Genomic DNA, 98747 nt, shown 5'->3' with positions numbered 1-98747 from the left:
TGCTTCGGCAACTTTTTTGCGAAGAGCAGTAACTTCCGGCAGGATTTGTACTCCCGCAATAACTTTATGGCCTAATTTAGCTAAACCAAATGCTGACCCTTCTCCAAATCCGGAACCTGCTCCGGTGATCAAAATTGTTTTTGTTGTACTCATGATTTCTAAGTTTTAATGATTTTTAATATGATTATTTATTATTAATTGTTGTTATACTAGGCTGCCTGCCGTTGCGATTTCAAAATCCTGATCTGGACTGCCTCCAGATACTCCGATATAGGCTACGATATCATTTCCTGATTTTACTGGTACGCCGCCTTTAAAACCTACAAGACCACCATTTGTGTTAACCATACCGTAAGTTTTGTTTTCAGGATTTAAGAATTCACCAACCGCTTCAGAATTCATACGGAACAGCATGGCTGTTTTTGCTTTTCCCATTGAGATATCTATCGAGCCAAGAAATGCATCGTCCATTCTTACGAAAGCTTTCAAGTGCCCTGCAGGATCTAAAATTGTAATGTTGGCATTTACACCAATTTCGTTTGCTTTGTCAATCGCTTGATATAGGGATTTGAAAGCTTGTTTTTGATTTGTTTCCATGATACTTATTTTTAAATTGTTACTGTGTGATTTAGTACTCGTTTTGTATGAAGCAAAGTTGCGACGAAACCAAGAGGTAGATTGTACGAATTACAAAGCCTTTATTATGAATATCAAAGATAGATTCAAAAAAAAAGCATAAACATCTAAAAAACAATACATTAAACTTAAATTAATTTAATACAGATAAGTTTTAAATTAAAAAGTCCGCGAAAGAAACACGGACTTTTTAGACATGGTGCAATAAATCACTAACCTATCTGTCTGTAAAGCACAGGAGTGTATTGGGTATGCTTTTTAAAATAGGTGCTAAAATGCTGGATTTCTGAAAAGCCAAGACGGTATGAAATTTCTTTTACGGGAATATTAGAATTTTTGAGCAAAGCTTTAGCTTCGGAGATTGTTTTTTCGGCTATCCAGTTTCCCACAGATTTTCCTGTTTTACTTTTTATAACATTATTTAGATAATTAGGATGCAAATTTAGGATTTCTGCATACTCGGTTACCCTGTGTGCCTTTTCGTTGCTGCCGTTGCCAAGGTCACGGTAATGCTGCTCAATAATAATCTTAAATTTGTTTACAATTTCTGAAGCACGGCAGCTTTCATATGAAGGTATAATATTGTCGGTCAGAAAATTATCTTTAATCTTGATTAGCAAGGCAACAAATAAATGAGCTATCAATTTATTGCGGTAAGGAGATTCTGAAAAAAAAGCCTTTTCTATCTGCATGTACAATTCTTCAAATTCTTCAAATTTTTCCTCAGGCACTACCTGAGACAAAATACTCTCTGCCAAAAGAAAAGGAAATTCTTCAAATATCTGCGAATGCACATTTTCCTTTAAAAAGCACTCTGTAAAAGTAAGCAGATAAAGATCTCTTGCATCTTTAATACGGAATTTTTTAATATGCCCAGGTGTATTAAAAAATATGGTTCGGGGCGCTATGTCATATTGCTCATTATCGGATATGAATTTTCCCCTGGCATCCTTAACGAAGACAAATGAAAAGAAGTTGCCCCGGTATACAGACGATTCGTATGTCTTAGGATTATATAGGTTTCCCATATTGTATATGTTGAATTTCTGAGCAATGTCAATGTCGACAGCGATGCCCAAATGCTTATACAACTCCTGGATCCTGTCAAATATTAGTAAAGGTTCGATAACTGTTTTCATACTGATTGGTTTATAGCTTTAGTCCGTTGATAATGATATATTGTCCTGGTATAAGGTATGAAAGATCGGAGGCAAAAAACTCAGCAGCGTCTGCGATATGTATACTTCCAGTCGGAATTTCAAACAAATCGTTTTTCGTCACAATCGCATTCAAGGTTATACCGCGCTGCTGTACAGATGATGCATGTTTTTTTTATTTGTTCGATGAAGTCCGGAAAATTTTGCAGATCAGTTTTCGGCACTATATAAATCACCCGTCCTTTATCAGCAATATGCTTAACCGCAAACTGAATTAACTGTATACGACAATTGACTTAAATGGAAGCACTTTAAACAGATCTTTCAAATTGCTTAAGGAAAATCCATCACCATCATGCAGCATGTGAGAAACAGGAAGGTTCATTGCTGCAAATGTCTCTGTAAGGTCTTTGAAGATAGCTGGATTCTCTTTCATAGACTTTTCTATAGCAGATCTGCTTTTAGATGTATGATCTTATCTTTGTGAAAAGTAAAATCTAATGTACCGCCTATGCCTCTTTCCGAAAAATTACCTGTAAAAAAGGCTTCTAAGTGAGCTGATTCTTTATCAACTATATCAATTTTAATAATTTTCGTTTGAGTATTATAACCAACGAAATAATCTTCGAAATATTTGCGAATGCCAGAATGACCCCTAAATTTCTCACCAACTGACGGATCATCTATAACTGCGCTCTCATCATAATATTTTACATAAGCTTCTGTGTCGAAAGTATTGCTGGTAACCAGCCAATTTTGTAAAAAGGTATTAATATCCATTGTGACTTAATTAATTGTTTGCGGCATTAAGTTTTTATTATCTACAAAAATCAAGAAAATACTTTATTAGAATGTAGCCAAAATGTATTGGTTTGTAGCCAAAATTACGTACCGTTATTTTAACAATAATTTCTAGTGGATAAGCTCCTGTCAAAACGATCCCTATAAACTTATCTTCTAAAAGTTGATATTCATAATCATTGCTTTCCTTTTCATATAGAGTAACCTGAGTTTTTGAAGCAATTTTGTATCAGCAATAATTTATAAAATTTAAAATAATGAAAACTCAAAAAACATGGTTCATTACCGGAGCAGGAAGAGGCTTTGGATTGAATATTACAGAAGCTGTTCTAAAATCAGGTGATAATGTTGTAGCTACAGTACGAAAAAATCCGGAAGCCTTAGCTGATAGATTAGGCAACAACCCAAACCTTCATGTTGTTGTGCTTGACACCACCGATGAAATACAAGCTATAAAAGCAGCAGCGTCAGGAATTTCTAAATTTGGACAAATTGATGTATTAGTAAACAATGCTGGTTATGGATTGCTTTCAGCTGTAGAAGAGGCCACATCAAAAGAAGTATTTGATAATTTTAATGTTAACGTATTTGGGGTTCTTAATGTGACAAGAGCAATTCTTCCTTACATGCGCGAGAAACGTTCTGGTCATTTGATTAACATTTCCTCAATTGGTGGTTTGAGCGCGTACTTTGGGTGGGGTGTTTATGGTGCTTCTAAATTTGCAATAGAAGGAATTACGGAAGGACTTGCAATGGAACTTGCTCCTTTAGGAATTCATGCAACTGTTGTTGCACCTGGATTCTTCAGAACAGACTTTCTGGATCAATCTTCATTAACAAGAACAGAAAATGTGATTGAAGATTATAGTGAAACTGTTGGTGAAATGAGAAAATTTGCAACTACAGCTAATAAAAAGCAACCAGGAGATCCTGAAAAACTTGCAGCCGCTTTTATAAAATTAGCAGCTTCTGAAAACCCTCCTGTTCACCTTCCCCTTGGAACCGATACACTTCAAAGGTTTAGAGAGAAAATCAAAAAATTTGAAGACGACATCACAAATTGGCATGATACTGTAGTAAGTACAGATCATGACGATACTAAAGAATAACAAACAGCTAACAAATTAAATATCAACCACTAAGCAACCCATTTTCAAAAATGGGTTGCTTTTTTATTCAACCTTCCAAAAAGAACTCCGGAATGTTAAATTTAAAATCGCAAATTATGGAAAACCGTAAAACAACGTTTCTTTTAAGTCGAACTTTAGGCAAATAACTAAAGATGCAAATTTAGATAGAACAAACTGTGGACTGGATACCTTTTTTGCCACAAAAAAGTTAAGGCCTTTTTAAAGATATTTTACCAATCTAAGTTTTGTGGCTGAATCGTGGCACATAGTCTTTTTGAAAACTATAAACTCAGCAAAATAAGCCCCTAAAAAAGTTTAGGTTCGAAACTTAACAAAAAGAAAAAACACTAACTAACTATAAAATATTTTTACAAAATGGTCATTTCTCTTTCTTACTCTATTTTAATTATATAATAAAAAAATGGATTACACTTTTTAGCCTCTATAGCATTGAAATCCTTTTATGTCGGGGTTCTGCAAAAAAGATTGAAACGAATAAAGGGAAGATCTCCTAAAAAAAATCAATGAGATCAAAAATTAGAAAATCATTAATTAAACATTGTTGCATTAACAAATAGAGTTTCTATATTTGCATTAAAGCTGTATGGTTAAGTGCAGATCCATTTGAATGAAAAAGATATTAAAAAATTTAAAGCTTTTTATGCCTCTCATAGTATTGTTCGCAATACTATTTCCGGCTATACATTCCTATGGACACCTTCACAGTATTACTTTATCACATAAAAGTGTTCTAAATTGCAACTCTCATAAAAGCGAATTCAAATTACATGACCATTCCAATGAATTCTGTAAGATCTGTCATTTTAAGTTCAGTCACCCTGCAACAATCAATTTTGATATTCTTACTTTTTATAAAAAAAGCACTACCACTTCTTTTTTCATAAATTATTACAAAACTTATTCCAATTTCTTTAAAGGTTCTCTTTTTGCACTTCGTGCACCTCCGTATTGAAAACAGCAAATATTTTTTGACATAGAAATACCTATTGATACATTAAATTAACCATTCCGAATCTTACTTAGGTATCTACCGAATTACTGTCATAAATTCTTTAGAATTTAGAAAAAACATTTCTGGAAAGTTTTTTTATGCAGTTATTCTGAAACCACTTGTAATAAAATTAGTGAGGTAAAGTCTTTTACTCAATCTTCACAAATTCATTACAGATGTGCTTGGTTTATAATTAATTTAATATTTCAACACTATTTTCTATTGGGAAAAATCAAAGTTGTTTCTCAATCAATTGAATAATATCATAAGCACAGTAATCTTATTAGTCTTTAAAAGCTTTCAAAAAAAACTCTCAATTAATTCTATAACATTTCTTCAAACGTAAATATCTCATTGAGAGGTTGCTCTGCTTATGCAGATATTTTAGAAATCGCTTTCTTATCTAATTAACTCAAATTTATAAATATAATGAATACTAGAAACAGAATGAAACCAGCAAAAATCATAACAGCATTTTTTTTAAGTGCCTTATTTTTTACAGCTTGTAACAATGATGACAATCAATCTCAAACAGAATTACCAAAAGCTGCTTTGACCAATATTGAGATAGGTTTAAACAATAATGAAATGGGCATAGCTGGAAGAGACTTTCATTTCAATGCAGATGTTCTGGCAGGTTATAAAATTGATAAAATAGAGGTTAAAATTTTACCCCGAAACGGTGAAAAATATTCTAAAGAATGGAAACATGAAATTATTTGGGAGCAATACAAAGGTGCAAAAAACACTAATGTACATAAACATTTTACTATACCAGAAGATGCTGTCGAAGGGACATACGATTTTGTTATTATCGTCAATGACCAGAACGGCTCTATACTAGAGCAAAAGCATAGCATTTCTATTTATAAACCTGATAATCTACCTGTTGACCCTAAACTTGATGAGTTTTCTGTTTCAGCCCGCACTGATAAATCCAGAGTTTTGTATATACTCAGCCGCGGCGGTTATCGTGATCCCGCAACATTGCAATATGGGGATTACGAAGTTAAGATTGATAACAATGAGACCCTGAGCGCTGCAGCGACTATCAGCGGATTAAAAGGCGATGGTAAAATCTACATAGTATTGATCAACAAAAAACACAGTCATCGCCCTGAATCCATAAACGCTATTGATTTTTCTAAAGCGATTGTTGTAGATGCTTTTGAACATAAAAACATGGAGCAGACGGATAAATGGAGTAATGTTAATTTTGAAAGGCCAAATTTTCCTAATATTTCAAGACTGCCTATTGGTTCGTCTACCGATAATAATTCTCCTATTTCCAATTCAATTGACGGTCATAAGATATGGGAATCCGGTAAGTACTATATAGGTGTAATCTACAAAAACACTACTTATAATATTGGTCTGTATCATTATATAGAGGTTGATGTAAAACTATAATTAAGATAACAAGCTGGAAGTGATTATAAAAAAATTTAGTTCATTCTTTTTTATTTGGAGAAAAAGAAATCACTTGTAAAAATATAACACTATGCAAAAATTTTATAATTAGAATCTAAGCAAATATCCTGATATTACGCAGAGATTTCTTTAAGCTTGCAACATATTATTTAGATAATCGTTTAAAAACATACGCGATAGTGCGGATAGTAAACATAAAATTGGAAGATTATGTTTATGGACATGCCCTCAAAATTATAGTGAAGTGATTATCATTATAGTCTGAGGGCTTACTTTATTAAATCTAGGACTCGATATTGCAGGGCCTATCCCTGAGGCTGTACAAGCAGTAAATAACTTTCTTTTTGATTTTGGAAAAGAATTCTAAAGAACGGTAAAGGCATAATTTGGAAGAAAACAGATTTCGTAATCAATGCCTTGATTACTTTTCGTTTCCATAAAAACTTACAATTTCATCTATTTCATCCTGTGTTTCAAACTCCTAAACAGATTGCGCCTCAGATGGTCATTTGCTCCCATCTCGTTTGGTTAATCGGTTATATCATTTGCTGCAAAAGGATTGTCAATCAGCCAGAGCCGTATACCATCATTATTTCGTTTCATTATACAGGCAGCAACTCCTTCCATCTGCATTGGATCTCCATTAGGCACCTTAGCCTTTACACTATATTTATCTCTCCATATAGCAAGATTGCCTGCAACGGTCACCTTTCTTTTGATGCCTGTAATTTCTGGTTTCCATAGTCAAAGGCTTTCCATAGCTTTTTCAATATTATCCAGTCCTCTAATCTCCTGGCCGTCTCTTTCGATGTATAATGCCTCTGAATCAAAGCAGCTTAAAGAGCCTTTCAAATCACCACGGCAAATACAATTGCAAAAATACTGAACGCTTCCTTGTGGATCCGTTCTGTAAAATTTTCGTTCATTTTTTTTGATTGTTAATTAATACTTCGCAAATGTATTAATCAATAAATGACAAAAAAATGAACTTGGGTTAAAAAATTCTCTTGCGTATATGGCTTAAGGCTTGAGGAGTAATACTTATGTAAGATGCCTAATACTTTAAAGGAATATGCTTTATAAGGTTCGGATGTTCCTTAAACAGCATCAAATAAAGTTCTTCTGGAGTATTTTTTTAAAAGAGAAATTTTTCTTCTGGCAACCGAAATAAATAAATCCTAGCAGCAAGCCTTCCCAATTTATCCCCAACTTGAGCCTGTTGGTAAATAAGCTGTAAATCTGTGCAAGAAATTCTCCATAAAACTGTGGGGGCCACTGATTGAATATTCCAATCTGTTGACTCCCGGATAAAAAATGAGAGATGAGCACTGAAAAAGCTTTTCTCAAAAGCAAAGTCAAATGTTATTTCCTTGTCTGCTGCCTCTATCCAGAAACGAACAATTCCTGTTTCTATAAAAGAAAGATAATCTTCTGCTGCCCCCGATCTGGTTATCAGGGTGTTTTTTTTAAATGCATGTGTTTTCGAATTTATTTGAGAATACCTCCCAATCCTGATCAGATATTGGTGTAATGCTATGAAGATAGTCCCTGATTAAAATCATTATTTTTTGAATGTCTGTTTAAAGCATTTTTACAATCATTAAGTTTCTTTTTATGTGACAGACTTAAGCAATTTATTATCCGAATTGCTGAAGATGCTGCCAATATTTTTTCATTTCCGCTGTAAGCCCCGAATAAGAAACATTGGACAGAGATAAAATAGTTTACCGCTATATTATTGGAAAAACCGGCCCATTTTCTTGCCCAAAATCAGATCCAAGCCTTAATGAAATTAGCATTGTTGGTGTACTGCATCATCCAAAAATTTAATTGAAGGACGGCAAAGGTTCTTGGCTAATCATAAATTATTAGTGAAAAACTAAAAAACCACAGCCCCGTTTAAAGACTTATTACAAAGTTTTTCTGTCTTATTACATAATTGAAGCCCTTCTTTGGGCAAAGGCTCAAATTACTCTAAAATTGCATTGATTTTAAAAAACAAACACGCTGTCTTACTCTTTATTGCGATATTTTATTCCATAAAAAAGATCAAAAGCGAGCGTATTAAATTAAAAAAGATGAAAAAATTTAGAAACGGTATTTTTTACATTGGTATTATTGGTGGATTCTCCATTTTGATGTACTGGATTATTTTATTGGGAGTAAAACTGGAAATGGGCAGAAACCTTAAAATTCCAACATCTGATAAAAGCCAATGGAGCGAATTTCTTGATTCCCTTGTCAAAAACCTCCACCATCCGCTGGCACTTTTGCTGGCCCAAATTGTCACCATCATTTTTGTTGCCCGAATTTTTGGCTGGATCTGCATTAAAATAAAGCAACCCGCCGTAATCGGTGAAATGATAGCCGGAATTGTAATGGGCCCTTCGCTGGTTGGAATGTACCTTCCGGAGTTTTCTGCCGTACTCTTCCCTTCCGAATCACTGGGAAATCTGCAGTTTTTAAGCCAGATAGGCTTGATTCTTTTTATGTATATAGTAGGAATGGAAATAGACATGAAAATTCTGCGAAACAAAGCCCATGACGCAGTTGTCATAAGCCATGCCAGCATTATTATTCCTTTTGTGATGGGAATGGGGCTTGCTTATTTTATATATGATGAATTTGCCCCTGCTGATGTGCAGTTTTCCTCTTTTGGTCTGTTTACCGGAATTGCAATGAGTATTACCGCTTTTCCGGTGCTTGCCAGAATTGTGCAGGAGCGTGGCATTCACAAAACCAAACTGGGAACTATTGTCATTACCTGCGCAGCGGCGGATGATATTACGGCTTGGTGTATTCTGGCTGTCGTGATCGCTATTGTAAAAGCAGGTTCTTTTGGCAGTGCAATCTACACTGTACTTTTGGCCTTGGGGTATGTTTTTTTAATGATAAAAGTCGTGCGCCCTTTCCTTAAAAGAATTGGAGATTTATACGCTACAAGCGACAAATTGAGCAAACCCATCGTAGCCATATTTTTCCTGACTCTTGTTGTATCTTCCTATCTTACAGAAATCATTGGAATTCACGCTTTGTTTGGCGCTTTCATTGCTGGTGCCATCATGCCTGAAAACATTCGATTCAGAAATCTTTTTATAGAAAAGGTAGAAGATGTCGCTTTAGTGCTTTTGCTTCCTCTATTTTTTGTTTTTACAGGATTAAGAACCCAGATTGGTTTGCTGAATGAACCCCATTTATGGAAAATTGCAGGATTAATTTTTGTAGTTGCCGTAATTGGAAAACTTGTCAGCAGTACCCTGGCAGCTAAATTTGTCGGACAAAATTGGAAAGACAGTCTCTCGATAGGTGCTTTGATGAATACACGGGGCTTGACAGAATTAGTAGCCCTGAATATCGGTTATGACTTAGGAGTTCTTACCCCAGAATTATTCTCAATGATGGTGATTATGGCTTTGGCGACAACCTTTATGACTGGGCCTGCACTGGATTTAATCAATTGGATTTTTAAATCGGGGAAAGAAGAAAATGAGCATGATAGTATACTTAAAAATAAATACAAAATATTATTATCATTTGACAGACCCGAATCCGGAAAGGCCTTATTAAAAGTAGCTGATGGCTTAACTAACAAAAGACCGGAAAGCTCTGAAATCACAGCAATGCACTTCCTGCCAACCGAGGAAATGCATCATTACGATACAGATACTTATGAATCTGAAAAATTCAAAGCCATTATCCAGGAATCAGTAGAACTCAAGAGAAACATTACAACGATGTTTAAGGCATCTGCTGATATTGACAACGAAATTGTAAATACAGCCAATAAAAGCAAGCATGATCTATTGCTGATCGGTATCGGGCAGTCTATCTACGAGGGAAGTTTACTTGGAAAGGTACTTGGTTTTACAACCCGGCTAATCAATCCAGAAAAACTTATCAATACTGTTACCGGTAAAGAGAATATAATGGAATCTGCCCCGTTTGATGAAGGAACAAGGCAGATAATTTCCAAAGCGCAAATACCAGTCGGCATCTTGATTGACAAAAATCTTTCTGATATTTCTACCATTTTTATTCCGCTTTTTAATGTCAAAGACTGGGAGATTATGCAAAATTATGTTCAAAAGTTTATTCAGAATATCGATGCACGAATTATTCTCCTTGACGCAGAAGGAAAAATAATGTCTGATTTGGATACTAAAGAAAAAATCAGGCGTATGGAAATGGCCGCGCCAAATCAGCTTTCACTAAGGCCGGAAAGAACTGTTGGAGAAGATTTTCTCGCTCAGCAAAACCTGATGTTGATTACCCTTGAAGGATGGAAACACATTGTAGACACAAAAAGTCTATGGCTGTCAAATATGCCTTCAACATTAATTATTGCTGAAGAGGATTAATATAGTCATCAAACAACAAAGAGGCTTTCTCAAAAGAGCAGACAGCCTCTTTGTTAGTTTTTTTATTGAATATCACAGCCAGAAATTAAGCACTTACTGTTAATTTTGACTATTTTCTAAAATACAAAATGCCATTTAAAAAATTTTGAATCTTAAAAATTTGTTATATAAGTTCATAATTGCGTATATTTTTTAGACGCGCCAAAAACAAGACCTAATATTATGTGCTAATTTCCTTACTGTCATTTGGAACTTCATATCTATTGAACATTCCATAATCTCGAATAACATGTGCAATTCCTATATGATAGTCTTTAAAAATAAATTCTCTGCCTTTTGATTGTGCTTTTCTGTGAATTTCAAGATTCCGCCGTTCTTGAATTGCTTCTTCATTTTTCCAGAACGATAAAGACAGGATTTTTTCGGGATTGTATATGCTTTGAAATCTTTCAATTGAGATAAAGCCATTGATTTTTCTAATTCTGGTTTTAAATTTAACGCTAAATTCTTATAGATAACTGTTTTGCTTAGACAGGTTCGAGTCCTGTTCCCGCTAAAACAGGGTTTTAGATTTGCCTAAAGCTCTAGTTTTTATTTTTACTTTTCATTTTTTTTACGTTATGCGTTGTAATTCTAAACTTACTAGTTATTGTTCGATCGAGGTTAAAGTTGTTTTACCGCTTACAGAAAACATTAGGGCATAGTAGAAGCAAATCTACCGAAATTTATAGCATGTCAATATCAAAAGCATTTAACAAATCAAAAGGTCTTTAATGATTTATAAGCTTATTATTATATATTTGATAGTAGATAAACTCTGATGTTGCAAGTACTACATACTAGTTGTAGCCAATTTTAACAAACAACACAATGAATATTAAAGATGAACTAAAGAATGAGGTTATTTCAAACACTCTTTCAGTTAAATGGAAAGTCAGTAGTGATATTGGGCCTAATTGGATTGGAAGCAACCGAGAAATTTGTTTTTACAAAAACTCAAAACCTATGGATGAAAACTTGGTTTATTCTTTTTTAGAAGAATCCTTAATTGAAAAATTAAATATTCCTGAAAAGAGTGAAGACGATACGATTGAAGGTGACGGCGATTTGTTTATGCTGGGGAATGATTTACTTATAAAGTACACAATTTCATATACAGTACCGTACGATTATCCTCATAAGTATGAAGACGGAGAAGTTGTTCTAATTTCCGAATAATCAAAGGATTTAAAAGTATGGTTGGGATAAAATACGATTCGGAATATTTTGAAGGGATAACAGCGCCTTATATTGATTGGGTTGGAGGTGGAAACTTTGACGGATATTTGATACAAAAAAGTCTAATATTTAGAGAACTTGACAACAAGGTAGAATTACACTCGAAAGTTATTAGCGCTAAAAGATATGATGGAAATGTTTCAGATACAGTATTGACAGGGCATTACCGAGAAACCGAAAAAGAAACGCTAACGTTATCTTTTGATAATTTTGAAATGCGAGGAAGAATATTGGGCGATAACGAAGATATGATGGCATTCTCTGTTTGGGGCACAACACTGGACAAAAACGAAGTCTATAAAATAAATGAATAAAAAAACTGGCTACCAACGCACGCTAGAAGCAATTTGGGTTTTATGCTTAATTTGAAAACGGGCTTGCATTTGGAAGATATAGCAAATCCGAAAACAGGGCTTGATTTAGCCCCAAAACGCGTTTAGTGCGGGAACGTTGTTTTTAAAACTAGATATGGCAAAAAATTTCCGAATCATAAAAAAAGCCTGAGAATATAAATTTTCAGGCTTTTTTAGTTTCTAGCAGCCTTGACAGAATTTGAACCACTTGATTTATATCAATTCTAAAATATCACTTTAAGATGCGCATGCAAAAATTGCATAGTAATTAATCTCGAGCTGTCCCCTACTGCTGTGGGGAGCAATAATATATGTATATCTTTAGGGATATTTGCCAATAATTCATTTGCAAAAGACATTCCACAGTCCAGTCCACTATAAGACGGAGTACTGAAATAGATGGGTTCTTTTGCATATACAAGCTCGTTTTTAATGTTCAGTGTCAATATCCTACTACTAGGAACAGTATCCTGCGGTTCAACGAAACCTCGTCCTTCCATATTGTACTGGCCCGCCATCACAAAAACCCAGACCTTTGATCTGCTGGACATGAAGGTTACCTTTTCTTGCTTGTTTGGGAAATTTTTAGTTCTCTCCTCTGTCCGCTTTTTGAGCTGTTGCATTTAAGAAGTGAAATAACAGGACCGGCATCAGTGCAAGCTTTTTTCTAAATCTCATCTGTTTCGAATAGTTATTTGGCCTATAAATTTAAATTTACAAAGACGCACTTCTGCCCTGACTACTGTATTTTTTCGTTGTCAGTCCGAACTGCTTTTGAAAATCGCGCCCAAAACTTATAGAATCTGCATAGCCGACCATAAAGGCAATTTCTCCGACGGCAAGCCTTTCCCCGTGAAGCATTTCGGAGGCTTTGTTTAGACGGATTATAGTAATGAATTCTTGTGCTGATCTGCTTGTCATTGCCTTTGTTTTTTGGATAAAACTGCGTGTGTCCTTGACGTCCCAAAAAAGAAAAAAATAGTACGCTCTTTGGCTTCATTGATATTGTTTAATTCACTTGATGGCCCCAAAGCTTTAACTGCGTTATTGCTGACGCTATTTTTAGAGCCTATAGGAGGAATCGCATCCAGAAAAGAAATGTCTCCTTTTGGCAAAAACGGTGTTTTTTCATCACCATTGATTCCATAAAAATCAAATAATCTTACATACAAATCCTTATCTGGAGAAGCAATTGTAAATCTTCCCATTTGTGTGCTAAATTCCATCCATACAATATCTGAATAATAGCCTTTGAACTCAGGGTAGATCCAAGGTATACTGCCTGTATCGGTATTATTGTTCATGTTTTGATACACATTTGTGGTAACACCCTGCATGCGGTTTTTCCATACGCGACCAGGCCCCTGCCCCAACCATTTTACGCTGTTTACCAATCCTTGCGGATAATCAAAACTGATTCCTGCAAAAGGATAACTGCCATTAAGCGTATATTCATAATTCATTTCCAGCCATCCCGAAGCATGCATTTTCCAGCGCACATAAGAAAGCTCACCGCTGTAATTAAATTCTACAATATAACAATCTTGTTCTTTGAAATGCTTAACTGATGTCACCGCTGCATTTCCGCTCACCAAAACAGGACCATTTTCGAAAGGCAAAGCTGGGCTTTTATCATTGGCCAATTTAGAAATCATTCCTGTTTTGGTATCAAAACTCACAGCAACTTCTCCAGCCTTCACAGTAAGTATATTATTTTCTTCTTTAGCTGAAACATTATCTTTTTTAGATTCAGATTTAGTTAATAGGGATACTACTAAAGCTTTATTCGACTTTATTTTCCAGACCCAACGGTAAATTTCATTGTTATCTGGATCATAAGCTACAACTGCCAATGCATCATTATTCTTCCAGTTTTTTGGCAAACTTATTTGCAAATTGCCTTTGGCAGTTGGTTCAATATCAGGTGATTTAATAGTGCCGTTTTGACTTACTTTATATCCCGGTTGCATATCATCGGGGCTCCGAAAATTTAGCAGCTCATAACGGAAAGTGCAATCTTTCAGATTTGTAAAATGATAACGATTTTCTACAGGAATTTCTCCCTTAAAATTCTCCGAAATTTCTTTTAATGTGATTCTAACAGGAGAATATATTTCTTTGATAGCATTATAACTGGCTTCCTTTTGACGATGCGGGCCTACAACTCCATCAGCGGCATTATTGGCATTTACATCAATCATATTGTTGAAATCGGTACGCATAATGCCTTCGTCTGCAAAACTCCATATAAATCCGCCTCCGCCATGCTTTCCTTTCCACTGCAGCTCCCAATAATCTGCCAAAGCGGCCGAACCACCGCCATCATGCATAGCGTGTAAAAATTCAGTTGGCATATGAATATTTCCACTGTTTTCGCTCACTAATTGTTTAGTGCTTTCATAACCTTCATAATGATTGCAATCTATACCGTTTATGGCATTTCCTGGTTTATGATGCGCATGAATTACAGTTCTATTAGACAAATCGTATTTTGCAAAATCATCATCAAAGTCGAAATTATGTCCCCCTTCGTTACCGTTGCTCCAAAAAATTATCGAAGGATGATTGGCATCCCTGACTACCATTTCTTTTACCAATGGCGTTCCGGCTTTGGTACTGTAAGCTTTTTGCCAGCCTGCCAATTCATTTATCACATAAAGCCCAAGAGAATCGCAGACGCGCAAGAAATTTTTATCCGGCGGATAATGAGAACAACGAACCGCATTCATATTCATTCCCTTTATCAATTTTACATCCAGTAAATCGGCTTCAGGATAAGTGGCTCGACCATACTCAGGCCACATCACATGGCGGTTAATACCTTTCATTTTTACTTTTACGCCGTTGATATAAATTCCATCCAATTTTCTTACTTCAATTGTTCTAAAACCAAATTTATCATTGGTAGTATAAATCGTTTCATTTCCTTTTTTGAGATGAACTTTTAGCTGATACAAATTTGGAGTTTCTGCATTCCACAACAGTGGCTTTTGTACTCTTGTTTTGACGGCAACAACAGAATCATTGCCTGTTTTTGTAACAGTCGTTTCGACTGTTTTACCTTTAGCATCAATTATTTCGGTCACTATTTCGGCACCAGAAACAGCTTTATTCAAATGCACATTCATATTAAAATTCCCATCTGCTTTTGCATCAACAGCAGTCCATGAAATATGCTCTTTAGGAACGCCTTCCAAATAAACCGGTCTGTAAATACCTCCAAAAATCCAATAATCTGCCAAGCGTTCTGCTCCATTGATCGAATTGTCTGCTGACATTTTACTGACCGTCACTTCTAATAAATTAGAACCTCCAATTTGTATTTTGTCACTAATATTATATTTAAAACGATAAAAAGCGCCTTGATGAACAGCCCCATTAATCTTGACATCGGTATCTGTCATTGAACCTTCAAAAACGATATACACCTCTTTTTGATTCCAATTGGCAGGCACTTCAAATTTTAATTTGTACAACCCCTTTTCATCGGCAAACTGAAAATTTTTCCCATAATTCACATTATCACGTCCAAAATTATAGTTGCCAAAACCTTGCTGTTCCCAATTAGACGGTACTTGAATAGTCATCCACTTTTCGCTGTTACGGCCGCCTGTACAATAGAAATCCCAGGTTTTGGTATGCATGACATCGGTACCTGACAGGTAACGAATTTCCTTTTGGACATGGGATTGTCCAAATGAAGTTAAAAAAGCCAGCAATAATAGTGTGACACTAAATTTTTTAAAAATAAAAAAACGGTTCATTGGTTTCAGATAAATAGTTAGTTGCGTTTTTTAAACACCTAGAGTTAAAGAGCTAATCATTTTCCCTGATTATTGCCGTATTTGATAGGTTCTCCGTTGATAACTACGTTCTCCAATTGCATGTTTTTCACATTATCAATTTTTAACGGAGTTTTAATGCCATCCAGTTTACAGTTCACTATCTTGAGGTTTTCAATAGGAGACTCTTTGTAAGCTTTGACCCAGATAGCATATTCACCTCCTTTTTCGACATTGAGATTTTCTACCCAGATGTTGCGGATAGTCGGCATAAAATCCCCAGGATTTTCATAAAACATATTAAAATGAATAGCCGATTCACCAAAACTTCCCACGGATATGTCTTTGAGGAAAATATTTTCAATTGTCCCACCCCGAGAAGATGAGGTTTTAACGCGTAGGACACGGTCAAGATTTTTGCTATCCATTTTGCAATTGACAGCATAGATGTTTCTGGCGCCGCCGGCAATTTCACTTCCGATTACAATTCCACCATGACCATCTTTCATGGTACAACCTTCGATGATATGATTTTCGGCAGGCCTTTTATTGTCCCTTCCATCCTCATCGCGCCCTGATTTTATAGCAATACAGTCATCTCCGGTATCAAAATAACAGTCTTTGATCCATACATTTTTGCAGGCTTCGGGATCACAGCCATCCGTGTTTGGCCCGTGCGCCTCTATATGAACTTCCTCTACAATAACATTTTCGCACATCACCGGACTGATAAACCACATTGGGGAATCGATCATTTTCACTCCCGAAATAAAAAGATTCTGGCAGTTGTAAGGCTGAATCATATAAGGTCTTAAATAGTAGCCTTCGCCAAAAATTCTCTTGCGGGGATCTACCTTTCCTTTCATCATTACATGAAGGCTTTCTCTGGCTTTAAACTGATTTCCCTCCCCTTCTTTCCAACCGTGGTTTTTGCTTCCTTTCCATGGCCACCAATGCGTATCATTTGCATTTCCGTTTAAAGTTCCTTTACCCGTTACTGCTATATTTTTCTCATTGTAAGCATAAATCTGAGGTGAATAGTTCATACAGTCCATTCCTTCCCAACGAGTAAGTACCAACGGATAATCTTTGGTATCACGTGAAAAAGTAATGGTTGCGCCTTCGCTAACATACAGGTTGACATTGCTTTTCAGATAAATTGGTCCCGTGAGGAAGTTTCCTGCAGGAACGACAACTTTACCGCCACCATCAGCGTTGCAGGCTTCAATAGCTTTTTTGAAACTTTCGGTGTTCTTGGTTGTTCCGTCTCCTTTGGCACCAAAATTCGTAACGAGATATTCTTTATTTCTGAATGTAGGCGAAATAATGGATTTTTTTATTTGCGCCATTTCTTTTAACGCTTCCTCTGAAGATAACCAGAATTTCGTTTCTAATTTTTGGCCAAAAGTCATAAAAACGGAAAAACAGCAAGTTATAAAAGCAATTTTCATTAAATCATTTTTTAGTTTCATCCTGTAACCATTTCTAAGTTTCATATTATTTCCATTAAATTCTAAATCACTAATTACTTTACAATGTCAATTCTGCTCAAAGCCAAACCAGTATCTTGCAGATAAATCCGAATCTTGGTTTCGCCTGTTTTTTCAACTTTAAAAGGGAGCACTTTCTCAAAATAGCCTCTAACTACGCTCATTGTCCAGTTTTTGTTTTTTTTAGAATTATCGGCATCAATAAATAGAGGAGCTCCTCGATTTACAACCACTGCCATACTCAGATTTCGTTCGTTGTTTATGGCATCTGTCGGAAGACTTTTAAGCGATAATTTGTATTCTCCTGCTTTCAAATTCACCTCATATTCTACATAAGGCGCATGAAGATACTCATCATTTTTAAAAGATTTTCCAGTAAAAGGATAGCGGGAAATGCTCTTGCCTCCAACTCCTAAACCCTTAACAATAATAATTTTTTCCGAAGGGATTTCCTTCTTTGTTTTGCAATCTGAAGCATTCAACGAAACAATATTGGACGAACTCGCCCCGTCTATAGAAGTAATTACTTTTTCCAAGTATCTGCGGTCGAAAGGAGCGGGATAACGAAGCGAATCACTTAAAATTTCAGGGTTTGCAATATTGGGCATGGCAAAGGTTTCCAGATTCCTTGGAGCATGGGTTATAATGCCGTCCCACTTTCCATTTTCTATTTCTTTGTTATAATGATGGGTTAATGCTATAATTTGTTCCAAAGCATTTTTTGCTTTTTGCGAATAATCCAAGGCTAATTTTTTATCGGTTTCTGTTGCTTCAAGACTCATTTGCGCATAAAAGATTTTTTGGTTCATCAAAGCCGCTCCTTTTGAAGGATACTCTATTAACTGAAAGTAAGAATCTCTGAGTGAATGCGGCATACGGGTTTTCAATTGATCTACTTTTTCTACCAAATCAGTGTAAGCTGCCAGTCGCTGTTTTTGGGTTGCTGCATCAAATTTCAACAAACCCATATGTTCCGGTTTTCCGCTTTGTGCCAATTGATAGTATTGATTTTTAATAAGAGCTATTTCAGTTGCAAATTCTTCGCCAAAAGTTGATTTTGCCCAATCATAAACGTATTCAGATGCATTTTCGGGAGTCCATTTTTTAGTATCCCAAGCCATATCCAAGAAAAATTGCGTTTCCAGTTCGGCTGGTTTGATATCCCCAACATTGACTACCCAAAATTTATCGGCTCCAAATTGATACGCTTTAGTCATTTCGTAAGCAATTAACGAAGGCGAATTGGACGAAAGCCAAGTATAATCGTGCGGACCACCTAAATAGGACAAGTGATAGTAAATTCCGCTAGAACCACTTCTTTTTTGCTCTGCAGTGTTTGATAACTGGCGTAAATATCCAAAGTTGTCGTCTGTCCAGACCAAAGTAACATCATCAGGGACTTTTAAGCCTCCTGTATATAAATCCAAAACCTCTTTATAAGGACAGAATATTTGAAGCGCATTTGATAAAGCGCCAAAATACTTCTTGAAAATACTTCTTTGGTCATCTATGATATTTTCTACCAAAGCAATTTTTCCTTCTTTGGTCTCCGGACCAGTAATACCGCCATCACGAATTCCGCGCATTCCAACGGTGTACATCGCTTCATAATTTTTGGCCGCATTTACGCGATCTTCCCAGTATTTGTATACTTCGTCTTTATTGGTATCGTAACGGTAAATTCCCGGTTTGCGTCCGTATTCCTGTTCGTAGCCTACTTGCCATTCGAAGGTGTTGCTTCGCAGCATCATATCGCAATGCGTGGAACCAATTACAATGGCATATTTATCAACCACCACAGGATTTTGAGGATAGTACCAAAAAGCTTTGGTGCTATCATGCATGGCTGGCCAGATTAAATTGGCTTTCAGCCGAAGCAATAATTCGAAGACTTTGGCATACGTTTTTGGGCCGATATCTTTGATATCCGTATCCATATTTTTGGCTGCCCAGGGATGCAGCCCCCAATCCTCATCATTGATAAAAATGCCACGGTATTTTACTGAAGGCTCTTTTGATACTACATTTCCAGCCAAAACATAAAGTTCTTTTTGAGGTTTTGGTTTCACATCAGCCCACCAGACCCAAGGAGAAACTTCAGCCAATTTTGATATTTCAAATAAACCGTAAGCTGTTCCCCTGCGATCGCTTCCGGCAATTACGAGAGCTTGTTTTACACCTTTTATTGGAGCACTAACTGTTGATATGCTATAGGTTTCCCATTTATTTTGAATAGCGTCGACATTTATTTTTTTGGATTTAATCAGTTGGTCTATATATTTGGAATGACCAATTGTTCCAGCAATAATCAAGTAGTCTTCATTATTGTTCAAGCCATTGAGGATAGCCGGTTTTGTTCCACTAACCAATTGCAAATCGGAGGCAAGAGCATTTGCTACAATGGTTACTACTTCAGAATCGGCTTTATCGGTGAGGATTGAGGGAACCCTTCTGTTTTGGATTAATGGGAAAGCTGTCGGCGTTGCATTAACGGTTGTACTTAATTGATTTTTTTGAGGCTGTGCCAATATTTCAGTACAACCGATACTTGTATAAAGAAAAGTTGCGAAACAAGAAACAGCAATCGACTTAAAGTTTTGTTTTCCTAAAATAATGATTAATTGATTAAAATTCATAACAGCAAAAATTTGATTTCTTCTTTTGAATTAATCAAAAATAAAAAGCCTTGAATTTATTGTCCAAGTTTGACTTTAATCAAAGTGCGTCCATAATTTTGTACATGATTTACTCCTTAAGTAATAATGAGTTACAATTTTAAAACTTATAATAAATACTGCCATCCAACGAGCTTAAAAGACAATTTTTAATAAAACCATTGCGTTCAAACTCTACAAAAACACCTCTTAAATCACCCAATGATTCTTTATAATCTCCAGTATATATTGGTTTACCATTGACGAGCAAAATAAGTTTTTTGTTATTGTTGATTAATTTAATCGTATTCTCTTTTTTAAAATCAACAACAAAAGGAGACAAATTATTATCAGTTCCATTTACTGTTTTTTCACTAATTATATTTGCAACTATGCTGCTGCAACCTGAATTTACAAAATGAAAACGTATATCGTTAGCAGCACCCGAAACTTTAAAAACCAAACTACTGCAAGTAACATCTTGATTTTGAAAATCTTTTTTGAATGTTGTTTCAAAAATAAAATTATCAGCATTATGTTTGAGCGGCGTATAGTTGCACAAACGGGTGAAAAATGGTTGCAGAGTATCTATGCTGTATTTTTGCAATTCCCTGTTTGAAATAGCAAATAAACTATCTTGGTTTTTATGAGCTAAAAATGCACAAAAACTTTTCGGAATAAGGCGTTGTCTTTGAAATCCTAAAGCATACCATTTTTTATTGGTGGTGGTTACATACACTCTTGCTTTTCTATTTCTATTTTCCTTTATTTTATTGGTAAGATTAACATCAAAGACTCCTGGAATAAAATAGGTATGTGCAATCGTTTTTTTGTTTGGATTTAAATAAACTGGTGAAGTTTTATCGCCAAAATCAATAAACAAACTATCCGATGCATGATTGTTATCAACAGCAAAAAAACAAGTTTTAGGCAGAATTCCTTCTGAGGAAGACAGCTTTAAATTAATCTCGTGTACATTAAAATCAGAGCGATTAAAATACCTATAAGCAAGAATACCAGTCAATAATGCAGTAATAAGCAACACAAATATAATGTAGCGGATTTTATTGTCCGTTTCCGCTTCAACAAGAAAATTCTCGTTATTTGGGGTCTCTATCTGAAATTCATTTTCATTAAAACCAGAATAGTTTATCAACGCCTCGAAAGTAGCTTGCTGTGGCAGATAGTATTTATCTGTTGCTAATTTTCCAAAAATACGTTTTAACGTATTATGGCTGATGCTAATTTTGGTTTCTTCAAAAATGGATTGGCTGAAATCAAGATAGTCATTGTGTTTCCAATCTTCAGAATTGCCACGACCAAACTTTTGTTCGCATTGTTTAATTATAACTTTTAGTTGTAATCGCTTATCCATTTTGTAAATTCATGCAAATAAATCGTATCAGCAGGTTTTGTTAAAAAACAAAAATAATGAATTAGGGTTAAAACTAATCTACATATTGTGTAATCATGGAACTTATCGCTTTTATTCACTTCTTTAACATCAATCTTTAACCGTTAAGGACAGCTTTTTATACGATACAAATTGAAGTTCAAATTCCTCTTCAATATTTGCTATATAGACGTTGTTTTTAAAACTAACACATTAACTTTTTAATACTCTCTCTTCTAAAAAAGCGTTTAACTTCACTTCTCTGGCTAAAACTAACGTATCATTTTATTGTTCAAATCCAAAAGTAAATTTTCAAAACAGCGGTAAAAATCACTAAACTTTTACTGAAACAAATCGTTCTTCGATTTAATCTTTTCAGATGAGTTCTGAGAGTCAGATTCTTCCTTTCAATATGATTAGTTCCGAAACGTTTAACAGAATGCTGCTTCTCTTCAATCAAGTATCTGTAGTTTTTAAGTCTGTCAGTAAATATCTTTTTTGCTTCTGATAATTTCAGAGTTTCCAGAACACGATTCAGCGTTTTATTAGTTCGTTTTCCAACATTAAAACTCACCACATTTTTAGAGTTCTTTTCCAGAGCATAAACTAGCCATATATAATTTTTCTTGTGTCTGATATTCGTGCACAGCTCATCAACTTCATAAGTTTTGCCTCTGCTGATAATTGGTTTGGTAATACTTCTGGCAATTGATATAATTCTTTTCAATAATGTCGTAGCAGATATTTTTAATATTCTTGCTGTGCTTCTTATCCCTAAACCTTCTTTAGTTAATTGAATAATATTATGGTTTATATCTACATTATAAGCTTGATATCTATAATTTTCCACTCTGGTTTTCCCACATACTCTGCAAATATATCTTTGACTGCTAGACCTTGTCTTTCCATACTTTATCATCTTTCTGATGTCACCAATACATCTGTAACACCTAGTCTGGTTTGACTCCATTTTTTTCGATTTAAGGTATTATAAAATAAAAAAACAGCCCAAAGGCTGTCTTAATTTTTATGCTATATTAATATAAATATCTGATTTTCTGCAAATTTTGGATGCAATAATTAACCACCAACGCATCTGATACATTACCTCTTTTATGCTTTAAAAGTAGAACGATTTGGATTTTACTTTGCAAAAATATATAGTCTGATATCTTGATCAGATACTAGATCGCTATACTGAATACACTTTTAAAAAGTATTTTAAAAATAAGTTCTTTATTTCATGATGCTCAATGCTTGGTGTTTGTTCAATATCAATAACAAGGTTAGATGAAAACTTTTTTTGATGCCATAATGCCATAAAATCTTTGTTTTTCGAAATGATATGTACAGGAGTTTTAAACGAATTATCATCCGTTGTTATCATCGGTGGCTGATGATCTCCAAAAATGACAAAAATAGTATCTAATGGTTCGTTTAAAATTAAGTTTTCAATAGTTTTCAATTGATATTTTATGGCTTCAAAATAATTCTCTTTGTTGTTGCTTTTTGGATCTGTAGGTTCATAATCTTGTAAAGAAGTAGTATTACAGTCCTCCCATTTATCCAGAAGTACAGTCGGACTATAAAAATCGTAATGAGAATTGAGCGTTTCTACAAAAAAAGCGAATGGGTTATCTTGGCTCTTAGTTTTCATGATTTGAATTGACCGATTGAGAAAGTATTGATCCGGTGCGGACTCAAGGGTAAACAGAGGGCCTGTATAATTAAGATCTTTGTTAATAACAAGATCTTGAACATCTGCAAACTCTAAAATTTCTTTCCATGGCACTTTAAAATTTTCAAAACCTCCAATTCCTGTAACCAAGAAAGTGTTGTAATGCAACTTTTTCAATACAGTAAAGATGGATTGCACCTGATATTGATCTCTGAGCTGCACTAATTTTCGGTAAAGTGAATCTGTTTTTATTTCTATGCCTTTGAGTACTGAAAAAAATGCCATCCATGAACCGCCGCCGCTTACAGGCGAATTTGACAAAAAACTTGCTGAATGCCATTGATCATTTTGGATTCTTTGATGCATCGCTTCCAAAAGTTCACTATATGGCTTCTTATATACTTCATTTTCATATAAAATGGCACCATAAGATTCAATAGCTATAAAATAGATATTAGGCTTTTTTTTCAAAGTTTGATCTGACGATACAATAAATTCGCTTTTATTATAAATTTTAGGTATTAAACCAATCTCGCTCTTTGTTTTTTTACTAAAAAAGACATTCGAGCTGATTAAAAATATAAGCGATTGAATTTGCATACCTGAATAGTGATCAATATCGCTAGTCTGAAAATAAATATAATTTAAATTGCGAAAAAGAAGGTGTCTAAATGGAATCAATATAATAATTGGTGCAAGTATTTTTAATAATATGATATTAGTATTTTCAATTTGCTCAAGCATTAAAACATTTAATCTAATAGTAAAAAATAATAAAATAATAAAAAAACTAATTCCTAGTAACAATTGTTTTTTGTAGCCCGCCCATGCAATTTTCAAACCTTGTTTTATGAGATGAAAATCACTTACAATAGCTGGAAAAGTATTATAGATAGTATAAATACTGTAATGATAATAAAATACAGTTAAGGTAAAAATATAATATACTTGAAACGGAACAGCTACATACTTAAAATTAATATAATCTTTAAATATCGACAGAATAAGTATAACTATTGTGTACTCTAAATTTAGCCTAAAAATGTCTTTATTCATTCGTGAAACCACCGCCATTAATCCTAATCGCCAATTCTTTTGTCTAAAGATTTGATTTTTAGGAAAAAAAGTTGAAGTTTCTTTATTGAAAAAATATAAAGGAACAAATAGTAAAAAATTAAGGAATAAATAAATAGCGACTACAGTCATAAAACTAAATCTTTTTATTGTTTATTATTTTATTTGAAGAAAATTATAGTTACATTAATCCTCTTCAAAACCAGCCCAGGCATTTGGATTTTCTTTTATCGAAACGTTGATTTTTCCTTTAAAATCATTTTTCATCATTAAACTTATTTCGTCATAAATGTATCGGGCTATAAACTCTGTTGTGGTAAGTTTTCCTTTAAAAACATCCAGATCATCTAAGTTTTGATAATCCAGTTTTGCTAAAATATCTTTAACAATTTTATGCGCCAGTCCAATATCAATGACAACATTATGCTCATCAAGATTGGTGGTTTTAAATGTTACATCTACTACAAATGTTGCTCCATGAACATTTTGCGCAGGGCCAAAAAAAGGAGATTTTAAGGAATGAGCAATCATCATGCTTTCTCTAATTTTTACAAAATACATATTTTAAAATTTTGGTTAATATTTAACTACGGTTATAAAGTCGTCATTGAGTTTATTTTTTCTAATCTGAGCAAAATAATGAGGCAAATCATCAAAAGGAATTACGTTGGATATAAAAAACTCATAATCAACAGTTTTAAGCAAATTTTCGACTAATTGTTTTCTAGTAAAAAAATTATATTTTTCTTTTTTATCAAATGGTATAGAAGATACTTGCGAACTAATAATCTGAAGTCTTTTATAATGAAAATTTCCACCTAAGTACAACAAAACCGGATTGTTTCCGTACCAGCTCAACTCTATTATTTTTCCTTCTTCAATAGTATGATCGATACAATATTGCAAGCCTTTTTGATTGGCAGACACATTAAATGCAATATCATATTCCAGGTTATTGGCACATAATTCAAACCCAGATTGTTTTAATTTTTCTTTTTTTATAGGATTTGTTTCGGCAACAAATACAGTTGCTCCAATGTGTTTTTTTATGGTCTGCGCCAATAAAACACCTACGCTTCCGGCACCACAAACCAATACTGTATCTGTTTTTTTTACTTTAGATGCCCAAATAGCATTAATTACCGTTTCGAGATTAGAAAACTGCGTTGCAACCAAAGGATTTATATTTTCATCCGAAAAAAAATAACAATCCTCTTCATTAACCATAATTTGATTTTGATGAGGATGCATCAAATGCGCCCATCTGTGATCTTCCGTTTCTCCAACTAATGAATAGCCATATTTTATAGGAAAGTCAAAACTGCCTTGCATATAGTTCACTTTCATTTTAGTATAAAGATCAATTGGAATTTCTCCGTTGGCAACGAGTTTTTCTGTGCCTAAACTTATCGAAGAATACCTTGAATGCAGTTTAATTGACTGATTTAAGTTACCTAAATCAAGCTGTTCAGTTTTTATTTCTGACTTGTTTTTATCGTTATGCCAAAGTGCTTTAACTATCATAATTATAAATTTGAAACTATCATCATAGCATTTCCCATAGTATAATACTCCGGATTATTTAATAGAATTGCTTCATCTAAATCTTCAATATCATCCAAAGCAATTCCGTTTTTACCTGACCCAAATAGCATTGGTGCAATATGAAACTCTATTCTTGAAAGCATTTTCTTTTCTATAAATTTTCTAATCGTTAAAGCTCCGCCTTCTATAAGAACTGAATGAATCCCCTTTTGTTTCAAGACTTTCAACATTGATTTTACACATATACTATCAGCGTCATCATTTATATTAACTATTTCTACATCAGAAGGTATATGATCATACGACAGTTTTTTATTGCTAAAAAGTAAAGTTTTCCCAGCAACTAAATCATCAAGTTCTAAAGTTGAATTTGCAATGAGCACTTTTACAGGATTATGGCCTTTTACAAGTCTCACATTCAGCTTTGGCCTATCGATCCTAAAGGTATTGCCGCCAACAAGTATGGCATCAACCAGCGCTCTGATTCGATGGTTATGAATCAAATTTTCCGGATTCCCAATCCATTTCGATTTTCCGGATACAGTTGCAATTTTACCATCAATAGTTTGTGCCACATGAACACAAGTAAAGGGCTTTTCTGCATCTTTGTTTACTAATATATAGCCCAAATAAAGTTTGAAAATATTTTTTAGCTTTTTAGGAAAGTTCTTTCCGTATGTTACTTTATAAAAGGCTTTCTTTTCATTATTCGGATAAAAATAAATCACTGCCATAAATTCTGATAACGAAAAATCTGCATTTTTTATAACCTTATAATCATTAGTGATATATAATGTTTCATTTGATGGATCAACGTTTTTATAGATTTCTTTTATATTTAATAACAAATCCCAATAGACCGATTTCACTTTCATGTTTGATTATTTTTAAAGGGTTGCCAATGTTCTTCTCAGTTTTTTTTGGTATTTTATCAGAAATATCAAAATAAATAGACCAAATTGAAAAATAGCTATTGAAGACACAAGTGAAGATTTATCCAGAAATAACATCACACTATTTAATAAAACAAAAAGAATAAAATAGAAATAGTTTTTTATATCTGGAAGTACTTTTGTCTCAAGAATGGTATAGAAAATACAAACATTCAACAAATTTGAAATCCCGATTGTCATCAGCGCACCATTGATTTTCAGTTTTGGTATCAAAAAATAAAAAAGAATGGTCATTACAATTATTTTAGCTACTGTAAGATAATTGATCTTCTTGATTTTGTTTTCGTACATTAAAATAAGCGCCAGAAAACGTAATAAAATTAAGGGCGAAAACGCAAGGGCAACTATCGGAAAATAGAAACTTATGCCATTGTATTTATTATGATTTAGAAACCAATGAATATTTGTGCCAAAAGCGCATAAAAAACTTAATGCAACAAACCCAACTAAAAGATAAAAATCTATCTTTTGCTGCACTAACAATTCAAAACCTTCTGTTTTTTTTGAAAGCAACGAAAATAATTCTGGTCGTATTGCATTATCCAGACTATTGAACAATATAAAAATGGCACTTGAAATACTTAATAAAACGGAATAACTCGCTAAATCTTCAAGCGGTAAAAATTTCTCTATAAAAAACTTATCTAATTGATTTTCTAAATTATAAAGTATCAAAAACGGAATAAACGGCAATGAGAACTGAAGCGCTTCTTTAATAACATTTTTTGAAAATTCAATTTTAAAAAGGAATCTATTATTAAAAATAATCAACAGAAACAGAAATATGTTTGCGCAAAGCGACGAAAGCAAAAACCATAAAAAGCCTAATTTCAATACTTTTATACACATTACCTGCAAAAAAGGTGTAAGTAAAATATTGATTATAACATAGATACTATACTTTTTAACTTCAAATTTATTTTGCAGATAGAGAAAATAAAAACCATTCAGCATGCTTATAAATAATGATAACATCATTATAAATGTATAAGGAAAAAACGAAATATTATTTTTGAAAAACAATATAAAAACATGATTACCAAAAAGATACATTATCAATATCCAAAAACAAAAAAGTACAACCTGAAAATTAAAAAGGCTTCTAAATAATGACAATTGCTTAGTTGTATTATCTGGTTCAAAAAAATAAATATGTCGAAATGCCTGATCTACTTTTAAGTTTAAAACAATAGAAAATACTGCAAAAAAAGCATTTGACAACGACAATATTACATACTCATTTGTAGTGAGATATTTTAAAAAAACAGGCAATAAAACAAACCCAATTATCGGAGGTAAAACCCCAAAAAACGTATATATTAAAGTATGTTTCATTCTTGCTTTGTTATACTAATCAATTGATATTTCATTACTTTTTTTGCGAACAATTTATCGAGTAATAATCCGCCTTTAAAAAGCTTTTTAAACATAGACTTTCGTCTGAATACTTTAAAAAACAGAAGTTGTATATTGATTTTGAATACGGATTTTTTAGGCATATAATGCGTCAAATCTTCTAAGTCTAATTTAAATTCATCTGACATATTAGAGAAATGAGACAATGCCAATAAAAAATTCAGATTCCAATCGGTCATAAAACTTTTAGCAGTTGCATTTATAATTTTATCTTCAAAAAAATCATCTACAATAATTAATTTACCATTTGTATTTAATCCGTTTAATAATGCATTAAAATCTTTATCAAAGTCTAGAGAATGTTTTAATGATTCTACACAAAATATTAAATCATAACTAGATGCGGCCGTGTTTTCAAAATTACTCACCTGAAAATCAATGCTTTCAAAATGATATTTACTTTTATTACGGTGAGCACTTTCTATTTCTAAATCACTAACACTGATTCCGACAACTTTTGCCGCATTATTTTTAGCAAACAATAAACTCCCAAAACCAACACCACAACCGGCATCTAGAATAGATTTGTTTTTTACGTCTATTTTTGAAATCAAATATTCATAAATATCATTGAAGTTTCCTCCAAGATTTAAGCGTTTATGAATTGGATATTCTTTATCCGATTTAAGTTTGGCTTCAATTTGAAAAAGAGCGTTGTATAACTGTGTTATGTTGGCAGGTGTATTCAAGTTAGTTCTTTTTCAAAATAAAAATAAATTCATTGGCATATTGCAATGGCGTAAAACTGTTTTGTTTGTTTTTGTACCCCTTAAATGTTCCAAAAGTCAAAATCTGGAGTATTCTCATGATCGGCCATTGATCTGGAATACAGCTTACAATTTCAAAGTTTTCCTTCTCGAATAAAGCTTTCCATTGCTGATAATTTTTTGCATCCTGATGTCCTTTTTTGTTTACTGTCAAAAAAAGTTTTTTTGTAATCAGCCAGCGCCATGAATTTGAATTTCTTACCATAAAACAAATACGGGAATCAGAAGTTGTAACCCTTTTAATATCCTGTAAAACTTTTTCTTTATCAATCATCCGTTCTAATGATCCCAGACAGGTAACAAAATCAAATGTATTGTCCTTAAAAGGCAACTCTTCGGCATTTGCCTCCACAATATTGGCTTCCGGAAGTTTCAATTTTGCTGTTTCAACGGCTACACTAGAAATATCGACACCACTGCATTGGGCTTTATAATCTAATCCTATTTCTAACATTCTACCCAAACCGCACGCAACATCAAGCAGTTTTGCATTAGGCTTAATCTGAAGCAATTCAGCAAAAATATAATACGCATTTTTAGGCCGAAGATACATTTCTCCTCTTGTCAAATAAGTATAATCAAACCATTCTTTAATTGTTTGCTGTTGATTGTCAATCATTTTTTCCATTTAAAATAATAAAAAGCGTTTCGTTTGAGTGATGTAATCCAAGTATTCCTCCTTAAAGTTTTTTTTTAGAAATTCCTCTTCAATTTTTACTCTGAATCGCATATAAAAAAAGTAAAATACCAATCCTGAAAAAATCAAAAAACTGGGAAATAAAATTCCGAATCCTATAAAAAACAAAAACATACCATCTAATCCCGGATTTCTGGAATATTTGAAAATACCTTTCGTATGGAGTTTAAAATTGTTTTGTATTTGTTTATTCTCCTTTCGCATATATAACATAGACCCAAATGTTATCAATCTGCCCAGAATTACACATAATGATCCGACAACAATTAACTCATAATTGGTCTCAAAAAGAAGCCAATTATTTTGATGAAAATTTGGAAAAAAATATAAAAAAGGTATTAAAAAATAAATATTTATAAAAAAGAACGGCACGGTCAAAAACATCATTTTTTTCCATTTTGGCCATTCATATATTTCTGTAATATATTGGCTTTCATCAATCTTATAATTATTGTTTTTTTTGAAAAAGTTTTTCGTATTTGCAACACTTGGAACATGAAAAAAAATCAGTTCAATAAGCAAACTAACATACCCAAATACAAATGCAAAAATGATCATAACCCTTCTATTTTACTTAAAAACAAATCAAAGTTAGTCTCCCAACTTTCTATACCTATATTCTTTACAGATTGCACTAATTGTAAATATCTGTTAGGTGAAATTAGAGTATTTTCAACTCCATTTATCATTTCATCTATATCAAACGACTTTAAAACACCCTGAAAACCAATAGACTGATATTTTTTATAATTACCTGTAGGTGTAATTATGCACGGTAAATGTGTACTAAATGCTTCCATAACTGCCATACCATAACTTTCGTAATCAGAAAAATGGAGCATTAAATCGTATTGCAAAAGCAAATCATTTATCTGCTGATGTGGTACGGCTTTATTAAACGTAATGTTCTTTAATTCAAATCGCTCTGATTGATTAATCATCTCTAAATAATAATTTTCTGAGAGTATTTCTCCGAAACAATCTATCTTAAAATCTAAATTTCTCAACTTTTCAGCAACCTTCAAAAGTTTAACGTGTCCTTTGCCTTCAATAAAATTGGCCAAATAAACTATTTTTTGAGGTTTCTTCTTAAAGTGATCTTTAGTCTTCCAGCCACTATCAATTCCCGGTTCTATTAAATAATATTTTTTAGTTTCTGGCTTTATAAAATCATTAATATAATCTGATGATACAGTTCCTGTAATAAAAATTAAAAATGATTCACAAATCTGTTTTTCAATTTTAATTAACGTATCACTTTTTAAATGTGTCTGATTTATGGAAGGCCAAAGATGAATCAAAAAACAAATCTTAAATTCTTTCAATCTAATCATATTCAGATTTTCATCAATCAAAATACCATCAATTATATATGATACCTCATTTCTAAAGTTGTATTCATTAATACTTGCAACAACCTCAACTACAACGTTTTGTCCTTTTTCTGCTAAAAATTCATAAAGCTTAGCATTGTAAATAGTTCCTCCGCTAATTTTTTCGCAGATACCAGATGTCAAAATAATAATCACACGCTCCTATTTTTTAAAAAAATGAAAAAACGAAATCAAAAATGAAAATAAAACCAGCACATTTCCTATCGCTACGATGTATTTTCCGATCGAAAAATGAACATAGAAAAACAGAATCAAACTAACAAAATAGCAACCTGCAAAAAAGCGGGCATATTTCTGCTTTGTTTCTACAAAAACTTTTCTTGTGTATAAAGTGGTTACAATTTTATAAAAATACCGCATACTTCCTGCAACTAAAACCCATTGCATCTCTACATGTTCTAATGCAATCAGCCACGAAAACATTAAACAGAAAAAAGCATCAGTTTCCATATCTAGCAGTCCACCAAAATGCGTAATTTGATCAAGTTTTCTTGCCAGAAAACCATCGACACCGTCTAATGCAACAAATAAAGTACCCAAAATTGCTATGCTGAACCGATTATCACTTATAAATGGTAGAGTAAAAAGCAACATTAACCTAAATAATGTTACTGCATTTGGTAAACCGCCCCAAGTTTTTTTTTCGGTAAATCCATCCCAATTTTTAACCAAAAAAAACAAGAATACTAAAGCCCCAAAAATGAGACTAAACAATACGCTACCATTAAACACATCAATCAACAATCCAATCAAAATTAGAACTGAGTGATAAAACAACCAGTCGATCTTCATTTTTTTACATTTCATAAAAATAAATTCTGCTACATTTAAAATGAAAACATTATATAGAAGCTAAATTCAGAAAATGCTTAAAAAAATCTCTTTTTGTACGCAAATAGCCTTCATTTTCTTTTGTTGGCTCAATCTCAATAGAGATAAAATCAATCAATGTTACTTTTGAATTCTCAAAAGCCTTTATCTTCTCAGGGTTATTTGTCAAAAGCAGTATCGATTTCACGTCTAAATCTTCCAAAATGGTTATCGCTTCATCAAAAGATCGCCCATCAGAAGGTAATCCAAGTGACAGATTCGCTTGTACGGTATCCATTCCTTTCTCCTGAAGTTTATATGCTTTGAGCTTATCAATAATCCCAATATTGCGTCCTTCCTGGCGCAAATAAATTAAAATACCTCCATTTTTACTGAAATAATCCATTGCCCTATGTAACTGCTTACCACATTCACATTTAAGAGAATGAAAAATATCTCCCGTCAAACATTCCGAGTGTAATCGTACTGCAACTGGTTTTTCAAAATCAGTTTTTTCATGTACTAAAACAATATGTGGCATCCAATCATCAGCATCCTCAGAATATGCTATAATTTTAAAAATTCCCCAATCGGTAGGTAGCTGCGTCTCAACTTGATTCTTTAAGGACATAAATCCAATGATATTTTTTTAATAATAAAACCAAAAAGGTCTAAATCTCGTATGTATATACTTTATTAAAACAAATTACTTTGGTTCTACCCTACCACATTTAAAAAAAAAGCTAAAAACAAAGCAACACAAGCACTTGTAATGAAATAATCTTTCTCTTTTTTATATAAAGTGTAATTTCTACTAAATTTTAAAATTACAATCGATTAAAAAAAGTAAAAATCTATTCACTGTTTTATACATTTTTATCAGCAATGAGTTCGTGTAATACAAGCGCTAACGAGAAAAGAAGAAAATCTAAAAAAAAGTTTTTTTTTGCAAATTTTTATTTCGTACCTATTCTAAAAAACACTTACTTCCATGTAGAAACAAATCAATTTTTAACTCCAGTCGAACAACAATCAATTAGTATAGACTTAATACTTTTTCCCACCCAAAAAGCTGAGACTAATGTTAATTTTTTTTTCTATTTATGAAATTCTTGCTACAAAATTTAAGGAGACTTATTTAACCAAATAAATTATCATTTTGTTAAAAATTCCGAAAACCAAATAGATTTATTTTAAAATCCCAGACAATAATTGATTGAGCCAAACAAAGACAATACTCCCCTAACTTAAAACATTCTTTTCAAATCCTCAATAATATTTGTAGAATTGTATGTCAGTTTACCGCCATATACCAATTTAGTTTTTACATTTTTTTTTCATCAATCCCCAACAGGACATCTAAACCAAACTTGTAAAGCCAATGAAAGACAGGCACTACATATAGTAAGCCATTTTCTTCAAATCATCCAAAAATGATGTTGTAATCTGTCCTGTCCCCGTCACAAAGCCCTATGGCGCCAATTTAATTTTTTTTATGAAACACTTATTTCTGTTCAAAAATTAGGTAGATATTTCTATTTCCTTTTTCTTCTAAAGATTGTTTTTCTAAATAATGCAAATCCATTTGTTAGTCTGTGTTTTTTAGCAACAATGGGAATACTCAAAATAGTGAGCAGCGAAATACATGCAACAGTACTGGAGCTGCCTTCCTTTTTGCCACAAAAAGGCAAGGCTGTTTTATTTAAGTTTTTGGCCTAATCTTTTATATTTCAAAATTTTTGGTGTAATTTTACACCAATAAAACAGCTTTTACCATGACACGACAAAGTATATCATTAACTGCTCCCAATGAAGAGTGGCTAAAAAATCAGGTTAAATCAGAAGAGTTTAGCAGTAAAAGTGAAGCTATTAACTTTTTAATAAAAAAAGCACGTTCTCAAGAAGAATTTTATGACTTTGTAAGAGCTAAAATAGATAAGGGAGAAAAAAGCGGCTTTGCAGAAAAGCAGAGCAGAGAGGAAATGTTAGCCGAGTTTAAAAAAGATCTGGGAAATGTATAGCTACTATATAAGTAGCGAAGCCAAGGAAGATTTAAAAAGAATTTATTATTATGGTGTCAGCAAGTTTGGCGTAGATCAGGCTGATCACTATTTCAACATGTTTTACGACTGTTTTGCCAAAATAGGACAAAACCCATTTTTATTTCCATCTGCGGACCATATCAGAAAAGGGTACCGTTATTGCGTTTGCGGTGTTGATACTATTTACTACCGGATAAATGGAGATAAACGGGTCGAGATTATTACCATTATTGGAAGGCAGGATTTTTAGAGCGGGCTTACCTCCGTTTTTGCAACAAAAAGCTAGGGCAGTTTGAATAAAAATCATAATAAGAAATCTGTTTTTCATTGTAATGAAGTCCCTGTGTAATCTGTTTTGAACGAGAGTCTGCCGCAGCATATTTCCTCTATCGGCAAAAAAATGTTTTTATACTAACTTTTTAGCATAAATTTACCGATAACGGAATCATGCCGATTAATTATTTTTAAGGAGTGCCTAGCCAACAATATAATGCCATTCATAATTGATGGACAGCCTTAACTTTTTTATCAGGGAGCGCTTCAGGAGCGAAACGGCGTAAAAGAATATTTGATGGACGCGTGGCTCTCACTGCTCAGGATAATCAGAAATCAATACTTAATCATTTCAAGATAGAATAGATAAAAAAACAGGGCAAGACAATCAGTCCGACAATAAAATCATTAAATTTGCATTAAAAGGAATTACGACAGCAAAAAAACAACACAAATCATTAAAAATCAAAACATTAACACTTAAAAGTTAACAGTTTTATTTTAATGGCAACATCGTGGCAACATAGGTTCTAAAAAACGACAAACGCAGGAAATAAGCAGGTTCCGGGCTTAAGGTTCGAATCCTGCTCTCCCCACCAAAAGGGTAAAAGAAGCCGAAACGAAAGTTTTTCAATCTTTTCAAAAACCCATAAAAAACGTGGTAAAGCCTGCAAATCGTAAGATTCGCAGGCTTTTTTAATTTAAGCCTTTTTTCAATTTTTATAAAAGCTCACAAAATTAAAGATGTAGAATCGGTGCATTTAATAACACCAGATGCCTTTTACTTTTACATAGGTTTTATTCATTTTCCAGCCGGTTCTTCTACTGTTCTTTGTCTTTTTGAGTTCCAATTCAATCAACGGTACAAATTTAAACACCCAGCGCTGAATCGTAGCGTGATCAACTGCTATTCCACGCATTTTCATTATTTCCTCAACATCGCAGTAAATCACAATTTGAAATAAACGGCCTGCAAATAATAGCTTTGGGACAACAATGACCTTTGGTATTCATTTAATATATTTTTAAGATCTAGAGATAATAGCTATGCAACTGATGCGACAGAACCAATTGAATTGCTATTCCTCTATTCTCAATCCTAACCGAGCCTAAGCGGAACAGCCGCAAAGACCTTATAATATTTGAATTAATACCCTTTACAATCTAGCCACCTAAATTTTATTATTCTTGCCGGAAAACAGAACACATTGAACTTTTCCAACAATATTCGATTCTGGAAGGAAGCCCCAAGACCTTGAATCTGAGGTCCCTTTTCTATTGTCTCCCATCATGAAATAATAGTTCAGCTTGAATTTATATTTGTCTACTTTTTTCCCATTCATAAAGTAATTACCATTCTGCTGTGTGATGATTGCATTTTCAAATAAGCTTAATATTTTTTTATACAGCAGAAAAGTATCCGGATTCAGATTTATTTCCATTCCTCTTTTAGGTATTAATAAAGGTCCCATCTCATCTAATGTCCAGCTGCTGTGTGCAGTCTTTATTAATTCTTCCTGAGAATCTTTAAAAAAATCTACATTCTTTTTTATCGAGTCAATGCAATTCATTTTCTGAAGTATTTGAAGTTCGTGTTTTGAAAACATTGCGCTAGCCCGATTCGAAGAATCGTTTTCATAAATCAGATTTTCTTCTATTTTTAGCGAATCGATTATGGTGAAGAATTTTTTTTTGTCTTTTAATTTGAAACTGCAGCTGTTTTTGACCGTTTCAGGAGAGTTATAGAGCTTGGAATTGGCATAGACTTCCCCTTTAACTATCATTATCGTATCCCCTGGCAGCCCAACACATCTTTTAACAACAAAATATTTTCGGCTTAGATCCAACGAAAACACAAAGACATCCCCCCTTTCAATATTTGTCGTCCCCCCTAGCCTGTTGTAGTTCCACCAATTGTCCTTTATTTTTGATAGAGCATTTTTATTCCTGTAAAAAGCCAGGTTTACCAAAGGGATGTCAAACGGAGAACATGGCAATTTGGGTCCATATTTTAGCTTGTTTACCACAATAACATCACCAGGATACAAAAGGTTTTCCATTGAAGAACTTGGAATTCTAAATAGATCAAAAACTAATAACTTTGTAAAAATCAATGAGGTTGAAAGAAACAAAAAAACAGCTATGCATTTAGTGATTTTTTTTAAGAAAGAATGCTTAATTAATTTAATGTAATATGACACAATATTATAAGCTACTATAAAAAGCAGTATTGCACCACTCAGCCAAAACAAACCTAAAACTATTAAAAATAACACCAGAGAACTTATCAGTATCTTTTTCATCATAAATTAATATAGTTTTACTTATTCAAAATTCACTGCTTAAGGTAATTTCAGCCTACATAGTTTTTTTTTAATTTTTTTTCTTTGTAGCGAAATTTTGAAATTTATACAATAGCGAAAACATAACATAGCGTTTCAAAACTGTGTTTTCGGCATCGACAACAGCTGTTGGCGTGATGGTTCTTGTAGTACTCTGATTTTGATTCAGTAAATCATATACTTTGACTTTGAAAGTCATTTTATCTTCTGCGAATTTGTAGGACAAACTGGTATTCCATAAATAAAAATCTTTTTTATACGGTCCAGAAATATCCGAATTATATGTATATCCAAAATCATTTCCAAAAACCCAGTTTTTTGGCCAAAAGCATGTTGTCTCAATATTAAGATTATGCAGTTTATTGGATGTTGAATTAATAAAACTGTTGGTGTATTCGGTATCATTGTATGCAAAACTATATCTTGGTTTGATGCTCAATAATTTTCCGTAATCGTAGGAAAGCTTGAGAACAGGAGAAAAACGCAATGTTTTTGCAGAATATAACTGTCCGTTGGTGAATCCTTTATCCAAAATATAATCGGTGTTTATCGCAAACATCAACAAAAACACATGTGCATTTCTCTTTATCGTCTTATTCCATTCAACTCCCAATAGGGTATTGAAGGTTCCATAAACATTCTGATAAGTTGCAATTTGTCTTCCTGCATTATTAAATGCTGAAGCCGCTATTATTTGATTATCATAAATAGTGGTGTTAGAATATAAATCATAACCCGAAAGGTTTTGAGAATTATAACTGGTATAAGTAATATAAGCAACATGAGACGTTGATGCCTTCAAATCTGGGTTTCCAGTTCTTGTTACTAATGGATTATCCAGATTAGGGACGGCTAAAACCTGATAGTCCTTAGGAATTAAAAATCTGCGTTCATAAAACATATACAATCCTTTCTCTTCTGTAAACTGATAACTCCCTTTGAGCGATCCCTCAGGAATTATGTAATTTTTGTTTAGGGTTGTAGTCTGGTTAATATATTCTGCATTGTTCTTCGCCGTGACAAAATAAGTGCCTGTAGATACTGTCAAATTGAATTTATTTTTATTGATGGTAAAGCCCACTTTAGGATTAATTTGAAATCTAGTAGAAAAACTATAATTTGTAAGTGAATCTACTAATTGATGAACGGAATAATCGCGGTCATAAGTTTTTTTATCATCCTTAATTTTTTCCCACTCCGTATTAAAATTAAAATTCAAACTCAAAGAGTCTGTTAATGGTTCTGTATAACGCAAAGAGCTTAAATATCTATCTCTTTGGTTTAGTGCTTTTACATTCTGATTACGAATGTCGTTAGGTGTATTTCCCTGTTGATAAATCGTCGTAGATTCTATAATTGAATTGGAGTCCGTTTTTAGATTTTCGTTGAAAAAGCTGGCCGTAAAATATCTTCCTTTCTTTTTTGTTTTTGTAAAAACACTGATATTATTCTGAAAATTTGTATTATCAGTTTCATTCAGATTATCAGAATCAGCAGTATTGATCAATTGATCATTTTCGTCGGTGGTTTTTCTATAAAAAGAAACAGTTTCTGTGGTATTTCCGATTTCGAGTTTTGGAGTAACAATAATTTTTGTCATTGGCGAAATATCAAGCTCAAGATTAAAATCAGCATTGTGCTTCGTAAATCCCCTTTTGGTTTTGGTAGTCGATTCGGTAAACAGGGAACTTTCAGGCAAGAGTGTTAGTTCTGATGTTCTGTTATTATTTTCAGAATCAGAGTCTGTAAAAAAATAATTCCCATTAGATTTATTGCCTTTAAACCATTCATCAACATAGTTCATCCCGATTAAATTTGATTTTATAATCCCTGGTCCTCTTCCAATTACAGGTCCTCGAGAACCTGAATTTCTGCCTCCCCGCATATTATCAAAAACCTCATCCATAGAAAATCCAGCAGCGTTGATATTATTCGAAGAAGCTAAAAAACTGATTCTTCTTTTATCTTTGAAGTAGCTCAGCAGGGCGCTGCTTTCATACCGGTCAGAACTGCCATAACCACCCAAAAATTTTCCAAAAAGCCCCCTGCTCTTATCTTTTTCTATTGTTAAGTTGATGGAAGCTTTATTAGATGTAGAAGCTTGTTTTGTAAATTCCTCCTCTTTAGTTTTTGTATTTGAAACTTGTATTTTCTTTATAATTTCCGAAGGCAGGTTCTGAAGGGCAATTTTACCGTCTTCCCCAAAAAAAGGTTTACCGTTAAGCAGTATTTGATTGACTTCTTTACCGTTTACCATAATTTTTTTGTCATCATCAATGGTAACTCCTGGCAATTGCCTCAATAGTGTTTCTACATTTGCATCTGGACGAAGCTTAAATGAAGATGCATTAAATTCCAAAGTGTCTTTTTTAATGCGAATAGGCGGAGCTGCACTTTTTATTACGACTTCGTTTAGCTTGTTTTCATATTCCAAAAGTTTAAATACTCCTAAATCGGCGTCTTGGCTTACATTTTCTAATGATTGGGAAATTTCCTGATAACCTTCCGCCGAAATCTTAAATACTACATTTTCTGTCTTAGATCTGGTCTCCAATTTAAAACGCCCAGATTTATCTGAGATAGTGTATGCTATTACCGAAGAATCTTTGGGGTGAATTAAATAAACTGTCGCTGATTCTATCGAGGATTCGGTTTTATGGCTAATTAGTCTACCATTAATAACAACATTCTTTTGCGAAAAAGAATAAAAGCTGGATAAACAACAAAAAATTAATAATATATAATTTATAGTGAATTTCATTAAGTGGTATTTTTTATAATCTTAAATCTGCACGAAAAGCAGTTGTTATTTAGCTTTTATTAATAATAATTTCAATTAGTTTTGAACTACCTGAAAAATCAAAACAAGTAATGAAACTCTACAGTGAGAAACAGTGTAGAACTGCCTACAATTTAATTCCGTTCACCTACAACTTTAAGTTTGAAATTTTCCACTCCCAGTAAGCCGGCAGCATTTACTGCTTCAATTTGCCCTAAAAAGACGGCGTTGATATCCGAACAATAAAAGTGAATAACAGCTTCTCCTTGTTCATTAGTGATAACATCGGGCTTCCAAAAAAGAGTATTTCTGTAATCAGGAAAAGGGTCGTTTATTGTTACTTTATCGTAGACCGCTTCATAAAATTCGCGCTTTCCATAGTAGCCTTTGATCATTTTCAAATTAAACTTTTGCAAAAGCTGTTCTTCTGTCAAATCCTGATCGGGATTTTTATAAATGATTTCCCTAGTCCCGTAGTAATTTTGGTGCGGGTAATCAGTTCCTAGTATTTCTCTGTTTTTACCAAGAAGCACAACAACCTTCTCTCCATTTTTTGGAGCTCTGGTTTTGCCTTCATGATGATTGTTCATAAAACAATTCAAAATAGGTCTTGAAGGACCTCCTTCCAAACATACAAAATCCGAATTCCTAGAATTCAATCGTGATAAGCTATCCAAAGTTCCTAAATATTTGTTTCTAAAAACCTTCTTGTTTTTATCTCCGACAACGACCTCGTCTAATTTTTGAAGATGATTTAAACGCATTACTATTTTAGACGTATCATCAAAATTTTCTTTTACTATTTTCTCAAGTGGATAGTTGCTGGTCATCTGTTTTCTGCTTGAGTTTATAACATCAAATGAATTGTCTTTTAGCTTAATTACATATTTAGGCTTTTCAGCTGTCATCGGTTTAATAAATAGATTTTGACCTTCTCCCATCTTTAGGTGATTCGAGGTTATGGCAAAGCTTCCATTAGGATTGGACGTAAAAACATCTTGCCCTTTTGAGGGATTGGACGTAAAAACCATTACGATTTTTGATATCTCTTCTGAGCTTTTCTTATTTGGATTCTCTAGCCCAAGATTTCCTGAAATACTGTCTGATAGAATCGTTTTAAAAAGTGCATTATGTTCCTTTAAATTGTTTTCATTCCAAACATAACGTCTCCATCCTTGCGTAAGCAATAACAAATCCAGCGCACTTTCTCTATTCGCATTGTTTTTATTGAAATAATATCCAGGGTCATAAATTTGGCCATTCAACTCACTAGAGAGATAATAATGAGTCATTATATTTCTTGAATCAGTTTTGTTTATATACAACTGATCAACAACACTTATCCCCAAATGAGCAATTACAGGATTACGATTCTCATCAGTGACTTTTATTTTTAAAGTAGCCTTTTCTCTTTTTTGATATTCACTTTTATCAATTACGCCTTCTATATTTAATTTCTTTTGCTGATTAACATAAATCAAACGCTCTGCTATTGGTTCTACATTTTCATTAAAAAGAGTTACCTCAGAAATACCCTGAGGCAACTCTTTGAGAGGTATTTTGATTGTTAATTCATCTTCTAAGATTCCAATTGCAACACTATACACCGTGCCTCTGGACTGTACTCTTAAAAAAACGTTTTTCTTGATTGTCTTATCACTATTTTGCACTTTAAAAACAGCGAAATTACTATCATTACTCAGTAAATGTAAAATAGTGCCTTGCGCGAAAATCTGTGGCAACGGATAATTTATTTTATTGCTGAGTTCGATGTGATATTTACTATTTGATTTGGGCTTAAACAAAAAACTTCCCATACCTGCATGAGCACTTTTAAAATCTAAAATCGAAATGTTATTTTCATACAATTTTCCAGACACATCAACTGGAAATCCTTTTGAATCCAAAGCCTTAAAAGCAATTTTATTCTGGATGCCCGACACAATATTTCCACCCTCAGGGAAAAGAGTAAAACTTAAACCAGTTTCTTTTTGAGCTGCTTGATTTTGAGAATTGACTTTGTCATTAATACTCTTTAGTATGTTTATCTTCGCTGTTGAATTAAAACTTTTAATGCCATTGTAAAAAGATGCTGAACTGTAAACTGCCAAGCTATAAGAACCAGGTTTTAGGGAATCATCAATATAGAGATGGCCGTTTACAAAACCATTTTCAATTTCATATTTTTCTTCCCATACCACTTTATCCGTTTGATCTTCGATTAACTGAACAAATAAAATTTTACTACGCAAGGAAGGAATAAAACTTTGCGAATCTAACACATATGCTTTAAACCAAAGGTCTTCCTGGGTTTCATATATATTTTTACTTGTTCGTATGTAAACGTTATCTAAATGACGATTTTTAGTCAATGTCTGAATGTTGTCGGCTATAACATCGGCAATATTAGTCTTGGCTTGTGAATAGCATACTTCTGATATCATATACAATAAACACACGCTAAACTTTAGCAGTAATAGGGTTATATGTGATTTCGCTTGGCTTTTCATTATTTGATAACTTAAAGTGGCTTTTATAGAATGCATGAAGGGAATTTATTACCCGAAAAACAAGAACTCCTGACTAGCAATATTATTTTAAAAAAATCTTCTTTACAGACTTACCCTGGCTTTAAGCTTTTCAAAAGCATTTGAGTTATTGGGAGATTGAAACTCATGACTTACAAATTCTCCATCATTAAATTTGATAATGCAAGGATATATGCTATTGTTTGTAGAAACGATAAATTGATCTGCTCTGTCTACTATTATATTAGAATGTTCTGCTATTTTAACACCTGTTTTTTGCTGTAAAATTTTAAGAGATTCTATTTTTGTCAATACAAAAAATATTCTTTTGTTATCGGCGTTTTTTTTCAAAAAATCTTCGGCTTCCTGAATACATCCTGAACATCCTAACCCAGGAAGTATCACAATCCAATCTATATTTTTCTTTGTTCCGATATTATCGACAGCATTAGTTAATTGATCTTTTTCTATTTCTTGAATACTTTTATTACATGAAAAAGAAAAAGCAATTAAAGACGACAGCAGGGTATATAAAAATAATTTTCTCATGTTTATTTAATTTTTTTAGGTACAAATATTTTAAAATTCAGACTTCCTTCATCGACATCTTTTTTATCTATGAATTCTATATTAAGTCCTTCTTCTGTTACAAAACTATTCTGCCAATGCCAATCTTCACTTGTTCCTATAGTTGTTTCTCCCAAATAGCCAAAATTGCTGTCAAGTATTATTACCGTAATAGGTTTCTCTTTAATCTGAGTTTTGATTGTTGCATTAGGAATTGCTCTTCGTAAAAAACGATAATACACCTTTCTGTACTTATCGTATTTGATTGCCGCATATAAATCCTGACTCACAATATGCTGGATCAGATCTTCTCTTTTTGTTTTGTTTGGTTTCTTACCAATCGATAAGATAGTTCCAGCAAAATTGCTTCCTGCATATACTGTTTTGTATTGTTCTGAACCAATTTTGGTGATGTAAAGTTCATGTGAAATCGGAAAGCTATAAATTAATTTATCTCCATCAGGATGAAGTTCGCCAAAGACTTCTGTAAATGTTTCGTCATCCCAATTGTAATTGCTTCCGTATAATGAAGAAGGATAAGTATTATTGAGCGTCAATTCATTTGTTTTAAGATTAACTCGTTCTAGAAATTTTATTTTAGAAATTAATGAATCGGGAATCGTTCGAATGTATTGAGCAGGTAGCAGCAACTCCTTAGAAGTTTCTAAAAAAGGATTAGAAGTTTCAGGAAGAAATTGAGCATAAAACAAAGATTGACTGGAGGCTTTTTTAAAATCCTGATTATCAGTTAATGGTATCTTATCTAATACTTTACCTTTATCATTAGCAATCAATAATTCCAGATTTATATAATTAAATACATAAATAGAATCCATATTTTTAATATGATACCCTAAAGGCATTTCTATACCATCGGCCCCTTTTTTATTATAGGAAATTCTTCTTAGAAAATTTAATGTTTTGTAATCATAAAAATAAATCGAATTGTCATAGGTGTTTAAAAAGGTTAAGTTCAAGGTGTTGCTGGTTGCATCTTTATACATTTGAATATATTGAGGCTTAGGAGCTGTATTGGTGTCCAAAATAATTCGCTTTGTCTTAACTGCACTTAACTGCATTGTTGCTTTAAGTTTTCCCTTATTTACGTTTTCAATCTTGTTTGTATTGGTTGTACAGGATAAAAAGACACAAAAAAATAGTAATATGCCAAATATTTTAAGGTTTAGTAATTTCATAGAAAGATTGTTAAACAAGACCAAACTCAAGTCTGGTCTTGAATTATGACTAATTGTTAATAAGCAATTTACAAGTGACAATCTCTGGTTGAAGTGTCATATCTGCATCTGCCTCCGACAGTACAAAAAGCATTTGCAGACGATGCGTTAGGTGGCGTGCATTCAGCATTAGCTGAATTTAATTGCAAAAGATTACTCAAGCTGATATCTTGATTTGATTGATTGTCAGTATCTGTGTTTGAAAACACTACTAAAGAAAAGGTAAAAACTGCTAAAACTCCTATAATTTTTTTCATTTTAATAAATTTAAATTTTATAAATCATTTTATGTCTTGTAAAAGTCTTTTAGGAAATACTACCTTTACCAAATATTAAACAATAGATTTTTTACTATTATTTAGTCTAAAAAATTAAAGACTTCCTCTGGTTTCATTTGGGTTTAGTTCATAAGCTCATATTTTAATTAAATAATGTGTGACTATATTTTTAATTATGAGACCAGAGGTCTTATTTAGACAAAAGAATAACATCATAGGGACAAATTCTGTCACTTTGCTACTTAACCATAAAATATTTATTACTTTTTCTGCAGTAACTAATATTGTATCCTTCATATCTTAGACTATTTAACATTCTTTTGATTGTCCTAATGCTGCAATTATAGTCCTCAGCTACTTTTTCCAGTGAATGCAGTCTTTTATGTTCTATTAAATACAGAAGGTAGTTTTCCTTTTCTTTTCTTTCAGCGTAAGTCATAATGTTATAAGTTTAGACCAATGCTTTCGGTCATTATCAAAAGAATATGCCCTCGAAGGGCTTAACTATTAAATGATTTCAAATAAAATCCCAAGTGAAATCATTTACCATATTTGGCAATTATTTCTTTCATTTCATCCCTCATCTCACCAATAGCTGTTGAATATATCTTAACCTCTTTTTGTAAAATTTTCTCAGCGGCATCTACAGCTTTTTCATGTTCTCCGGTCTGTTCATATAATTTTGCTGTGAGATATAAAGGATAAAATCTGGACGGGATCATATAATAAGCGTTTTGATAGGCCAAAACTGCTTCATCATACTGTTTTTCATTTTTGTAAGCATCCCCTAAACCCGTTTGGATGATAGTTGTGTTTAACTGTCTTTTTGCTTGCTTAAAAATGTCAATAGCCTGTTTGTTCTGTTCACTTAAGGATAGGGCCTTTCCATAATTCATCAAAAAATCTCCTTCATTATATAGAAAAGGATATGCTTGTCCGTAGATCTTAACTGCCGTAGCATAATCATTGGCATTATATCTTTTCTGCGCATCATTCCAGTTCTTGAAAGCCCCTTGCAGCTGTATTGTGTGCATTATTTGCCCTGTTATGAAAACAATGCTAATAGCTGCAATAAAAACTTTAAAACTATTTTCAACTCTTTTGTTTAAAAGATTATCATTCACTATAAATTTTGATTTCTTTGAATCAAGATTAGCCAACTGGGCCAATAGAAAGTACATAATGACTTTTATCGGAAGAATCTGCATAGGATAAGAGATGAAAGAAAAAATAAGCATTCCTAGCAAAACGGACTTTATGATTTGCGAATGCAACTCCAACTCAGGCTCAGTAGAGACAGAAAATATTATGTAAATCAATACTAGCAACAACAGAAAGCCTATAAAGCCGTTTTCAGCTGTAAATTGGATAAACTCATTAAAGGCATAATAAGTATTATCTGCTAGATATGATTCTGAAGTTTTATCATTCTCTTTGAAATAATTGGCTTGATAGACCATATAATGTGCTTTGAAACGATCAAAACCGACTCCGAAAAAAGGAGAGTCTGAAATCATCTCGCTGCTGATTTTCCAAATAAATGCCCTGCCTTCTGATGATTTTTTTTTATGATTATAAATGGCAAAACTTATAATCGACACAATTACAACCGATAAGGCCAATAAAGCTATTTTAGTGTATGTGACAACTATTCTTTGTTTGAGTTTTCTAAAAAAATGAAACTTTAAATCCGCTAACATTCCTCCGGACACCAATACAGCTAACCAGGAAGCTCGGGATTGTAAAACAAAAAGCAGCATTGAGATACTCCATAAAGCAAGAAGAGGAATATATAAAAAAATGCCCTTTGAATAACGCTCTACAAATAATAAGCATCTATCTTCCTTTGTTTTTAGCTGATCTACTATTTTTTCATTAAACAAATATACCCCAAAAGCAATTATCCAAACCGTCGCCAGGAAACCCGCATAAGGTCCAGGATTAAAAAAACTACCTGTAATCTTAAATCCGGAATGATTTGAAGACAGAAAACCCAATAACTGTAAACACCCATGCAGTGCTTGGATAATACCCGAAATTAGAATGCAAAGCAGTAACCAGAAAAAATGCCTGAAAGGATTAAGTCTAAGAATGAAATAAAAAAGACCAAGCCCTAATAATTCCATAAATCGTATGGAAAATCCGTAATGAGGTTGAATAAAATACCGATTAACAATAATATAAGCGGCAAGTATCAATAAAACAAAATCAATTTTAGAAAGCAAAAAAATCCTCTCTCTTCTGTAAATCATTTCAGAAATACATAAAACTATAAGCGAAATAATGATGTATTGAAAAATAACGAACTTGCTGGTTATTGTGGACTGCGCATAATCCCGAATATTAATCTGAGGAACAACTAGTACAAGAATAATTACCGCAGTGATACCCAAAAGCCTTGAAACAAACAATACCTTATTTTTTAAAATCATTACTGGCTAATTATGTTAATTTTATTGTAAATCCTCTAATTCAAATTCTATTTTCCTGCGTAAAACCTTGTTATTTTTAGTTCAAGTTAAATTTACATTTACTTACAAAAAGACAATATTTACAATTATTTTTCAGTCTATATCTTTTTATAATGCATTATTCATAAATACATAATTCGTAATTTTTAACGACTTTTATTTTACTAATTATCAAAAAATAAAAAATGTAATCGATTGTAAAAATAAAAATATATTTACAAATAAATTATATATTTGAAAAATATTTTAAATTTATTTTATTTTTAAGCAAAAAATACATCATTAATTAAAAAATAAATGTTAAATAATTAAAAACAACACTATTTAATTAATATTCTTTTAATGTTATTTTAATGTTGAAAGATTCAAAAAACCCCCTTTTTAAATCAATAAAAAACGGCTAGATTCTAGACATAATCAATACTTGTTAAATTAATATCCCAACAATATCTATAATTCATTTTTTAGTGAATCTTTCCAATCAATAAAAAAATGACATTGCTCAACAACCTAACTTGAATGAAATGATGAAATTTTTATACCAGCTGATTTTGATTGTATTTGTTGCATCCTGTAAAAATCATTCGGACAGTTTAACTGCAGCGTTAAGTGAAGCTGGAGAAAACAGAAATGAAATGGAAAAAGTTTTGGATTTTTTCAAGAAAAAGCCTTCTGACAGCCTTAAGTACGAAGCCGCGGTTTTTTTAATCGAAAATATGCCAAATCGAAAATCCTATAAATCTCTAGCTGGCTTCGAAGGTGCTTTTGAAAGCATGCGCAAATATCCCATAAACGATGCGCGAAAAGAGATATTCAGAAAAATATTTGATTCCGTTTCTCAGAAAGTCACCTTGAAAAATGCAGAATTGATTGCAGACATCCAGTTTCTCACTTCTGATTACCTTATAAACAACATAGAATTATCGTTTGAGTCGTGGAGCAAACTGCCAAAAAACAAGAGAGGTTCTTTTGAAGAATTTTGCGAATATGTTTTACCCTATAAAAGCGGAAGCGAACCAATTGAAAAAAATACGCGAAAAAAACTGATTGAAAAATACTCATGGGTCTATGAAAAACTTGAAAACAACACGCCACTAAAAAAAATCGTGGATTCAATCACATCTGAATTTGGTCATTCTAGTATAACAAATATGGAAAACTACTATCCTCAGCCACTAAGCATCAGCCAAGTTGAAGACACCAAAGTAGGCACATGCGACGATGGAGTCAATTATATAGTCAATGTATTCAGGTCTTTAGGAATTATATGCGCAAAAGAAATGATTCCTCATTGGGGCAATCACCATTCACTGGGACATTCTTGGATTTACGTAAAATATGGTCCAGAGGAGTATTCTACAGATGTACAGGGTGGCATAGATTTAAAAAAGCAATACATTGGCGAGAGTATTCCAAAGGTATTTAGAGAAAGATACAGCAGACTAGACCAATATGCTTTTTCTCCATTTTCTCAGGATGTGACAACTCGATACACTCCTACTGTAAATATAAATATCTCTAATGTCTTTGAAGCACAAAATTCAAAGCCGGTATTGTGTGTTTTTGATGCGGACAACATCTGGAAAGCCGTTTCATCGGGGAGATACAACAGCCAATATTACACTTTCGATGCTGTGGGGGTTAACGTTCTTTACATGATTGGCACACAAAACAACGGAGCATTTATTCCGGTTGGATATCCTTTTTATATAGACAAAAAGAAACAAATTCATTTCTTCAAACCGTCAAAATCAATCGTCAATTCGGAATTACTGAGAAAATACGGTCTCAGCAGCCCAAAAAGTACCCGTAACATTGACTGGGTCAAAAATCTGAACAATTGTGTTTTTCAAGGAGCCAGCAATATTGATTTTAGCGATGCGGTAACCTTACATACCATATCTAATTTTAAAAGCACGCAAATAAACGAGGTCAAAATAGCAAACAGAAGAAAGTTCAAATATGTTCGGTTTTTCTCCAATGATAAAGAATCTTACTTAGCCTATTTATCATTTTGCAATAGCCGAGGCGAGCATTTAAAAGGAACTGTTATTGAAAAAAACAATTCAGTCACTAAATGGTCCGAAGGGGCTTTTGATGAGAATCCCTTGTCTTTTTCGGGAGGCAAGAAAGTTTCTCTTGGATTTAAATTCAGTAAACCTACAGAAATCAATTCTATTAAATTTCAGGTAAGGAATGATAACAACCATATAAACATCGGAAACAAATATGAGCTTTTCTATTGGGACAAAAAATGGATATCACTAGGAAAAAAAACAGCTAAAGATACTGTCATGCATTACTCCGTTCCTCAAAATTCACTATTATGGTTAAGAAACTACACCGAGGGAAAAGAAGAGCATGTTTTTACCATTGACAGCCACAAAAATCAAAAATGGCTAGGATTTGATGATTTTTAAGCCAACTCCATTTTTATCTACTCCAAAATACACACCAATAAAAACAAAAACAACCTACTAAAGCAATGTGAACTAGGCTTGTCAGGCTTCAATAAATGATTAAAAAACATCTTTAAACCTTTATAAAATTTAAAATGAAAAAAGAAATTTACTTATTTTTTTCAGCATTAATCCTTCTGTCTTGCTCAAAAAAATCAAGCTCCTTATCACAAGCATTAGAAATGGCAGGCGATAACAGACAAGAATTGCAGAGTGTTTTAGATTCGTATAGCAAAAATCCCTCTGACAGCCTGAAATATAAAGCTGCAAAGTTCCTAATTGAAAACATGCCTGGTCACAACTCAGAAAGAAAACTTTACGGCTTTAACAATGCTTTTGACAGCATAAGCAATTATCCGATGAATGATTATCGCAAAGCAGTTTTTAGGAAAATATTAGATTCGGTCTCTAAAGAAACAGATGCTGGCAAACCGGAACTACTCCCAGATATCAAAATTATAAACTCTAAACATTTGACAAATAATATCGATTTAGCCTTTAACGCATGGAATAAAATCCCAAAACAAAAGAGGGCTACTTTTGACGATTTCTGCGACTTTATACTTCCATACAAGAACGGTGATGAACCTATTAGCGAAGATTCTAGAAAAAAACTGGCTTCAAAATACTCATGGGTACACAAGTTCCTCAATGAAGGAAAATCTCTTCGTTTTGTAGTAGACTCAATAACACGAGAATTTGATTATCAAATCATTATAGAAATCCGGACGTTTTACCCTCAAACCCTAAGCATAAACGAAGTTGAAAAATCAAGATTTGGCTTATGTGATGACGGCGTGAATTATTTTGTGAACGTATTCAGGTCCTTAGGAATTATAAGTGCACGAGATATGACACCTCATTGGGGCAATCATTCAGCTTTAGGACATTCCTGGCTATATGTTAAATACGGTGATGAAGAGTACTCTACAGATGTTGTAGGCAATATTGACCTAAAGAAAGAATATGCAGGCGAAAGCTTGCCCAAGGTCATGAGAAAAACATACAGTTTGCAGCAAAAACATGACTACGCCCCAAACCTAAAAGATGTCACTACAGAATATGTCCCAACTGCAAACATCAGCATTGATAAACTTTTCAATACATCATCTTCAAAGCCTGTTTTATGTGTTTTTGATGTTAACGATCAATGGAAAGCAGTTACATTTGGCCAGAACAATAAAGATAGTTTTTCATTTAGTGATGTCGGTGTCAATGTTCTATATATGGCAGCCAGTTTTGACAACAATACTGTAGTTCCAATTAACTATCCTTTCTTTATTGATGCTTCGAAAAAAATTCATTTTTTTAAGCCCGATGAGTCAAAATTTAATTCTAGTGTCATACTACGGAAGTACGGATTAAGCTCACCAAAAAACAGGAGAATAATTGATTGGATGGAAAACCTTAATCAAGGAGTTTTTCAGGGATCAAACACTGAGGATTTCAAAAATGCTGTTACGCTTCATGAACTATCAAATTTTAGCAGCACCCATATTCATACCGTAAAAGTAAAATCGCCCAAAAAATTTAAATATGTTCGTTTTTATTCCAATAAAAAGGAAACATACTTAAGCCTGCTTGCCTTCTACAATTCCAATGGAGAACAATTAGATGGAGAAGTTATAAAAGTGAATAACAGGAAATTTAAATGGGAAAATGGAGCCTTTGATAATGATCCTCTGTCATTTTCCGGAGGCAAGGACTTCTCGCTTGGATTTAATTTTTCAAAGCCACAAGCAATAGAAAGCATTTCTTTTCAAGTAAGAAATGACAATAATCACATTAATACAGGTGAGAAATACGAACTATTTTACTGGAAAAAAGGGTGGGTAACGTTAGGTAAACAGACAGCAAAAGATACTATGCTATATTATAAAACCCCTAAAAACAGTCTTTTATGGCTAAAAAACCATACTACTGGCAAGGAAGAACACATTTTTTACATTGATAAAAAAAACAAGCAAAGATGGTTAGGCTTTGATAATTAGTAAGGTCTTTGCATAACAACCAATTGGAGATGCCTCCTATTTTGCCATAATGCCCTTTTCTATTATTCATAATTCCACTTTTGCATAAAAATACGGAAAAAGAGCAACTATTACAAATATCATCTTTGAGGCTTCTCTAAGTTTCAAAAATAAAGATTTTACTTTGTTAAAGTTTTATGTCGAATCGTGGCGTTTACTATTTTGAGGATGACAAAAAAGAATTCTAAAAAAACGCTTTCTCATATCGGGATAAAATCTCGATGCAAGTCTCTGCCGAATAGAAAATCCATCGCTATTGAATTACCGCAATTACCTAAAATTAAGGTTCTGTCGCATCTGTTAGAATTAAGTATAAGAATTTAAGTCAATTTACAGAATGATTTAAACATAGTTTTTCTCTGGCCCTATCATCTGATACTTTCAAAGCATATGTACAACTTCTTCTCTTCTTCTCTTCTTAATCTCTGACTCAATGATAGTTGCAAACTTATAAAACCGGCGCTGAATAGTTGCATGATCAACATGAACTTCCACGCATTCTCATAATCTCTTCAAAATCCCGATAGCCTAATGTAAACGTAAGCTTAAAATGTACTATCCGCAGTATAATAGACTTCAGATGGCAATGACCTTTCGTATTCATCAGTTTAAAAATCAAAAAAAAGTAAAGATAAAACTTAGCTTTAGATGCGATAGAACCTGATATTACTTAGAAGCATATTCAATTAGCAAAAGCTTCTGGAAATCTTTTTAAATCTAATTTTAAAAAAAGTAAAAGGCTGACAAAATAATTACAGGCTTTACTTTTATATTTTAATCTTCTTTATAAAGCCGCATTCATACAATAACCTTAAGTAATTTATTTAATTGGAATAAATCAATTTTACCCACAACAAAAAAACATCCATTCACGACAGAAAAACCTTCATTAACGACATCTTTTTCATTTTTTTTATTTTCAATCATTAATTTCATTTCAGAAAATAAAACCTAGAGTCATAAAGCGTTTTCAAGATTAATCCAAATAAAATACGAATACCATAGAAATCATTTTTTTTTATTTTTTAACATAAAATTTATACAAAATGGGACAGTACAAAAGTCGTCAGGAATTTTTAGAAAACAATCCAAGATCAATTGCATTCGCCGCATTGGCTGAAGCAACAAAAATGCAGGACAAGATTACCAATCAAGCGATTAAACTTAATCCAAATCAACTAGAAGGAAAGGAGGTTATAATCATCGGGTCTGGGGTTGGAGGACTTACCACTGCGTATGAATTACTTGCTCAAGAGTCTGGTGCAAAAGTAACCATTCTGGAAGCATCTCATAAAACGGGAGGACGCTGCATGAGCTTACGCACAGGAGATACACTCATCGAAGATGCAAACAGTGATTTGTTCGATTCGAAACCTGGAAAACCACAAGTTGTTCGATTTAAACGGCCAGTGGGAGACTCAGAACCTTACCTTAATGCAGGTCCTGGTCGTATTCCAAGCAGTCACAAACGACTCCTTTCTTACTTAAAACGTTTTTCGGTAGACGTTGAAATATATGTGATGAACTCTGAATCTAATTTGGTTCAAAAGAACGAAAGTTTTGGAGGCAAGCCTATGGTTTACCGTCGTTTGGATCATAATACAAGAGGTTGGCTGGCGCACATGGTATACAAAAATGCGGAAGAATTACTTCGCAATTCAAAAGTGGGAATTAGTAAAAGTAATCTTAAAACACGCGTCGAAGAATTACAAAGTTTGATGATCAGTTTCGGAGAACTTGATGTAGATGGGACCTATAGCGCAACGGCTGGATCACCTGGCTTCGAAGATGGAAAAACACGCGCTGGATATGAAGTATTACCTGGTGTCGCTGCTGGAATTGTAGCCGATGTTTTGAGTTTTGATAAATTGCTTGAATCAAAATTTTGGGAAGGGACGAAATTCTATCAACCTACAGATTTTCTTTGGCAACCTACTTTATTTCAACCCGTTGGAGGAATGGATCAGGTGCAACACGCTTTTGCTCAACAAGTGGCTGCTTTGGGAGGAAACATTCTTTTGAATAGTCCTGTAAAAAAAATAAAATGGGACTCAACTAAAGAGAAGTACATCATTTCGGTTGGACAAGTTGGAACAGAAGAACCGATCTATTATGAAGCTGATTATTGTGTTTGCAACCTTGCGATGCCTTTTTTGAAAAACATTCTAGATTCTGATCTCTTAAAATCGGGACTTGAACCTGAATTTAAAGATGCTTTAAAAGCCGTTTTTGTGGCACAATTTGAACCAACACAAGCTCCAGGCTACAAACCGCGAAAAGACGGATACGTTCCCCGTTTTTTAGCCTGTACCTCCAAAGTGGGTTGGCAAGCAAATCGATCTTTATGGCAAGGAAGCCCAATAAGCCCCAAGACAATGGGAGTTGAAAAATCCGAAGTGGGAGTTGTACCTATTTTTGGAGGTATCTCTTGGACAGACAGTGAAATTCAACAAATTTGGTATCCATCTACGGCGTATCAAGACGAAAAAGGCGTGCTCACAGGCGCTTACAATTTTGATAAAGTAGCACACGATTGGGGAAAATTACCCGTTGATGAGCGACTTACCAAAGCACGAAATGATGCCAGTAAATTCGGCAAGAAATTTGCCGAAGGCTTGGGAGAAGGTGTTGCCATAGCTTGGCAAAATATGCCAAATATCAAGGGTGGCTGGGCATATTGGCAAGCCGTTGGAGATGCGAACTACTCAACGAAACAATTTAACGCTATTGCACAAGGATCTGGAATTATAGATTCGAAAACAAAAAATGCAAGCAATGCTAACTTTTTTATTGTTGGTGATCAAATTTCCTCCCTTCCTGGTTGGCAAGAAGGCGCTATTGCAGCTGCATTAAATGCAATTTCGAGAATGGCAAAACCAGACGTTCAAATACAGCCATTGAAAAATTTACCAGATACTCGTTTGATGGTGGAAGGTATCTAAATCAATTAAATAGAAATGAATGAAACGACGTGGAAGACATTCTGCGTCGCTTTTTTCATTATACTGTTTGCTTCAAAAATTATTACTCTAAACAACAACCTGCTAACTCATTCATGAAATTTGATACTGTATTATTCTAAAATATCTGTCACTTTCATATAATTTTATTTTTGGAGTTACCTCCAAAAGTGCCACAGAAAGTTAAGGCGAATTTTACAAGTCATTCACCTCTCTAATTATTTCTGAAAATTAATAAAGGGGGCGAAAATTCCTTCTTTTATTAGTCTCCAATTTTCATTAGAACATCCCGTAATTGTTTTCTTATATTTGATACTTAAAAAACTGAAGTTTTTTTCACAGACTGACATTAGCGGTCATTGTAACCGAAAATCAAAACTTATCTAAATGAAATATAAATTTTTGTTATTGATAGTGTCATTATTAAGCAACTTTTCATTTGGGCAAAATTCATCGACCAAGTTGTCTAACCAAGCTGTAAAAGACGACTTTGACTATTTATATCAGTCATTGCAGGCGACACATTATAATCTTTTTGCCTTTCAAAACAGAGAAAAATATGACGAATTGTTTCTCCAACTAAAATCAAATTTGACTACAGATTCATTGGATCTATTAGAAACAATTTCACTTTATCAAAGATTGGTGAGCTTTGCAAATACAGGACATTGCGAAATAGATTATCCTGCTAAACCTTACATAGAATATGCATATTCTGGTGGAACAGTTTTTCCATTGGAACTGGCTTTTGAAAATGAGAAAGTTTACATACGTAGAAATTTTTCTACAAACAAACAAATTCCAATTGGTGATGAACTATTAACCATCGACAAAGTACCAATCGATGAAATAAGAAAACAACTGTATCCCTTTGTTTCAGCAGAAAGAGACTATTTTAAAAATGCCAAAATCGAGTTCTGGTCATTCCCAAGGTTATTTTTTCAATTGAATGGCAGAAAGGATAATTGGCAAATTCAAGTTAAGAACAAGAATAACGAAATAATCAATACAGAAGTCAGTTCAATATCCGTAATGGACTATGAAACTAATAGGAACGGAGAAATTGTGAATCCTAAAAAAGCATTAAAATTTTATGGAGACGTAGCTTACCTAAATGCAGGTCAATTTGGGAGTAATGAAGCAAATGGGGAAAAGTTATTCAAAAATTTCATAGACTCGACATTCACTGTAATTAAAGAGCATAATGCTAAAAATTTGATAATTGATTTAAGAAATAACCCGGGTGGTCATAATGCATATAGTGATTACCTAATCTCCTATTTTGCAAATAAGCCTTTCAAATGGTATTCGGAGTTCTCAGTCAAGACAAGTAAGATATTAAAAGAACATACAACTTTACAGGCGGATACTACTGATGAATACTCAAGAAATATTTTAAGAAATCCAGACGGACAAATATTCAAGTATGATTTTCCGCCTCATAATCCTGTCGAAAAGTCAAAAAGATTTAATGGAAAAGTATATATATTAGTAAACAGGCAAACTTATTCTATGGCGGCTGTGAGTGCGGCACTTATCCAAGACTACAAATTCGGAAAAATTGTTGGCGAGGAAACAGGCGATGTCCCTACGTTATATGCCTCGCAGTTTTCCTATACGCTTCCCAAAAGCGGAATAATAGTTAAAGTACCCAAAAGCTATATTGTTAGGGTAAACGGGAATAAAAAATTAGAAGGCGTAAAACCTGATATTTATATTCAAGACCATTTATTAGATGAAAAAGATGAGATATTAAACGGCCTAATTATTAGATTGGAAGAAACAACGAACCGCTAACAAGGTGCTCTTTACCTTTAAGAGCATGGAAACAGTTAGAAAAAATACAGCTTCGAATTTAAAATATCATCTGTCGATATGAGCATAAAATGCGGAAGCTTCATTGACGTCGCCTAAGAACTTGGAATTAGCGAACATACTCTCTCACATGGAAAAAAATGCACAAGGACGGGAAACTTGGTTCTTTCGCATCTGCCATATAAACCAGAAATAAATATCAGTTACCCTAAAAATTATGCGGTCAATTTACAATTCGAAAATAAGCGTTTATTGTAAACCAGTATTCCGCTGGTATTAGAGCCGTTTTTATCAATATTTATTACCGTTGCCGGCCGTTATTTTTTATTGCTTTTATTAAGAATGACTGCGCACTCATTCTCCGTGTTCTTCTGGTCAAAAGAAAATCCACGGTATTACCCCATTTATCAACGGCTCGATATAAGTAACAGAAATATAAATTTAACATGCATTTTCTCAAGATTAAAATACAAAAGTTAAAAATTATAGTATCTTTAAGGAAAGAATTACAAGTACTACAAATTACTAAGTAATTCACACTTTCTGATTTAATCATAAAATGACTTTTCAAAATACTGCTCAAACTGAAAATATTTCTCCAAACTTTTCCCTAGCAGCCATTGCATGCTCTTCGGAAGAATTAGAAACCTTACATAAAATAGTGTCGCAGATTCCTAAAGATTCGGGTATCGTTTATGTTATTTTACAGCACTTATCTTCAGGCAATCCAAACGACCTTACTGTTGAATTAGCAAAAATAGCTCAAGTTCCTGTTGCAGAGATTGTAAATAAAATAGATTTTCAGCCTGATCATATTTATGTTGTTCCTGAAAACAATTATATAAAGGCAGAAGATGGTGTTTTAAAAATGCATGCTATTAAACGCATTGATAAAATCAGCAATAATATTGATCTTTCTTTGGAGGCAATTGCCCAAGTTTATAAAAGTTTTCTCGTTGGTGTTGTTCTTTCTGGTACTACATCTGATGGCACTTACGGATTAAAAAAAATCAAAGAATTTGGCGGTTTAACCATTGTTCAGAATCCTGAAACGACAAGTTTTAAAACAACCTCCCAAAATGCTATTGAAGCAGCTGCAGTCGATTTTATTCTGGCTCCAGAAAATATTGCTTTTGAGTTAAACAATATCCGTAAAAGTTATCTCAGCAACAATGCCTACAGTGATGAAGATCATATTTCAAAAAAGGAAGAAGAGGTTCTTCATCAGATCTTGAATCTTATTCTGCAAAAAACGGGAAATGATTTCTTTAATTACAAAAAACCAACTATAAGAAGACGTATTACCCGCAGAATGCTGGTTTTGAAAAAAGAAACCATGAGCGATTATTACACCATTCTTCGTAACGATAAAAATGAACAGAATCTTCTTTTTAATGATTTATTAATTCCAGTCACCTATTTTTTCAGGGACGAAGATTCCTTTAAGTCTCTTTCCGAAACCATTTTACCTCAGCTAGTACAGAACTGCACCAATAACAACCTGCGCTTGTGGTCCGTAGCATGTTCAACAGGAGAAGAAGCTTACTCTTTGGCGATAATAATCTGTGAATATCTGTCTGCTCAAAATATTACAGATTTAAAAGTACAGATTTTTGCTTCTGACATTTCGGAGCAATCTATAGCAAAAGCGAGATCTGCCGTTTATTCTGCCCAAGACGTACAACATATTTCTGAAACAAGGCTTGAAAACTATTTTACGAAACGTGACGGTCATTATCATGTCAATAAGATAATTAGAGATATGTGCATTTTTGCGACACATAACTTTATTAAAGATCCTCCGTTTGCCAAAATCGATTTGGTTTCATGCAGAAATGTAATGATTTACCTTACTTCTTTTTTACAAGAAAAAGTACTGAGCTCTTTTCATTATTCTCTTAAAGAAAAAGGCTTTTTATTTCTTGGAAAATCAGAATCGGCTAATATCGCGCCCAATTTATTTGATACGGTAATCAAACAAGATAAAATTTACGCCAAAAAATTTACGCCTGCCCGCTATGTTCCTCAGGCGTTTAGGCCTTCTAATGCGATAACTAATAAATTAAAAACATACGACAGCAGTAATCCAGAAACAGATTTTAGAAAAGTTGCCGATGACATTCTGTTTTCGAGATATACACCTGCAAGTGTGATTGTAAATGAACATCTAGAAATTGTTCATTTTCATGGCGATACTTCTCCATTTTTACTGCCGGCTCCGGGAAGACCCAATTTTAATATTTTAAAAATGGCGCGTGAAGGAATCAGTTTTGAACTTCGCAATGCTATTTCAGAAATTAAAAAAAATAAAGAAAATATCATTCTGGAAAATCTTTCTGTAAAAGACCAAAATCATCAAGCTTCTGTTGAAATTTTGACGCTTTTAAATGATGAAGAACATCTTATGATACTTTTTCATAAAAGTCCGATTCCAGAAACCGATTCCAATTCAAAAAATGATAAAAAAAATGCCGATCAGCTTCGAATTATAGAACTCGAAAAAGAATTATCACAATTGCGTGAAGATATAAAACGTGTTACAGAAGAACAACAGATTGCTTTTGAAGAACTTCAAACCACAAATGAAGAATTATTAAGCAGTACAGAAGAACTTCAGGCTATGAATGAGGAATTGGAGACTTCTACAGAAGAATTGCAATCAAACAATCAGGAATTGATGTGTACGAATGATGAACTTTTAGATCGTCAGGAACAGTTGCTATCTATGCGACATTATGCAGAATCGATTGTACAAACTATTAGAGAACCTTTAATTATTATTGATAAAGATTACAACGTAAAAAGTGCAAATCCGTCTTTTTATAAATATTTTGGTTATACCGAAAAAGATACAGAAGGATTTTCATTTTTTGAAATTGGAAACTGTCAATGGGATATTCCAGAATTTAAAGATTTAATTTTTAAAATGCTGGTCCAGAAGCAGACTATTGAAGATTATAAATTACAAATTCTCTGCAATGGCACTGATAAAAAAACGTTGATGGTCAACGCACGTTTAATCCAGAATACCAAACCAGACGGAATGATACTTCTGGCATTTGAAGATATTACAGATTTATTGGCATCGAATGAATTATTGAATAAAAGAAATGCAGAATTGCAAATCTACAATGAGCAGTTAGAAAATTTCACTTCGTCGGCAAGCCATGATTTGCAAGAACCCCTTAATAAAATTCACATGCTCTGCCAGCGAATTTTTGAAAAAGAAATTGCTTTATCAGAAAATGGGAAACACACTCTGCAGCGTGTTATGTATTCGGTAAAGAATATGAGTCAGCTGATTGCCGATCTTATCAATTATTCGAGAATAAACTTTACCGAGAAAAAATTTAAAAAGACCGATTTTAGTCTGCTTCTCAAAAAAACATTGAACGACATAAAAGACTCTATTGAGGAAAAGAAAGCAGTGGTTACAGTTGATGTTACAGCCAATTTGGTAAATGCAATCGCTTTTCAAATACAGCAGTTGCTCACAAACCTTATTTTAAATTCTATTAAATATTCTAAAGAAACTGTCGCGCCAGAGATTAGCATAGAAACCACAAAAGCTTCTTCAGAAGAAATCATAAATCTTGGAGGAAATCCTGAAACAGAGTTTATTAAAATTAACGTAACTGATAACGGTATCGGTTTTGATAAAGATTTTGAAAGCAGAATTTTTGAACCTTTCTACAGACTTCATGGTAAAGGTGAATATTCAGGAAGCGGACTCGGTTTAACTCTCGTAAAAAAAATAGTTTCAAACCACAATGGTTTTATCAAGGCATCGAGTAAAATTGGTATTGGCACGACTATGAGCATCTATCTTCCTTCATAATCAAAAAATTACTTCTATTTTAATGGGAATTATGAAAGTCTAAATCTATAATTATACTACAAAATCTAGAAAAGTAGGTTTATATTTATAAATGAAGATATGATTAATTTTTTGAGCTTTCATAAAAAATATAGTAATCCTGTAATCGCCTGATAAATTAGTCCAAAGAGTGAATTTACAGCATCTATAACAGCAATTTAAAATAGAAGTTATTAATATGAAATAAAGAGAACAAAGTCTACTTTCAAAAATAAAATAGACTTTATCCAATTGAACAAATTCAAGGCATTATGGTTTAGTTCAATTAATGGTATCTCTACCCTTCTGAGTCGTGTTTTCTCTAGACTTAGTAGTTTTTCCCTTCTTTTCAGTACGCTGTCTGCTGACTGTGTCTTTCTTTGTAGTAGTGCTTTTCTGCGTACTCGTTTTGTGTTTGCTTTTTTTACTGTGAACAGTATCTGTACTTTGTTTTTTCTTAACAGGAGTTTCCTGTGCGGATGCAAATCCAAAAAACAAGATCATACAAAAGCTTGCAATTAAATTTCTCATAATTCATTTCTTTTAATTAATAATTTGATTTTCAAAACAATGCTTATTGTTTCATTGCAAATTTTACAGTTTTGACTATCAGTTATTTACACCTAAAAACATTAAAATTATAGGATTGCCATAAACCCTCATTAAAAATGAAAACAAATGAACCAATAAATCAATCAAACATTAATTTTCAAGTTACAGCAATAGGAAGTTCTCCCGCTGAAATTGATGTATTAAAAAAAATAATATCTGATCTGCCATCAGACGCAGGAAGAGCTTACCTTATTTTTGAAAATTTTTCAGCTACTCAGACACCTAATCTTGCAGATGAACTCGCAGCACATACTAAAATACCAGTTACTGAAATCGTTCATCACATTGATGTACAATCGAACCATATTTATGTTATTCCTGAAAATAATTTTCTGATTTACGAAGACGAAATATTAAAACTAAAGCCTACAACCAGAAGCACAAAAACCAATAACGGTTTCGATATCTTTTTTGAAACAGTCGGAAATACTTTTAAAAGCTATTCGATTGGTTTAATATTAACTTGGTCGCCCTTTGACGGTTCTACAGGTCTTAAAAAACTGAAAGAAGCTGGCGGATCAACAATTGCTGCGCTGTCAAAAAAAGGATTTATTCAAAATGCTGTAACTTCTGAATACATCGATTATTTCACGCCGCCAGATGAAATTGCTGATAAACTACTGCAAATTCATGAACGGAACTTAGTAACGCATTCTTACGGAGAAAAAGAATCAACACCCGATGAACAGGAACTGTTGCATCAAATAATTGAAATATTATTTTTAAGAACCGGTACCGATTTTCAGCATTATAAACATACTACACTCCGAAGAAGAATTGCAAAAAGAATGGTTGTAACGAAACAAGAAACCTTCGAAAAATATCTTATCTTGTTACGAAACAATACCAAAGAACAAGATTTTTTGTTTGATGATTTATTGATTTCGGTTACTTATTTTTTCCGAGATCAGGAGGCTTTTGATAATTTGTGCCAAAGCATTTTCCCTTCTCTTATTGAAAACCTAACCAATTCAACATTACGATTCTGGTCGGCAGGCTGTTCTACAGGAGAAGAAGCTTATTCACTTGCAATCTGCATTCACGATTATTTGAAAGAAATCGACAGAAACGACATAAAAGTGCAGATTATCGCTTCAGACTTATCTGAAAAATGTATTTCGAAAGCCCGTTTAGCCACTTATACGGCACAAGACATAAAAAATATAAGCGAAAAGAGACTTCAAAAATACTTTACCAAAAGAGACAACAGCTTTCATGTAAATAAAATCATTCGGGATATGTGTGTTTTTGCCGTTCACGATTTAAGCAAAGATGCGCCTTTTGCCAAAATTGATTTAGTTTTGTGTCGCAATGTTTTAATCTATTTTGATACCGATTTGCAGAATCAGGTACTAGCATCATTTCATTATGCACTTCGCGACAAAGGCTTTCTATTTCTCGGAAAACCAGAATGGACACAACACGTACAGCATTTATTTGCTACCGTTGACAAATTGAACAGAATTTACACTCGTAAAGCCGTTGAGCAGTTCCTACCCAAAAAAATAACACGAACAGATTATAATCCACCTAAAATAAATGAGAGCAGTGACCCTGAGACAAACTATAGAAAAATTGCTTCAGATATTCTGCTCGAACATTATTCTCCAGCTGCTGTAATCATTAATGAAGATCTTGAAATTGTTCATTTTCATGGCGATACCAGTCCGTTTTTACAGCCTGCACCTGGAAAACCCAGTTTCAATATTTTGAATATGGTTCGTGAGGAATGGGGTTTTGAACTTAGAAATAATATTTTAAAAGCCAGAAACGAAAAAAAGAACTTTTCGGGAGATTTTATTTCCTTAAAAAAGCAGTCTTTTTTAACTTCATTCGAAATTATTTACCTTCCTGCTTATACTGATTTACTGCTCATTATATTCTGTAAAAAAACTATTGCTTCAGCAGATTCCAATAATCATAATTCGCTGGAAATGGAGAAAGAACTGCTGCAACTTCGAGGCGATTTTAAAAGGGTTACGGAAGAACAGCAGATTTATTTCGAAGAATTGCAGACTACAAATGAAGAATTGGTAAGCTCAAACGAAGAAATGCTGATGATAAACCAGCAGCTTGAAAACTCTACTCAGGAACTGCAGTCTAATAATCAGGAACTTTCGAGTGTAAATGATGAACTTCAAAATCGTCGTGAAGAACTCGCTTCCATGCGTAATTTTTACGAATCTATTGTCAATACCATTAAAGAACCGCTTCTTATTATCGATAAAAATTTTATCATTAAAAGCGCCAATCCCGCTTTTTACAACTACTTTAAAACCAATGAAGAACAAACAGAAAGTCTTTCGATATTCGATATAGGAAATTCACATTGGGATATACCTGCGTTTAGAGAATCTGTACTAAAAAAAGTAAGCCATGATGAGATTGTAGAAAATTTCAAAATCCAGTTTGACTTTGATATTCAGGGAAAAAAAATAATGCTTATTAACGCAACTCCAATTGTAAATACTGATCCAAACGGAATGATTTTAATAGCATTGGAAGATATTACAGATTTAGAACAAAGCCATGAATCTTTGAAAAATAAAAATCTGGAACTTCATAATTACACCAAACAATTAGAATCGTTTACAATAGCAGCAAGTGATAATTTATTAGAGCCAATTCGCAAAATTTATATGTTTGGGAAAAAGCTTTTAGATGCCGAAAAAACGCTGACAGAATCTGGAAAACATAACTTAAACCGCTTATTAAGTTCGGCTGTAAATATGAATCAGCTTCTGGAAGATCTGATTGATTACTCGAAAATAAATTTTGGACAGAAAGAGTTTAAAAAAACAGATTTGAATATTGTTCTAAAAAAAGTACTATCCGACTTAAAATCCAGCATAAGCAAGCAGAAAGCCACAATAGAGATCAATACGCTCCCAACGCTTCGTATTATTCCTTCGCAGATGCAGCAGCTTTTGACTCATTTGATTTCTAATGCCATCAAATATGCCAAACAAGACAGCAGCCCGAATATCAAAATTGGCGTTGCCGAAGTTGCTCCTAATGAATTAATAGATTTTGGGGCCGATTTCGAAACGCAGTATATTAAACTTTTTATTAGTGATAACGGAATTGGTTTCCCTAAAAATTTTGAGACTCTTATTTTTAATCCTTTCTATAAATTGAACACGAGCGACGAACAATACGGAAGCGGACTCGGATTAACATTGGTTCAAAAAATCGTGCACAATCATAAAGGATTTATAAAACTTTCAAGCGAACCCAACAAAGGAACAACTGCTTACATCTATCTCCCCGTTTAGCATCTAATCTACAATATAAGAATCTCCAGAAATGGAGATTTTTTTGTTTTACAACCATTTTGTGGCAATTCTAGAATTATCATTTGCAATTGTATAAAAAACACATTCATGCAAAAATTAAATTTGGAACACTTGACAAATTACGGTCAGCAACTACTTATAAATCTGAAAGATAAGACTGTAATTATTTTAAAGTTTTTAACTAATAAGAAACACCATGAAAAATTTTCAAGACGAAAAACAAAGAGATTTATCCATCAATACCTCCGATGGAACAAACAAAATTTTAACCACAGATCAAGGCGTGAAAATTAACGATGATAACAATTCACTTAAAGCCGGGGATCGCGGGCCATCATTATTAGAAGATTTTATTTTAAGAGAAAAAATTACGCATTTCGACCATGAAAGAATTCCCGAAAGAATCGTTCACGCACGTGGTTCGGGTGCACACGGATTTTTTGAAGTAACTAATCCAATTCCTGAATTAACCAAAGCAGGTTTCTTGCAGGAAAAAGGACAAATAACACCCGTTTTCGCTCGATTTTCTACCGTAGCAGGATCAAGAGGTTCTACCGATCTTGCGAGAGATGCAAGAGGATTTGCCGTGAAATTTTATACGCAGGAAGGGATTTATGATTTAGTTGCCAATAACATTCCTGTATTTTTTATTCAGGATGCCTCGAAATTTCCCGATTTAGTTCATGCCGTGAAGCCAGAACCTCATAACGAAATTCCGCAGGCTGCATCGGCGCACGATACTTTTTGGGATTTTATTTCGCTAATGCCGGAATCTATGCATATGATTATGTGGGTAATGTCAGATCGCGCTATCCCGAGAAGCTACAGAATGATGGAAGGTTTCGGCGTTCATACCTTTAGATTAATAAATGCTCAGGAAGAATCGGTTTTTGTGAAATTCCATTTTAAACCCAAATTAGGAACACACGCCGTTGCTTGGGATGAAGCGCAGAAAATATCTGGAAAAAATCCTGATTTCCACAGACAGGATTTATGGGAAGCTATAGAAATGGGAAATTTCCCAGAATGGGAATTAGGCGTTCAGGTTATTCCAGCAGAAGACGAGCACAAATATGAATTTGACCTTTTGGATCCAACAAAAATTGTTCCCGAAGAATTAGTTCCCGTAACCATTGTGGGAAGAATGGTTTTGAACAAAAACCCAGAAAATTTCTTTGCTGAAACTGAACAAATTGCTTTTCATCCCGGTCATGTGGTTCCAGGAATTGATTTTTCTAACGATCCACTTTTGCAGGGAAGATTGTTTTCTTACACCGATACACAATTATCGAGATTAGGAAGTCCGAATTTTCATGAAATACCAATCAATAGAAGCGTTGCTCCCGTTCACAACAATCAGCGTGACGGACATATGCGTCAGGAAATTAACAAAGGGCGTGTCAGTTATTCTCCAAATTCACTTGGAGGCGGATGCCCGTATCAAGCAAAAATTGCCGAAGGCGGATTTGCAAGTTTCAACGAACGCGTTGACTCTCATAAAGTAAGAGCCAGAAGCGAAAGTTTCAACGATCATTTTGGTCAGGCCAAATTGTTTTTTAATAGCCAAACGCCTGAAGAAAAAAGCCATATTGTAAAAGCACTGCGTTTTGAACTTGGAAAAGTAGAAACAACAGCGATCAGAGTCAGAATGCTGGGATTATTAGAACAAGTTGATGTAGAACTTGCTCAAAAAGTAGCGCAAGGACTTGGAGCAAAAGTGCCACCAGTTTTAGAAACACCTGTAAACAAAGGCGTATCGCCAGAAACAGAAGAAGCAGGAACTCAAGAACCAAAAGCTGTTCAATCTTCGGTTGAATCATCCCAAGCTTTGAGTATGGTTAATAATCCAACCAATTCGCCAACAATCGAATCTAGAAAAGTAGCGATTCTAGTAACGGAAGGCGTTTCTGAAGCTGCTGTAATGAACCTAAAAAATGCACTGAAAAAAGGGGGTGCCAAAGGCTGTGTTATTGCTCCGCATTTAGGTTCTGTTACAACAGATACTGATGGAGCAATTGCAGCAGAATTCAGTTTCCTAACCGCTTCATCCGTTTTGTTTGATGCTGTTTATGTGCCACACGGATTAGGATTAAATGCTTTGGCAGAAAATGACGATGCCCTTGAATACTTAAACGATGCATACAAACACTGTAAAGTGATTGGTGCCGACGGGGAAGCTTCAGAAATAATTAACGCTGCACCATTTGCTTCAAAAATTACAAACGATGATGAAGGCGTTATTGTAACCAGCGAAATTGCCAGCGAAACATTTGCTCAGGAATTTATAAACGCAATGACCAAACACCGTTTTTGGCAGCGCGAACCAAACTTATACAATTAATCAAAAAAATATAAAAATGAAAAATTCAGAAAAACAAGGTCAGACCAATGCTGCAAAACCAAAAGCAAGCGAGACAAAAGACATTAAAAATAATGCTAAAGTAAATTTTGTAGAACCTGCACCAGATGCTGCTACAGAATTGAAAGATTTATTTATTGACAGTCTAAAAGACATTTACTGGGCAGAAAACGCGTTGGTTGGTGCGTTGCCAAAAATGGTGGATAATGCTTCATCAGTTGGGCTTTCAGGAGCTATTTTAGAACATCTTTCGGTAACTAAAAATCAGGTTTCAAGATTGGAACAGGTTTTTGATTTATTAGGAGAAAAAGCCGAAGGAAAAAAATGTGAAGCGATGGCGGGTTTATTAAAAGAAGGAGACAGCATTCTTTTAGAAACGACTCCAGGCGCAGTAAGAGACGCCGGCATAATAGCCGCTTCACAAAAAATCGAACATTATGAAATTGCTACTTATGGAACTTTAGTAGCTTTTGCAAAAGCAATTGGCGAAAATGATGCCGCAAAATTACTAACCCAAACGCTTGCAGAAGAAAAAGAAGCAGATTGTTTACTAAACGACGTAGCATTGAATTTGGTAAACATTGTTGCAGCAGAATAAAAAAACGCTTCTATTTTTTACTTTTTTTTATTACTTGAAAACACCTGTATTTTAAACAGGTGTTTTTTTATTTAAAAAAGAATAACCAGCTGTTAATTATACAATTATAAATGCCATTATATATAAAATAATGATTTTTAGTCCGTGTACATTTGGTTTGTTAACAAATTAAAAAAAAATATTATGACAACTTCAAACACCAAAAAAAGCACTGAAAGTGCTAAGGCATCAGATAAAAAAACTGATAAAAAAGAAACAGCTTCAAAAGGCGGTTCTAAACCTGCTTCGGATTCGAAAAAAGAAACAGGCTCAACTAAAAAATAACATTTAAAAAATTGTATTATGAATATAGAAGAAAAAGAAAATTATAATCTTGAAGATCAGAATTTTCAAAATAGAGAACGATACGAAGATCCAGATATTGATGCACCGCCAGCAAATCATTCCATATCCAATAATGCTGAACCTGATTATAGAAATGATTTAGAAAGTCAGGAATTTGGCACTACTAAATTTGACAATGAAAACTTGGGCAATGAAAAATCAGATATTGATGAATTTGCCACAGATGAACTGGACAACGACGAATTGGACAACGACGAATTGGACAATGAATTTGATAATGATGAGTTGGAAGACGACGTTGATGACGATGAAATTGACAATGACGACTTGGACAATGAAGATCTAGGAAATCTAGATGACGAAGAAGGAACAAATCCAGATCGAAATCTTTAAAATATGAAAGCCGTCTTGTTTAGACGGCTTTTGTTTATAAAAAATTTTGCTTTTCCCTTTTTTCTTTAGTTAAAGGTTTAGGCTTTTTTTCTGCTTTCCAGTATTGTACAATTGTGTTTAAGACCTGCTTAAATTTTTCTTCACTGTATGGTTTAATAACATAACTTTTGGTGGGAGTCGAATAGGCATCTATCACAAAACAGTTCGAAAACAAAATAGAATAGAAAAGACAAGGAGAATTAAATAGTTTGTAAATAGTTTTATAGTCGATGTCTTCCTGTTTACAATTTCCATTAAACTTCAGGATGTTTGAAAAAAATAAAAACGGTTTTAATTGCTGAGATACAAGAAAAGTTTGTGCTTCATAAAAAGTACTAAAATGTAGTAAGTCATTTTTTAAATCAGTTTCTTGAAAAATCTGCATAAATAAATTGACATCTTCTTTATTTTCTTCGATTATAATAATTGGTCCGTTCATATCCATGATTTTATTTTTTTGGAGATTAGACGTAAGAATCTAACAAAGATTAATAGAATATAATAGCCGATTTACACTATTACACCTTCAGTATTACATTATTCCCATGTTTTACTAAATTTTGTATTCAATCATGAGCAGAAAGAAATCAAATTTTTAGAATTCTTTTCCAATACACTAAACCAGCCAGATATAATTTTTCTTGTGTCGGATATAAGTGTGCAGTTCATCTACTTTATAAGTTTTGCCTTTGCTGATAATTGGCTTGGTAATATTTCCGGTGATAAAAACGATTCTTTTTTATAATGTTGTGGCTGATATTTTCAATATTCTTGCCGTGCTTCTTATTCCTAAACCTTGTTTTGTTAATTGGATAATATTTTGATTGATATCTGACTTATAAGCTTGATTTGTATAATTTTTATAAAACGGTGACCACACTTTTTACAATAGTACTGCTGTTTATAGTTTTTCGTTCTCTCATTTTTAATAACCATTTTCTCTTTACATTTCGGACAATTCATATCATCACTAACTCTGGAATACCATGTCGCATTTTTACTCATTTTAGCTCATTTAAAGCAATATTAAAACAAAAAAGATGAGCATTACTGCTCATCTTTAAACTATTTATTTCTAAAATTTGTTCAATTCCAAAAGGTTAGCATTTCAAAATCTCATATCCCTAACTTTGAAACACTACCAATTAACTTTTACGTACTAAATAAAAAAGTATTTCTTCTTCCAATTCTTTAGATAAGTTTTCACATTGCTGTTCTTTTAAAAAGTTTTTTTCCTTTTTTTTCCTGTACAGCTCCGCATTTGCAATATTACTACAGTAATGGTCACAAATCTCTTTGAATTTTTGATCTTGCAGATACATCTTTCGCATCGAATCAAAATATTCCGCAAATCTCATATTATACAATTTATCAGGTAAAGACATCTTTGGAAATTTTAAATATTTAATTGATTATTGCTGATGAGAAGAGTTAAGTTTTAAACTGCCTACTTCGTTTTAGTTTTTTTTGGAGACTTTGATTCTTTTGAATTTCCTAAATTATAGGTTACTTTTTCAATTTTACCTGTAAACTCAAAAGGAAGCTTATAATTAAAATCAACAGGCGAACCGGCATCCATTCCAACATCCAAACCTTCGTTGAGTGATATCTGAATAGGAATTGTTCTTTCCAGATGTTGTTCGGCTACTTTTTTTCCGTTTACCAGCATAGTTACCGTAGCTGCTTTTCCTAATTCCTTTTCTTTTCCTTCATATTTAAAATCCACTACCAGTTTTACTTTTCCTTTTGGCAGTGCCTCTTTTCCAGTAATTGTTGGGCGTTCTAAAGCGAGATTATTATAAACAAAGCTTGGTTTTCCATTCTGCACATATAAACCATAACCGCCTACTAAACCGCCATGAGTTACAATCATCCCTTCTGCCCCGCCCTCAGGAATATCAATATCGGCAGTAACAGACCATGATTTATTTAAAATACGTGGTGAAGCTTCATTTGGTAATCCTACCTGGCCTGGATAATAGGTAAAAGTCGTGGCATCTCCTGCAAGAGTCGGTCTTCCCATGAGCTCTCCATTAAGCCTTTCAACTGCCCTCCAGTCTAAAGGCAGTACATTATATTTTGAAGCTTCCACCCACCAAAGATCTTGCATTTCACGCAGCTTAACCGAATTATTTGCGGCTATATCATTGGCTTGAGAAAAATCCTCATCAACCTTATAAAGTTCCCATTTTTGCTTATCCGGATCAAAAGTACCTCTGTTGGGATTCCAAGGTGCAAAAGACAACGCCGATGCCATCCATCCATTGTGGTAAATACCACGATTAACGCCTAATTCAAAATATTGTGTCGTATGTTTTTCTTTAGCTTTGGCATCGTTAAAAGTATAAGCAAAACTTACACCTTCAATGGGCTTTTGAGTAATTCCGTTTATAGTTTCTGGAGGCGTAATACCGATAAGTTCATATAATGTCGGTACAACGTCGATTGTATGAGTAAACTGGCTTCTTAATCCGCCTTTATCTTTTATTTTGGCAGGCCATGAAATAATCATCGGATTTCGAGTTCCTCCAAAATGGCTTGCCACCTGTTTTGTCCACTGAAAAGGCGTACACATTGCCCATGCCCATTCTGCGGTAAAATGATTAAAATGCTTTGGACCACCCAGCTCATCAATAAATTTTATGTTATCCTGCCATTTTTCTGACACACCGTTAAAAAACAGATTTTCATTTACCGATCCTTCAATACCTCCTTCTGCACTCGCTCCGTTATCTCCCGCTATATAAATGATTATAGTGTTATCTGCATCTGGCAGTTGTTTTACAGCATCTACTACCCTACCCATTTCATAATCACAATGTGCTCCGTATCCCGCAAACACTTCCATCATTCTGGCATAAAGCCTTTTCTGGTCTGCATTAAGAGAACTCCAGGCCGGTAGACTTTCTGGTCTTGCCGTTAATTTCGCATCTGGTGGAATAACGCCCAGCTTTTTTTGTCTTTCAAAAGCCTGTTCTCTGTAAGCATCCCATCCCATATCAAATTTTCCTTTAAACTTATCAATCCATTCTTTGGGTGCATGGTGCGGCGAATGGGCTGCACCAGGGGCTAAATATAGAAAATAAGGTTTATCTGGCGCGATGGATTTTACTTTTCTTACCCAGGAAATCGCATGATCTGCCAAATCAATAGTCATATGGTAATTTGGGTCTTTTGAAGCGGGAACAAGATTTCTGTTTTCATACAATACAGGATTCCAATGATTCATATCTCCTGCATTAAATCCGTAGAAATATTCAAATCCAAGTCCGTTTGCCCAGCGGTCAAAAGGTCCCGCTTCACTAGTTTCCCAAGGCGGCGTATTATGGTTTTTACCAATCCATGCGGTCATATAGCCGTTTTGTTTCAGCACCTCACCAATTGTGCCACAGCTTCGGGGAAGCACGCAGGTATAACCATCGTAGCCTGTAGCCGTTTCACAGATTACGCCAAAAGTCGCCGAGTGATGATTACGTCCTGTTATGAGTGCTGCCCGCGTTGGAGAACAGAGTGCTGTGGTATGAAATTTATTAAAACGGATTCCTTCGTCAGCTAATTTATCCATCGTCGGCGAGGGAACCCCGCCACCAAAAGTACTGAACTGTCCAAATCCGGAATCATCTAATAGAATCAATACCACATTTGGGGCACCTTTTGGCGCTTTTATCGGTTGTGGAAACTGCGGTGGGTCAGAATCTTGATACGTTCTTCCTACGTATCCTGAAAAATGGAAATCAGGCTGTGGTAGCACTTTTGGAGTTTCTGGTTTATCATTTTGCTGACCAAAAGTAAAATTAGAAATCAGAATCAAAAACAAAAAGAATTTGCTTTCACTTTTTGTTAGTTTGCCAACAGCGTAGAAACCATTTTTAAAAATAGTAAGTGTTTTCATCTTTTATGAGTATTAATAATGTCGTTAGTACTTATTTAACTTCTTCAAAATCTCCTGGTTTCCATGTATCGTTAAAAGCTCCCGCTTCGGGCCCATAAATACGAATGTATGCGAACCATCCTCTGTTGGGAAGTGTTTTTATCCATTGACCTTCTTTTCCTTCAGGAGCCTTTGGTCCAAAGTATAAGTCAATACTTTTTTTTCCAATTTTGTCTTTCAATTCAAACAAAGAACGAAGTGCTGCTTTATTTTGATCTGTTGCAACCTGACTTCTTGTTAAAGCATCATAAATAGTAATAGACCAGAATAATTTTGCCGGAACTGGTGTAGGAATCGTCAATTTGTATGTTTTACCGCCGTCAACATATTTTCCAGTGGCATCTTTAAGTCCGAGCCAATACAAAGACCCAAAACCTTCTTTTCTTCTAAACATTGAAGGCGAAGCTCCAATTGCCTGATAAAACCAAGTTTCGCGACCGTCAAGATCCACATAATCCGATGTGTTAAAATCTCCATCTTCAAATCGGAGGGCTACCCATTCCCATTGACGGTCTTTCCAGACAATACGGTCCGAACGACGGTCAGCAAAGGACTGTACCCGCATTTGGGCATTTGCAATTTTAGCCGCTTTCTCAAGAATTGCTTTTAGTCTGGCATCAGGCTTAAAAGGCTGTCCTTTCTTTATTCCTAAAACTGCCAGCTCACCGTAATAATTCCTGTAGCCTTCATAAACAGGTTCGCGCTGTATTACATCATTTAAATTTTCCCAGTATTTTATATTGTTTTCCCATTTGACTGGTGTCGTATTTTGAGGCTTATCTGTAAGATCAAGCCAAGCCGGTTCTTTCCAATCTTCAGGTTTATTAAGGGGATACACTTTTACCGTTTTAATTCTTTCTATGGCAGCCTTCACATCACCGCCAACAGGAAGCGAACGAATACCTACTGTAAGATTGTTTGAAGAAGACTTCCAAACATGATAACCTGAAGACGGCACATTGCCTTTGTAATTTGGCGGCAAAAGAAGGTGCCTTCCTCCGTTACCGGCATCTGGTCCTGGAATTCCCATATCTGCTACCCAACGCTGGTTGACATCCATTGCCACAACAATAAGAGGTCCTTTGGGGATATCTATTATCATGGGACCTTCAGACAAATCAATAGGAATAGGTCCGTAAGGTGTGTCTGAATTGAGTGTGAAACCTATCTGTCCCGGTTTTGTATCTAAAGTTCCAAATGATTTGTTGGGAATAATTTTAATGCTGTCATTTCCTTTGACCAATCCCTCACCGGAAACTGTAGGATAGAAAAATTTATATGCCTGTATGGCACGGGTAAGGTCAGCATCATCATAGGCTTTTTTTATAGCAGCCTCTGTAGGATAGCCACCGATAAATTCATAATCTGAACCAGATTCAGAAGAATCAGTACTCGTTACTTTATTTTCAGTTTCTTTTTTACAACCTGCCAATACCAACAGCGAGAAATAGATGTAAATTATTTTTTTCATAAAAATTGATTTAATCGTTTAAACTTTGAAACATTACCAAAGTTACAGCCACAATCAATTTAAAATTATTCTAACCTCAAAAATTCGGTTTCAAGTTATAATTTGAAACAAAGTTCTACCGCTTAGATAAGTTATGAAACATCATTAAGTTATTGCTTTAAATCATCTCAATTGTCAAAAATATATAAGCTTCATATTGTTTGATGAAAAGAAATTTTTAATGGAAAACTTAAAGTTTGTAAATCATTTTTTTTAAAGAAATGATCAGTACACAAATCACAATCACATTGAATTAATAATTTTGACATTTAACCCCTAGAAACCATACTAACCTCTTTGTAGCTGCTAGCTTTTATGCGAATAAAAGTTAAGATTGTAGCCTGCAAAATCAATCATCATAAATTTAGCATGTATTGGGAATACTTTCCTACTTCATAAAATTTAGACTAAGGTTCTGGGGATTTAAAAAGCTTGGTAAAAATGAGTTTAGAATCCAGTATTTTTAATACATTTGCTGCACAAAAAAAGGATAATAGTACTACCTGTCAATTCGTTACTATTTAAGGTTTTGAGAATGATTTCATATTGAAAAAGTAAAAAATTGAATTTGGTGCAGAATCGGTGCACAACGGGTTCAAGCTTAAAGTTCGAATCCTGCTCTCTTCACAAAAAACGTGGTAAAGCCTGCAAATTGTAAGATTCGAAGGCTTTTTAGGTTAAAGCCACTTTTCATGTTTTTTAAACCGCCCAAAATCTTCGTGGCAGAATCGTGGCAGAAAATTATTTCTAAAAATGTAAAGCCTGTAAAACAACCCTGTTTTTACTTAGAGTCCGAATAGCAGAGCGTCCACAACTTTTGTAAGAGTCTATTTGAATTGTTTAAATTAGTTTTTTAATTATAGGTTCGAGTCTAGTTTCCGCTAAAAGTAGAAGCTTCTAATTCCTCTCAGAAAACAAATTGTATTTTACTTGTTGTTCACATGAAATCAAAAAGTGGTCTATCTCAGCCTCAAAATTTATATTTAAAAAAAACATATAATAAAGCATTTCTCATCAAATGGAATTAAAAAGATTTAAGCTCAAACAAAATACTCAAAAAGCAGAAGACAAAAATTTGTCATTCAGAGCTTTTGATATAGAAAATTTTAATATTAGTGAATATCTAAACCCTCACAAAAACGATCATTTTTTTATTCTAATAGTGGAAAAAGGAAAAATTGATATTCAAATTGAAGAGAACGTTTTTAATCTAAAATCGGAAAAGATATCGATTGTCTTCCCTGACCAAATTAACTTCCTTTCAAATCCAAGCAGTGATCTTAAAGCTAGAATTATTTTATTTGAAGAAGTTTTATTCTGTTCTGACATATTGAAAAATGAATTAAGCCCTTACAACGTAAACTTGTCTGCAAATCTTAACTGTAATGCACTCAATAAAGAAGAATTTAAAAATGCTTTAGCACTGGTAGAAAGCATTCAAACTATATACAATAGTCCGACGCTTGTCAAAAAAGAACAGGCGCGCTTTTATATCAAAATATTTTTGCTGGGACTTATTGAATCTATTCACGGACAGCATCCTATATTGCACCAAAAAACAAATCAGCATGTTTATATTGCTTTTAAGAAATTGCTGAACGAACAATTTAAAAGCCAGCGCACCGTACAATATTATGCTGAAAAACTCGGAATAACGCCTAAAAAACTCAATGAAATAACAAAAAAACACTGTAATGAAACTGCTATTAATGCTATCCATAACAGGATTTTAAAAGAAATTAAAAGACAGCTTTTATTCTCTGATCTTTCGCATAAAGAAATAGCATTTAATCTTGGCTTTAGTTCTCCGTCGGCTTTGAACAAGTTTGTGAAATCAAAACTTAAAGAAACCCCAACTGAACTTCAAATCGAACTTTCACAGATTTATAATACCTAGCACATATTCATTTTTGTTTACGTTATTATTAGTAACAACTAAATCAAAAAGTGGCGCAAATTTATAACGCATCGTCCTGTTTGTATAACATTCTCCTCTTTTCCTGATATACTTTTGTAAAAGCAAATACTACTGATACAAAGATGTACAAATCCTTATTGCAATAGAAGCATCGCAGATTAATTATTTTATTCTGCTTATTTGCTTCTTAAACCGGCAATATTCATAAGTCAAAATTTACAATAGTATCTTCATTCATACTACTTGTCCATGCACTCAATACTTTGAACTGCAACAGGCATTTATACGCTTATTTTAAATAAAAAAACATGAATATCAATAGTTCGATAAACGAAAATCTTCAGACCATTTTAGAAGAAAACCTAAAATTGGCAGATCAGATCAATCCTCAGGAAATTGATGCATTAGTTAACAAAATTAAATCAGCCAATCGAATCTTTTTTATGGCCGCCGGCAGAAGCGGACTTGCTCTAAAAATGGCTGCCATGCGTTTTATGCATTTAGGTTACAATGTATATGTGGTAGGCGAAACGACTACTCCTGCTATACTTGAAGGCGACCTTCTTATTTTAGCATCTGGATCCGGAACTACCTCCACAGTAATTTCTGCGGCAGAAAAGGCAAAAAAACAAAATGCTTCAGTTATCGCCATTACAGCCGACTCAAAAAGCAGACTGGCAGAAGTCGCAGATTATATACTCCTCATTAATGCTGCCACAAAAACGGACTTTGGGGTTTCCGTTTCGCAACAGTACGCTGGAAGTCTTTTTGAACAATTTACATTATTTATACTTGAGAGCATTTTTATGAGCCTTTGGCAGGAATCTGAGCTAACCAAAGAAGACCTGTGGCCTAAACACGCTAACCTGGAATAATTTTTTTTTACTTTTTAAAACATTTTAGACATGACAAAATTACAAGTCGCAATTGATTTACTTACTACAGAAGCAGCATTAGAACTTGCTGGAAAAGTAGCCCCTTACGTAGATATTATAGAATTGGGAACGCCCCTAATTAAGGCAGAAGGCCTTAGCGTTGTAACGGCTATGAAAGCGGCTTTTCCTGATAAATTAGTATTTGCTGATATGAAAACCGCAGATACCGGAGCCTTAGAAGCTGAGATGGCTTTTAAAGCAGGTGCTGACCTGGTTACCGTAATGGGAACTGTTGATGATGCTACCATTAAAGGTGCTATAGAAGCAGCAAAAAAATATGACCGAATGGTAGTTGTAGACACTATTGGAGTAAAAGACAGAGTGCAGAGAGCAAAAGAAGTAACTGCATTTGGAGTAGCTTTTGTAGAATTACACGCAGGTCTTGACGAACAAGCATTACCTGGATATTCCGTACAAACACTTATCGGTGAAGGAAGAGAAGCAAAAGTTCCGTTTTCTGTTGCAGGAGGTGTAAATATCGATACAATTAAAGATGTTGTAGCAGCTGGTGCAACTGTAGCTGTAGCTGGTGGCGCCATCTATGGCGCTAATGATCCGGCAGCTGCTGCTAAAGCATTAAAAGATGCTATAAACACTGTTACTTTATAATAATATGATTCCTTAAGGCTGGTCTTCATTTTTATAGTGCCAGCCTTATCTTCTTTTAGATTTTTTCAAAATAAAAAAAGAGGGTGGTAATTTGAGTTTTATAGTGAAATCGTGGCACATGGTGTTTTTTGAAAAGTCGAAATCCGGTAAAATCAAGGTATAACGAGTTTAGGCACGATGTATTATTGTTCAATTTTTAACTTTAACACCTTACATCTATTATAAAATAAGGAGATACTTTAAATCTCCTTATTTTTATAATGTACTATGTCAAATTCAGAATTATTAAAACTTAATATAATTCTAACTAGTATGCTACTGAGTTTAAATTTAATTTTGCTTTCTGAAGTCCTTTCCCTGTTACTTCCAACTGAATTGCTCCAGCCTCTTTAACGGATTTAACCAATACTACAAGTTTGCCACTGAAAAGCTTCATTTTATTATCATGAAATATTTCTAATGAAGTAGCATCTCCATTACATGCAGCTCTGTAAGTCGCAGCACCGGTTACTTTGAATTGTAATTCATTAACTGCTGTCGGACATGGAATTCCGTTTTTATCTACTACCGAAACGGTTACAAAAGAGATATCCTCCCCATCCGCTTTGATCGTTTCACGATCTGCTTCAAGAATAATTTTATAAGCTTCTCCGGAAGTTTTAACCTCGCTTTCAGCCGCTATTTTTCCATCAGAATGAAATGCTACAACTTTTACCGTTCCTGGTTCGTATTTAACATCATTCCACATTAAACGGTAGCGGTTTTGCGGACTTGAATTATTCTTTTTCTGAACGCCCATACTTTTTCCGTTTACGAAAAGCTCGGCGCTGTCATAATTCGTATAAACGAAAACCGGAGTAATTTCGCCTTCTCTTCCTTTCCAGTTCCAATGTGGCAGAATATGAAGTGTTTTATCATTCTTATTCCATCTGCTTCTGTAAAGATAAAAACGGTCTTTAGGAAGTCCTGCCAAATCTGAAATTCCGAAATACGAACTTCTTGATGGCCATTTTTCATCATAAGGCGTTGGTTCTCCTAAATAATCAAAACCTGTCCATACAAATTCTCCAATAACCCACGGTTTGTCATCCTGAAGTACAAAATCTTCATCAGGAACATTTGACCAACTACAAGCTTCTAAATCATAAGACGAACTTTGAAAATCATCGTATTCTTTATTCTTTGCCTGCACAACAGGAAACTTATAAATTCCTCTTGAACTTACTGTCGAAGCTGTTTCTGATCCTAATATAAAACCTTGTGGAAATGTTTTATACGCTTCTTCGTAAAGATGAACTCTATAATTTAATCCCGGAATATCAAGCAAAGCTCCAAAGCCAGATTCCATAGTTGCTTTTACCTGATCCATACCAACAGTTACGGGTCTTGTAGGATCTTCACGATGAAAAATATCCTGTAACCATCTGGCACGTTTTACTCCTTCAGCTCCCCATTGATCCGGAACCTCATTACCCGAACTCCACATTACAATACATGGGTGATTTCTAGTAGCTCGCACCAAACTCACAATATCTTTTTCTGCGTATTGTTCAAAAAAGCGGTGATATCCGTTTTCTACTTTTGGCTTTGCCCATTCATCAAAACTTTCAGCCAAAAACATAAATCCCATTTCGTCGGCCAGTTCAAGTTGTTCAAACGAAGGCATATTATGAGAACTTCTGATTGCATTGCAACCCATATCTTTTAGAATCGTCAATTGTCTGCGAAGTGCTGCTTTGTTGATCGCCGCACCGAGAGGCCCTAAATCATGATGAAGACAAACGCCTTTAAATTTCGTCACTTTTCCATTAAGCCTAAATCCTTTATTAGGTTCGTATTTAATAAATCGGATACCAAATTTTATGTTTTGTTCGTCTTTTAAAGTTCCGTCAGCTGCATATAATTTAGTTACTGCAGTATACAAATAAGGGGTTTCTGTACTCCACAAATTAGGTTTGGCAACTTCAATTGTCTGATGAAATTTTCCATCTTTCATTTCTGTAGCTTTTTGTGTTGCTACAACATTATTATTTGCATCTTTTATCTCGGTTAGCATTGATAAATTATTACCAAGAACCTCAGCTTTAATATCTACAACTGCATTATCCCCTTTCATTTCGGGAGTTGTAATAAAAGTTCCCCATTGCGCAAAACTTTCTTCTTCTTTTATTACAATACTAACATTTCTATAAAGACCCGCACCAGGATACCATCTTGAAGAAAATGGCAAATTAGTCAGTTTTACAGCCAATAGATTTTCTGAAGCCGCTTTAAGTTCATTGGTAATATCAATAGAAAAATAACTGTATCCGTAACCCCATTCTCCTATTTTTTTCCCATTCAAATAAACCTGAGGTTCGCTCATTGCACCTTCAAAAATAAGAAGTGCTTTTTTTCCTTTTTTGAATTCCGGAATAGAAAATGAATTACGATACCAGCCTGTTCCAATATGAGGCAATGATCCGGTACGACCTGTTTTTTCGGTCGGAATTTTTTCTCCGTTTTGTTCAATTGCAGAAACCTGTTTGTCCCATTCTTTATCAAAAGGTCCGTAAATTGCCCAATCGTGAGGAACACTAACTTTTTCCCATTTAGAAGTATTAAAATCCACCGAAAATGCGTCTCCTTTTACTTCTTTAGAAAAGCGCCAATTATCCTTTAAAATAACAGTTGTAGATTGTGACATCACTTTTCCAGACAAAAAAATCAGAAATAAGAATAATGTTGATTTAAAAAATAGTTTCATTCTGTTTTATTTTTTTTCACCATTAAGGCATTAAGTTAATTAAGCTTGGTGTTTGTTTTGGCATTAAAAATCAAGTTAATTAAGCTAAGCTTAATCAACTTGACAAAGCTTGACTTAATTAACTTAATGCCTTAATGGTAAAATTTAGTATTTATTATTTGAAGGCATCCAATGCCGGTGACGGTTTTCCGTCAGGAAGCCATGCATTTAGCTGATAACCGCTCCAGCTTTTTTCGCCTTGTGGTTCCCAATAAATAACGCCTAGACCTTTATTATTTGGTACGCTTTTTACCGCTTTTATAGTGGCTTCAAGCATTTCTTTGGTGTTTTGAACTGCTTCAAAATCTCCTCCAACTTCCACTACCATAACTTCTTTATTGTAGCGCGAAGCCATATCTTTTAGATTATTTTCTAAATCTAAAATCGTGCTTTGATAATCGGTTTTAATCCAATACGGGTAATACGATAAACCAATTACATCATATTTTACCTTGTTTTCTGTTGCTTTATCAAAAAACCATCTGAATTTTTCACTCTTATTCCCTTCATCCAAATGAACAATTACCTTCATTTTTGGATCGACAGCTTTTGTGGCTTCATATCCTTTATTAAGCAATTGCGCCAACTGACTGAAATTGTCTGTACTGCCTTCCGGCCAAAGCATTCCACCCGGAATTTCATTTCCAACCTGAACCCATTCCGGAGTTACTCCTGCTTTTTTCAGCATTTTCAAAACGTCATACGTATGCTGATAAACATCGGTTAACAATTCCGGAAAAGAATGTTTTGCCCATGCAGCAGGTTTGTTTTGTTTGCCGGGATCTGCCCAAGAATCGCTGTAATGAAAATCGATCATAATACGCATTCCCATTTTTTGAGCGCGAACCGCCATGACAACCGTTTCCTCCGGACTGCAGTGTCCGCTGGCTTTATCATCATTTGGATTTACCCAAACACGCAATCTGATCGTATTAATGCCGCGGTCTTTTAATAATTGCAGACAGTCTTTTTGAGAACCGTCTGCATCATAAAATTTATAGCCAGTTGCTTCCATTTGCGGCAACCAACCTATATCTGCACCTTTTGAAAATGAGTTTTTTTCGCTAATCATTTTTGATTTACACGAAGTAAACAAAACGCCAGTCATCATCAAAAAGGAAACAATTTTAAGTGATTTTTTCATGTTTTAGTCTTTACTGAAAGCTTGCATTACTGATAAGGCATTATTATCAAAACTATACAAAGCCTGATTTTCGAATGTAGAACCGGTTGTCGATTGTGTTCCTTTAAAAGCAACCCATTCACCACCCCAATACGCAAAACCTTGCCCAAATTCTGACGCTTTTACTAAGTTTTTAATATCCGTTACAAAAGTTCTTTGCCCTGTTGGAGTTGCCGGATAACCTGGAACCAACTGATCACTTGTTCCCACGATATTATTCGTCTGATCATTATGCAATAAAGTAAAAGGATAAGCAGTTTCTGCAATCAAAACTTTTTTGCTGAATTTCTTTCCTAAAGCATCAATAGTATTTTTTACTTCGTTTAAATCTTTACCATGCCAAACAGGATAGTAGGATAAGCCGATATAGTCGTAATCAATGCTTTTCATTTTATTGAAAAACCAATCTGTACCGCCGCCATTTACACCGGCATAATGAACCATTATTTTTGTATTTGGCGCTTTACTGCGAATCGCAGCGCTTGCTGCAGATAACAAAGCGATACACTGTTGTTCGTTACTAATTAGATTTCCTTGTGGCCATAATAAACCGCTATTGATTTCATTACCAATCTGAATAATATCTGGATTAATTTCTGTAATTATCGAAGCGGTATAATTAGAAACTTCAGTTTTTAAATCGGCAAAAGATAATTTTTCCCATACTTTAGGAGTAGTCTGTATTCCCGGATCTGCCCAATCATCAGAATAATGAACGGTAAGCCAAACTCTTAAACCTGCTTGTCTTGCTTTTTGTGCCAATTGTTTTACTTCGCTGAAACCAGAACGACCGTTTACAGGATCTTTCCATAAACGAATTCGGACTGTATTAACACCCGCATTTCTAAGCGTTGTAAGCATTCCTTCGGCTTTGCCATTACTGTAAAATTTAGTTCCTAAAGCTTCCATTTGAGGGAGAAAAGAAACATCTGATGCTCTAATAAAAGTATCACTTGCATCTGGCGGATTAACAGCTTCTGTGTCTGTATTGTCATTACTTGAGCACGAAAACTGAATTGCCGTTATAACAAGTAACCCTAAAATTTTTATATATTTTTTCATGATAGAAGTTATGAATAATGAAATTTTGAATTTAAAACAAGTTCTTTTACTGTAAAGAAGAAGCCTCAAAAAGCTTATTGAGGCTTCAGTTATTTTAATTCAATTTATGGAGTTGGAATAAACATATAACGTCCATCTAAATCATTGAACCAGATTTCATATTTTCCGGCCTCAACAATTATATCTCCGCCATTGTCTCCCCAGCTTACATCCCAGCTATTGTTTGCTCTGAATTTCATTTTCCCTGCTTTTAGCGTTTGAGTCACTTTCCAGATATGAGCATCAAATGATGATTTTACTAAAGCAACATCCTGACTCCAACCTGCATCATCTCCTGTTAATACAGATCCTGTCATCGTAATTGTTGCATATGTTGTCATTGGTCCCGTGTACGGTGTAATTTTGTATGTTAATTCTTCAAGATTAACTTCAAAACTATAATAACCTGAAGCTGTAGTTGGGAAAACGCCTGGATCAGTATCTCCTTCTGTTGCTCTGTATTGTACTTTAGCACCATTTGTTCCGTAAGCTGGTGCCCAGAAACCAATTTGTTCTATTAATTTAAAACCATCTTTATTAAAAAACCCTGTATAATAGTGTTTTGCATTTTCTTTTGGGTCTCTGTAAATTGGCATATTGTTGCTTGTAACGCTCCAGCCTGCAGCAGTTCCAGGTCCTACTAAAAACAAATCGACTTTTGGGAAAACGCCTCTGTAAGGAGTTAAATTGATCGTTATTGGCGTAGAAAGTTTTGGCTCAGAAAGTGTTGTTCCAACAGTAGATTTAATTCTAACATCGATTGTTCCTTCAACACCTGGAGTAAGTCCAAGTGCAAGCGCTCTTGTGTTAAGTTCGGCCACTGTAATAGAAGCATGTGTAGAAGTTGAAGAGGTAATGTCTACCGGCGCGGCAAACTCCGTATTACTTGCCGCAAATTGTAAAGTATAGGTAACAATTGTTGGTGTACCGTAGCTTACTTTTTCCCAAGTAAAAGTCAAAGCCGTATTATTTGGCGTTTCTTTATTTAGAATAGTCGTTGAACCAACTTCTGGAGTTATCAAAGCGAAAGCCGCTTCCTGAGGTTCTAAAATCATTAAATTTTCTTCGTTTTCACAAGACCCAAGTCCTATAAGTACAACAACTGCTATAAAAATTTTGTATATAAGTTTCATTTTGTGTATCGTTTAAGTTAAAAAAGTTTTAGTAACCTGTATTTTGAGTTAAATTTCTATTAGCTCCCAATGAACCTTCAGGAATAGGAAAAACACTCATGTGAGAAGCAATAGCGATTCCTTTTGAAGAATTTCCTTTCCATGCCCAATTATAAGAGCCACCTGTATATTTTCCAAAACGAATTAAATCTTGTCTGCGGTGTGCTTCCCAGTGTAATTCTCTAGCCCTTTCATCAATTAAGAAATCAAGCGTTAACTCACTTAAAGTAATATTTCCAATAGTCAAATTATTATTAGCTCTTTGTCTTAAAGCATTTACATAATTTAATGCTTGGGTAGTTGTTCCGTTTCCGCCTCTTAAAGTAGCTTCTGCATACATTAAATAGACATCAGCTAATCTGAATAAAGGAAAATCAGTGTCAGCATAAGTAGAACTTACACCAGCTACTCCTGTCGAAGTTTTATTAGAAAACTTTGATAAAATATAACCTTGTGTTTTTACGCCAATATCATCAATATCAATAGACCTTTGTTTTCCTGGATCACCCGCAACACCTTTTCCGATTGTATTTCTAGTATCCTGGCTGAATTTAGCGCCATCAAATTTTTGAGCAAATTCTTTTCTAATTCTAAGCGCTCCAGTCCAACCGCCAACTCCAAAATCGGCACCATTGTTTTCCCATGCACCAATTTGTCCGTTTGTCAAAACCGTTGTTGCTCCCCAGTTTTGAGAAACTGCTCCATCTGACTGGATTCCGAAAATGATTTCTTGAGATGTGTTGTTGTCTGCTTTAAAATTATCTAGATATTTTGGTTTCAAAGTATAGCCGCTTGCAATGATTTCGTTGCACATTGTAATGCAATCATTAAAACGATTTGCCTGAATATAGACTTGTGCATTCAAATACATTTTAGCCAAAATCATGCGTGCCATAGATTGATCTACTCTTCCATATTCATTAGTTCTCGCTGCTTTTAATTCTGGTAAAACCGCTTTTAATTCGGTTTCGATATAATCAAACAATTGCTTTCTGTTTACCTCAGGTCCCGTAAAATTTACAGGGTCATTTTCGGTATACATTGGCGCTTTTCCAAATAAATCCATCATGTTATAATAAGCGTACGCTCTTAAAACACGAACCTCTTGACGGTAAAGGGCTATATCTGCCAAAGTTGTCGCATTTGTAATACCTCTTGAACTTAATTTTTCTGGTGTGCTTTGACGTAAGAACTCATTTGCATAAGCTACAGAAACCATTGTTCTACTGAACATTCCTAAAATAACAGGATTTGCAGGTGTCCAAATGTTACGTTGCAATTCTGCTGTTCCTCCATCATTTTCATAACTCCAAACCAATTCGTCTGTCGTTAATTCCTGCATGTATAATAAACATCTTGTAAACTGGCTTGTTCCAGCATCTACGCCTTCAAGAGAAGAATCATTAGGACCAATAACTCCCGTTAACGTTAGATTGCCATATACTCCGGCAAATGCCTTTTTGTATCCATCAGGTGTAGAAAATAATACATCAGAAGAAAGAACGTCGTCATCTTTCGAGACTACATTTAAATCATCTGTACAAGACTGAAAAATTACAGTCAATGTAACTATTGTTATTACTATATATTTTTTCATGATTTCGTTATTAAAATTTAAGATTAAGACCAAACAGTACTGATCGTTGTCTTGGATAAATCGTTTTGTCTACACCGTTATTTGTGATTTCAGGATCTAAACCACTGTATTTGGTAAGTACAAAAACATTCTGAACTCCCGTTGATACTCTTAATGAAGCTTTGCTGTTGAGCCAGTTCGATAAAGTATATCCTAACGTAATGTTGTCTAACTTCAAAAAAGAAGCATTTTCAATATAAATATCTGACAATACTACATTTGAAGTAGTCTGAAAATTAGTTTCTAATACCTGAGATGGAATATTACTTAAAACTCCTCCATTTTCCATAGCATCATATTGCGCTCTTCCAGCATCAACGGCGTTAAAAATTCGATTTCCAACACTTGCTCTTAAATTGAATGAAAAGTCAAACTTTTTGTAATTCATATTTGATGCAAATCCTAATGTGAAATCTGGATCCGGATTATTGTAAATGTATTTATCTGAGTCATTTTTGATATTGTCTCCATTCAAATCTGCAAAAGCACCATCGATTGGTTTTCCTTCGTTGTTGTATAATTGTTTGTATACGTAGAAAGAATATGGCGTATAACCTTCTCTAAAGATTTGTGAAGGAGTTCCCCTTCCCGCTATATTGTCTCCTAAAAAGATATCCGTTCCGTTAACCAGATTTTTGATTCTTCTTTCAAATTTGGCAATATTAAAATTCATATTCCAGTTAAAATTTTCTGTTTTAACTGCATTCGCGTTAAGTGTAAACTCTATTCCTTTTGTCGTAAAACTTCCAACATTTTGATAAACACGGTTAGAAAAATTGCTACCATCAGATATTGCAGCGTTTACTAATAAATCCTTAGATTCTTTATAGTAAACATCAAGTCCTGCAGACAAACGATTGTTCAAGAAACCAAAATCAAGACCTGCATTGTACGAAGTAGTTTCTTCCCATTTTAGATTGTTTGTTCTTTTTGAAGGAAGTGCAACCGGAACTGGACTTTCTCCAAAATAATACTCCGAATTTCCACTCCCAAGCTCGTATTTCTGCAAATACCCATTTGGTTCAGGAATATCCTGCTGTCCGGTAATACCATAACTCAATCTTAATTTTAAATCAGATAACACAGTGCTTTCCTTAAAGAAATCTTCTTTAATTTTCCATGCAAATGCTGCAGAAGGGAAATTCCCCCAACGATTTGCTTCTTCAAATCTTGAAGAACCATCTCTTCTGTATGACAGCGTTAATAAATATTTATCTCTAAAATTTAAATTTGTTCTAGCAAAAAATCCTAATAAAACAACATCTGTATCTAAAGTAGTTTCTGGAAACGTTGATGGCAAATCTGGATTCAAAATATTACCTGTTTCAAATTTTGAGCTTTGAAATTTTTGATACGAATAACCACCCGTCATTTCAAAATTCAAAGAACTGAACGTTTTATTATACACTAAATAAGTATCTAATAATTTATTTCTTCTGGTTTGTTCTGTATATTCATTTGTTCCATACGGAATATTGTTGTTTGATGGAGCAGAACCCGCATCAGCACCAACTAATCTTCTTCTATCTCCATTTGATTCATCAAAACCAACATTTACAACGGCTCTTAAAGCAGGTAAAAAATGGAATTTATAATCGATTTCGAAGTTTCCAAAAATTCTATCATTTGTTCCTCTGTCATTGGTATTCAACAATTGCGAAACAGGATTTCTTGCTGCAGTTGACACTAACGGATAATTACCGTTGGCATCAACACCTGTAGTATATTCAAAATACCCTCCGTAAGGCGCTCCCTCAACTTTTATAGGTTGTGTTGGGTCAAATCCAATAGCAGTTCCTTCAACACCATCTGTAAATCGGTTGATTTCGTTTGTATAATTAGCCGAAAGCCTCATTTTTAAATGATTGTCTAAGAAAGTCGGATTCATTACTAAACCAACGGTGTTTCTCTTAAAATTATTGGTTAGACGCAATCCCTGCTGATCTGTATTTCCCAACGTTAAACTAGTTGGAATAATATTGAACAAACTTCCTCTAAGGGCTAAACTTTGATCTATAGTTCCGGTATTTCTATAAATTGCTCTTTGCCAGTCTGTATTTGCTGTTCCTAGTTTATCAAGGTCGTCGCTTCTTCTGTCTGCAATAACGCTTCTAAATTCGTCTGCACTAAAAACATCTACCGTTTTAGTCAGCGAACCTGCAGCATATTGTACATTATAATCTACAGATAATGTTTTGCTTCCTTTTTTAGTGGTAATGATGATTACACCGTTTGCAGCACGCGAACCATAAATTGCAGAAGCCGACGCGTCTTTTAAAACCGTTATCGATTCAACAGTTGCAGGATTTAATGATGCTAAAAACGAAGAAGAACCTGTATTTGTTGCATTATCAAGAGGCAATCCGTCAATTACAATAAGAGGATCATTACTTGCAAAAAGCGAACTTCCTCCACGAATTCTAATTTGGGAACTAGAACCTGGAGCCCCGGTTGAATTTACTGTTAAACCAGCCACTCTTCCGTTAAGCAGATTTTCTGTTGTAATATTATTTCCTTTGTTAAAGTCTTTTGTAGTAAGAGCTGTAACAGATCCTGTAGCATCTTTCTTTTTGACGCTTCCGTATCCTACCTGAACAACTACTTCTTTTAGCTGATTTGTATCTTCTTCTAGATATACGGTTACATTTTTCTGTCCGCCAACGGCAATAGTTTGATTGACATAGCCAGTAAAGGAAATCATAATTTTACTATCTGCTTTTACTCCAGATAATTGAAATTTCCCGTCAAAGTCAGTAGAAGTGCTGCTATTAACACCTATTACTTTTATGTTTGCTCCCGGTATGGGTTGTTTGGAACCCTTTTCCAAGACGACACCATTGATTGTGTTCTGAGCAAAAACACAAAAAGGAAGTAAGAATAATAAAAGTAAAAATTTAGTTTTAATTCTTTTCATACTTTTTTAATTGGTTTGATTTAAGTTAGTTTTTGTTAATTCAGTTTGGGTAAAAAAAGATTGCACGGAATAAATCTAAAGAAACAATACCTGTTTTTGCACTAATTGTTTATTAGAATTACAAACTGTTTTATTTTTAAAATAAGATTAATCTTTTCTTTAGAATGAGGATAGGTTTCCTCTGTAAAGTTTAATTGGAGTGTTGGTCATTTTTAATTTGTTTTTGGTTAAGGTAATTAGTCAGTTTGTTTTTAATTGACTCGCTTTAAAAAAATAAAATATTATTATTCAAACGTTATAGCTTATCAACTCACACTGCAAATTAAGGATACAAAGAGTTTTTAAGACAGGGAAAAATTCATTTATAAAAGGGGACAATTTCGTAAAAATATAAATGGAGGACATTAGAAAAACACATTCTTCATTTTTTTAGTCTAAAAAAAATGACAAAATAAATAATTACCCATTAAAACAGCGTTTTTAACAATCTGTTACTTTGTAATATTTTAGGTCTATAGTTTCGAAAAAATTTTCTAAAAAAATGTAAAAACTTAATTTCTAGAAAGAGAGAAAAAGGTATAGAAATTACACCCCATAACCAACCTAAAAAACAAATGTTATTTTAACACACTAAATAATAAATACATTATTTTCGCAAAGCATATAGATATCACATTCATATAAAAATTGATACAGGTTACAGATCGGATCTCTTCAATTTTTCGTATATCAAGAAGCAACATGCTTTTTTAAAAATTTTCTATGAATAAGCTAACCTTATTTATTTTTATTGGTCTTCTTTATATAAATGCATTTGGGCAAAATTACCCAATAAGGCATCTTGATATCTCATCAGGACTTTCTAACAATTCTGTTGCGTCCATATATCAAGATCAAAATGGATACATGTGGTTTGGAACTTTTGATGGGCTTAACAGATATGATGGAAACGATTTTAAAATTTACCGTAATATACATACCGATCCTAATTCTATTCAAGGAAACGCCATAAGTTGCATTGAAGGTGACTATAAAAACAATTTATGGATAGGAACAACTGCTGGACCTGTTATTTTTAATGCAGAACGATCTTCTTTTAGTCCGTTGAAATATATTGGCATTGATAAAAAAGTTAAACCTTTACAAATTACTGCCTACGAAATAATTGCTGTACATTCTGAAAATATTATTCTTATTGCTACAAAAGAAGCCATTGTATTATATAAAGAAGGCGAGAAAACTGGAACAGCAATCCCATTTAATGGAAAATTAAATTATATAGCCCGCTCCATAGCTTACGACCAAAAGAAAAAAATCTTCTATGTTTTTATAACTGGAACTGGTCTTTGCCGATATGATATTAAATCAAAAAAAATAACACTTCTAAATAACAACATTACGGGTGCAAACTGTATAAAACTGACAAATAAAGGACTTTGGATTGGATCTGATGAAGGCGCGTACTTATACAATACAAACCTCAATAGCTATTCAAAAAATTACTTTCAGGAAAAAAAAGTAGTCCGTGATTTTTTTCAACAGGACAACAGGCTTTGGATTGCTACTGACGGCGCAGGACTTTACACTATCACAAAAAATCAGTCTACTCCTGTTTCTTATCAAGCAAGCGGTCCTGTTTCCTTACTAAACAGTAAATCGCTGTATGATATTTTCGAAAGTAAAAACGGAGAAATGTGGTTTGGAACTTTACGCGGCGGTGTTAGTATGATGGGAAAAAAACCGCTCTATTTTAATCATTTTAAAAGCAAAGACCCACAAACTAATAAAGAAGACGAAGATCCAGCTGCCAATTTCATGCTTTCTTTTTGTGAAGATGAAAAGAAAAACATTTGGATTGGTACAGATGGCGCAGGAATGCGATACTGGAACAGAAAGCAAAACACCTATGATGTCTACTCTACCACATCATCAGCCGGCAGAAAACTTCAAAGCAATTTTGTTACCAGTATAGTCAGAGATTCTGATAATGCGATTTGGGTCGCCATGTGGAAAGGTGGTGTATGCCGTATAGATCCAAAATCAAAGGCAATACAGAATTTTTCAATCTATAATCAATTTACTAAAAAAGCAGAACAGGAATCATGGCTATTGTTTTTAGATTCAAAAAATACGCTATGGCTTGCCGTAACAAATGCTGGCGCATTATATCAGTTTGATAGAAAACAAAATAAGTTCATCTGCTACAGCAACACTTTACGCGACGTAACTTGTCTTTATGAAACCAAAGACGGGAAAATCTGGGGAGGAACTTTCAATTCTTTTTTTGAAATAGATTCGAAAACAAAAAACATTAAAAACTATCATTCTGATTACAACATTAGATGTATAACAGAGGATCAAAATAACAATCTTTGGATTGGCACGGTAGAAGGCGGTCTGCTTTTATTTGATAGAAAAACAGGAACTACTAAAAAATATACGACTCAAAACGGTCTTCCAAGCAATACCATATTACGTCTTTTAGAAGATAAAGAAGGAAATTTATGGATGAGTACGTATCATGGAATCTCTAGATTTAATCCAAAGAATAATACTTTCAGAAATTTTGGCACCACTGACGGACTGCAGGGTACTCAATTTAGCTGGAATGCGGGTACAAAACTTTCTACTGGAGAATTTATTTTTGGAGGTCTAAACGGATTCAATGTTTTTCATCCAGATAATATAAAAGATAAAAAAAATACAGGCAGATTTTTATTAAATGATTTGCTGGTAAACAATCAGTCTTTACAATTGGATAGCCATTATATAAGAGAAAAAAAACTCGAAATGATAAGTAGTGTCGAGCTTCCTTATGATAAATCGGCATTAAGTTTTGATTTTGTCTATCTGGATTATATTAATTCTGAAAAAATCAATACCGCTTATTTTCTAGAAGGCTGGGATAAAACCTGGAATTATACTTCAAAAAATAACAGAGCAAGTTATTCTCGATTGACTGAAGGAACTTATGTTTTTAAAGTAAAAACAACCGATGTTTTTGGAAATTGGACAAATGAAGTAACGCTGGCAACAGTAAAAATTCTTCCGCCTTGGTACAGAACTTGGTGGGCATATACATTTTATTTAATCGGCATAATTGCTGCGATTTACGCTTACGTCGGCTATCATAAAAATAAGGAAAGACTTCGCTATGAAATAAAACTCGCTCGTATGGAGCACACAAAAGATAAGGAACATGCAGAGAAACAGTTTTCTATGTTTACTTATATGGCTCATGAATTGCGTACTCCTTTGTCTTTAATCATAAATCCGCTTAAAAGCGCAATTGAAAGAAAAAATCGTACTGAAGATAATCTTGACCTAAATCTAGCCTATAGAAATGCTAAAAGGCTATTGAGTCTTACAGATCAATTACTGCTGTTTAGAAAAGCGGATGCAGATCTTGATGAACTTAAAATTTCGAAGATTAATTTAAATTTACTTTGCAAAGAAATCTACGAAAGCTTTACACAAATGGCTACTGTTAAAAATCTAAATTATCAATTTATTGAAAATGAAACAGCGACTGAAATATTTGGCGATTATGAAAAAATAGAGATTACACTATTCAATTTAATCTCTAATGCTTTCAAATTCACTCCAAACAAAGGATCGATTACCATTGAAGTAATCGAAAATATTGCCGATGTTTCGATAATTATATCGGATACTGGAAGCGGTATCGATGAAAAAGATATTGAAACTATTTTTGAAAAATTCAAACAAATTCAGTCCAAATCTACCAATGGTTTTGGAATTGGTCTTTATATTGCCAAATATTTTGTGAATAAACATCATGGGGAAATCATCTGTAAAAGTAAAGTTGGCGAAGGCACATCATTCCTAATTACGCTTCCAAAAGGAAATAATCATTTTGCAGAAATGAACATCAGCGAAAATCATCCGCACATGTCATCACTTGTAGGAGAACTTCTTGAAGGAATACCGGTTGCTCATCAAAATACACATGAAAAAAGAACAGAACCATCCTATCCAGAAATTCTTCAGGAAGAGTTAATCAGTACAAAAAAAACACTGGTTATTGTGGAAGACAATCCTGAAATGAATCATTATCTGGTGCAGCTTTTCTCTAAAAACTATGTTGTTTATGCTGCCGCTAATGGTATTGAAGGATTAAAACTGGTAGAAAAACATATGCCAGATATTGTACTGAGCGACATTTCTATGGAAGGCATGAACGGTTTGGATTTATGCAAAAAAATCAAACAAAACGATGATTTGAGCCATATTCCTGTAATACTTCTTACGGCTACTACCAGCAACGACATTCATTTGCAAAGCATTACAGAAGGTGCCGACGATTATGTTACCAAACCTTTTGACAGTGATATACTCTTGGCAAGAGTAGACTCTGTAATTCGAAACAGAGGGCAATTGCGCAAGTATTTCTTAGACAGTATTACGCTTCACGAAAATGTGAATAAAGTTCCTACTGAATACAAAGAGTTTCTTGATAAATGTATCGAAATCATAGAAGCTAATCTTGAAAACAGCGAATTTAACCTAAAGAGTTTCTCTACCGCAATGGGCATGAGCCATTCAAGTCTTTACAAAAAGATTAAGGCAATTTCTGGACAGACCGTAAATGTTTTTATTCGATCTATCAGAATCCGCAGGGCTGCAGTAATCATGCTTACTGAAAACATTAATATTGCCCAGGTTGGTCCTCAGGTGGGCATAGAAGATCAACGATATTTCCGTCAGCAGTTCATAAAATTGTTTGGAATGAAACCTTCAGAATATATCAAAAAATATCGGAATTCTTTTAACAAGGAGTTGAATGTCATTCAGAAAAAGGACACTATATAACTGAAATCCTGATTAGATCATGGTTTGTAGCTATCTTTAATTTTGCCAGAAAAAACTATGGCAGATTAGGATGCATTACAAAATTATAGATTTGTTGTTCGAATAATGCGAAAAATTGGTTTATTTCTACCTTTCGACTAATATGATGGTGCCCACAAGTTAAGCAGTTGGTCTTCCTACTAAGACTTTACAAATTGAATACACTCATTAATAATGCACTAATGAAAATAGAAATTAATAAAAAATATCAGTCAAGTTTAATTGCAAATACTGATCTTCATGCAGGTGGTTTGTTTTTTTGTATAATCTACCAAAATCAGCTAGAGTTCTTTGAGCATGGTAAAGTTGAGCTAACAAAAAAGGTCGTTGATGCCTTTCGCCCTATGGATGAGCATGATGTTAAACGTTTACAAAATTATAAGATTGTTGGAAATTACTCATTTAATGATAGAGGATATTTGGTTTGTAAGTTTGAGGATTTATTTTGGACATTTACCGGATTGTCTACTGAAAAAGATAGTTCAATTATTCCCTTTAACATTTATGATAGTCGCTTACTAAATAGATGGGGAGAAGTTTATAAGCTTGAAGAAATTATTTAGTGACAACGGTTTTTCAAGTATTATTGCTTCTTTTCGCTTGTTTTACAATCTCGATTGCGCAAATTAGATATAATCCAATAATTGATCTTTGCAGAATAGCAAGTTAATAAGTATTTAAATAAGAAAAGAAATTTACCTATTATTGGAATAATTTACAAATTTTGTAGGCCCACTCTACCATTCGAACCTTTCAATATCTTAAAAACATAATGTTTCAACAAATACTTGATTATATAAATCAATGTAAAAATTAAAACAAACACAGCGAAGCTGCTAAAAATGAGGCGAAAAATATAAGTGTCTTCCGCCAGCTGGCCCTACTCTATTTTTTCTCTTTTTGATTTGTGATTCAATCAAAGATGCACATTTAAACCTCCAAAGCTGAATTGTAGTACCATCAACTGCTATTCCATGCATTTTCTCTACACACAAATACCTGTAAATCAAAATTTTAAATAAAAAAAACTAAAAAATAATTGCTTTGCGATAACAATGACCTTTGCTATTCATTTAATATTTTTTGAAGCTTTAAAGATAATATACTTCCCATAGATTCGATATAACCTAATAATACCACTACACCATAATAATTATTCATCCTCAACAGATTTTGTCTTAGTTGTATGTGTGTAATATATTGCCATACCTGTAAAAAGCAATCCTCCAACGATATTTCCCGCAGTAACAATTAACTGGTTATACAGCCACCAATCCCCTAAACTTACTTTAGCTCCAAACATCATTCCTGCTGGAATCACAAACATATTGACTACCGCATGTTCATATCCCAATGCAAAAAAGATAAAAATAGGAATGCCTGCCGCCAATATTTTTCCTAATGTTGACTTTGAAGTCATTGACATAATCACTCCCATACAAACCATCCAATTACACAGAATAGCCTTAACAAAAGCCGAAAAGAGTCCTAAAATTCCATGGCCAGCATAACCAATAGTTTTTTTCTCACTGATTTTGATTATCGCCTGCTCAATTAACCCCAATTCTTTTATCTGTCCAGTCTCCGTACTAGCCGCCCAAAATAAAACTGCAAATAATAAGCTCCCAAGTAAATTACCTATAAATACCCAACTTAGATTTTTAATCATTTTGCAACCTGATATTTTACCCTCAAGCCAAGCTAATGGTACTAGCGAAAAACTCCCTGTCACTAATTCAAGACCAAGAATAACGATTATTACAAATCCCACAGGAAATACAAATGCCCCGATAAGACTTAAAGAAGTTTGTGCAGTTGCCATCAAGGCAAGAGCCACGGAAATTGCCAGTAGAGCACCCGATAGAGCCCCTCTAATTAATAGATCTCTGATACATAATTCTGCTTTTTTGACCGCTGTGGCCATCATATTTTCTGCAACCTCATGAGGTGTGATATAGTCCATCATTTTTAAAGATTTAGATTAACATTCTACTTATACTTAGAAATAAAAAAATAAATACGTATAACAATCAATACAAAAATAAGTATTAATACTTATAAATACGTATTTTTTTTAAGATTTTTAAAATATTTGTGAAAATATCTAAATCGGTTTTTCAATTTCTACTAAAAAACTTGCTATTGCTTTTTACTCCCAAGATATAACACTGATTATAAATAATTTAAATATTAAAAAAAGTGTTTACATGGTAAAAATTTAGGCTACCCAGCAACATCATAACAACACAGGTATTGGAGAGGATACATTTTCTACCACAAAAGCTAAGGCATTTTTTTGATATTACACCCGTCTAAGTTTTATGGCAGAATCGTAGCACAGAATTATTCCAAAAATGTAAAGCCGGCAAAATAACCCTGTTCTTATTTAAAGTCCGAATCGCAGAACGACCGCAACTTTTGCAAGAGTCTCTATTTGATTTGAACTCTTTAAATTATTTTTTTTTTCTATAAAAGCTTCTAATTTTTCTGAGAAAACAAATTGTATTTTACTTGTTGTTAAAATGATATAAAAAAGTGGTTTTCCTCAATATTTCCATTTTTTGATAGTAAAGATGCTAATACGCTTAACTAATTTATTGAGTCACAAAAAAACTCTTTTTAAGCCTTTCTCTAAATAATTTGAAAATGGTTATATTTAGCTATTGTAGCCCCTTTCTTTAGAAACTACATTTACAAAAAAATAATATCCAAAATATTAAGTTTAATTCAATATGACTAATCGTTATAGACTTTCTTATCTAAACTAGTCGACTCATTGCAGAACAACCTAAATCAAGAATTTCAGAATGACCTTTTAAAAATTGATAATGAAAAAATTAACTCTCTTTTGGTTTACACTATTAATCCCTTTTATCACATTTAGTCAAAGTATTACAAAAGTATGGGAGTCAGATTCTCTTTTCTTAAAACCTGAATCGGCATTTTATGACTCTTCAAAAAAGATTCTCTACATCTCAAATATAAATGGTGAGTATCTTGCAAAAGATGGCAACGGATTTATTTCCAAACTTAAAACAAATGGCGAAATAGAAGTTTTAAAATGGGTTGATGGATTAGATAACCCTCAGGGAATGGGATTGTATAAGAGAAAATTATATGTCGCAGATATTAACAGAGTGGTCCAGATAAATACCGAAACAGCTAAAATTGAGAAAGTATATCATATAGATAATGCCATATTCCTTAACGATATAGCAATAGACGCCAATGGAGATATTTACGTTTCTGACTGTTTTGGTAATAAGATTTATAAAATATCAAACGGAAAAATAAATATATGGAATGAATCTGATTTTCTTTCTAAGCCTAATGGATTATTATGTACTAAAAAGGATCTCTTAGTGTTGAATATGGAAAGTAAAACTGCATTCGCCATAAACAAACTGACCCAAAAATATCATCAGATTTTTAGCGGAATTGATAATCTGGATGGTATTGTAAGTAATGGCAAAAATGGATATATCGTTTCTGGAGCTTGGCAGGGACAGCTCTTTAATATTGATGAAGATGGAAACAAAACATTGATAATTGACTTAGGAAAAGAAAAAATTATTACTGCAGACATTGAATACATTGCAAATGATAATTTACTCATTGTGCCTACTTTAAATAAAACTGTAATAGGATTCCGCTTGGGAAAATAAAAACTTTTAAATAATATCTAAAGGCACACAATAGCATTTGTTATAACGGGACTATATGCTGCTGTATGTAGAAAATAAAGCTGTAACCAATGTCTTCAAAATAAAAAACTAGAGTTATTAAGCTATAAAAACACAAGAGAACAACAAAATCTCTTGTTGATGTCTTTCTTTTCCAAATAACGAAGTTTTATACTAAACCACATTTTTCTTTATAATATTGAAGTTCCTTATCTGTTTTGAAAAGAAGTTTTTCTAGGAGCTCAATCTTATCTTCGTAAAGCTTTTTAACTGTGTTAAAACTTATGTCACTAGACCTATCACTTACAGCATAATTTTGGGCTTCAACAAAATAACTACTTCTTTCAAACTTAATTATACTTTCTATTGGCAATTCTAAAATAACAGACAGTTGTTCAAGTTTTTCAATACTTAGACTTGCTGTTCCTTTTTCAATTTTACTATAACCAGCCTGAGTCATTTCGAGCCGACCTGCCACATATTGCTGTGTATAATTTTTTAATTCTCTTATACTTTTAATCTTATTCCCTATTGACACCTTTATCATACTTAATTTTATTGGCTTTTATTAATTATTGCTTTCTGACAAAATTAAGTTAGGAAACAAAAAACAGCAATAACATTTGTTTACGTTTTCACGTAAAAATTACTCAATACCTCGCTTCAGACGACTTAAATGAACAGGGCTGATATTGAGATAGGAGGCGATATAATGCTGAGACACTCGAATAAGTATTTTTGGATAAGCAGCGTTCATACTGTTGTAGCGCTGCAAAGGAGTCTGCGTATAAAGCCCCTTAATTTTCTCATTCATCATAAAAAAATAATCCTCCGCAATAAGCCTTCCTAACTTCTCTCCATTCCGAAGGTTACTGTAAAGCAGTCTCAGCATATCGTAAGTAATGACTAAAACAGTAGTGTTTTCAAGAGCCTGAATATATAAATCGGCAACAATCTCTTTTAAAAAGCTTTGGTAATCTGTCGCAAAGGTATTTTCTAGTGAAAAATGGAATGTTTTTTCATCATCATTCTGATCAATAAAATAAATCCTTAATAAACCTTTCAATACAAAATATATTTCGCCACAAACATCCCCTTTAGAAAGGATTATTTCTTTTTTTTTGATTTTTTTTAATGTAAACATCGATTTACAATACGCCCATTCCACATCATCAATTTCTATATAATGACGTATTAATTCATATATGCTTCCAAATTCCTGGCTCATATTTTCTTTTAAATTTCAATTAATACTATTCACTTTTAATAACGCTTTAAGAACTTTTATTATTTTGAATGCCAAATAAATAATATGTTAGCACATAAGAATTTCAAAGTTATATGCATTAAACACAACATGGAGCTATCTCCAATTTCGCTACATTAAGCTATGCTTACTTAGAAGTCAACTTCATTTTTGAAGTACAGTCTGCTAACTATAAGAATTATCTTCCAATGCCTACGAATACTGTTGATAAATATCTAAAAACTTAAAAATATAGTCCAATTAATATCCATCATAAAAATATTGTGTACATTTATTTTTAAAGGTTCTTAAACTTTTCTTTTTGTAATACATTTATTTTTAATCATGACTGCTTCTATAACGCCGGTTCCTCTCAATGAAACTGAACGCCTTAATGCCTTAAAACGCTATAATATACTAGATACACTTCCTGATCAGGTTTTTGATGATGCTACAGCGCTGGTTTCTTACATCTGCGGGGTTCCGATAGCTTATATATCTTTTATTGATGAAAACCGTCAGTGGTTCAAATCAAAGGTTGGATTCGATATTTCCGAAATACCACGAGAAATCACTTTCTCTCGCTATACCATCATGGATTCCAAAATAGTAGAAATTCCCGATACCCTACTGAGTGAGCGCTTCAAAGATGACCCCAATGTAACAGGCGGCCATAAGATAAGATTCTATGTCGGAATGCCTATCACAACTCCAGACGGATACGTTATAGGAGTCTTATGTGCTGTAGACCATGAGCCTAGAGAATTAAATGAAAACCAGCGAAATGCCCTTACCATTGTAGCTCGACATGTAATCAATACTCTGGAACTAGGCAACAAAAACAATGAACTTTCTCAGCAGAAAAATATAGCCGACCGTGCCGTAGCGGCTAAAGAGAATTTCCTAGCCAATATGAGTCATGAGATTCGAACACCTCTTAATGCAGTAATTGGTTTTACCGAACTTTTGGCTGCAACCAGTCTCGATAAACAACAGCTGGATTTTGTAAAAGATGTAAAGATTGCAGGAGAGAACTTACTACTTATTGTTAATGACATTCTGGATCTCTCTAAAATTGAATCAGGAAGCCTAACGTTGGAGCAACGACCATTTGAGCTTAAGAAAGTGCTTAAACATGTCTATGACCTTCTCAAGGTAAAAGTGCGAGATGGAGTAGACTTTAACCTTTATCTAGATGCAGAACTGCCAGAAATAATTTCCGGCGACCCAGGCAGGCTCAATCAGATATTGGTAAATCTGGCTGGCAACGCTCTTAAGTTTACCATGGAAGGAGAAGTGACTATCTCTGTAAAAAAAACAGCAGAAACAGACGATAGCTATCAGATACGCTTTCTGGTAAAAGATACTGGTATCGGCATATCACAGAAGCATCTTAATACTATTTTCGGGCGATTCACTCAGGCTGAGCAGAGCACAACTAGAAAATTCGGTGGTACGGGACTTGGGCTTAGCATTGTAAAACAGCTTGTACAACTGCATGATTCGAATATTCATGTCAAAAGCCTCGAAGGAAGCGGATCAGAGTTTTATTTCACCGTATCTTATAAAAAAGCAGTATTGGAAACTGACCATCCAGAAACCAAAATGGTCAACAATCTCGGTAGGCTCAATATACTCCTGTGTGAAGACAATTACCTCAATCAGAAACTGGCTCAAAATGTAATCGAAGGATTCGGATTTAAAATTGACATAGCCGAAAACGGCAATCAGGGAATTGAGCTGCTTTCGCGAAACGAATATGATCTCGTGCTTATGGATTTGCAGATGCCAATTCGAGACGGCTATCAGACCACACAATATATTCGTAGAGAGATGAAAAAATCTATTCCAATTATCGCAATGACTGCACATTCTATGGCAGGAGAGCAAAACCGATGCTTGGATGCTGGCATGAACGGTTATATCCCTAAACCATTTAAGCAGTATGAGCTTTTGGAAACCATAAAATCAGTACTTAAAAAAAGAATATAATCCTTTAAAGTAACTCATAAGGCAATATTATGGAAAATGAAAAAATGACATGAGGCAAAAAAAAATCCTCATCAAGTCAATGATGAGGATTCCTAAAGAAAGGCGACGACATACTCTCCCACAATGATGCAGTACCATCTGCGCAGGCGGGCTTAACTTCTCTGTTCGGAATGG

At 33.7% G+C, this 98747-nt stretch carries 71 protein-coding genes, 1 rRNA gene and 1 pseudogene; 24 read left to right on the top strand and 49 right to left on the bottom strand.

Features of this window, described 5'->3' with window-relative positions; genetic code table 11:
* Positions 1-204 precede the first annotated feature (204 nt).
* The 3 genes from ACFFLS_RS05545 to ACFFLS_RS05535 form a co-directional block, all read right to left on the bottom strand.
* Complete coding sequence (locus ACFFLS_RS05545) at positions 205-597, bottom strand: GlcG/HbpS family heme-binding protein (protein WP_379682314.1); 393 nt, start codon at positions 595-597, stop codon at positions 205-207.
* Between the two features lie 251 nt (positions 598-848).
* Positions 849-1775 (bottom strand): helix-turn-helix domain-containing protein, encoded by a 927-nt coding sequence (locus ACFFLS_RS05540; RefSeq protein WP_379682315.1) that lies wholly within the window; start codon positions 1773-1775, stop codon positions 849-851.
* Positions 1776-2237: 462 nt separating this feature from the next.
* Complete coding sequence (locus ACFFLS_RS05535) at positions 2238-2573, bottom strand: nuclear transport factor 2 family protein (RefSeq protein WP_379682317.1); 336 nt, start codon at positions 2571-2573, stop codon at positions 2238-2240.
* 278 nt (positions 2574-2851) lie between these two features.
* On the opposite strand from ACFFLS_RS05535, the gene ACFFLS_RS05530 reads away from it, so the two are divergent.
* On the top strand, positions 2852-3703 hold the full coding sequence (locus ACFFLS_RS05530) for an oxidoreductase (RefSeq protein WP_379682318.1): 852 nt from the start codon (positions 2852-2854) through the stop codon (positions 3701-3703).
* 1462 nt (positions 3704-5165) lie between these two features.
* Positions 5166-6146 carry a DUF4625 domain-containing protein gene (locus ACFFLS_RS05525; RefSeq protein ID WP_379682319.1) on the top strand — a complete coding sequence of 327 codons (981 nt, stop codon included), beginning with the start codon at positions 5166-5168 and terminating at the stop codon, positions 6144-6146.
* Positions 6147-6695: 549 nt separating this feature from the next.
* On the opposite strand, the gene ACFFLS_RS05520 is transcribed toward ACFFLS_RS05525, so the two are convergent.
* The gene (locus ACFFLS_RS05520; protein ID WP_379682320.1) at positions 6696-6875 is read right to left on the bottom strand and encodes a hypothetical protein; all 180 of its coding nucleotides are present in this window, start codon (positions 6873-6875) and stop codon (positions 6696-6698) included.
* Between the two features lie 427 nt (positions 6876-7302).
* Entirely contained in the window at positions 7303-7659 is a 357-nt protein-coding gene (locus ACFFLS_RS05515) for a Crp/Fnr family transcriptional regulator (RefSeq protein ID WP_379689219.1), read from the bottom strand.
* 586 nt (positions 7660-8245) lie between these two features.
* Here ACFFLS_RS05515 and ACFFLS_RS05510 point away from each other — a divergent pair.
* Positions 8246-10525: a cation:proton antiporter gene (locus ACFFLS_RS05510; protein WP_379682321.1), complete on the top strand. Its 2280-nt coding sequence runs from the start codon at positions 8246-8248 to the stop codon at positions 10523-10525.
* Positions 10526-10745: 220 nt separating this feature from the next.
* On the opposite strand, the gene ACFFLS_RS05505 is transcribed toward ACFFLS_RS05510, so the two are convergent.
* The gene (locus ACFFLS_RS05505) at positions 10746-10961 is read right to left on the bottom strand and encodes an antibiotic biosynthesis monooxygenase family protein (protein WP_379689218.1); all 216 of its coding nucleotides are present in this window, start codon (positions 10959-10961) and stop codon (positions 10746-10748) included.
* Positions 10962-11395: 434 nt separating this feature from the next.
* Here ACFFLS_RS05505 and ACFFLS_RS05500 point away from each other — a divergent pair, with 434 nt between their 5' ends.
* The gene (locus ACFFLS_RS05500) at positions 11396-11743 is read left to right on the top strand and encodes a hypothetical protein (protein ID WP_379682322.1); all 348 of its coding nucleotides are present in this window, start codon (positions 11396-11398) and stop codon (positions 11741-11743) included.
* Positions 11744-11760: 17 nt separating this feature from the next.
* Entirely contained in the window at positions 11761-12117 is a 357-nt protein-coding gene (locus ACFFLS_RS05495; protein WP_379682323.1) for a hypothetical protein, read from the top strand.
* A 263-nt stretch (positions 12118-12380) separates the two neighbouring features.
* Here the strand turns inward: ACFFLS_RS05495 and ACFFLS_RS05490 are convergent, their stop codons facing one another.
* The 18 genes from ACFFLS_RS05490 to ribA all read right to left on the bottom strand — a co-directional run bounded on the left by ACFFLS_RS05490 (position 12381) and on the right by ribA (position 32440).
* The gene (locus ACFFLS_RS05490) at positions 12381-12707 is read right to left on the bottom strand and encodes a sialate O-acetylesterase (protein WP_379689216.1); all 327 of its coding nucleotides are present in this window, start codon (positions 12705-12707) and stop codon (positions 12381-12383) included.
* A 163-nt stretch (positions 12708-12870) separates the two neighbouring features.
* Complete coding sequence (locus ACFFLS_RS05485) at positions 12871-13077, bottom strand: helix-turn-helix domain-containing protein (protein ID WP_379682325.1); 207 nt, start codon at positions 13075-13077, stop codon at positions 12871-12873.
* Complete coding sequence (locus tag ACFFLS_RS05480) at positions 13074-15920, bottom strand: glycoside hydrolase family 2 protein (protein ID WP_379682326.1); 2847 nt, start codon at positions 15918-15920, stop codon at positions 13074-13076. The genes ACFFLS_RS05485 and ACFFLS_RS05480 overlap by 4 nt, the downstream gene beginning before the upstream one ends.
* A 56-nt stretch (positions 15921-15976) precedes the next feature.
* A complete protein-coding gene (locus ACFFLS_RS05475) occupies positions 15977-17434 on the bottom strand; it encodes a glycoside hydrolase family 28 protein (protein ID WP_379682327.1) in 1458 nt (485 codons plus the stop codon).
* A 29-nt stretch (positions 17435-17463) separates the two neighbouring features.
* Entirely contained in the window at positions 17464-20064 is a 2601-nt protein-coding gene (locus tag ACFFLS_RS05470) for a glycosyl hydrolase 115 family protein (RefSeq protein WP_379682328.1), read from the bottom strand.
* Between the two features lie 139 nt (positions 20065-20203).
* Positions 20204-21457, bottom strand: coding sequence for a PKD domain-containing protein (locus tag ACFFLS_RS05465; RefSeq protein ID WP_379682329.1), 1254 nt, complete (start codon positions 21455-21457; stop codon positions 20204-20206).
* Between the two features lie 310 nt (positions 21458-21767).
* Positions 21768-22445, bottom strand: coding sequence for an IS1 family transposase (locus tag ACFFLS_RS05460; protein WP_379682330.1), 678 nt, complete (start codon positions 22443-22445; stop codon positions 21768-21770).
* 222 nt (positions 22446-22667) lie between these two features.
* Positions 22668-24359 (bottom strand): sulfatase-like hydrolase/transferase, encoded by a 1692-nt coding sequence (locus ACFFLS_RS05455; RefSeq protein ID WP_379682331.1) that lies wholly within the window; start codon positions 24357-24359, stop codon positions 22668-22670.
* A 54-nt stretch (positions 24360-24413) separates the two neighbouring features.
* A complete protein-coding gene (locus tag ACFFLS_RS05450; RefSeq protein ID WP_379682332.1) occupies positions 24414-24788 on the bottom strand; it encodes a 6-pyruvoyl trahydropterin synthase family protein in 375 nt (124 codons plus the stop codon).
* A gap of 15 nt (positions 24789-24803) precedes the next feature.
* Complete coding sequence (locus ACFFLS_RS05445; RefSeq protein ID WP_379682333.1) at positions 24804-25751, bottom strand: MDR/zinc-dependent alcohol dehydrogenase-like family protein; 948 nt, start codon at positions 25749-25751, stop codon at positions 24804-24806.
* Between the two features lie 2 nt (positions 25752-25753).
* Positions 25754-26647 (bottom strand): RibD family protein, encoded by an 894-nt coding sequence (locus ACFFLS_RS05440; RefSeq protein ID WP_379682334.1) that lies wholly within the window; start codon positions 26645-26647, stop codon positions 25754-25756.
* Positions 26648-26659: 12 nt separating this feature from the next.
* On the bottom strand, positions 26660-28060 hold the full coding sequence (locus ACFFLS_RS05435; RefSeq protein ID WP_379682335.1) for an oligosaccharide flippase family protein: 1401 nt from the start codon (positions 28058-28060) through the stop codon (positions 26660-26662).
* Positions 28057-28830 carry a class I SAM-dependent methyltransferase gene (locus ACFFLS_RS05430; RefSeq protein WP_379682336.1) on the bottom strand — a complete coding sequence of 258 codons (774 nt, stop codon included), beginning with the start codon at positions 28828-28830 and terminating at the stop codon, positions 28057-28059. Before ACFFLS_RS05430 ends, ACFFLS_RS05435 begins: the two co-directional genes overlap by 4 nt.
* A 1-nt stretch (position 28831) precedes the next feature.
* Positions 28832-29527 (bottom strand): class I SAM-dependent methyltransferase, encoded by a 696-nt coding sequence (locus ACFFLS_RS05425; RefSeq protein WP_379682337.1) that lies wholly within the window; start codon positions 29525-29527, stop codon positions 28832-28834.
* 9 nt (positions 29528-29536) lie between these two features.
* On the bottom strand, positions 29537-29989 hold the full coding sequence (locus ACFFLS_RS05420; RefSeq protein ID WP_379689214.1) for a methyltransferase family protein: 453 nt from the start codon (positions 29987-29989) through the stop codon (positions 29537-29539).
* A 170-nt stretch (positions 29990-30159) separates the two neighbouring features.
* On the bottom strand, positions 30160-31134 hold the full coding sequence (locus tag ACFFLS_RS05415) for a glycosyltransferase (RefSeq protein WP_379682339.1): 975 nt from the start codon (positions 31132-31134) through the stop codon (positions 30160-30162).
* Between the two features lie 6 nt (positions 31135-31140).
* Entirely contained in the window at positions 31141-31791 is a 651-nt protein-coding gene (locus ACFFLS_RS05410; protein ID WP_379682340.1) for a CDP-alcohol phosphatidyltransferase family protein, read from the bottom strand.
* Between the two features lie 49 nt (positions 31792-31840).
* Positions 31841-32440, bottom strand: coding sequence for a GTP cyclohydrolase II (gene ribA, locus ACFFLS_RS05405; RefSeq protein ID WP_379682341.1), 600 nt, complete (start codon positions 32438-32440; stop codon positions 31841-31843).
* A gap of 1144 nt (positions 32441-33584) precedes the next feature.
* Between ribA and ACFFLS_RS05400 the strand changes: the two genes are divergently transcribed.
* Positions 33585-33830 carry a ribbon-helix-helix domain-containing protein gene (locus tag ACFFLS_RS05400; RefSeq protein ID WP_379682342.1) on the top strand — a complete coding sequence of 82 codons (246 nt, stop codon included), beginning with the start codon at positions 33585-33587 and terminating at the stop codon, positions 33828-33830.
* The gene (locus ACFFLS_RS05395; RefSeq protein ID WP_379682343.1) at positions 33823-34101 is read left to right on the top strand and encodes a type II toxin-antitoxin system RelE/ParE family toxin; all 279 of its coding nucleotides are present in this window, start codon (positions 33823-33825) and stop codon (positions 34099-34101) included. The genes ACFFLS_RS05400 and ACFFLS_RS05395 overlap by 8 nt, the downstream gene beginning before the upstream one ends.
* 784 nt (positions 34102-34885) lie before the next feature.
* On the opposite strand, the gene ACFFLS_RS05390 is transcribed toward ACFFLS_RS05395, so the two are convergent.
* The 8 genes from ACFFLS_RS05390 to ACFFLS_RS05355 all read right to left on the bottom strand — a co-directional run bounded on the left by ACFFLS_RS05390 (position 34886) and on the right by ACFFLS_RS05355 (position 46285).
* A complete protein-coding gene (locus ACFFLS_RS05390) occupies positions 34886-35044 on the bottom strand; it encodes a hypothetical protein (protein ID WP_379682344.1) in 159 nt (52 codons plus the stop codon).
* A gap of 252 nt (positions 35045-35296) precedes the next feature.
* The gene (lepB, locus tag ACFFLS_RS05385) at positions 35297-36430 is read right to left on the bottom strand and encodes a signal peptidase I (RefSeq protein ID WP_379682345.1); all 1134 of its coding nucleotides are present in this window, start codon (positions 36428-36430) and stop codon (positions 35297-35299) included.
* Between the two features lie 67 nt (positions 36431-36497).
* Complete coding sequence (locus ACFFLS_RS05380) at positions 36498-39020, bottom strand: outer membrane beta-barrel protein (RefSeq protein ID WP_379682346.1); 2523 nt, start codon at positions 39018-39020, stop codon at positions 36498-36500.
* Between the two features lie 359 nt (positions 39021-39379).
* Positions 39380-41689, bottom strand: coding sequence for a hypothetical protein (locus tag ACFFLS_RS05375; RefSeq protein WP_379682347.1), 2310 nt, complete (start codon positions 41687-41689; stop codon positions 39380-39382).
* 168 nt (positions 41690-41857) lie between these two features.
* The gene (locus tag ACFFLS_RS05370; protein WP_379682348.1) at positions 41858-42322 is read right to left on the bottom strand and encodes a hypothetical protein; all 465 of its coding nucleotides are present in this window, start codon (positions 42320-42322) and stop codon (positions 41858-41860) included.
* Positions 42323-42324: 2 nt separating this feature from the next.
* Positions 42325-43536, bottom strand: coding sequence for a DUF4221 family protein (locus tag ACFFLS_RS05365; protein ID WP_379682349.1), 1212 nt, complete (start codon positions 43534-43536; stop codon positions 42325-42327).
* A gap of 68 nt (positions 43537-43604) precedes the next feature.
* On the bottom strand, positions 43605-43832 hold the full coding sequence (locus ACFFLS_RS05360) for a hypothetical protein (protein ID WP_379682350.1): 228 nt from the start codon (positions 43830-43832) through the stop codon (positions 43605-43607).
* Between the two features lie 560 nt (positions 43833-44392).
* Positions 44393-46285, bottom strand: a complete 1893-nt coding sequence (locus ACFFLS_RS05355; protein ID WP_379682351.1) for an O-antigen ligase family protein — start codon at positions 46283-46285, stop codon at positions 44393-44395.
* Between the two features lie 563 nt (positions 46286-46848).
* Here ACFFLS_RS05355 and ACFFLS_RS05350 point away from each other — a divergent pair.
* Both ACFFLS_RS05350 and ACFFLS_RS05345 read left to right on the top strand, forming a co-directional pair.
* Entirely contained in the window at positions 46849-48744 is a 1896-nt protein-coding gene (locus ACFFLS_RS05350; RefSeq protein ID WP_379682352.1) for a hypothetical protein, read from the top strand.
* 134 nt (positions 48745-48878) lie between these two features.
* Complete coding sequence (locus ACFFLS_RS05345) at positions 48879-50774, top strand: hypothetical protein (RefSeq protein WP_379682353.1); 1896 nt, start codon at positions 48879-48881, stop codon at positions 50772-50774.
* Between the two features lie 837 nt (positions 50775-51611).
* Here ACFFLS_RS05345 and ACFFLS_RS05340 read toward each other — a convergent pair.
* Positions 51612-51740 carry a hypothetical protein gene (locus ACFFLS_RS05340; RefSeq protein WP_379682354.1) on the bottom strand — a complete coding sequence of 43 codons (129 nt, stop codon included), beginning with the start codon at positions 51738-51740 and terminating at the stop codon, positions 51612-51614.
* A gap of 119 nt (positions 51741-51859) precedes the next feature.
* On the opposite strand from ACFFLS_RS05340, the gene ACFFLS_RS05335 reads away from it, so the two are divergent.
* The gene (locus tag ACFFLS_RS05335; protein WP_379682355.1) at positions 51860-53755 is read left to right on the top strand and encodes a flavin monoamine oxidase family protein; all 1896 of its coding nucleotides are present in this window, start codon (positions 51860-51862) and stop codon (positions 53753-53755) included.
* Between the two features lie 405 nt (positions 53756-54160).
* Positions 54161-55570, top strand: coding sequence for a S41 family peptidase (locus ACFFLS_RS05330; protein ID WP_379682356.1), 1410 nt, complete (start codon positions 54161-54163; stop codon positions 55568-55570).
* 319 nt (positions 55571-55889) lie between these two features.
* Here ACFFLS_RS05330 and ACFFLS_RS05325 read toward each other — a convergent pair whose 3' ends face one another.
* Positions 55890-56036, bottom strand: a complete 147-nt coding sequence (locus ACFFLS_RS05325) for a DDE-type integrase/transposase/recombinase (protein ID WP_379689212.1) — start codon at positions 56034-56036, stop codon at positions 55890-55892.
* 111 nt (positions 56037-56147) lie between these two features.
* On the opposite strand from ACFFLS_RS05325, the gene ACFFLS_RS05320 reads away from it, so the two are divergent.
* Entirely contained in the window at positions 56148-59426 is a 3279-nt protein-coding gene (locus tag ACFFLS_RS05320; RefSeq protein WP_379682358.1) for a CheR family methyltransferase, read from the top strand.
* A 300-nt stretch (positions 59427-59726) separates the two neighbouring features.
* Here the strand turns inward: ACFFLS_RS05320 and ACFFLS_RS05315 are convergent, their stop codons facing one another.
* Positions 59727-59975 (bottom strand): hypothetical protein, encoded by a 249-nt coding sequence (locus ACFFLS_RS05315; RefSeq protein ID WP_379682359.1) that lies wholly within the window; start codon positions 59973-59975, stop codon positions 59727-59729.
* A 137-nt stretch (positions 59976-60112) separates the two neighbouring features.
* Between ACFFLS_RS05315 and ACFFLS_RS05310 the strand changes: the two genes are divergently transcribed.
* The 5 genes from ACFFLS_RS05310 to ACFFLS_RS05290 all read left to right on the top strand — a co-directional run bounded on the left by ACFFLS_RS05310 (position 60113) and on the right by ACFFLS_RS05290 (position 67047).
* The gene (locus ACFFLS_RS05310) at positions 60113-63331 is read left to right on the top strand and encodes a CheR family methyltransferase (protein ID WP_379682360.1); all 3219 of its coding nucleotides are present in this window, start codon (positions 60113-60115) and stop codon (positions 63329-63331) included.
* 217 nt (positions 63332-63548) lie between these two features.
* Positions 63549-65693, top strand: coding sequence for a catalase (locus ACFFLS_RS05305; RefSeq protein ID WP_379682361.1), 2145 nt, complete (start codon positions 63549-63551; stop codon positions 65691-65693).
* 16 nt (positions 65694-65709) lie between these two features.
* Positions 65710-66309: a YciE/YciF ferroxidase family protein gene (locus tag ACFFLS_RS05300; protein ID WP_379682362.1), complete on the top strand. Its 600-nt coding sequence runs from the start codon at positions 65710-65712 to the stop codon at positions 66307-66309.
* Between the two features lie 183 nt (positions 66310-66492).
* Positions 66493-66633 (top strand): hypothetical protein, encoded by a 141-nt coding sequence (locus tag ACFFLS_RS05295; RefSeq protein WP_167365489.1) that lies wholly within the window; start codon positions 66493-66495, stop codon positions 66631-66633.
* Between the two features lie 18 nt (positions 66634-66651).
* Positions 66652-67047 (top strand): hypothetical protein, encoded by a 396-nt coding sequence (locus tag ACFFLS_RS05290; protein WP_379682363.1) that lies wholly within the window; start codon positions 66652-66654, stop codon positions 67045-67047.
* A gap of 34 nt (positions 67048-67081) precedes the next feature.
* On the opposite strand, the gene ACFFLS_RS05285 is transcribed toward ACFFLS_RS05290, so the two are convergent.
* The 4 genes and pseudogenes from ACFFLS_RS05285 to ACFFLS_RS05270 all read right to left on the bottom strand — a co-directional run bounded on the left by ACFFLS_RS05285 (position 67082) and on the right by ACFFLS_RS05270 (position 72488).
* Positions 67082-67531 (bottom strand): hypothetical protein, encoded by a 450-nt coding sequence (locus ACFFLS_RS05285; protein ID WP_379682364.1) that lies wholly within the window; start codon positions 67529-67531, stop codon positions 67082-67084.
* Between the two features lie 134 nt (positions 67532-67665).
* Positions 67666-68091, bottom strand: a pseudogene (locus ACFFLS_RS26115) (IS1/IS1595 family N-terminal zinc-binding domain-containing protein); the annotation flags it as partial.
* 442 nt (positions 68092-68533) lie between these two features.
* Complete coding sequence (locus tag ACFFLS_RS05275) at positions 68534-70978, bottom strand: arylsulfatase (RefSeq protein WP_379682366.1); 2445 nt, start codon at positions 70976-70978, stop codon at positions 68534-68536.
* A 31-nt stretch (positions 70979-71009) separates the two neighbouring features.
* Positions 71010-72488 (bottom strand): DUF1254 domain-containing protein, encoded by a 1479-nt coding sequence (locus ACFFLS_RS05270; protein WP_379682367.1) that lies wholly within the window; start codon positions 72486-72488, stop codon positions 71010-71012.
* A gap of 1057 nt (positions 72489-73545) precedes the next feature.
* On the opposite strand from ACFFLS_RS05270, the gene ACFFLS_RS05265 reads away from it, so the two are divergent.
* The 3 genes from ACFFLS_RS05265 (at position 73546) to hxlA (ending at position 75989) form a co-directional block, all read left to right on the top strand.
* A complete protein-coding gene (locus tag ACFFLS_RS05265; RefSeq protein WP_379682368.1) occupies positions 73546-74424 on the top strand; it encodes a helix-turn-helix domain-containing protein in 879 nt (292 codons plus the stop codon).
* A 329-nt stretch (positions 74425-74753) separates the two neighbouring features.
* A complete protein-coding gene (gene hxlB, locus ACFFLS_RS05260; RefSeq protein ID WP_379682369.1) occupies positions 74754-75320 on the top strand; it encodes a 6-phospho-3-hexuloisomerase in 567 nt (188 codons plus the stop codon).
* Positions 75321-75350: 30 nt separating this feature from the next.
* Entirely contained in the window at positions 75351-75989 is a 639-nt protein-coding gene (gene hxlA, locus ACFFLS_RS05255) for a 3-hexulose-6-phosphate synthase (protein WP_379682370.1), read from the top strand.
* A 307-nt stretch (positions 75990-76296) separates the two neighbouring features.
* Here the strand turns inward: hxlA and ACFFLS_RS05250 are convergent, their stop codons facing one another.
* The 6 genes from ACFFLS_RS05250 to ACFFLS_RS05225 form a co-directional block, all read right to left on the bottom strand.
* Positions 76297-78735: a DUF4982 domain-containing protein gene (locus tag ACFFLS_RS05250; RefSeq protein ID WP_379682371.1), complete on the bottom strand. Its 2439-nt coding sequence runs from the start codon at positions 78733-78735 to the stop codon at positions 76297-76299.
* A gap of 154 nt (positions 78736-78889) precedes the next feature.
* Positions 78890-79918 (bottom strand): glycoside hydrolase family 53 protein, encoded by a 1029-nt coding sequence (locus ACFFLS_RS05245; protein ID WP_379682372.1) that lies wholly within the window; start codon positions 79916-79918, stop codon positions 78890-78892.
* Positions 79919-79921: 3 nt separating this feature from the next.
* Positions 79922-81019, bottom strand: a complete 1098-nt coding sequence (locus ACFFLS_RS05240) for a glycoside hydrolase family 53 protein (RefSeq protein ID WP_379682373.1) — start codon at positions 81017-81019, stop codon at positions 79922-79924.
* Between the two features lie 104 nt (positions 81020-81123).
* Positions 81124-82191, bottom strand: a complete 1068-nt coding sequence (locus ACFFLS_RS05235; protein WP_379682374.1) for a SusE domain-containing protein — start codon at positions 82189-82191, stop codon at positions 81124-81126.
* 28 nt (positions 82192-82219) lie between these two features.
* The gene (locus tag ACFFLS_RS05230; RefSeq protein WP_379682375.1) at positions 82220-83827 is read right to left on the bottom strand and encodes a RagB/SusD family nutrient uptake outer membrane protein; all 1608 of its coding nucleotides are present in this window, start codon (positions 83825-83827) and stop codon (positions 82220-82222) included.
* A 10-nt stretch (positions 83828-83837) separates the two neighbouring features.
* Positions 83838-86780: a SusC/RagA family TonB-linked outer membrane protein gene (locus tag ACFFLS_RS05225; protein WP_379682376.1), complete on the bottom strand. Its 2943-nt coding sequence runs from the start codon at positions 86778-86780 to the stop codon at positions 83838-83840.
* 762 nt (positions 86781-87542) lie between these two features.
* On the opposite strand from ACFFLS_RS05225, the gene ACFFLS_RS05220 reads away from it, so the two are divergent.
* Both ACFFLS_RS05220 and ACFFLS_RS05215 read left to right on the top strand, forming a co-directional pair.
* Positions 87543-91613 (top strand): hybrid sensor histidine kinase/response regulator transcription factor, encoded by a 4071-nt coding sequence (locus tag ACFFLS_RS05220; protein WP_379682377.1) that lies wholly within the window; start codon positions 87543-87545, stop codon positions 91611-91613.
* Positions 91614-91834: 221 nt separating this feature from the next.
* Complete coding sequence (locus tag ACFFLS_RS05215; protein WP_379682378.1) at positions 91835-92215, top strand: hypothetical protein; 381 nt, start codon at positions 91835-91837, stop codon at positions 92213-92215.
* A gap of 590 nt (positions 92216-92805) precedes the next feature.
* On the opposite strand, the gene ACFFLS_RS05210 is transcribed toward ACFFLS_RS05215, so the two are convergent.
* Positions 92806-93618, bottom strand: a complete 813-nt coding sequence (locus ACFFLS_RS05210) for a formate/nitrite transporter family protein (protein WP_379682379.1) — start codon at positions 93616-93618, stop codon at positions 92806-92808.
* 862 nt (positions 93619-94480) lie between these two features.
* Here ACFFLS_RS05210 and ACFFLS_RS05205 point away from each other — a divergent pair.
* Entirely contained in the window at positions 94481-95317 is an 837-nt protein-coding gene (locus ACFFLS_RS05205; protein WP_379682380.1) for an SMP-30/gluconolactonase/LRE family protein, read from the top strand.
* A 187-nt stretch (positions 95318-95504) separates the two neighbouring features.
* On the opposite strand, the gene ACFFLS_RS05200 is transcribed toward ACFFLS_RS05205, so the two are convergent.
* Positions 95505-95882, bottom strand: coding sequence for a helix-turn-helix domain-containing protein (locus tag ACFFLS_RS05200; RefSeq protein WP_379682381.1), 378 nt, complete (start codon positions 95880-95882; stop codon positions 95505-95507).
* 99 nt (positions 95883-95981) lie between these two features.
* On the bottom strand, positions 95982-96563 hold the full coding sequence (locus ACFFLS_RS05195) for a Crp/Fnr family transcriptional regulator (protein WP_379682382.1): 582 nt from the start codon (positions 96561-96563) through the stop codon (positions 95982-95984).
* A 363-nt stretch (positions 96564-96926) separates the two neighbouring features.
* On the opposite strand from ACFFLS_RS05195, the gene ACFFLS_RS05190 reads away from it, so the two are divergent.
* Positions 96927-98573, top strand: coding sequence for a GAF domain-containing hybrid sensor histidine kinase/response regulator (locus ACFFLS_RS05190; RefSeq protein WP_379682383.1), 1647 nt, complete (start codon positions 96927-96929; stop codon positions 98571-98573).
* A 97-nt stretch (positions 98574-98670) separates the two neighbouring features.
* Here ACFFLS_RS05190 and rrf read toward each other — a convergent pair.
* A 5S ribosomal RNA gene (rrf, locus tag ACFFLS_RS26110) occupies positions 98671-98747 on the bottom strand; the annotation flags it as partial.

The organism is Flavobacterium procerum (genome assembly GCF_042431625.1).
Lineage (GTDB): Bacteria > Bacteroidota > Bacteroidia > Flavobacteriales > Flavobacteriaceae > Flavobacterium > Flavobacterium procerum.
Note: the sequence above shows the minus strand (reverse complement) of the source record. Positions and strands in the feature narration are given on the sequence as shown.

Excerpts from the sequence above, each read along its gene's own strand:
- ACFFLS_RS05545 (WP_379682314.1), bottom strand. The coding sequence starts at position 597 with ATGGAAACAAATCAAAAACAAGCTTTCAAATCCCTATATCAAGCGATT.
- ACFFLS_RS05540 (WP_379682315.1), bottom strand. The coding sequence starts at position 1,775 with ATGAAAACAGTTATCGAACCTTTACTAATATTTGACAGGATCCAGGAG.
- ACFFLS_RS05535 (WP_379682317.1), bottom strand. The coding sequence starts at position 2,573 with ATGGATATTAATACCTTTTTACAAAATTGGCTGGTTACCAGCAATACT.
- ACFFLS_RS05530 (WP_379682318.1), top strand. The coding sequence starts at position 2,852 with ATGAAAACTCAAAAAACATGGTTCATTACCGGAGCAGGAAGAGGCTTT.
- ACFFLS_RS05525 (WP_379682319.1), top strand. The coding sequence starts at position 5,166 with ATGAATACTAGAAACAGAATGAAACCAGCAAAAATCATAACAGCATTT.
- ACFFLS_RS05510 (WP_379682321.1), top strand. The coding sequence starts at position 8,246 with ATGAAAAAATTTAGAAACGGTATTTTTTACATTGGTATTATTGGTGGA.
- ACFFLS_RS05500 (WP_379682322.1), top strand. The coding sequence starts at position 11,396 with ATGAATATTAAAGATGAACTAAAGAATGAGGTTATTTCAAACACTCTT.
- ACFFLS_RS05495 (WP_379682323.1), top strand. The coding sequence starts at position 11,761 with ATGGTTGGGATAAAATACGATTCGGAATATTTTGAAGGGATAACAGCG.
- ACFFLS_RS05490 (WP_379689216.1), bottom strand. The coding sequence starts at position 12,707 with ATGTCCAGCAGATCAAAGGTCTGGGTTTTTGTGATGGCGGGCCAGTAC.
- ACFFLS_RS05485 (WP_379682325.1), bottom strand. The coding sequence starts at position 13,077 with ATGACAAGCAGATCAGCACAAGAATTCATTACTATAATCCGTCTAAAC.
- ACFFLS_RS05480 (WP_379682326.1), bottom strand. The coding sequence starts at position 15,920 with ATGAACCGTTTTTTTATTTTTAAAAAATTTAGTGTCACACTATTATTG.
- ACFFLS_RS05475 (WP_379682327.1), bottom strand. The coding sequence starts at position 17,434 with ATGAAACTTAGAAATGGTTACAGGATGAAACTAAAAAATGATTTAATG.
- ACFFLS_RS05470 (WP_379682328.1), bottom strand. The coding sequence starts at position 20,064 with ATGAATTTTAATCAATTAATCATTATTTTAGGAAAACAAAACTTTAAG.
- ACFFLS_RS05465 (WP_379682329.1), bottom strand. The coding sequence starts at position 21,457 with ATGGATAAGCGATTACAACTAAAAGTTATAATTAAACAATGCGAACAA.
- ACFFLS_RS05460 (WP_379682330.1), bottom strand. The coding sequence starts at position 22,445 with ATGGAGTCAAACCAGACTAGGTGTTACAGATGTATTGGTGACATCAGA.
- ACFFLS_RS05455 (WP_379682331.1), bottom strand. The coding sequence starts at position 24,359 with ATGACTGTAGTCGCTATTTATTTATTCCTTAATTTTTTACTATTTGTT.
- ACFFLS_RS05450 (WP_379682332.1), bottom strand. The coding sequence starts at position 24,788 with ATGTATTTTGTAAAAATTAGAGAAAGCATGATGATTGCTCATTCCTTA.
- ACFFLS_RS05445 (WP_379682333.1), bottom strand. The coding sequence starts at position 25,751 with ATGATAGTTAAAGCACTTTGGCATAACGATAAAAACAAGTCAGAAATA.
- ACFFLS_RS05440 (WP_379682334.1), bottom strand. The coding sequence starts at position 26,647 with ATGAAAGTGAAATCGGTCTATTGGGATTTGTTATTAAATATAAAAGAA.
- ACFFLS_RS05435 (WP_379682335.1), bottom strand. The coding sequence starts at position 28,060 with ATGAAACATACTTTAATATATACGTTTTTTGGGGTTTTACCTCCGATA.
- ACFFLS_RS05425 (WP_379682337.1), bottom strand. The coding sequence starts at position 29,527 with ATGATTGACAATCAACAGCAAACAATTAAAGAATGGTTTGATTATACT.
- ACFFLS_RS05420 (WP_379689214.1), bottom strand. The coding sequence starts at position 29,989 with ATGTTTTTGACCGTGCCGTTCTTTTTTATAAATATTTATTTTTTAATA.
- ACFFLS_RS05410 (WP_379682340.1), bottom strand. The coding sequence starts at position 31,791 with ATGAAGATCGACTGGTTGTTTTATCACTCAGTTCTAATTTTGATTGGA.
- ribA (WP_379682341.1), bottom strand. The coding sequence starts at position 32,440 with ATGTCCTTAAAGAATCAAGTTGAGACGCAGCTACCTACCGATTGGGGA.
- ACFFLS_RS05400 (WP_379682342.1), top strand. The coding sequence starts at position 33,585 with ATGACACGACAAAGTATATCATTAACTGCTCCCAATGAAGAGTGGCTA.
- ACFFLS_RS05395 (WP_379682343.1), top strand. The coding sequence starts at position 33,823 with ATGTATAGCTACTATATAAGTAGCGAAGCCAAGGAAGATTTAAAAAGA.
- ACFFLS_RS05390 (WP_379682344.1), bottom strand. The coding sequence starts at position 35,044 with ATGCGTGGAATAGCAGTTGATCACGCTACGATTCAGCGCTGGGTGTTT.
- lepB (WP_379682345.1), bottom strand. The coding sequence starts at position 36,430 with ATGATGAAAAAGATACTGATAAGTTCTCTGGTGTTATTTTTAATAGTT.
- ACFFLS_RS05375 (WP_379682347.1), bottom strand. The coding sequence starts at position 41,689 with ATGATATCAGAAGTATGCTATTCACAAGCCAAGACTAATATTGCCGAT.
- ACFFLS_RS05370 (WP_379682348.1), bottom strand. The coding sequence starts at position 42,322 with ATGAGAAAATTATTTTTATATACCCTGCTGTCGTCTTTAATTGCTTTT.
- ACFFLS_RS05365 (WP_379682349.1), bottom strand. The coding sequence starts at position 43,536 with ATGAAATTACTAAACCTTAAAATATTTGGCATATTACTATTTTTTTGT.
- ACFFLS_RS05360 (WP_379682350.1), bottom strand. The coding sequence starts at position 43,832 with ATGAAAAAAATTATAGGAGTTTTAGCAGTTTTTACCTTTTCTTTAGTA.
- ACFFLS_RS05355 (WP_379682351.1), bottom strand. The coding sequence starts at position 46,285 with ATGATTTTAAAAAATAAGGTATTGTTTGTTTCAAGGCTTTTGGGTATC.
- ACFFLS_RS05350 (WP_379682352.1), top strand. The coding sequence starts at position 46,849 with ATGATGAAATTTTTATACCAGCTGATTTTGATTGTATTTGTTGCATCC.
- ACFFLS_RS05345 (WP_379682353.1), top strand. The coding sequence starts at position 48,879 with ATGAAAAAAGAAATTTACTTATTTTTTTCAGCATTAATCCTTCTGTCT.
- ACFFLS_RS05340 (WP_379682354.1), bottom strand. The coding sequence starts at position 51,740 with ATGATTGAAAATAAAAAAAATGAAAAAGATGTCGTTAATGAAGGTTTT.
- ACFFLS_RS05335 (WP_379682355.1), top strand. The coding sequence starts at position 51,860 with ATGGGACAGTACAAAAGTCGTCAGGAATTTTTAGAAAACAATCCAAGA.
- ACFFLS_RS05330 (WP_379682356.1), top strand. The coding sequence starts at position 54,161 with ATGAAATATAAATTTTTGTTATTGATAGTGTCATTATTAAGCAACTTT.
- ACFFLS_RS05325 (WP_379689212.1), bottom strand. The coding sequence starts at position 56,036 with ATGTTAAATTTATATTTCTGTTACTTATATCGAGCCGTTGATAAATGG.
- ACFFLS_RS05320 (WP_379682358.1), top strand. The coding sequence starts at position 56,148 with ATGACTTTTCAAAATACTGCTCAAACTGAAAATATTTCTCCAAACTTT.
- ACFFLS_RS05315 (WP_379682359.1), bottom strand. The coding sequence starts at position 59,975 with ATGAGAAATTTAATTGCAAGCTTTTGTATGATCTTGTTTTTTGGATTT.
- ACFFLS_RS05310 (WP_379682360.1), top strand. The coding sequence starts at position 60,113 with ATGAAAACAAATGAACCAATAAATCAATCAAACATTAATTTTCAAGTT.
- ACFFLS_RS05305 (WP_379682361.1), top strand. The coding sequence starts at position 63,549 with ATGAAAAATTTTCAAGACGAAAAACAAAGAGATTTATCCATCAATACC.
- ACFFLS_RS05300 (WP_379682362.1), top strand. The coding sequence starts at position 65,710 with ATGAAAAATTCAGAAAAACAAGGTCAGACCAATGCTGCAAAACCAAAA.
- ACFFLS_RS05295 (WP_167365489.1), top strand. The coding sequence starts at position 66,493 with ATGACAACTTCAAACACCAAAAAAAGCACTGAAAGTGCTAAGGCATCA.
- ACFFLS_RS05290 (WP_379682363.1), top strand. The coding sequence starts at position 66,652 with ATGAATATAGAAGAAAAAGAAAATTATAATCTTGAAGATCAGAATTTT.
- ACFFLS_RS05285 (WP_379682364.1), bottom strand. The coding sequence starts at position 67,531 with ATGGATATGAACGGACCAATTATTATAATCGAAGAAAATAAAGAAGAT.
- ACFFLS_RS05275 (WP_379682366.1), bottom strand. The coding sequence starts at position 70,978 with ATGAAAACACTTACTATTTTTAAAAATGGTTTCTACGCTGTTGGCAAA.
- ACFFLS_RS05270 (WP_379682367.1), bottom strand. The coding sequence starts at position 72,488 with ATGAAAAAAATAATTTACATCTATTTCTCGCTGTTGGTATTGGCAGGT.
- ACFFLS_RS05265 (WP_379682368.1), top strand. The coding sequence starts at position 73,546 with ATGGAATTAAAAAGATTTAAGCTCAAACAAAATACTCAAAAAGCAGAA.
- hxlB (WP_379682369.1), top strand. The coding sequence starts at position 74,754 with ATGAATATCAATAGTTCGATAAACGAAAATCTTCAGACCATTTTAGAA.
- hxlA (WP_379682370.1), top strand. The coding sequence starts at position 75,351 with ATGACAAAATTACAAGTCGCAATTGATTTACTTACTACAGAAGCAGCA.
- ACFFLS_RS05250 (WP_379682371.1), bottom strand. The coding sequence starts at position 78,735 with ATGAAACTATTTTTTAAATCAACATTATTCTTATTTCTGATTTTTTTG.
- ACFFLS_RS05245 (WP_379682372.1), bottom strand. The coding sequence starts at position 79,918 with ATGAAAAAATCACTTAAAATTGTTTCCTTTTTGATGATGACTGGCGTT.
- ACFFLS_RS05240 (WP_379682373.1), bottom strand. The coding sequence starts at position 81,019 with ATGAAAAAATATATAAAAATTTTAGGGTTACTTGTTATAACGGCAATT.
- ACFFLS_RS05235 (WP_379682374.1), bottom strand. The coding sequence starts at position 82,191 with ATGAAACTTATATACAAAATTTTTATAGCAGTTGTTGTACTTATAGGA.
- ACFFLS_RS05230 (WP_379682375.1), bottom strand. The coding sequence starts at position 83,827 with ATGAAAAAATATATAGTAATAACAATAGTTACATTGACTGTAATTTTT.
- ACFFLS_RS05225 (WP_379682376.1), bottom strand. The coding sequence starts at position 86,780 with ATGAAAAGAATTAAAACTAAATTTTTACTTTTATTATTCTTACTTCCT.
- ACFFLS_RS05220 (WP_379682377.1), top strand. The coding sequence starts at position 87,543 with ATGAATAAGCTAACCTTATTTATTTTTATTGGTCTTCTTTATATAAAT.
- ACFFLS_RS05215 (WP_379682378.1), top strand. The coding sequence starts at position 91,835 with ATGAAAATAGAAATTAATAAAAAATATCAGTCAAGTTTAATTGCAAAT.
- ACFFLS_RS05210 (WP_379682379.1), bottom strand. The coding sequence starts at position 93,618 with ATGATGGACTATATCACACCTCATGAGGTTGCAGAAAATATGATGGCC.
- ACFFLS_RS05205 (WP_379682380.1), top strand. The coding sequence starts at position 94,481 with ATGAAAAAATTAACTCTCTTTTGGTTTACACTATTAATCCCTTTTATC.
- ACFFLS_RS05200 (WP_379682381.1), bottom strand. The coding sequence starts at position 95,882 with ATGATAAAGGTGTCAATAGGGAATAAGATTAAAAGTATAAGAGAATTA.
- ACFFLS_RS05195 (WP_379682382.1), bottom strand. The coding sequence starts at position 96,563 with ATGAGCCAGGAATTTGGAAGCATATATGAATTAATACGTCATTATATA.
- ACFFLS_RS05190 (WP_379682383.1), top strand. The coding sequence starts at position 96,927 with ATGACTGCTTCTATAACGCCGGTTCCTCTCAATGAAACTGAACGCCTT.